General features: G+C 55.6%; 92 protein-coding genes, 4 tRNA genes, 3 other RNA genes, 1 pseudogene and 1 riboswitch. Of the genes and pseudogenes, 31 read left to right on the top strand and 69 right to left on the bottom strand.

The window, feature by feature from the left end; translation table 11 throughout:
* Positions 1–42: 42 nt before the first annotated feature.
* A pseudogene (locus JJB97_RS04265) lies at positions 43–512 on the bottom strand (RlmF-related methyltransferase); the annotation flags it as partial.
* 350 nt (positions 513–862) lie between these two features.
* Between JJB97_RS04265 and mcbA the strand changes: the two are divergent.
* Both mcbA and bhsA read left to right on the top strand, forming a co-directional pair.
* A complete protein-coding gene (mcbA, locus tag JJB97_RS04260; protein ID WP_238712622.1) occupies positions 863–1,123 on the top strand; it encodes a DUF1471 family periplasmic protein McbA in 261 nt (86 codons plus the stop codon).
* Between the two features lie 506 nt (positions 1,124–1,629).
* Entirely contained in the window at positions 1,630–1,890 is a 261-nt protein-coding gene (bhsA, locus tag JJB97_RS04255; protein WP_238712620.1) for a multiple stress resistance protein BhsA, read from the top strand.
* Between the two features lie 83 nt (positions 1,891–1,973).
* Here the strand turns inward: bhsA and ybiB are convergent, their stop codons facing one another.
* The 3 genes from ybiB to rhlE all read right to left on the bottom strand — a co-directional run bounded on the left by ybiB (position 1,974) and on the right by rhlE (position 6,894).
* Positions 1,974–2,951: a DNA-binding protein YbiB gene (gene ybiB, locus JJB97_RS04250; protein ID WP_238712619.1), complete on the bottom strand. Its 978-nt coding sequence runs from the start codon at positions 2,949–2,951 to the stop codon at positions 1,974–1,976.
* A 64-nt stretch (positions 2,952–3,015) separates the two neighbouring features.
* Positions 3,016–5,172, bottom strand: coding sequence for an ATP-dependent DNA helicase DinG (dinG, locus tag JJB97_RS04245; RefSeq protein WP_238712617.1), 2,157 nt, complete (start codon positions 5,170–5,172; stop codon positions 3,016–3,018).
* Between the two features lie 327 nt (positions 5,173–5,499).
* On the bottom strand, positions 5,500–6,894 hold the full coding sequence (rhlE, locus tag JJB97_RS04240; protein ID WP_238712616.1) for an ATP-dependent RNA helicase RhlE: 1,395 nt from the start codon (positions 6,892–6,894) through the stop codon (positions 5,500–5,502).
* A gap of 627 nt (positions 6,895–7,521) precedes the next feature.
* Between rhlE and cecR the strand changes: the two genes are divergently transcribed.
* From cecR to JJB97_RS04215, 5 genes are read left to right on the top strand one after another with little or no spacing between them, the layout of a single operon-like run.
* The gene (gene cecR, locus JJB97_RS04235) at positions 7,522–8,220 is read left to right on the top strand and encodes a transcriptional regulator CecR (protein ID WP_238712614.1); all 699 of its coding nucleotides are present in this window, start codon (positions 7,522–7,524) and stop codon (positions 8,218–8,220) included.
* On the top strand, positions 8,207–9,208 hold the full coding sequence (gene hlyD, locus JJB97_RS04230; protein WP_263457853.1) for a secretion protein HlyD: 1,002 nt from the start codon (positions 8,207–8,209) through the stop codon (positions 9,206–9,208). The genes cecR and hlyD overlap by 14 nt, the downstream gene beginning before the upstream one ends.
* Positions 9,195–10,940, top strand: a complete 1,746-nt coding sequence (locus tag JJB97_RS04225) for an ATP-binding cassette domain-containing protein (RefSeq protein WP_238712612.1) — start codon at positions 9,195–9,197, stop codon at positions 10,938–10,940. The genes hlyD and JJB97_RS04225 overlap by 14 nt, the downstream gene beginning before the upstream one ends.
* Positions 10,941–10,947: 7 nt before the next feature.
* Positions 10,948–12,066, top strand: coding sequence for an ABC transporter permease (locus JJB97_RS04220; protein WP_263457856.1), 1,119 nt, complete (start codon positions 10,948–10,950; stop codon positions 12,064–12,066).
* Between the two features lie 11 nt (positions 12,067–12,077).
* Positions 12,078–13,184, top strand: a complete 1,107-nt coding sequence (locus JJB97_RS04215; RefSeq protein ID WP_238712610.1) for an ABC transporter permease — start codon at positions 12,078–12,080, stop codon at positions 13,182–13,184.
* Here JJB97_RS04215 and JJB97_RS04210 read toward each other — a convergent pair.
* Positions 13,146–13,559 carry a YbhQ family protein gene (locus JJB97_RS04210; RefSeq protein ID WP_238712608.1) on the bottom strand — a complete coding sequence of 138 codons (414 nt, stop codon included), beginning with the start codon at positions 13,557–13,559 and terminating at the stop codon, positions 13,146–13,148. The two genes, JJB97_RS04215 and JJB97_RS04210, sit on opposite strands and share 39 nt — an antisense overlap.
* A gap of 142 nt (positions 13,560–13,701) precedes the next feature.
* Here JJB97_RS04210 and JJB97_RS04205 point away from each other — a divergent pair, with 142 nt between their 5' ends.
* Genes JJB97_RS04205 through JJB97_RS04195 form a run of 3 tightly spaced genes read left to right on the top strand, consistent with a single transcriptional unit; the run spans position 13,702 to position 16,666 of the window.
* On the top strand, positions 13,702–14,463 hold the full coding sequence (locus JJB97_RS04205) for an endonuclease/exonuclease/phosphatase family protein (protein ID WP_238712606.1): 762 nt from the start codon (positions 13,702–13,704) through the stop codon (positions 14,461–14,463).
* Entirely contained in the window at positions 14,460–15,701 is a 1,242-nt protein-coding gene (gene clsB, locus JJB97_RS04200; RefSeq protein WP_238712604.1) for a cardiolipin synthase ClsB, read from the top strand. Before JJB97_RS04205 ends, clsB begins: the two co-directional genes overlap by 4 nt.
* Positions 15,702–15,730: 29 nt before the next feature.
* On the top strand, positions 15,731–16,666 hold the full coding sequence (locus JJB97_RS04195; RefSeq protein WP_399198053.1) for a lysylphosphatidylglycerol synthase domain-containing protein: 936 nt from the start codon (positions 15,731–15,733) through the stop codon (positions 16,664–16,666).
* A 109-nt stretch (positions 16,667–16,775) separates the two neighbouring features.
* On the opposite strand, the gene JJB97_RS04190 is transcribed toward JJB97_RS04195, so the two are convergent.
* The 6 genes from JJB97_RS04190 to moaA form a co-directional block, all read right to left on the bottom strand.
* Positions 16,776–17,483, bottom strand: coding sequence for a Bax inhibitor-1/YccA family protein (locus JJB97_RS04190; RefSeq protein WP_238712602.1), 708 nt, complete (start codon positions 17,481–17,483; stop codon positions 16,776–16,778).
* A 188-nt stretch (positions 17,484–17,671) separates the two neighbouring features.
* Positions 17,672–18,121: a molybdopterin synthase catalytic subunit MoaE gene (gene moaE / locus JJB97_RS04185; protein ID WP_238712599.1), complete on the bottom strand. Its 450-nt coding sequence runs from the start codon at positions 18,119–18,121 to the stop codon at positions 17,672–17,674.
* A 1-nt stretch (position 18,122) separates the two neighbouring features.
* On the bottom strand, positions 18,123–18,368 hold the full coding sequence (gene moaD, locus JJB97_RS04180) for a molybdopterin synthase sulfur carrier subunit (protein ID WP_238712598.1): 246 nt from the start codon (positions 18,366–18,368) through the stop codon (positions 18,123–18,125).
* Positions 18,361–18,846, bottom strand: a complete 486-nt coding sequence (gene moaC, locus JJB97_RS04175; RefSeq protein WP_238712596.1) for a cyclic pyranopterin monophosphate synthase MoaC — start codon at positions 18,844–18,846, stop codon at positions 18,361–18,363. The genes moaD and moaC overlap by 8 nt, the downstream gene beginning before the upstream one ends.
* A gap of 2 nt (positions 18,847–18,848) precedes the next feature.
* The gene (moaB, locus tag JJB97_RS04170; protein WP_238712595.1) at positions 18,849–19,361 is read right to left on the bottom strand and encodes a molybdenum cofactor biosynthesis protein B; all 513 of its coding nucleotides are present in this window, start codon (positions 19,359–19,361) and stop codon (positions 18,849–18,851) included.
* 14 nt (positions 19,362–19,375) lie between these two features.
* The gene (gene moaA, locus JJB97_RS04165) at positions 19,376–20,365 is read right to left on the bottom strand and encodes a GTP 3',8-cyclase MoaA (RefSeq protein ID WP_238712593.1); all 990 of its coding nucleotides are present in this window, start codon (positions 20,363–20,365) and stop codon (positions 19,376–19,378) included.
* Positions 20,353–20,485, bottom strand: a riboswitch (molybdenum cofactor riboswitch). It overlaps the preceding gene by 13 nt.
* A 230-nt stretch (positions 20,486–20,715) precedes the next feature.
* Here moaA and yvcK point away from each other — a divergent pair.
* Entirely contained in the window at positions 20,716–21,624 is a 909-nt protein-coding gene (yvcK, locus tag JJB97_RS04160) for a uridine diphosphate-N-acetylglucosamine-binding protein YvcK (RefSeq protein WP_238712592.1), read from the top strand.
* A gap of 128 nt (positions 21,625–21,752) precedes the next feature.
* Here yvcK and uvrB read toward each other — a convergent pair whose 3' ends face one another.
* The 5 genes from uvrB to bioB all read right to left on the bottom strand — a co-directional run bounded on the left by uvrB (position 21,753) and on the right by bioB (position 28,222).
* On the bottom strand, positions 21,753–23,774 hold the full coding sequence (gene uvrB, locus JJB97_RS04155) for an excinuclease ABC subunit UvrB (RefSeq protein ID WP_238712590.1): 2,022 nt from the start codon (positions 23,772–23,774) through the stop codon (positions 21,753–21,755).
* A gap of 705 nt (positions 23,775–24,479) precedes the next feature.
* Positions 24,480–25,166: a dethiobiotin synthase gene (gene bioD, locus JJB97_RS04150; protein WP_238712589.1), complete on the bottom strand. Its 687-nt coding sequence runs from the start codon at positions 25,164–25,166 to the stop codon at positions 24,480–24,482.
* A 137-nt stretch (positions 25,167–25,303) separates the two neighbouring features.
* The gene (bioC, locus tag JJB97_RS04145) at positions 25,304–26,059 is read right to left on the bottom strand and encodes a malonyl-ACP O-methyltransferase BioC (RefSeq protein WP_238712587.1); all 756 of its coding nucleotides are present in this window, start codon (positions 26,057–26,059) and stop codon (positions 25,304–25,306) included.
* Complete coding sequence (gene bioF, locus JJB97_RS04140; RefSeq protein ID WP_238712585.1) at positions 26,043–27,194, bottom strand: 8-amino-7-oxononanoate synthase; 1,152 nt, start codon at positions 27,192–27,194, stop codon at positions 26,043–26,045. Before bioF ends, bioC begins: the two co-directional genes overlap by 17 nt.
* Positions 27,191–28,222 carry a biotin synthase BioB gene (gene bioB, locus JJB97_RS04135; protein ID WP_238712583.1) on the bottom strand — a complete coding sequence of 344 codons (1,032 nt, stop codon included), beginning with the start codon at positions 28,220–28,222 and terminating at the stop codon, positions 27,191–27,193. The genes bioF and bioB overlap by 4 nt, the downstream gene beginning before the upstream one ends.
* Before the next feature lie 83 nt (positions 28,223–28,305).
* Here bioB and bioA point away from each other — a divergent pair, with 83 nt between their 5' ends.
* From bioA to JJB97_RS04120, 3 genes are read left to right on the top strand one after another with little or no spacing between them, the layout of a single operon-like run.
* Positions 28,306–29,634 (top strand): adenosylmethionine--8-amino-7-oxononanoate transaminase, encoded by a 1,329-nt coding sequence (gene bioA, locus JJB97_RS04130; RefSeq protein ID WP_238712581.1) that lies wholly within the window; start codon positions 28,306–28,308, stop codon positions 29,632–29,634.
* Positions 29,635–29,661: 27 nt separating this feature from the next.
* Positions 29,662–30,342, top strand: coding sequence for a type 1 glutamine amidotransferase domain-containing protein (locus tag JJB97_RS04125; protein ID WP_238712579.1), 681 nt, complete (start codon positions 29,662–29,664; stop codon positions 30,340–30,342).
* A gap of 11 nt (positions 30,343–30,353) precedes the next feature.
* Positions 30,354–30,830: a kinase inhibitor gene (locus JJB97_RS04120; protein ID WP_238712577.1), complete on the top strand. Its 477-nt coding sequence runs from the start codon at positions 30,354–30,356 to the stop codon at positions 30,828–30,830.
* A 120-nt stretch (positions 30,831–30,950) separates the two neighbouring features.
* Here JJB97_RS04120 and JJB97_RS04115 read toward each other — a convergent pair whose 3' ends face one another.
* The 6 genes from JJB97_RS04115 to hutI all read right to left on the bottom strand — a co-directional run bounded on the left by JJB97_RS04115 (position 30,951) and on the right by hutI (position 39,080).
* Positions 30,951–32,339: an amino acid permease gene (locus tag JJB97_RS04115; protein ID WP_238712576.1), complete on the bottom strand. Its 1,389-nt coding sequence runs from the start codon at positions 32,337–32,339 to the stop codon at positions 30,951–30,953.
* Positions 32,340–32,437: 98 nt separating this feature from the next.
* Entirely contained in the window at positions 32,438–33,970 is a 1,533-nt protein-coding gene (hutH, locus tag JJB97_RS04110) for a histidine ammonia-lyase (RefSeq protein WP_238712574.1), read from the bottom strand.
* A complete protein-coding gene (hutU, locus tag JJB97_RS04105) occupies positions 33,970–35,655 on the bottom strand; it encodes a urocanate hydratase (RefSeq protein WP_238712572.1) in 1,686 nt (561 codons plus the stop codon). Before hutU ends, hutH begins: the two co-directional genes overlap by 1 nt.
* A 405-nt stretch (positions 35,656–36,060) precedes the next feature.
* Positions 36,061–36,798 (bottom strand): histidine utilization repressor, encoded by a 738-nt coding sequence (locus JJB97_RS04100; protein ID WP_238712570.1) that lies wholly within the window; start codon positions 36,796–36,798, stop codon positions 36,061–36,063.
* A 102-nt stretch (positions 36,799–36,900) separates the two neighbouring features.
* Positions 36,901–37,857, bottom strand: a complete 957-nt coding sequence (gene hutG / locus JJB97_RS04095; protein ID WP_238712568.1) for a formimidoylglutamase — start codon at positions 37,855–37,857, stop codon at positions 36,901–36,903.
* Positions 37,854–39,080, bottom strand: coding sequence for an imidazolonepropionase (gene hutI / locus JJB97_RS04090; protein WP_238712566.1), 1,227 nt, complete (start codon positions 39,078–39,080; stop codon positions 37,854–37,856). Before hutI ends, hutG begins: the two co-directional genes overlap by 4 nt.
* 215 nt (positions 39,081–39,295) lie before the next feature.
* Here hutI and JJB97_RS04085 point away from each other — a divergent pair, with 215 nt between their 5' ends.
* The gene (locus tag JJB97_RS04085) at positions 39,296–40,585 is read left to right on the top strand and encodes a putative acyl-CoA thioester hydrolase (protein WP_238712564.1); all 1,290 of its coding nucleotides are present in this window, start codon (positions 39,296–39,298) and stop codon (positions 40,583–40,585) included.
* 251 nt (positions 40,586–40,836) lie between these two features.
* On the opposite strand, the gene pgl is transcribed toward JJB97_RS04085, so the two are convergent.
* Positions 40,837–41,832 (bottom strand): 6-phosphogluconolactonase, encoded by a 996-nt coding sequence (pgl, locus tag JJB97_RS04080; RefSeq protein WP_238712563.1) that lies wholly within the window; start codon positions 41,830–41,832, stop codon positions 40,837–40,839.
* 567 nt (positions 41,833–42,399) lie between these two features.
* On the opposite strand from pgl, the gene JJB97_RS04075 reads away from it, so the two are divergent.
* Positions 42,400–43,218 carry a pyridoxal phosphatase gene (locus JJB97_RS04075; protein ID WP_238712561.1) on the top strand — a complete coding sequence of 273 codons (819 nt, stop codon included), beginning with the start codon at positions 42,400–42,402 and terminating at the stop codon, positions 43,216–43,218.
* Between the two features lie 394 nt (positions 43,219–43,612).
* Here JJB97_RS04075 and modC read toward each other — a convergent pair whose 3' ends face one another.
* From modC to JJB97_RS04055, 4 genes are all read right to left on the bottom strand, one after another.
* Positions 43,613–44,671: a molybdenum ABC transporter ATP-binding protein ModC gene (gene modC, locus JJB97_RS04070; protein ID WP_238712560.1), complete on the bottom strand. Its 1,059-nt coding sequence runs from the start codon at positions 44,669–44,671 to the stop codon at positions 43,613–43,615.
* A gap of 3 nt (positions 44,672–44,674) precedes the next feature.
* Positions 44,675–45,364 (bottom strand): molybdate ABC transporter permease subunit, encoded by a 690-nt coding sequence (gene modB, locus JJB97_RS04065; RefSeq protein WP_238712558.1) that lies wholly within the window; start codon positions 45,362–45,364, stop codon positions 44,675–44,677.
* Entirely contained in the window at positions 45,361–46,140 is a 780-nt protein-coding gene (gene modA / locus JJB97_RS04060) for a molybdate ABC transporter substrate-binding protein (RefSeq protein ID WP_238712556.1), read from the bottom strand. The genes modB and modA overlap by 4 nt, the downstream gene beginning before the upstream one ends.
* A 139-nt stretch (positions 46,141–46,279) precedes the next feature.
* The gene (locus tag JJB97_RS04055; protein ID WP_238712554.1) at positions 46,280–46,429 is read right to left on the bottom strand and encodes an AcrZ family multidrug efflux pump-associated protein; all 150 of its coding nucleotides are present in this window, start codon (positions 46,427–46,429) and stop codon (positions 46,280–46,282) included.
* A gap of 117 nt (positions 46,430–46,546) precedes the next feature.
* Here JJB97_RS04055 and modE point away from each other — a divergent pair, with 117 nt between their 5' ends.
* From modE to gpmA, 7 genes are all read left to right on the top strand, one after another.
* The gene (gene modE / locus JJB97_RS04050) at positions 46,547–47,338 is read left to right on the top strand and encodes a molybdenum-dependent transcriptional regulator (RefSeq protein ID WP_238712552.1); all 792 of its coding nucleotides are present in this window, start codon (positions 46,547–46,549) and stop codon (positions 47,336–47,338) included.
* A gap of 76 nt (positions 47,339–47,414) precedes the next feature.
* Positions 47,415–48,887: a molybdate ABC transporter ATP-binding protein ModF gene (gene modF, locus JJB97_RS04045; RefSeq protein WP_238712550.1), complete on the top strand. Its 1,473-nt coding sequence runs from the start codon at positions 47,415–47,417 to the stop codon at positions 48,885–48,887.
* Positions 48,888–49,349: 462 nt separating this feature from the next.
* Entirely contained in the window at positions 49,350–50,366 is a 1,017-nt protein-coding gene (gene galE / locus JJB97_RS04040; RefSeq protein WP_238712549.1) for a UDP-glucose 4-epimerase GalE, read from the top strand.
* Positions 50,367–50,376: 10 nt separating this feature from the next.
* Positions 50,377–51,423 carry a galactose-1-phosphate uridylyltransferase gene (gene galT / locus JJB97_RS04035; protein WP_238712547.1) on the top strand — a complete coding sequence of 349 codons (1,047 nt, stop codon included), beginning with the start codon at positions 50,377–50,379 and terminating at the stop codon, positions 51,421–51,423.
* 2 nt (positions 51,424–51,425) lie between these two features.
* Complete coding sequence (gene galK, locus JJB97_RS04030) at positions 51,426–52,574, top strand: galactokinase (RefSeq protein ID WP_238712546.1); 1,149 nt, start codon at positions 51,426–51,428, stop codon at positions 52,572–52,574.
* Entirely contained in the window at positions 52,568–53,608 is a 1,041-nt protein-coding gene (gene galM, locus JJB97_RS04025; protein WP_238712544.1) for a galactose-1-epimerase, read from the top strand. Before galK ends, galM begins: the two co-directional genes overlap by 7 nt.
* A gap of 403 nt (positions 53,609–54,011) precedes the next feature.
* Positions 54,012–54,764, top strand: coding sequence for a 2,3-diphosphoglycerate-dependent phosphoglycerate mutase (gpmA, locus tag JJB97_RS04020; protein ID WP_238712542.1), 753 nt, complete (start codon positions 54,012–54,014; stop codon positions 54,762–54,764).
* A gap of 571 nt (positions 54,765–55,335) precedes the next feature.
* Here the strand turns inward: gpmA and aroG are convergent.
* Entirely contained in the window at positions 55,336–56,388 is a 1,053-nt protein-coding gene (gene aroG, locus JJB97_RS04015; RefSeq protein ID WP_238712540.1) for a 3-deoxy-7-phosphoheptulonate synthase AroG, read from the bottom strand.
* A 332-nt stretch (positions 56,389–56,720) separates the two neighbouring features.
* On the opposite strand from aroG, the gene JJB97_RS04010 reads away from it, so the two are divergent.
* Positions 56,721–57,092, top strand: a complete 372-nt coding sequence (locus JJB97_RS04010; RefSeq protein WP_238712539.1) for a YbgS-like family protein — start codon at positions 56,721–56,723, stop codon at positions 57,090–57,092.
* Positions 57,093–57,632: 540 nt separating this feature from the next.
* Positions 57,633–58,571 carry a CDF family zinc transporter ZitB gene (gene zitB / locus JJB97_RS04005; protein ID WP_238712630.1) on the top strand — a complete coding sequence of 313 codons (939 nt, stop codon included), beginning with the start codon at positions 57,633–57,635 and terminating at the stop codon, positions 58,569–58,571.
* Here the strand turns inward: zitB and pnuC are convergent.
* From pnuC to cydA, 20 genes are all read right to left on the bottom strand, one after another.
* Positions 58,568–59,287 carry a nicotinamide riboside transporter PnuC gene (gene pnuC / locus JJB97_RS04000; protein ID WP_238712537.1) on the bottom strand — a complete coding sequence of 240 codons (720 nt, stop codon included), beginning with the start codon at positions 59,285–59,287 and terminating at the stop codon, positions 58,568–58,570. The two genes, zitB and pnuC, sit on opposite strands and share 4 nt — an antisense overlap.
* Positions 59,288–59,304: 17 nt before the next feature.
* Positions 59,305–60,366: a quinolinate synthase NadA gene (gene nadA / locus JJB97_RS03995; protein ID WP_238712535.1), complete on the bottom strand. Its 1,062-nt coding sequence runs from the start codon at positions 60,364–60,366 to the stop codon at positions 59,305–59,307.
* A 314-nt stretch (positions 60,367–60,680) separates the two neighbouring features.
* Positions 60,681–60,807, bottom strand: a non-coding RNA gene (locus JJB97_RS03990) — RtT sRNA.
* Positions 60,808–60,838: 31 nt separating this feature from the next.
* Positions 60,839–60,965, bottom strand: a non-coding RNA gene (locus JJB97_RS03985) — RtT sRNA.
* Positions 60,966–60,996: 31 nt separating this feature from the next.
* A non-coding RNA gene (locus tag JJB97_RS03980) (RtT sRNA) lies at positions 60,997–61,123 on the bottom strand.
* A gap of 31 nt (positions 61,124–61,154) precedes the next feature.
* A tRNA-Lys gene (locus tag JJB97_RS03975) sits at positions 61,155–61,230 on the bottom strand.
* Positions 61,231–61,257: 27 nt separating this feature from the next.
* A tRNA-Lys gene (locus JJB97_RS03970) sits at positions 61,258–61,333 on the bottom strand.
* A 4-nt stretch (positions 61,334–61,337) separates the two neighbouring features.
* A tRNA-Val gene (locus JJB97_RS03965) sits at positions 61,338–61,413 on the bottom strand.
* A gap of 21 nt (positions 61,414–61,434) precedes the next feature.
* Positions 61,435–61,510 (bottom strand) — tRNA-Lys (locus tag JJB97_RS03960).
* A gap of 164 nt (positions 61,511–61,674) precedes the next feature.
* A complete protein-coding gene (gene cpoB, locus JJB97_RS03955) occupies positions 61,675–62,463 on the bottom strand; it encodes a cell division protein CpoB (RefSeq protein WP_238712533.1) in 789 nt (262 codons plus the stop codon).
* A 9-nt stretch (positions 62,464–62,472) separates the two neighbouring features.
* Complete coding sequence (gene pal / locus JJB97_RS03950; protein WP_238712531.1) at positions 62,473–63,000, bottom strand: peptidoglycan-associated lipoprotein Pal; 528 nt, start codon at positions 62,998–63,000, stop codon at positions 62,473–62,475.
* Positions 63,001–63,032: 32 nt separating this feature from the next.
* Positions 63,033–64,325, bottom strand: a complete 1,293-nt coding sequence (gene tolB / locus JJB97_RS03945; protein WP_238712529.1) for a Tol-Pal system beta propeller repeat protein TolB — start codon at positions 64,323–64,325, stop codon at positions 63,033–63,035.
* 227 nt (positions 64,326–64,552) lie between these two features.
* Entirely contained in the window at positions 64,553–65,665 is a 1,113-nt protein-coding gene (gene tolA / locus JJB97_RS03940) for a cell envelope integrity protein TolA (RefSeq protein ID WP_238712528.1), read from the bottom strand.
* Positions 65,666–65,695: 30 nt separating this feature from the next.
* Positions 65,696–66,124 carry a colicin uptake protein TolR gene (gene tolR / locus JJB97_RS03935; RefSeq protein WP_238712526.1) on the bottom strand — a complete coding sequence of 143 codons (429 nt, stop codon included), beginning with the start codon at positions 66,122–66,124 and terminating at the stop codon, positions 65,696–65,698.
* Positions 66,125–66,127: 3 nt separating this feature from the next.
* On the bottom strand, positions 66,128–66,820 hold the full coding sequence (gene tolQ, locus JJB97_RS03930; RefSeq protein ID WP_238712524.1) for a Tol-Pal system protein TolQ: 693 nt from the start codon (positions 66,818–66,820) through the stop codon (positions 66,128–66,130).
* Positions 66,817–67,221, bottom strand: a complete 405-nt coding sequence (ybgC, locus tag JJB97_RS03925; RefSeq protein ID WP_238712522.1) for a tol-pal system-associated acyl-CoA thioesterase — start codon at positions 67,219–67,221, stop codon at positions 66,817–66,819. The genes tolQ and ybgC overlap by 4 nt, the downstream gene beginning before the upstream one ends.
* A gap of 96 nt (positions 67,222–67,317) precedes the next feature.
* Positions 67,318–67,644 (bottom strand): cyd operon protein YbgE, encoded by a 327-nt coding sequence (gene ybgE, locus JJB97_RS03920; protein WP_238712520.1) that lies wholly within the window; start codon positions 67,642–67,644, stop codon positions 67,318–67,320.
* Positions 67,641–67,742, bottom strand: coding sequence for a cytochrome bd-I oxidase subunit CydX (gene cydX, locus JJB97_RS03915; RefSeq protein ID WP_238712519.1), 102 nt, complete (start codon positions 67,740–67,742; stop codon positions 67,641–67,643). Before cydX ends, ybgE begins: the two co-directional genes overlap by 4 nt.
* A 14-nt stretch (positions 67,743–67,756) precedes the next feature.
* Positions 67,757–68,896: a cytochrome d ubiquinol oxidase subunit II gene (gene cydB / locus JJB97_RS03910; RefSeq protein WP_238712517.1), complete on the bottom strand. Its 1,140-nt coding sequence runs from the start codon at positions 68,894–68,896 to the stop codon at positions 67,757–67,759.
* Between the two features lie 15 nt (positions 68,897–68,911).
* Complete coding sequence (cydA, locus tag JJB97_RS03905) at positions 68,912–70,474, bottom strand: cytochrome ubiquinol oxidase subunit I (protein WP_238712515.1); 1,563 nt, start codon at positions 70,472–70,474, stop codon at positions 68,912–68,914.
* 875 nt (positions 70,475–71,349) lie between these two features.
* Here cydA and JJB97_RS03900 point away from each other — a divergent pair.
* On the top strand, positions 71,350–71,640 hold the full coding sequence (locus tag JJB97_RS03900; protein ID WP_238712513.1) for a hypothetical protein: 291 nt from the start codon (positions 71,350–71,352) through the stop codon (positions 71,638–71,640).
* 287 nt (positions 71,641–71,927) lie between these two features.
* On the opposite strand, the gene sucD is transcribed toward JJB97_RS03900, so the two are convergent.
* The 8 genes from sucD to sdhC form a co-directional block, all read right to left on the bottom strand.
* On the bottom strand, positions 71,928–72,797 hold the full coding sequence (gene sucD / locus JJB97_RS03895) for a succinate--CoA ligase subunit alpha (RefSeq protein WP_238712511.1): 870 nt from the start codon (positions 72,795–72,797) through the stop codon (positions 71,928–71,930).
* Positions 72,797–73,963 carry an ADP-forming succinate--CoA ligase subunit beta gene (sucC, locus tag JJB97_RS03890; protein ID WP_238712509.1) on the bottom strand — a complete coding sequence of 389 codons (1,167 nt, stop codon included), beginning with the start codon at positions 73,961–73,963 and terminating at the stop codon, positions 72,797–72,799. The genes sucD and sucC overlap by 1 nt, the downstream gene beginning before the upstream one ends.
* Before the next feature lie 93 nt (positions 73,964–74,056).
* The gene (gene odhB / locus JJB97_RS03885) at positions 74,057–75,277 is read right to left on the bottom strand and encodes a 2-oxoglutarate dehydrogenase complex dihydrolipoyllysine-residue succinyltransferase (RefSeq protein ID WP_238712507.1); all 1,221 of its coding nucleotides are present in this window, start codon (positions 75,275–75,277) and stop codon (positions 74,057–74,059) included.
* A gap of 16 nt (positions 75,278–75,293) precedes the next feature.
* On the bottom strand, positions 75,294–78,101 hold the full coding sequence (sucA, locus tag JJB97_RS03880) for a 2-oxoglutarate dehydrogenase E1 component (RefSeq protein WP_238712506.1): 2,808 nt from the start codon (positions 78,099–78,101) through the stop codon (positions 75,294–75,296).
* 886 nt (positions 78,102–78,987) lie between these two features.
* Complete coding sequence (locus JJB97_RS03875; RefSeq protein WP_238712504.1) at positions 78,988–79,704, bottom strand: succinate dehydrogenase iron-sulfur subunit; 717 nt, start codon at positions 79,702–79,704, stop codon at positions 78,988–78,990.
* A gap of 16 nt (positions 79,705–79,720) precedes the next feature.
* Positions 79,721–81,487: a succinate dehydrogenase flavoprotein subunit gene (gene sdhA / locus JJB97_RS03870; RefSeq protein ID WP_238712502.1), complete on the bottom strand. Its 1,767-nt coding sequence runs from the start codon at positions 81,485–81,487 to the stop codon at positions 79,721–79,723.
* Positions 81,487–81,834: a succinate dehydrogenase membrane anchor subunit gene (sdhD, locus tag JJB97_RS03865; RefSeq protein ID WP_238712500.1), complete on the bottom strand. Its 348-nt coding sequence runs from the start codon at positions 81,832–81,834 to the stop codon at positions 81,487–81,489. Before sdhD ends, sdhA begins: the two co-directional genes overlap by 1 nt.
* Positions 81,828–82,217, bottom strand: coding sequence for a succinate dehydrogenase cytochrome b556 subunit (sdhC, locus tag JJB97_RS03860; protein WP_238712629.1), 390 nt, complete (start codon positions 82,215–82,217; stop codon positions 81,828–81,830). Before sdhC ends, sdhD begins: the two co-directional genes overlap by 7 nt.
* A gap of 637 nt (positions 82,218–82,854) precedes the next feature.
* Here sdhC and JJB97_RS03855 point away from each other — a divergent pair.
* Positions 82,855–84,141: a citrate synthase gene (locus JJB97_RS03855; protein WP_238712498.1), complete on the top strand. Its 1,287-nt coding sequence runs from the start codon at positions 82,855–82,857 to the stop codon at positions 84,139–84,141.
* 319 nt (positions 84,142–84,460) lie between these two features.
* Here JJB97_RS03855 and nei read toward each other — a convergent pair whose 3' ends face one another.
* The 9 genes from nei to seqA all read right to left on the bottom strand — a co-directional run bounded on the left by nei (position 84,461) and on the right by seqA (position 93,456).
* Positions 84,461–85,252 (bottom strand): endonuclease VIII, encoded by a 792-nt coding sequence (gene nei, locus JJB97_RS03850; RefSeq protein ID WP_238712496.1) that lies wholly within the window; start codon positions 85,250–85,252, stop codon positions 84,461–84,463.
* A 20-nt stretch (positions 85,253–85,272) separates the two neighbouring features.
* Positions 85,273–86,208: a 5-oxoprolinase subunit PxpC gene (pxpC, locus tag JJB97_RS03845; protein ID WP_238712495.1), complete on the bottom strand. Its 936-nt coding sequence runs from the start codon at positions 86,206–86,208 to the stop codon at positions 85,273–85,275.
* Complete coding sequence (pxpB, locus tag JJB97_RS03840; RefSeq protein WP_238712627.1) at positions 86,202–86,858, bottom strand: 5-oxoprolinase subunit PxpB; 657 nt, start codon at positions 86,856–86,858, stop codon at positions 86,202–86,204. Before pxpB ends, pxpC begins: the two co-directional genes overlap by 7 nt.
* A 13-nt stretch (positions 86,859–86,871) precedes the next feature.
* On the bottom strand, positions 86,872–87,615 hold the full coding sequence (locus tag JJB97_RS03835; RefSeq protein WP_238712493.1) for a type 2 GTP cyclohydrolase I: 744 nt from the start codon (positions 87,613–87,615) through the stop codon (positions 86,872–86,874).
* Positions 87,612–89,045 carry a deoxyribodipyrimidine photo-lyase gene (gene phrB, locus JJB97_RS03830; protein ID WP_238712491.1) on the bottom strand — a complete coding sequence of 478 codons (1,434 nt, stop codon included), beginning with the start codon at positions 89,043–89,045 and terminating at the stop codon, positions 87,612–87,614. Before phrB ends, JJB97_RS03835 begins: the two co-directional genes overlap by 4 nt.
* A gap of 11 nt (positions 89,046–89,056) precedes the next feature.
* Complete coding sequence (locus JJB97_RS03825; protein WP_238712490.1) at positions 89,057–90,013, bottom strand: YbgA family protein; 957 nt, start codon at positions 90,011–90,013, stop codon at positions 89,057–89,059.
* Between the two features lie 384 nt (positions 90,014–90,397).
* A complete protein-coding gene (locus JJB97_RS03820) occupies positions 90,398–90,604 on the bottom strand; it encodes a YbfA family protein (RefSeq protein ID WP_238712488.1) in 207 nt (68 codons plus the stop codon).
* Between the two features lie 626 nt (positions 90,605–91,230).
* Entirely contained in the window at positions 91,231–92,874 is a 1,644-nt protein-coding gene (pgm, locus tag JJB97_RS03815; RefSeq protein ID WP_238712486.1) for a phosphoglucomutase (alpha-D-glucose-1,6-bisphosphate-dependent), read from the bottom strand.
* A 24-nt stretch (positions 92,875–92,898) separates the two neighbouring features.
* Positions 92,899–93,456 carry a replication initiation negative regulator SeqA gene (gene seqA / locus JJB97_RS03810; protein ID WP_238712484.1) on the bottom strand — a complete coding sequence of 186 codons (558 nt, stop codon included), beginning with the start codon at positions 93,454–93,456 and terminating at the stop codon, positions 92,899–92,901.
* A 185-nt stretch (positions 93,457–93,641) separates the two neighbouring features.
* Between seqA and ybfF the strand changes: the two genes are divergently transcribed.
* The 4 genes from ybfF to fur all read left to right on the top strand — a co-directional run bounded on the left by ybfF (position 93,642) and on the right by fur (position 96,249).
* A complete protein-coding gene (gene ybfF / locus JJB97_RS03805) occupies positions 93,642–94,418 on the top strand; it encodes an esterase (RefSeq protein WP_238712482.1) in 777 nt (258 codons plus the stop codon).
* Between the two features lie 124 nt (positions 94,419–94,542).
* On the top strand, positions 94,543–94,824 hold the full coding sequence (gene ybfE, locus JJB97_RS03800; RefSeq protein WP_238712480.1) for a LexA regulated protein: 282 nt from the start codon (positions 94,543–94,545) through the stop codon (positions 94,822–94,824).
* Between the two features lie 149 nt (positions 94,825–94,973).
* Positions 94,974–95,504, top strand: coding sequence for a flavodoxin FldA (fldA, locus tag JJB97_RS03795; RefSeq protein ID WP_238712478.1), 531 nt, complete (start codon positions 94,974–94,976; stop codon positions 95,502–95,504).
* A 295-nt stretch (positions 95,505–95,799) separates the two neighbouring features.
* A complete protein-coding gene (fur, locus tag JJB97_RS03790) occupies positions 95,800–96,249 on the top strand; it encodes a ferric iron uptake transcriptional regulator (protein ID WP_238712476.1) in 450 nt (149 codons plus the stop codon).
* Positions 96,250–96,364: 115 nt separating this feature from the next.
* Here fur and JJB97_RS03785 read toward each other — a convergent pair whose 3' ends face one another.
* The 4 genes from JJB97_RS03785 to chiP all read right to left on the bottom strand — a co-directional run bounded on the left by JJB97_RS03785 (position 96,365) and on the right by chiP (position 101,490).
* Positions 96,365–96,643, bottom strand: coding sequence for a hypothetical protein (locus tag JJB97_RS03785; RefSeq protein ID WP_238712624.1), 279 nt, complete (start codon positions 96,641–96,643; stop codon positions 96,365–96,367).
* A 353-nt stretch (positions 96,644–96,996) separates the two neighbouring features.
* Positions 96,997–99,648, bottom strand: a complete 2,652-nt coding sequence (locus JJB97_RS03780; RefSeq protein WP_238712475.1) for a beta-N-acetylhexosaminidase — start codon at positions 99,646–99,648, stop codon at positions 96,997–96,999.
* A 17-nt stretch (positions 99,649–99,665) separates the two neighbouring features.
* Positions 99,666–99,992, bottom strand: coding sequence for a ChiQ/YbfN family lipoprotein (gene chiQ / locus JJB97_RS03775; RefSeq protein WP_238712473.1), 327 nt, complete (start codon positions 99,990–99,992; stop codon positions 99,666–99,668).
* Positions 99,993–100,050: 58 nt separating this feature from the next.
* Entirely contained in the window at positions 100,051–101,490 is a 1,440-nt protein-coding gene (gene chiP, locus JJB97_RS03770; RefSeq protein WP_238712471.1) for a chitoporin ChiP, read from the bottom strand.
* Between the last annotated feature and the right edge of the window lie 536 nt (positions 101,491–102,026).

Here is a 102,026-nt window from a genome sequence, read left to right as displayed (position 1 = left end):
CGTCCTTTTTTACCCGCCCATTACTGGGGATTCCTCAGGACGTAAGCCGGGGTTCGCTGTAATAATCGCGCCCGCCGCGCGTAAAGCCTGCTCATTAACATCACTACCGGTAAAACGCCAGCCGTACTCATGCTGACCAATGAGGGGATAAATGCAGTTAGCGCCCACGCCAATATCCAGAATAGTTGCCTGTCGCGGAATGTTACCGCCGTTATCACAGGCCAGGAGATCCGCCAGGTGATGAATATAATCAGCGCGCCCGGGCACCGGCGGGCAAAGGAATCCGTCAGGAATAGCCCAGTGCTTTACGCCATAAAAAAAGCCAGCAGAGCCTGATTTAATGTCTTTACCGCCGCAGGATCGGCAAAATCCAGCGTCAGCTCTCCAACAGGCGAAGGGCGAACAAATTCGCGCAGCGCCGGATACTGCGCACAGAGCGCGTCAAAATTATAACGTTGATTGTGACGGTTACGGGGATGTAAACCACGTTTGGTCGCGCATGGGTTGTTCACAGGCTTTCTCCTTTCCCGGCGGCGTAAGATACCTGTTGTCGCGACGTAGGTAAATAACGCAGGATAGCGCATACAATTCTTCTCTCTGGCGCCGCGGATACCAGCCAGCCAAACGCTATCAAATCCGCCGGGCGCCGCCAGAGCCTGTCTGTCAGCATTTAGATTAAAAACTCCTCATAAATCAACGGCTTGCTTCGATCTGTTTTGTCAGCTTTCGTCAGAAAATGTTGTTCAAAAATTAAGCTCATCACGGTCAAAAATTTGCATAATTCCGCGCCTGACGCTCGCCTAAACTCAAAATGTACTGACAGTTCCTGGGTCAGTACTTTTCACACCCGGGAGAACGCATCATGAAAAAATATCTTATCTATACTGCCGCTGCGGCTTTTATCAGCCTGTCACCGGCAACGTTCGCCGCGCGGCCTCTCACGTCAGGCGAAGCAAGCCAGCTACGCCCCGTTGGTACAGTTTCCGCTCAGGGGATAAGAAGCCTTGACGATCTGGAAGCAAAACTTGCTGAAAAGGCGCGTGAGAAAGGCGCAAAAGGCTATTTCATCCACGCGGCTGGCGGTAAAAACCTGATGTATGGCTCCGCCATCATTTATAAATAAAAGCCTCCCTTTCCTGAAGCCTCTCTACAAAGAGGCTTCTGATTGTTGATAAAGAAGGAAAAAACGGGGTTTTTCCTTCTTTGAGATAAGCAGACGAAAAACAATGCGTTGATTTTACTTAATTTTATTGTGTTTTCTCCCTCCTGTCTGCGTCAGGATGGGGGTTGTCAGCACTCTCTGAAGCCCTCTACAAAGAGGCTTCTTTATGCCCGTCTGTTGCGGCATCGCTCAGGAAAAACCGTACGGCCCGGCCCAGACAGGCGGCTTCTTCTACAGCGCAACCTCAAAAAGCGCGAAAATGCTGTTTACAGTCATCGCGATAAACTTACCGGCCCTTACCCTGCCGCCACAGTATTTGTGTATAAAAAATACGCTACCGGCCATCATTCAAAAAATTCGAACGAAGCGGTCAATTCTCTTTGGTTTTAACCACTGATTAATATCGCAATAATAAACGCAACAACGGAAAACACCTGCAAAACCAAAATATAATATGAGATAAACAAATGAAATTAGTTAATCGCACCATCGCATTATTAATAACATCCACTCTCTCCTTTGGCGTTTTCGCCGCGCAGGAAGTTAGCGTCGGTCACGCCGAACCAGGCGAAAAAATTGGCGTTATTTCCGCCTCCGGCGCTTACACTCTGAATGAGCTGGAAAACAAGCTGGCGGAAAAAGCCAGCGCCAAAGGCGCCAGTACATTCAAAATTACGTCCACATCGGGCTATAACCTGATGCACGGCACGGCTGAAATCTATAAATAACCGGCAATACCGTTAGCTTTCTTTGGTAATAACCCTGGTATTACCCTGTTTGCCCGCACGCCACTTGCGGGCCTTTTTATTTCTCAGGTCGGAAAAACAGCGTTAACGTGCCGTATCGCTGCGGCAAACGCCCTTTCTTCGCCGCTTGCAACTAAGCAGCAGGCCAGTTGAATCTTTATCGATTGAGGCACAGGCTCACCTCCCGCAGCACAGCGCTCAGTCCAGCGGGCTGTCGTCTCGGCATCTTTCTCTAACGGCAAAACCACCCTCTGCGCAGAGGCTTGCTCTTCACGTTCATAAAGAATATGCACACCCTGCTCATCAATCAGGCTCATCCGGGGGCAGCGCTGCGGGTTGGCGTAAACTTCGCCTTCGGTCCCCTGCATCAGTAGCGCTCGCCCCTTTGTCAGGGTAAAAAATTGCGCAACCTTAACGGCATATTCCGGGTGAGAAACGCTCGCCAGACGCAGCGCTTCACCAGAAGCAAAAGGCGTTGCAAGTTTAGCAAGGGTATGAGCGCTGCTACGCACACCCAGCCGCCAGCGCAGCGCCAGCAATTTTTCCATCGAGGGGCAAAGCGTACCGACAGGCACAATTACCGGGCTACGGGATTCTTCAAGCTTTGCCTGCGCCTGCCCGGCGCTGTGAACGGCATGCATCCCCAGTAATTCAAATATCGTTTCAGAAATGACGCGCGTGGGATCCTCGCTTACGCCATGCACCAGCACGGGAAACCCCAGCCGACACAGCAAAATAGCCAGCAACGGCGTTAAATTCGCCTGCCTGCGCGCGCCGTTATAGCCAGGAATCACCACAGGCATGGGACGCCCGGCCGGCGGCGTCAGGGCGATAGTATTATGCTGCATCGCGTCATAAAAACCACGCAGCTCGGCTTCGCCTTCTCCTTTAATCCGTAGCGCCATCAATATCCCGCCAAGTTCCAGATCGGGTATTTCACTGTTAAGCATGTGCGTATACAACGCGCGTGCGGTGTCGATATCCAGATCGCGCGCATGTTTTTTACCGCGCCCGATCTCTTTTAAAATTTTACGATAATCCATAGAGTTACCTCCACCTACAGTTGCTTATGCTGGTGTCATGAAGGGCGGGACGACCCCGCATTCTTTACTGCTTTTTCCGACGCGCAGCGCTTTTTCTGTTTGTAACCGATCGCGCGCGGGCTGGCGGAACATCTGGCTGAAGTAGAGGAAATACCGGCAGCGCATCCAGTAGCCGCTTTCCATAATTTTTTGTCAACAACCGCCTGTCATAAATCACGATATCTCCCCGGCAGCCGTGGCTGCGAATCAAACGCCCCACCTGTTGAATAAGGTTAAACGACGCGCTCGGCAGGCTCTGTACTTCAAACGGATAACGGTTTTGGCTACGCAACCATTCGCCTTCTGTAATCACAACGGGGCTATCCACCGGCGGAAAAGCGATTTTATGGATATGCACCTGAGTTAGCAGCTCGCCTTTCAGATCCAGCCCTTCCGCAAAGGATTGTAGCCCCACCAGCACGCTGGTTTGCCCTTTTTCCACTCGCTCGCGGTGTAGCGATACCAGCCGGTAACGCGGCTTGTCGCCCTGAACCAGCAGTTGCAAACGCAAATCAGGCACACAATCCAGAAAGCGCTGCATCGCCCGTTGGCTTGCAAACAGCACCAGCATCCCCCTGGCTTTATCTTTTATTAATTCACTGCGAAAAAAGGCGGCCATTTCTGCAATATGCAACGCCTCATGCTCCATTACCGGCTCATAGCGCATATGAGGTATCAGCAACCGCCCCTGCTCAACGTGGTTGAACGGCGAGTCCAGCGTAATGAAGCGATCGCCCGCCTTTTCTTTCAGACCGCTCAATTCCTGCAAACGCGCAAAACTGTTCAACGAGCGCAGCGTCGCTGAAGTTACGACCACATGCGGCACGCTGCGCCACAGCAATTTTTCCAACTGATCGCTAACGCGAATCCCTGCGCAATACATATACAAATGCGACTGCCCTTCGCGCAGAGTACGCGTCACCCACTTACAGACCGGCGCGCCGGATGAATGCTCCGTTGACGCCAGCTTCCAGAGTTTGCTCTGGCTTTCAAAGTGGCCGAGCGCCTTATTCATCTGCAAAATAAGGCGATAGAGGCGCGCAATATCGTGCTGCCCGGTCTTTTCGCTAAGATCGTTCACAAACGCCTCCGCCAGACCGCGCAACGCATCCATCAGCTTTGCCAGCCGCTGCGCCATGCCCCGCAGTTCATCGGGCAGAACGCCCATTTCGAAGCGATATTCCGCCTCCCCTTCGCCGGGCAGCAATAAAATCATGATACGCGCCACAGAGGCTAAAAGCTCGGCAGTTTCCTCGCAGTGGCTACTCAGCCGCTCCGCAGTCGCCAGCGGCGGCACAGTTTTGGGGCGGTACTGCTCAAGACAGGCGGCAATCAGCTTCATAAATAAATCAAGCTGCAGCCGCCCCCAGCCGGCGCTGATTTCCGCGCCGGTTTCCAGCGCATCGCGCGCCACGTCGGGTATATGGTGCCCTTCATCAAGCACCAGCAGCAGATTCTTTGCAGGCGGAAGCACAGACTCATTCTCCAGCGCCGCCATCACCAGCGCGTGATTAGCCACTACGACCTCTGCTTCGCCAATTTCACGTCGCGCGACAAAAAACGGACATTCGCGGTACCACTGGCAGTTGGCGCCAAGGCAGCCGACCTTATCGGTACTCAGACGCGCCCACAATCCCTCGCTAACGGCCTTATCAGTATGATCGCGCACCCCATCCCATCTCTGCCCGTCAAGTTCGCTTTTCAGCTTTACGCATAGCGCCTGCTCTTCACGGCTGGCGGGCGTGACGGCATCATCAAGAAACGCCAACAAATCGCCCTGAGCGCTGCCTTCGCTGGCAGCCAGCGCACTCAGATTACGCGGACAAACATAGCGCCTGCGCCCAAACGCTGCGGTAAACTTCAGCCCGGGAATCACTTTTCCCAGCAGCGGCAAATCCTTCGTGAAAATCTGATCCTGCAGCGCCACGTTCGCCGTGCTGACAACCAGCGTTTTTTGCTCATCGCGCGCCAGCGCAATGCCCGGAATCAGGTACGACAGCGTTTTACCTACGCCGGTCGGCGCTTCAATGGCTAAATGCCGCCCTTCATCGCCTGCCAGCGTCTTTGCCACTTCTGCAATCATCTGACGCTGGGAAGAACGGGGGACAAAATCAGGAATTTGCTGTTGCAACGCCTTATACCAGGCGGCTATTTGCGCTTTCTGCGCGGCGGACAATGCCATAGATAACCATATCCACTGTATAAACAGCCACTATTGTCCCATTTTTCAACCGCAGACAACACCTCCTTTTCCTTTGCTGGAATGCCGTTTCCGGCAAGGAATACGTTTTATCACAGTATTTATGTTGGCTTGCGAACCGGTACGGATAAGTAAAAATCCGCCATCGCAAAAAGGCGATGGCGGATTTCACTGGCTTTTTTACCGTGCTTAACGCCTCCCTGGCTAATGAACAAAACTGTCCGCCAGGGAGCGGCTCGAATGAGAAAAAGACCGAAAGCATCAGGCTGTGTCCCTTAATCCTCATGATGCTGGATTAAGGGATACAGCTTAATGTGCAGAGCCGGTATGGCCACTGCGGCGACGCGAGCGCTCACCGGCAGGGCGCGCGGCGCGCGGCCCTTCTGCCGAAGTACGCTCCCGGCGATCGCCTTCTTTTTGAACGCGATTGCGGCGATCTTCACTGCGTGAACGGTTCTGACGATGCCCCTCGCCCTGAGGGTGCGGAGCGCGGCTTCGCGGCTGCCCCTGGCCGCGCCCGCCACGGCTTTGGCGGCCGTTTATAATCGGCTCCGCCTTAATGGACGGATCGGGGTCAAAGCCTGGCAGCGCGATGCGCGGCACTTCTCGCTTAAGCAGTTTTTCAATATCGCGCAGCAACTTATGTTCATCCACACAGACCAAAGACAGCGCCTCTCCGGTCGCAGCCGCGCGGCCCGTGCGGCCAATGCGGTGTACATAGTCTTCAGGTACGTTTGGCAACTCATAATTGACGACGTACGGCAGTTCCTCGATATCCAGCCCGCGCGCGGCGATATCAGTCGCAACGAGGACACGGATCTCGCCGCTTTTGAAATTTGCCAGCGCGCGCGTACGGGCGCCCTGGCTTTTGTTTCCATGAATCGCTGCAGCAGTAATGCCGTCTTTATTAAGCTGCTCGGCCAAATGGTTTGCGCCATGTTTGGTGCGGGTAAAAACCAGCACCTGGCGCCAGTTGCCCTGGCCTATCATCAGCGACAGCAGTTCACGCTTGCGCTTTTTATCTACAAAATGCACGTGCTGCGTTACCTGTTCAGACGCAGTATTGCGGCGCGCGACCTCCACTTCTTCAGGGTTATGCAGCAATTTTTCAGCCAGTTGTTTGATGTCGTCGGAGAAGGTGGCCGAAAACAGCAAATTCTGGCGGCGTGGCGGCAGCTTTGCCAGCACGCGACGAATATCGTGAATAAAGCCCATATCCAGCATGCGATCGGCTTCATCCAGTACCAGAATCTCCACGCTGTCGAGCTTAACGGCATTCTGGTGCTCAAGATCAAGCAGGCGGCCGGGCGTTGCAATCAGGATATCCACCCCGCCGCGCAGCTTCATCATCTGTGGGTTGATACTGACGCCGCCGAATACCACCAGCGAACGAATATTCAAATACTTGCTGTATTCGCGTACGTTTTCTCCCACCTGAGCCGCCAGCTCGCGAGTGGGCGTCAGAATGAGCGCACGTACCGGGCGACGCCCCTTCGCATGCGCGTTTTCCTGGGTCAGGCGCTGCAACAAAGGCAGCGTAAACCCCGCTGTTTTGCCGGTACCCGTTTGGGCGCTGGCCATCAGGTCGCGGCCACTCAGAACAACCGGGATCGCCTGGCGCTGAATCGGCGTCGGCTCGTGGTAACCCTGCTCGGCCACTGCGCGCAGGATATCGGGACTTAACCCAAGAGAATCAAAAGACATAACTACTCCAGACCCGCCCTGACCGGGCAACCGGTGTAGTTTCCAGGGGGATTATGAAGCCGGGACCCCGGCTATTTTAAGAGGCACAAACCACAGTGCCGTTCAGGCTGCGGAGTGTAACAGCTTTTGTGGGACAGCGCACAAAAACTCCCTTTTTAGCCTGACGCCAGTCGGTTAAGCCCGTTTGCGAATAACGATTCCTGTTAATGCAAAAAATCCATGCCATGCTGTGGCCCCCTCCCTGTTCGCTTTTAACGCCTGCAGGCTTACAGCGGGGGCTGACGAACGCTGAAAACGGCGAGCGCAGGCAAGGGAAAAAAGCGCGCCGGGAATACAGGATGCGGACTGAAACGGCACGAGACAGGGCCGCTGGCCGTGAGGCGAGCGCGCCGCGAAGCAGTGATATTTACGCGCCGGCGCAGGCGCTTGCAACGCAGACCGCGGTGTCCTGCTTTGCCCGTTCACCGTTGATGGCGCCCTCTTTGTTACCGCGATTTAAGTAAACGGCGCGCCCACGTAACCTTAAACCTTTTTTAGCCCGGTTTACCGCCTGACGGCGTGAAGTGGACAAAAATTTGGCGACTGAGTAAAGTTAATCAATCGATTGATTAGCTTTATACTGACCGTATGCCTTCATTTTCTGCCCCGCCTACGCCACGCGGCGAACAGGCGAAAAATCAGCTAATCCAGGCTGCAATCGCCCAGTTTGGCGAATACGGTATGCACGCCACAACCCGCGATATCGCCGCGCAGGCGGGGCAAAACATTGCCGCCATCACCTACTATTTCGGCTCGAAAGAAAAACTTTATCTTGCATCCGCCTGCTGGGTTGCCGACTTTTTCAACCAGCATTTTCAAGAGCACATTGAGCGGACACAATACCTGCTTGACGCCGCACCGCCCGATAAGGCCGCTATCCGCAACGTTATTCACCGCGCCTGCCGCCTGACAACGGAATTACTCACGAAAGACGACACGCTACAACTGAGCAAATTTGTATCCCGAGAGCAGCTTGCGCCAACAGACGCCTACGCTATTCTTCATGAACGTATGATCGCACCTCTTTATCAGTATTTCTCCCGCCTTATAGCGCGCTATACGGGGCAAGATGCCGACGCGACCGAAACTATTTTGCACGTACACAGCTTAATAGGCGCAATGGTGGGCTTTCGCCTTACTCAGGAAACCCTCTTTATGCGCTGTGGATGGACACAATTTACCAAAGCGCGATCTCAACTGATCGCAAAAGTTATCTTGCAGCAGGTCGATTTTATTTTGCAGGGATTATCTACGCAGCAAGGAGACGTTAAGAATGAAAATCCGTAAATCCATTGCGGCAGTTTTAGCTGTCATCGTGCTGCTGGCCGTCGGCGGATGGCTCTGGCAGCAAAGCCAGAAAGATAAGCCGCTGACGCTCTACGGCAACGTGGATATCCGCACCGTCAATATGAGTTTTCGCGTAAGCGGGCGCCTGGAAGCGCTCAATGTTGACGAAGGCGACGCCATCAAAGCCGGGCAGGAGCTGGGAACGCTTGACCGCGCGCCCTACGTTAACGCGCTACATCAGGCCGAGGCCAACGCGCAGGCCGCGCAGGCGCAGTACGATTTGGTAAAAGCAGGCTATCGCGCCGAAGAAATAGCCCAGGCCGCCGCCGCCGTCAGGCAGGCGCAGGCTGTCGCCGCTTATGCACAAAACTTTTATCAACGCCAGCAAGGGCTATGGAAAACCCGCGTTATCCCGGCAAACGATCTCGAAAACGCACGTTCTTCCCGCGATCAGGCGCAGGCGAACCTGAAGGCGGCCCAGGATAAACTTAACCAGTTTCGCACCGGCAATCGTCCTCAGGAAATCGCCCAGGCCAAAGCAAGCCTGGCGCAGGCCGCAGCAAGGGTTGCGCAGTCAAAACTCGATTTACAGGACACCACGCTTGTCGCGCCGTCAGACGGTACGCTGCTGACGCGCGCCGTCGAGCCGGGAACGATGCTTAATGCAGGCAACCCGGTACTGACGCTCTCGCTAACCCGCCCCGTTTGGGTACGCGCCTATATTGATGAAATCAATCTCGGCCAGGCGCAGCCCGGCCAGACGGTGTTGATATACACCGATGGCCGTCCCGATAAGCCGTATCAGGGAAAAATTGGCTTTGTCTCTCCAACCGCCGAGTTCACTCCTAAAACCGTAGAAACCCCCGACCTGCGTACCGATCTGGTCTACCGCCTGCGCATTATTGTTACCGATCCCGATAACGCGCTGCGTCAGGGAATGCCGGTTACCGTGCATTTCAGCGACGGAGCGCGCAATGACAGGCGCTGACGATACAATCACGCTGGCAAACGTTGTGCGCCGTTTTAAGGGCATGCGCAAACCAGCGGTAGCAAGCCTTAACGCCACCGTGCGCGCAGGCGGCGTTACCGGGCTGGTGGGGCCAGACGGTGCGGGCAAAACCACGCTAATGCGTATGCTTGCCGGGCTGCTGGAGCCCAGCGAAGGCGAGATTAAGGTTATCGGTTTAAACCCGATACGCGACGATCGCGCGCTGCACGCGCGCCTGGGCTATATGCCGCAAAAATTCGGCCTGTATGAGGATCTCACCGTACAGGAGAATCTCGATTTGTACGCCGATCTGCGTAGCGTCGCCGGCGAACAGCGCAAAAAAACGTTTACGCGCCTGCTTGAATTCACCGCACTGGCGCCGTTTACCAGGCGGCTGGCGGGCAAGCTTTCCGGCGGCATGAAACAAAAGCTGGGGCTGGCCTGCACGCTGGTCGGCCAGCCGGACGTGCTGCTGCTCGACGAACCCGGCGTTGGGGTCGATCCTATCTCCCGCCGCGAGCTGTGGCAAATGGTGCATGAGCTTGCCGGTGAAGGCATGTTGATTCTCTGGAGCACCTCATACCTGGACGAGGCCGAACAGTGCCGCGAAATTATCCTGTTAAACGAAGGTGAAGTGCTGTGGTGCGGCGAGCCGAAAGCGCTAACGACCCAAATGGCCGGACGTAGCTGGCTTATCTCCAGCCCGGATGAAAATAACCGTCAGCTTCTGCAAAAGGCGCTCAGACTGCCGCAGGTAAGCGATGGCGTTATTCAGGGAAAATCCGTACGCATCATACTGAAAAAGGATGCCAGCATGGATACCGTGGCCGACAGCCTTACATTATCTCCCGAGCGCCTGGCGCAAACCCCGCCGCGCTTTGAAGATGCGTTTATCGATCTTCTCGGCGGCGCGGGCGCTGCCGAATCACCGCTGGGCGCCATTCTGCGCCATGTTGAAGGCAGTAAAGATGAAACGGTGATCGAAGCGCGTGGGTTAACGAAAAAATTTGGCGATTTTGCCGCTACTGACGACGTCGACTTCAGCGTCACGCGCGGCGAAATTTTCGGTCTGCTCGGCCCCAACGGCGCAGGCAAATCCACCACGTTTAAAATGATGTGCGGCCTGCTGGCGCCTACCTCCGGCAAGGCGCTGGTGCTGAATATGGATCTGAAGACCAGTACCGGCAAAGCGCGCCAGCGCCTTGGCTACATGGCGCAAAAATTTTCGCTATACGGCAATCTGACCGTGGAGCAAAATCTGCGCTTTTTCTCCGGCGTTTATGGCCTGCGCGGGCGCGCGCAAAACGATAAAATCGCCAGCATGAGCGGCGCGTTCAACCTGCGTCCAATATTTAACCATACGGCCGACTCTCTGCCGCTGGGATTTAAACAGCGCCTGGCGCTGGCGTGTTCGCTCATGCATGAGCCGGATATTTTATTCCTGGACGAGCCGACATCAGGCGTCGATCCCCTTACGCGTCGCGAATTCTGGCTTCATATTAACAGCATGGTCGAGCGAGGCGTGACGGTGATGGTTACCACCCACTTTATGGATGAAGCTGAATACTGCGACCGCATCGGCCTGGTTTACCACGGCAAACTTATCGCCAGCGGTACGCCCGACGCTCTCAAACAGCAGGCAGCCGATGCCGAGTACGCCGATCCCACTATGGAGCAGGCGTTTATTACACTGATTCACCGCTGGGATAAGGAGCACGCCAGTGGCAGCTAACTCCCTTCTGGTCTGGCGCCGGGTACGCGCCCTGTGTCTGAAAGAGATGCGCCAAATTCTGCGCGATCCCAGTACCTGGCTGATTGCCGTTGTGATCCCGCTGCTACTGCTGTTTATCTTTGGCTACGGTATCAATCTCGACTCCAGCAAACTACGGGTCGGCATACTCCTCGAACAACAAAGTAAAGAGGCGCTGGACTTCACGCACGCTATCAGCGCATCGCCCTTTATTTCGCCCACCGTTAGCGACAACCGCCAGCAGCTCACGCAGATGATGCAGGCCGGGCGCATTCGCGGGCTGATTGTCATCCCGGTAGACTTCGCCGCACGTATGGCGCGCGCAGGCGATCGCGCGCCTGTACAGGTCATTACCGACGGCAGCGAACCCAATACCGCCAACTTTGTGCAGGGCTATATGGAGGGCGTATGGCAGCTATGGCAACAGCAGCAAGCGGCAGATCGCGGCGAATCGTTTGAACCGTTGGTGGATATACAAACCCGCTACTGGTTTAACCCGGCGGCCATCAGCCGGCATTTTATTATCCCCGGCGCCGTCACCATCATCATGACGGTAATTGGCGCGATTCTGACCTCGCTGGTTGTGGCGCGCGAATGGGAACGCGGCACGATGGAGGCGTTGCTCTCCACTGAAGTCACTCGCAGCGAACTGCTGCTTTGTAAACTTATTCCCTACTATTTTATCGGCATGCTGGCCATGCTGATTTGCATGCTGGTCACGGTGTTTATTCTTGGCGTACCGTACCGCGGTTCCCTGTTGCTGCTGTTTTTTATCTCCAGCCTGTTTCTACTCAGCACGCTGGGTATGGGCCTGCTGATTTCCACGCTGACGCGCAACCAGTTCAATGCCGCTCAGGTGGCGCTGAACGCCGCCTTTCTCCCCTCGGTAATGCTTTCCGGGTTTATTTTCGAGATAGACAGTATGCCCGCAGCCGTACGCGCCGTGACTTATATCATCCCGGCACGCTACTTTGTCAGTACGCTGCAAACGCTGTTCCTTGCGGGCAATGTTCCCGTGGTGCTGGCGATAAATGTGCTGTTTCTGATTGCATCAGCCGTGATGTTTATCGGCCTTACCTGGCTTAAGACTAAACGTCGTCTCGACTAAGGAAGCACGCTATGCTGCATCGATTATGGACGCTTATTCGCAAAGAACTGCAGGCGCTGCTGCGTGAGCCGCAAACGCGCGCCATTTTAATCCTGCCGGTTATTATCCAGGTGGTGCTATTTCCGCTGGCCGCCACGCTGGAAGTGACCAATGCCACAGTCGCCATTTACAACGAAGACAACGGGCGGCACGCCACGGAACTAACCCAGCGCTTTGCACAGGCCAAAGCCATCAGCCATATTTTGCTGCTCAAAAGCCCGCGGGAGATTCGCCCCACGCTGGATACAAAAAAAGCGCTACTGCTGATTCGCTTTCCGGCGGATTTTTCCCGCAATATCGACCAGGGCAGGCAGAGCAAATTGCAGCTTCTCCTGGACGGACGCAACTCTAACAGCGCCCAAATTGCGGCCAACTACCTGCAACAAATCGTTAAAAACTGGCAGCAGGAAATGACGGCAGGCCAGCCGATACGCAATAACAGCGAACTGGTGGTGCGCAACTGGTATAACCCAAATCTGGATTACAAATGGTTCGTTGTCCCCTCGCTTATCTCCATGATTACTACCGTAGGCGTCATGATCGTAACGTCGCTGTCGCTGGCGCGCGAGCGGGAACAGGGCACGCTCGATCAACTGCGGGTATCGCCGCTGGCGACCTGGCAGATTTTCATCGGCAAGGCGGTGCCCGCAGTGGTGGTCGCCATATTCCAGGCCTCTATCGTGCTGGCGGTAGGCATACTTATCTATAACATCCCGTTCGCAGGTTCGCTGGCGCTGTTTTATTTTGCAATGGTGATTTATGGGCTGTCGCTGGTAGGATTTGGGCTATTTATTTCCGCCTTCTGCGCGACGCAGCAGCAGGCGTTTATCGGTGTGTTTGTCTTTATGATGCCGGCCATTCTGCTTTCCGGCTATGTCTCGCCGGTGGAAAACATGCCGGTGTGGCTGCAAAATCTGACGTGGGTAAACCCTATTCGCCACTTTACCGATATCACCAAGCAAATTTACCTGAAGGACGCCAGCCTGAACATCATCTGGCAAAGCCTGTGGCCGCTTCTGATTATCGCAGCCACAACGGGATTAGCGGCGTACGCCATGTTTCGCCGCAAGATTGCCTGAACGGCGCCGGTCTTTCATCATCAGTGAAAACAGCGCCGGCCCTGCCAGTACCGCCAACCCGGCGGCGGCAAGCAAAACATTATTATGAATTACTTTTGACATCAGCCAGATAGCTATCAGCGCCGCGCCAAAATACCAGGTCGTCGTCATCTCTTCCAGGAACTCGCACAGTTCCCGCCGCCACCCGTCAGGGTAACGCTGGAAGGCCAACATCAGCGCAACCGTCAGCACATACAGCACGCAAAGCCCCAGCCCCACGCGCACCATTGCATTACTCATCCAGCCCATAACGAGCAACGCCACCACCAGCAAATGCAGCATAATCTGCCAGCAACTAAGGCCAGTTGCGACACGAATACGTTGTTGCCATTTCATGGCTTCTCTCCTTATAGATTTTCTTCCTGTCTATGAGACAAACGTAAGACTACCGTACTTTAAGGAAAATTCTCGAAGCCGCAAACTTTTTGTGACAGAGACTACACTTTATTTTTATACGGAAAGCCCGATCGGGAGACGCATGGCAGAAGCAACATCGCGATTTTCATTACGGATACTTACCATCAACACCCACAAAGGCTTCACCGCTTTTAACCGGCGTTTCATTCTGCCGGAACTGCGTGAAGCCGTGCGCAGCGTGGGCGCAGATATTGTCTGCCTACAGGAAGTCCTGGGCGCGCACGACATTCACGCCCTGCAAATTGAAGGCTGGCCGGCAACCCCCCACTACGAGTTCCTCGCAGATACTCTCTGGCAGGACTATGCTTACGGCCGCAACGCGATGTATCCGGAAGGGCACCACGGCAACGCCGTGCTGTCACGTTATCCGATAGCACAATACGAGAATCTTGATATTTCCGTTAGCGGCCATGAGAAACGCGGGCTGCTGCACTGCGTCATCGCACTGCCCGGGTTACCGGCGCCTGTGCATATTATTTGCGCCCATCTTGGGTTACGGGAGCGCCATCGCACCGTGCAGCTCAGGCTGTTAGCCGAACACGTTAATCGCCTGCCCGCAAACGAACCGGTGGTGGTGGCCGGTGATTTCAACGACTGGCGTCAGCGCGCTAATCGCCCGCTGCGTAATATTGCCGGGCTGGATGAAGTCTTCACCCGGGCTTACGGCCGCCCGGCGCGTACTTTCCCGGTGCGCTTTCCGCTGCTGCGCCTCGATCGTATTTACGTTAAAAATGCCTCCGCCAGTCATCCTGAAGCGCTGACGCTGCACGACTGGCGCCATCTTTCGGACCATGCCCCTCTGGCAGTGGAGATACATCTGTGACAAAAAACGGCTGGCGCGACGGCAACCGCATTGTTCTGCTTGAAAACGGCGATACATTCTTCCCGGCGGTATTCTGCGCCATTAAAGGCGCCCGCAGCCGGATTATTCTCGAAACGTTTATCTGGTTTGAAGACAGCCTAGGCTGGCGGCTACGTGAAGCGCTGCTCAGCGCCGCCCGTCGCGGCGTGCGAATTGAATGTCTGCTTGACGGCTATGGCACGCCCAAATTCAGCGACGCTTTTGCCGGCGATCTGGTGGCCGCAGGCGTGGTGCTGCGTTTTTACGATCCGCGGCGGCGGATATTCGGCATGCGAACCAACGTATTTCGCCGTATGCATCGCAAAATTGTTGTTGTGGATGAGAACGTCGCGTTTGTCGGCGGTATCAATTTTTCTGACGAACACATGCTGAACTATGGCCCTCAGGCCAAACAGGATTACGCGCTGCGTCTTGAAGGGCCAATTGTAGAAGATATTAGCCTCTACGTAGAATCCAACCTGCCCCGGCGCGAGGATGTACCGCGCTGGCGCCAGGGCCGCCAGCCCCCCCGGGACAACACCCCTCCCGGCGATGCGCAGGCGCTGTTTGTCTGGCGCGATAACAACGAGCACCGTGCAGACATCGAACGCTATTACCTCAGGATGCTGGCGAACGCCAGGCGCGAAGTGATTATTGCTAATGCCTATTTTTTCCCCGGCTATCGGCTATTGCACGCGATGCGCAACGCGGCCCGCCGCGGGGTGCGGGTAAAATTGATTGTACAGGGCGAACCGGATATGCCGATTGTTAAAGTGGGCGCACGGCTGCTCTATCACTACCTGCTCAAAGGGGGCGTTTCCATTTACGAATATCAGCCGCGCCCGCTGCACGGTAAAGTCGCGCTCATGGACGACAGGTGGGCGACGGTGGGTTCCAGCAATCTCGATCCGCTAAGCCTGTCGCTGAATCTGGAAGCGAACGTCATCATTAATAGCCGGCAATTCAATCAGCAATTGCGCGATAATCTTGATCGACTCATACGCTGCGACTGTCATCAGATTGACGAAGCCAACCTGCCGCGCCGCACCTGGTGGAAAATAGGCTTTAGCGTGCTGGCGTTTCACTTCCTGCGCCACTTCCCGGCTATTCTGGGCTGGTTGCCGGCCCACACGCCGCATATGACGGTCGTATCAACAGTGCAGTCGGCGCTGGAAACCGGCGATCGCACGCGCCCGGGCGATTCAGAAGTGAATTCGTGATGCCGCGCTTAAAGGGAAAATGGCAGCGCATGAGCAAACTGCTCACTACCGTCTTTCTTGCTGCGGTCGTGGCGCTGATGGTGATTTATGCCCGCAAAATAGACTGGGAAGACGTCTGGCTCGTTATTCGCAATTATGACCGTCGCGCGCTATACGGCGCCTGTATGCTGGTAATGGTGAGCTATTTTATCTACGGCTGTTACGATCTGATGGCGCGCGCCTGGTGCGGCCATCATATCGCCAAACGCCAGGTTATGATGGTGGCGGTTATCTGCTATGCCTTTAACCTTACGCTCAGCACCTGGGTGGGAGGCATCGGCATGCGCTATCGCCTGTATTCCCGCCTGGGGCTGAAGGGCAGCGCGATTACGCGCATTTTCTCGCTTAGCATTACCACCAACTGGCTTGGCTATATTTTGCTGGGCGGTATCTTGTTCACCTTCGGCATGGTGCCGCTGCCGTCACACTGGTACGTGGATGAAAACACGCTGCGTCTGCTGGGGGGCGCGCTACTGGCGATTGTCGCCGCGTATCTCTGGTGCTGCGCTCGCGCTAAAAAGCGCAGCGTAACGGTACGCGGCCATACCCTGGAGCTGCCCGGCTGGCGCTTTGCCCTGTTGCAGTTTACGATCTCTGCGGCTAACTGGATGGTAATGGCGGCCATTATCTGGCTATTGTTGGACAGGGAAACCCATTATTTTTTCATTCTTGGCGTGCTGCTGGTAAGCAGCATTGCGGGGGTAATTGTACATATTCCGGCGGGTATTGGCGTGCTTGAAGCGGTATTTATTGCGCTGCTGGCCGGCGAGCATATTGCGCACGGCCAGGTCATCGCCGCCCTGCTCGCCTATCGCGTACTCTATTTCTTCGTGCCGCTGGCGCTGGCGATATTTGGCTATCTGTGGCTGGAAAGCCGGGCAAAAACGCTGCGTCGGGTAAACGAAAAGCGTAAACCGGGCGGCTGAATGCCAGGGCTGCAACAGACAGTGTTACTGCGATTATCGTCTACAGGCGGGAGCGAATCAGGCGTCACCGGCTTTAGCGACGCCTGGAGATAATGTGTCTGTTACCCTGTTAGCGGCGATTGCCCATAATGCGCAACATCATCATAAACAGGTTAATAAAGTCGAGATACAGCGTAAGCGCGCCCATAATGGAATATTTGCGCAGCGCGCCGCGATCGCTTACGTCAATCTGCTCGCCGATATTTTTCAATTTCTGCGTGTCATAGGCCGTTAACCCCACGAAGACCAGCACGCCGATATAGGTAATTGCCCACATCAGCGGCGCGCTCTTAAGCCAAAGGTTCACCAGCGAAGCCAGAACGATGCCGATCAACGCCATAAACAGCAGACTGCCGAAGCGGCTCAGGTCTCTCTTAGTGGTGTAGCCATAAACGCTCATTGCGCCAAACATTCCGCCGGTTACCGCAAACGTGCTGGCAATAGACGAGTAGGTGTACACAACAAAAATACTGGCAAACGTCAAACCGGTCAGCGCCGAATAAAGCATAAACAGCGACGTGGCAACGCCAGGACTAAGCCTGCGAACCATACCGGAGAGCACAAACACCAGCGCCAGTTGGGCGATAATGAGGCCAAAAAAGGTGATTTTGCTGGAGAAAACAAACATCATTATAGCTGGCGTGTTAGCCGCAAACCACGCGACAAATGCGGTCAGCAACAGACCGCAGGTCATCCAGCCATAAACCTGCGCCATATACGTCTGCAGGCGGCTGCCCGCCTGCACAATAGCGCCATTCGTTTGTGGGTATCGCTCCATGATTTTACCTCATAAGTTGAAGAACCGTTGTCGAACCGGCCAATCACCGGCAGCGCCAGAAGCTTCTCTGCGCCAAAGAACGCACAGAGCGGGCAGGCGAACCTCATTCATGCAGGCAAAATGCGCTGGCGCAGCCGGTACATATTAGCCCTTTGGCATAAAGACTAACACATCCTGCGCAGAGTGGCTTACCAGCGCGTAGCCGCCGCCCGGTCGCTGTCGCGCGCATCAACCCAGCGTTCGCCATCCTGCGTGGCCTCCCGCTTCCAGAATGGCGCGCGGGTTTTCAGATAATCCATAATAAATTGCGCGGCTTCAAAAGCCTGACTGCGGTGCGCGCCGGTTACTCCGACGAAAACAATCTCATCGCCCGGCCACATCTCGCCGATACGGTGGATAACCGACACCCGCTGCAGCGGCCAGCGCGACCGCGCCTTGGCAACGATGTCAGCCAGCGCTTTTTCCGTCATGCCCGGATAGTGCTCAAGCGTTAGCGCGCTAACGCTGTCGCCAAGATTGTGATTGCGTACTTTGCCGGTAAAGGTGACGACCGCGCCGTCTTCGTCGCTCTGCGACAACCACTGATACTCATCGCCTACGCTAAAATTATCGCGCCCCACCTGAATCCGCGTTTTCATATCAGCCTCCGGTCACCGGCGGGAAAAAGGCCACTTCGTCCCCATCCTTAATGGCATGCTGCGGCGTCACCAGCGTCTGGTTAACCGCCGCCAGCAGCTTACCCGGCTCCAGCGCCAGCGCCCATCGCTCGCCGCGCGCGGCCAAATGCTGACGCAGCGCCTCTACGCTTGAAAAATCATCGTTAAGCGTCAGGCTATCGCAGCCTACCAGCTCGCGCACCTGCGCGAAAAACAGCACGTTAATCATGGTCAACCGCCCTGAAATCGCCCGATTTACCGCCGCTTTTGGTCAGCAGGCGCACCGGGCCTATGACCATATCTTTCTGCACGGCCTTGCACATATCATAAATAGTCAGCGCAGCAACGGTGGCCGCCGTCAGCGCTTCCATCTCGACGCCGGTTTTTCCCGCAAGGCGACACAGCGTCGTGATGCGCACGCGGCTGTGCTGCGCCTGGGCCTGAAGCTGCACCTCGACTTTACTTAATAGCAGCGGATGACAAAGCGGAATCAGCTCCCACGTACGCTTGGCGGCCTGTATACCGGCAATGCGCGCGGTGGCGAACACATCGCCCTTGTGATGGCTGCCGTCAATGATTTTCGCCAGCGTTTCAGGATTCATGGTGACATACGCCTCGGCGCGCGCTTCGCGAACCGTATCGGCCTTAGCCGATACGTCCACCATATGCGCTTCACCCGCGGCGTTAATATGGGTTAGCTGTGACATAACTATTTCTTAAGATGAGGGTGAAAATTACAGGGGCGCGTGCGGGCATCGATTTGCGGCGCAATAATATTTTCCCACGCGGTGCGACAGGCTTTGGGAGAGCCAGGCATGGCAAATATCAGCGTCTGGTTAGCAATCCCCGCCACCGCGCGCGATTGTAACGTTGAGGTGCCGATTTCTTCGAAAGAAAGCATACGAAACATTTCGCCAAATCCAGCGATTTCGCGATCGAACAGCGCCAGCAACGCCTCCGGCGCCTGGTCGCCCTCAGTCAGCCCCGTGCCGCCGTTAATCAGCACCACCTGTACGTTTTCGTCGGCAATCCAGGCCGACACCTGAGCACGAATAGCGTAACGGTTTTCTTTAACAATCGCTTTTGCCACCACGTGATGCCCTGACTCCTGCGCCGCATCGCGTAAATAGTGGCCGGAAGTATCGTCTTCTTCGCCACGACGGTTGGAAATGGTTAATACGGCGACGCGCGCCGGAATAAATTCTGCGCTTACCTGACTCATGTTGCTTCTCCTGATTATCCGCCGATCCAGGACAAATTCTGCGTAATACCGGTGTTTCCCTCGTGCAGAAAGTGGGCCTGTTTTTTGTGCGCAAGCGCGCGCGCTATACGCGCCTGCAGTTCCGCCTGCGAATCATCGCTGGCCAGCAAATCTCGCAGCGTAATGCCGCCGTCGCCAAACAGACATAAATGCAAATTGCCCAATGAAGAGACGCGCAGTCGGTTGCAACTGGCGCAGAAGTCTTTTTCATAAGGCATAATAAGGCCGATTTGCCCTGCGTAGTCCGGATGGGTAAACACCTGCGCCGGGCCATCGCTGCGCCCGCGCAACTGCTGCGTCCAGCCGCGTTCAAGCAGCGCGTCGCGCACCGTCGCGCCGGAGATATGGTGCTTGCGAAACAGGCTGCCGCCGTCCCCGGTTTCCATCAGCTCAATAAAGCGCAGTTGAACGGGACGCGGCTTAATCCATGCCAGAAAAGTATCAAGCTGATGGTGATTTACGTCGCGCATCAGCACCGTATTGACCTTCACGCGCTCAAACCCGGCCTCAAAGGCGGCATCAATGCCCGCCATCACCTGCGTGAATTTATCTTCGCCGGTAATGGCGTGAAACTGGCGCGCGTCAAGGCTGTCAACGCTGACATTGATGTGGGTCAGTCCGGCCTCGCGCCACGCCCGCACGTCACGCGCCATTCGATAACCATTAGTCGTGACCGCCACCTGGCGAATAGCGTCGTTATCCGCCACGGTGCGAACAATATCGGTAAAATCGCGGCGCAGCGTAGGCTCGCCGCCGGTCAGGCGCACTTTTTCCGTGCCGAGCGCCGCAAACGCGCTCGCGACGCGGCGAATTTCATCGCACGTCAAAAAGCTTTTGTTTGCAAGGCCGTTAGGCCGGTAGCCATCGGGCAGGCAATAGGTGCAACGAAAATTGCACACATCGGTAATCGACAGGCGCAGATAATAAAATCTGCGTGCGTAAGCATCGGTAAGTTGAGAAACCATGTACACCTTTCCAGATACGGGAGATGCAGTCATTTCTTCCTGCACCCTGGCGACCCACAGGCCACGGCCAGAACGCCCTATCGTGCGACTTAGGCGTAAAGGCTTGAGTGTTTTGTTTAACCCGGTCAGCAACCGGCTACTGGCGATAGTAGCGCTAAAAAACCGATCGCGCCATTAACGCTATTCGCTATATATCTCTGTACATATCGGCTGAATACGCCATTTTCACTACAGAATACGTACAGTACGCAATTTTGCCTTGATATATATCATAACCCTCTCCAGGGCAGGATCGTTTTTCGTGGCGTTTTACGCTACCTTAGGCGCAAAACGATAATGAAGGAATGATTATGCGTAGCCGTACTCTCGCCGAACTTGACAGAGTGGTCGCTCTCGGCGGCGGTCATGGGCTGGGACGCGTGATGTCATCGCTCTCTTCGCTGGGCTCCCGCCTGACCGGCATCGTGACCACTACAGATAACGGCGGCTCCACCGGCCGCATTCGCCGCGCCGAAGGCGGCATAGCATGGGGTGATATGCGTAACTGCCTGAACCAGTTAATCACCGAGCCCAGCGTCGCTTCTGCAATGTTTGAGTATCGGTTTGGCGGCAACGGCGAACTGGCGGGCCATAACCTTGGCAACCTGATGTTAAAAGCGCTCGATCACCTGAGCGTGCGCCCGCTTGAAGCCATCAATCTCATTCGCAGCCTGTTGAAGGTGGACGCTTTTTTAATTCCAATGTCTGAGCAGCCGCTGGATCTGATTGCCACGGACGCCGAAGGCCATACCGTTTACGGCGAAGTGAATATCGACCAGCTATCGGCGCCACCTGCCGAGATGATGCTCTACCCGAAGGCCCCCACCACGCGTGAAGCGCTACAGGCCATTGCCGAAGCAAATCTTATTCTGATAGGGCCTGGGAGTTTCTACACCAGCCTGCTGCCGCTGCTGCTGTTAGACGAGTTGGCGCAGGCGCTGCGTCGCACCCCCGCGCCGGTGGTATTTATCGACAACCTTGGGCGCGAGCTAAGCCCCGCAGCGGCAAACCTGCCGCTGCGCCAGAAGCTGGACACCATTGAACGCTACGTTGGCAAGCCTGTTATTGACGCCGTGGTCATTGGGCCGCGCGGTGACGCGAAAGACGTTGACGGACTGATTGTAGTTCAGGAACCGCTGGAGGCGAGCGACGTCCCCTACCGCCACGATCGCCGGTTGCTGCGTCAGGCTCTGGAGAAAACCGTACAGGCGTTGGGGTAAAGATGACCAAAAATAACGAGGCAGGGATCATACGGCCCGCCTGTGAAAGCGCCGGTTAAGTCCCGTTCACTTTCGCTCATAACGGCATGGGTTACGCCCGTAAAGGGCGTAATCTCGCAAACATACCCTTAAGACACTGAGATAAACAATTCACGCAACTGATGCAGCCGGTCGCGGACCTCCGCCGCCGCTTCGAATTCAAGGTTCTGCGCATGCTGCATCATCTGCGCTTCCAGCTCCGCTATCTTCTGCTGCAATGCCTTCGGCGATAGCGCTTTATCGGCGGGCTCGACGCTGCCGACGCCCCGTGAGCGGCCCCGGCTTTTCGCGCGGGTATGCGCCAGGCTTTCGCCCAGCGACAGAATATCCACCACCTTCTTGTTAAGCCCCTGCGGCACGATGCCGTGCTCTTCGTTATAAAGCTGTTGCTTCTCCCGGCGGCGCTCGGTTTCGCCAATAGCCTTCGCCATAGACGGCGTAATTTTATCGCCATACAGAATGGCTTTGCCGTTTACGTTGCGCGCCGCGCGCCCGATAGTCTGAATCAGCGAACGCTCCGAGCGCAAAAAGCCTTCTTTATCGGCATCCAGAATCGCCACCAGCGAAACCTCCGGCATATCCAACCCTTCACGCAGCAGGTTGATGCCGACCAGCACATCAAATTCCCCCAGGCGCAGGTCGCGGATAATTTCCATACGCTCGACGGTATCAATATCCGAATGCAGATAACGCACGCGCTCGCCGTGCTCTTCCAGATACTCCGTCAGGTCTTCAGCCATGCGCTTGGTCAGCGTGGTCACCAGCACGCGCTCGTTGATAACAGAACGCGCACGAATTTCTGACAGCAGATCGTCGACCTGCGTCGCTACCGGGCGCACTTCGATAACCGGATCCAGCAGCCCCGTAGGGCGTACCACCTGATCGATAACCTCGCCGCCGGATTTTTCCAGTTCATAATTACCCGGCGTCGCCGAAACATAAATGGTTTGCGGCGCCAGCGCCTCAAATTCTTCAAATTTCAGCGGGCGGTTATCCAGCGCCGACGGCAGACGAAAACCATATTCCACCAGCGTCTCTTTACGCGCCCGGTCACCGCGGAACATACCGCCGATCTGTGGAATGGTGACGTGGGATTCATCAATAACCAGCAAACCGTCAGCAGGCAAATAGTCAAACAGCGTAGGCGGCGGCTCTCCCGGCCCGCGCCCGGACAGATAGCGCGAATAGTTTTCAATGCCAGAGCAGTAGCCCAACTCGTTCATCATCTCAAGGTCAAACTGCGTGCGCTGGCTCAGGCGCTGCTCTTCGAGCAGTTTGTTATTCGCAAGCAGTACTTTACGCCTGTCACCCAGCTCTACCTTGATATCCTCCATTGCCTGCACAATACGGTCGCGCGGCGTCACGTAGTGGGTTTTGGGATAGATAGTGTAGCGCGGCACGATAGTTTCCACCTGCCCGGTAAGAGGGTCAAACAGCGACAGGCGCTCAACTTCTTCATCAAACAGTTCCACGCGCAGCGCAATATCGTCTGACTCCGCCGGAAAAATATCAATCACCTCGCCGCGAACCCGGAAGGTGCCGCGCTGAAACGCCTGATCGTTGCGGGTATATTGTAACTCGGCCAACCGACGCAAAATGGCGCGCTGATCGATGATCATACCTTTGGTCAGGTGCAGCATCATTTTCAGGTAAAGATCGGGATCGCCCAGGCCGTATATCGCTGACACCGAGGCCACCACCACCACATCGCGCCGTTCAAGCAGCGCCTTGGTCGCCGACAGACGCATCTGTTCAATGTGTTCGTTCACCGACGCATCTTTTTCAATAAAGGTATCCGAACTCGGCACATACGCTTCCGGCTGGTAATAATCGTAATAGGAGACGAAGTACTCCACCGCGTTTTCGGGAAAAAACTCCTTCATTTCACCGTAAAGCTGCGCCGCCAGCGTTTTATTGGGCGCCAGCACCATCGTCGGACGCTGTAGAGCGGCAATCACGTTGGCCACGGTGAAGGTTTTTCCGGAACCGGTCACGCCCAACAGCGTCTGATGGGCAAGGCCATCTTCCAGCCCCTCTTTCAGGCGACGAATGGCGTCAGGCTGATCGCCGGAAGGTTTAAACGCGCTGTGGAGTACGAAAGCTTTACTCATGAGGAAATACTCTGGTGAAGGAGGAGCGGGCCGGACAATAATTTTACTCATCTGCGCATTTTTTGCCAGTTAAAGCTGGATGAAAAACCAGTAACGGCGCGTGGGCAGAGTAAAAACGCGGCACCGGGCGCCAGGCGGTTACGGCGGCAAAACCCGCCAAAAAACGCGGCATTATGGTTATCCCCAACGCTTTTCAGCTTTTAACATTTGTCAAGCTGGCTAATGAAAGTTTTGTTACAGCAAGGCTGGCGCAGGGGCAAGGATTGATTTTAACCAACTTACTGAATATTAATAAAAAATAAGAAAAGACGGCTTTCGCGCCAGATCGGGCCTGAAGCTTGTCCCTTCTCGCTTACCGCACGTTTTCTAACTCTAATACACAAGGTTATCCACAGGAATAGTGGATAACTGCGCCAGGCCCCTGGTACAAGCCGCCCTGGCGAAAACAGAAAATTCAGAGCACGGATGGAAAAAAAATCTTTTGCGCTTTTTTTCACGTTTTTTAGTCTTAATTTTCCAGGTGACGGCGCTCGCCTGTTCACCATAACGGCCTTACGGGATCTTATTACCCCTTCGCACCGATCCTGTCGGGTAATGATCACTGCTTGCGCGATGTGGGATCGATACAAACGTTATCCCGCCTCGACACGCGTTGCGCAAAAGCCCGAACAGTCACGCCCGACAACGCGTGCGGGATACGTATAATCAATGGCCGTTCAACGCCGCCAGAGACAGCCAGCGCCCGGCATTCTGTTCTGCGCCGGCATCAGGCAAATGGGGGATCTCTCCCAACAACGGCGCGGGCAGACGCGAAACCAGCGTAGCAAGGTAGCCGGTATGATAGCGCCCCGGCGGCTGAACGTTGTTAGCTATCCAGCCTGCCAACGTCAGCCCTGACGTCTGCACCGCCTGCGCCGTCAGCAGCGCGTGATTGATGCAGCCAGGTTTAATCCCCACCACCAGGATAACCGGCAGCCGTTCACGCACGACCCAGTCGGCAAAGGTGGCGCTGGCGGACAGCGGCGTAAACCAACCGCCCGCCCCCTCCACCTGTATCCAGTCAGCGCGCTCTTCCAGCGCGCGCAGCCCGGCAGACAGAGTGTCGAAATTGACAGGCCGCCTCTCCAGCGCGCTAACAATGTGCGGTGACGTAGGCTCCAGAAAGGCAAGGGGATTGACCTGCTCGTAGCGCAGCGCGACACTGCTGCTGCGCTGTAGCGCCAGCGCATCGCGATTACGGATGCCTTGCGGCGTCATTTCACTGCCTGACGCCACGGGCTTATACCCGGCAGTGCGGTAGCCTGCCCAACGCGCCGCCTGCAGCAGCGCGCAGCCGGCAGTGGTTTTCCCCACATCAGTATCGGTTCCGGTAATAAACCAGCGTTTCGTCACGTTAGTTCTCCACTCATGTTTTCGTTCAGACAATTTCCCCCCCGGGCGCTTGACGGCTAAAGCGGCTTACCTGCCAGGGCTGTTGCAGAGCAAAGCGTAACGGCAGGCCCGCGCGTCATTCACTGCGACGCGTAAGATCAACCGGGCGCCAGCACGCCATAGAAAAGCCGATAGCTCAGCGGGCAGGCCCCCCGCTGCTTTGGCCAGGCAAGATTCAGCGCCTTTAGCTGGCCGCGGGTCAGAACACGCCCCTCACGCCCGGCGTGCAGATGGGTGGCGCCCACGCCCTTAAGCGAACGCATCGCGCTGAGCGCATCGGTAAAATCCAGCGTTACGCGCTCAACATGGAAATCCGCCAGTCGCCCCCCGCTGGCGGCAATGATTTGCTGAAGGGTCGGAAAACGGTTGGTATGCGCGTAGACATCCACCGCCCTCCAGGCCTGAGTCAGTTCGGCAAGCGAACCGTCGCACACTGTACTAAACGCCACCCTGCCGCCTGGACGCGTCACGCGCAGCAGCTCGCGCAGTCCCCGGGCAAGATCGCCGCACCACTGCACGACCAGGTTGCTCCACACCAGATCAAAACAGGCGTCCGGCAACGCCAGCGCTTCAATATCGCCGCTCAGGTAACGGTGCGCCGCGCCTGCCGCACGCGCCTGCGCCAGCATCTCACGGGAAAGATCGAGCGCGGTCACCCGGCTGCCGCGCTGCCGCCAGAGCAGGCTGTACATTCCGGTACCGCAGCCGGCGTCAAGCACCTCCGGCCACGCTCCATAAGCTACGCGTTGCATTAGCCTGTCTCCACAGAGGCGCTGTAAACCGGCAAAGCGATCGTAGGTGGTCGCCGCACGTCCAAAAGCGGCCGCAACGGCAGATTTATTCACAACAGACATGCAGCGCCTCCAGCAGCGCGTCAATATCCTCAGGGCAGTGCGCCGCGCTGAGGGTCAGGCGCAGACGCGCGCTGCCCGGCGACACCGCAGGCGGACGAATGGCGTTGACCCAAAAACCGCGTTCACGCAGGCTGTCAGCCAGCGCCAGCGCGACAGCGTTATCACCGACAATCAGCGGTTGTATCGCCGTGGGCGAAGCCGCCAGCGGCAGCGCGGCTGCCCCGTTGCGCAGGCGCTGAATATTATCCTGCAGACGCGCGCGCAGCGTTTCGCCTTCCTCGCCGGCAAGAATCTCCAGCGCTGCGCTTATCGCCTGCGCCTGGGCAGGCGGCATCGCGGTGCTGTAAATCAAATGGCGGGCAAACTGCAGCAGGTAGTCTGCCAGCGCCTCGCTGCACAGTACCGCCGCGCCGCTTACGCCGAACGCCTTGCCAAACGTGACGATCAGCAGTTCGGGAGTAACCCCGGCCTGCGCGCAGCTACCGCGCCCGGCCTCGCCGGTTACGCCCGCGCCGTGAGCGTCATCCACCAACAACCAGGCCCCGGCTTCGCGCGTTGGCGCTGCTATTGCGGCCAGCGGCGCGCTATCGCCGTCCATACTGAATACGCCTTCAGTTATCACCAGCCGCTGGCCCGTACAGGGTTTTTCCAGCATATGCCGCAGCGCCGCCGTGCTGTTGTGGGCAAAGCGCCGCAGCTCGGCCTGGCTCTGGCTGACGGCTTCCAGTAACGAGGCGTGGCTCAGACGATCGGCGATAAACCGATCGCCCCGCTGCGCCAGCGCGCTGATAACCGCGTGGTTGGCCGCAAAACCGGAGATAAACAGCAGCGCGCGCGGGTAACCCAGCCATTGCGCCAGCCGCAGCTCAAGCCGCCGGTGCGCTTCGCTGTAGCCGGTTATATGGCCGGAACCGCCGCTGCCCACGCCGTAACGCCGCGCCCCTTCCTGCCAGGCGGCCACCACGGCCGGATGTTGACTCAGTCCAAGGTAGTCATTACTGGAAAAATTGCGCCAGCGCTGTTCGCCACGCGTCAGAAACCGCCCACATCCCTGCCTGACGGGCGTACGCACGCGCAGCGTCTGGCTCTTACGCCGCAGCGCCAGCGCTGCGGCAACACGTTCAGGCCAGCTCATTGCGCCGCCGCATTATAAAATTGCGCAGGCTCGGCCTCGCGCAGTTGGCGTGCAAGCTGCGCCTGTCGTTCGTTATCACCCTCTTCAACTGCATGCCGCTGCGCAGTCAGCCCCAGTTTGCGAAACAGCCGCTGGTCCGCGTCTTCTTCCGTATTAGGGGTTGTCAGCAGTTTGCAGCCGTAAAAGACAGCGTTGGCTCCGGCCATAAAACACATCGCCTGAGTCTGTTCGTTCATCTGTTCGCGGCCCGCCGACAGGCGCACATAAGCGCGCGGCATCAGGATACGCGCCACGGCGATGGCGCGGATAAAATCAAACGGATCGACATCTTCATTATCGGCAAGCGGCGTGCCTTTAACCTTTACCAGCATATTCACAGGAACGCTTTGCGGCGGTGTGGGCAGGTTTGCAAGCTGCATCAGCAGGCTGGCGCGATCGTTTACTGTCTCCCCCAGCCCGATAATGCCGCCGGAGCATACTTTAATCCCGGCATCGCGCACGCGCTCAAGCGTATCAAGGCGTTCCTGGTAGCTGCGGGTGGTGACGATATTGCCGTAGAACGCGGGCGAAGTGTCGAGATTATGGTTGTAGTAATCCAGCCCGGCGTGCGCCAGGCGCTGCGCCTGCGCATCGCTCAACGCCCCCAGAGTCATACAGGTTTCCATCCCCAGCGCTTTCACGCCTTTGACCATCTGCTCAAGCCAGGGCATGTCGCGATCGCTCGGGTTTTTCCACGCCGCCCCCATACAAAAACGGGTGGCGCCTGCAACGCGCGCCCGACGCGCGGCTTCCAGCACCTGCTCTACGGCCATCAGCTTTTCCGCCTCCAGCCCGGTCTTATAGCGCGCGCTCTGCGGGCAATACTTACAATCTTCCGGGCAAGCGCCGGTTTTTATCGACAGCAGCGTACTAATCTGCACCTGTTGCGGGTCAAAATGCTGCCGGTGTATCTGCTGCGCCTCAAACAGCAGTTCCAGTAGCGGTTTTTCAAACAAAGCGGAAACCTGGGAGAGCGTCCAGTTAGCCATAGCATCCTCAAAGGTGGTGTTTATTTCGTTTTTTGTTAGTATTGTAAACCTAAATGTTTTAATAATGGTTTACAATAGTCGTTATGCAACCTGCTGATTTATTATTCGATAGTCAACATATCTGGCACCCTTACACCTCCCTGACCCGACCATTGCCGGTTTACCCTGTGGCCTCGGCGCAGGGCTGCGAACTGGTGCTCGACAGCGGCGAACGGCTGGTTGACGGCATGTCATCGTGGTGGGCCGCCATTCACGGTTACGGACATCCACGCCTGACGGCAGCGCTGCAGGCGCAGGCGCAGCGCATGGCGCACGTGATGTTCGGCGGTATCACCCACCAGCCCGCAGTGGATTTATGCAGGCAACTGGTGGCGATAACGCCCGGCGCGCTGGAGTGCGTATTTCTGGCCGATTGCGGATCGGTGGCGGTGGAGGTCGCTATGAAAATGGCGCTTCAGTACTGGCAGGCGCGCGGCGAGCGGCGTCAGCGCTTTCTGACGGTGCGCAACGGCTACCACGGCGATACGTTCGGCGCAATGTCAGTGTGCGATCCCGATAACGCCATACACAAATTGTGGCGCGGCTACCTGCCGGAAAACCTTTTCGCCCCGGCGCCCGCCAGCCGCTTCGCCGGCGAATGGAATGAGCATGACATTGCGCCGTTTGCCCGCCTGTTGGCCGCCCATCGTCATGATATTGCCGCGGTCATTCTGGAACCTGTCGTGCAGGGTGCGGGAGGCATGCGCATGTACCACCCACAGTGGCTCAGGCGCATTCGCCATATGTGTGACCGGGAAGGCATTTTGCTGATCGCCGATGAAATCGCCACCGGCTTTGGCCGCACCGGCAAACTCTTTGCCTGTGAACACGCCGGGATCGCCCCGGACATCCTGTGTCTGGGAAAGGCGCTCACCGGCGGTATGTTGACGCTTTCCGCCACGCTGACTACCCGCGAAGTCGCGCAAACCATCAGCAACGGCGAGGCTGGCTGCTTTATGCACGGCCCAACATTTATGGGCAATCCGCTCGCCTGCGCCGTTGCCTCGGAAAGCCTCGCGCTGCTGGCGGAGAACCGCTGGCAGGCACAGGTGGCGAGTATAGAAGCGCAGCTTCGCGACGCGCTGCAGCCGCTTTGTGAAGAGCCACGCGTGGCTGATGTGCGGATCCTGGGGGCGATTGGCGTTGTGGAAAGCCGCATCCCGGTCAATATGGCCGCGATGCAGCGATTTTTTGTAGCCTCCGGCGTATGGATACGCCCGTTTGGCCGCCTGATTTATTTGATGCCCCCTTATGAAATTACGCCCGTGCAGCTAACACGCCTCACTACCGCACTCAGGCAGGCATTGCGCAAACCCGAACTGTTCCAGTCCTCAAACGCGGCATTCCCTGAGACCATGCGCTACACTTCGTGACACAACGGCCACTTGCGGAGCAACGTAATGAAAGTACTTATGGTGCTGACCTCACACGACAAACTGGGTAATACCGGTAAAAAAACCGGCTTCTGGCTGGAGGAGTTCGCCGCGCCGTATTATGTTTTTCTGGACGCGGGCCTGGAGGTGGCGCTGGCCTCGCCGCAGGGCGGGCAGCCGCCGTGCGATCCCGCAAGCGAAGAACCTGACGCGCAGACCAACGATACCGCACGTTTTCACCGTGACGCGCAGGCGCAGCGACGGCTGGCCGATACCCTGCGCTTAAGCGACGTCCAGCCCGCGGCGTTTGACGCTATTTTTTACCCCGGCGGCCACGGCCCGCTGTGGGATCTGGCGCAGGATGCGCAATCGCTTGCGCTCGCAGAGGCCTTTTGGGCCGCGGGCAAACCGTTAGGCGCAGTTTGTCACGCTCCCGGCGCGCTGTGCGGGGCTAAAAAACCTGACGGTTCGCCGCTGGTACAGGGCAAACGCGTCACCGGCTTTACCAATAGCGAAGAAAAAGCGGTCGGGCTAACGGACGTCGTTCCTTTTCGGGTCGAGGATGCGCTAAAACAGGCCGGCGGGCAGTTCGAACACACGAAAGACTGGGGTGAATTTACCCTTGTAGACGGCCACCTGGTCACCGGGCAAAATCCCGCCTCATCTGCTGCTGCCGCGCAGGAGATTCTGAAGCTACTGAATCGTTAACAGGAGCCGTTATGCTGCTTACCAGTAGAGATTTTCAGAACGGAGATAAACTGCCGATGCGTCACGTATTCAACGGCATGGGCTACCAGGGTGAAAATATTTCGCCTCATCTGGCGTGGGATGACGTTCCCGCCGGCGCAAAAAGTTTTGTCGTCACCTGTTTCGATCCCGATGCCCCTACCGGTTCCGGCTGGTGGCACTGGGTGGTCGCCAACCTTCCCGCCGATACCCGCATATTGCCGCAGGGCGCAGGTTCCGGCCTGGCCGCGCTGGCGGAAGAAGCCGTGCAGACCCGCACCGATTTCGGCACTACAGGCTACGGCGGCGCAGCGCCGCCAAAGGGCGATACCCACCGCTATATTTTCACCGTACACGCGCTGAACGTGGCGCATATTGACGTGGATGAAAATGCCAGCGGCGCGCAGGTCGGTTTCCAGGTTCATTTCCATTCGCTGGGCAACGCCTCCCTCATCGCACGGTTCAGCTAACGGTATGCGGGGGCGTTGACGGCCCCCGTAAAAGAGGCGACAAAAGAAAAACGCGCTTTTCCTTTTTGTGAAAACCGGGCGCCTTCTTTTGATTTTTCACTGACCAGGACGCATTCACGGTTACGACATTTCCTGCCCGATCGCCGGCTGCCTTGCGCTTTTGCGCACCCAGGCATACCACACCAGCGTCAGCAGCCCTAACCACGCCACCCCGGCGATAAGCGCCATTCGCGTCTCCTGAACGGCGCCCAGCACCACAATCACCAGCCCCAGAAACAGCAATGTCAGCAACGGCGCCAGCGGCCAGAATGGGACAGGAAACGCAATCTGCGCGCGCGCCTGCGAAGTTAACCCGCGTCGCATAGCAAAATGCGACAGCAAAATCATCAGCCAGACCCAGAGAGTAGCGAACGCCGCCAGCGACGCGATAAGAACAAACACCTTTTCAGGCATAATGTAATTCAGCACAACCGCTGCCAGCAGCGCCGCGCCCATCACCAGCACGGTCATCCAGGGCACGCCGTTGCCGGCAATCCGCTGGAAGCTGCGCGGCGCCATGCCTTCTTTTGACAGGCCGTACATCATACGCCCCGCGCCAAAAATATCGCTGTTAATGGCTGAAATAGTGGCGCTAATAACAATAATATTCAGTATGTTGGCCGCCGCCGGAATGCCAAGCCCGCTAAAAATAAGCACAAACGGGCTGCCCTGCTGCCCTATCTGATTCCACGGAAAAATCGCCATCAATACCAGCAGCGTGCAGACATAAAACAATACAATGCGCAGCGGAATGGTGTTGATGGCGCGCGGGATCACTTTTTCCGGGTTCTTCGCTTCCGCTGCGGTAATGCCGATAATCTCGATGCCGCCGAAGGCGAACATCACAATGCCCAGCGAGGCGATAACGCCTGTCCAGCCGCTGGGCATAAAACCGCCGTTAACCCAAAGATTTTGCAAACCGGTTGCCGGAAAATGGTGGCCGAACCCCAAAAAGATAATGCCGGCGCCGGCGATAATCATGGCGATAATCGCGGCCACTTTAATCAGCGAAAGCCAGAATTCCATCTCACCGAAAATACGCACGTGGCACAGATTCATTGCGCCAATAAAGCAGATAATGCTCATCACCCAAATCCAGCGCGGCACATCGGGATACCATAACCCCATATAGATCCCAAACGCCGTAACGTCGGCAAGACAGACGATTATCATTTCAAAGGTGTACGTCCAGCCGGTGATAAACCCCGCCAGCGGGCCAAGATAACGCCAGGCATAGCTGCTAAAGGAACCGGAGACGGGGTCGCGCACCGCCATTTCACCGAGCGCGCGCATAACGATAAACACGGCGGCGCCGCCAATAAGGTAAGCCAGCAGCACGGCAGGCCCGGCTATCTGGATAGCGGCCGCGGAGCCATAGAACAACCCGGTGCCAATAGCCGAGCCAAGCGCGATGAAGCGAATATGCCGGGCATTCAGCCCGCGCAACAGTTGTGGTTTATGTTGTTGCATATGCGAGTGTCCTGATAATTGTTATATGACGGCAAACAGGCGTGGTGTGACCGGGCGCAGATGCCTGCGCCCGGTGCAGGTACAGAAAACAACAGAATTTACAACTGGCTGGGCAGAACAGCAGGCAATAACTGCGTCAGATGGCGCTCGCCCAGAAGCGCCGTGGCGCTGTCAATATCCGGCGCGAAATAGCGATCCCGCTCATAGTACGCTACGCGCTCGCGCAACAGGCGACGCGCCTGTTCAAGCAGAGGGCTGGTGGCCAGCCCTTCTCGCAGGTCGATACCCTGGCAGGCGGCAAGCCACTCCACGGCAATCACGCCGCGCGTGTTATCGGCCATCGTCCACAGACGTCGCCCGGCGGCAGGCGCCATTGAGACGTGATCTTCCTGATTTGCCGATGTGGGCAGGCTATCCACGCTGTGCGGATGCGCTAGCGCCTTATTTTCGCTTGCCAGCGCCGCCGCCGTAACCTGGGCTATCATAAATCCGGAGTTCACCCCGCCATTTTTAACAAGGAAGGGCGGCAGTTGCGACATATGGCTGTCCATTAGCAGCGCAATGCGTCGTTCGGACAGCGCGCCAATTTCAGCAATCGCCAGCGCGATATTATCCGCCGCCATCGCTACCGGTTCCGCATGGAAGTTGCCGCCAGAAATAACCTCGCTTTCTTCGGCAAAGACCAGCGGATTATCTGAAACCGCATTGGCCTCCGCCAGCAGCACGTCGGCGGCCTGACGCAGTTGTGTCAGGCAGGCGCCCATCACCTGAGGCTGGCAGCGCAGCGAATAGGGATCCTGCACCTTGCTACAATTATCGTGCGATTGCGAGATCGCGCTGCTGTCGGTCAGCACGTGGCGATACAATGCCGCCGCGTCAATCTGCCCCTGCTGGCCGCGCGCCTCATGGATGCGCGGGTCGAACGGGCGGCGCGATCCCAGCGCGGCTTCGGTCGTCAGCGCGCCGCACACCACCGCGCCCGCAAACAGATCCTCTGCCTCAAACAGCCCACGCAGCGCAAACGCCGTAGAGGCCTGGGTGCCGTTAAGCAACGCCAGCCCCTCTTTCGCCGCCAGCGTCAGCGGCTGAAGCCCCGCCCGCTCCAGCGCCTGGGAAGCAGGCAGCCATTCGCCCCGCCAGCGGGCTTTGCCCTCGCCAAGGAGCGTTAGCGACATATGCGCCAGCGGCGCCAGGTCGCCCGATGCGCCCACAGAGCCCTTTGCCGGTATCCAGGGATACACTTCGGCATTAACCAGCGCCGCCAGCGCCTGAATAACGTCAGGGCGGATACCTGAATAGCCGCGCGCCAGACTGTTGATTTTCAATACCATAATCAGACGCGTCACGGCATCATCCAGCGCCTCGCCCGTGCCGGCTGCGTGGGAGAGCACCAGCGAACGCTGCAAATTTTCCAGATCGTCCCGGGCAATGCGCGTCTGCGCCAGCAGGCCAAAGCCGGTGTTAATGCCGTAGGCGGTGCGCCCCTGCTTCAAAATCGCGTTAACACAGGCGACGCTGCGCTCAATAACAGGCGTGGCGCGCTCGTCCAGCATTACGCGCACCGGGTGGCTGTAAACTTCGCGAAGCTGGGCCAGGCTCAGTTTTCCGGGGATAAGCGTTAATGTTTTCATTAGCGAGGCTCCTGTGTTGCGGCCACCATAGGAAGATTAAGCCCCTGCTCCCTGGCGCACGTCACGGCTAACTCATACCCTGCGTCGGCATGGCGCATAACGCCGGTTGCCGGGTCATTGTGCAGCACGCGGGCGATACGTTCGTCGGCTTCGCGGCTGCCGTCGCAGACAATCACCATGCCGGCATGCTGGGAAAACCCCATCCCTACGCCGCCGCCGTGGTGCAGCGAAACCCAGGTCGCGCCGCTGGCAGTATTGAGAAGGGCATTGAGCAGCGGCCAGTCGGAAACAGCGTCGGAACCATCACGCATGGCTTCCGTCTCCCGGTTAGGGCTGGCGACGGAGCCGGAATCCAGGTGATCGCGGCCAATAACAATAGGCGCGGAAACTTCCCCGCTGCGCACCATTTCATTGAAAGCCAGCCCAAGCTTTTGCCGCCACGCCAGCCCCACCCAACAAATACGCGCCGGCAGCCCCTGAAAGCTGATGCGCTCACGGGCCATATCCAGCCAGTGATGCAGGTGTTTGTCATCGCGAATGAGCGACTTTACCTTTTCATCGGTTTTATAAATATCCTGCGGATCGCCGGAAAGGGCCACCCAGCGAAACGGCCCAATACCGCGACAGAACAGCGGACGAATATAGGCCGGCACAAAGCCGGGGAAATCAAACGCATTATCCACGCCCATTTCCAGCGCCATCTGGCGAATATTGTTGCCGTAATCAAACACAGGAATACCCGCCTGTTTGAACGCCAGCATCGCCTTCACGTGTTCGGCCATCGCACGCTTTGCCGCCAGTATCGTCTCCCGTGGCTCCGACTCCGCCCTGCGCTGGTATTCATTCCAGCGCCAGCCTACAGGCAAATAGCCGTGTAGCGGATCGTGCGCGCTGGTCTGATCGGTTACCAGATCCGGGCGCACGCCGCGCGCGACAAGTTGCGGGAGAATTTCTGCCGCATTGGCGCACAGCGCAATGGAGACGGCCTCGCCTGCGGCGGTGTATGTTTTGATACGCGCCAGCGCATCGTCCAGCGAGTCGGCCTGCTCATCGACATAGCCGGTACGCAGGCGAAAATCAATGCGGCTTTGCTGGCACTCAATATTCAGCGAACAGGCGCCCGCCAGCGTTGCCGCCAGCGGCTGCGCGCCGCCCATACCCCCCAGGCCCGCAGTCAGTACCCAGCGCCCGCGCAGGTTGCCCTGATAGTGCTGGCGGCCCGCCTCAACGAAGGTTTCATAGGTGCCCTGCACAATCCCCTGGCTGCCGATATAGATCCAGCTACCTGCCGTCATCTGGCCGTACATCGCCAGCCCTTTCGCATCCAGCTCGTTAAAGTGCGCCCAGTTCGCCCAGTGCGGCACCAGGTTCGAATTAGCAATCAGCACTCTGGGGGCGTTTTCATGGGTTTTGAACACGCCGACCGGCTTACCGGACTGTATCAGCAGCGTTTCATCCTTCTCCAGCCGGGTCAGCGCCGTAACAATAGCGTCATAACATTCCCAGTTACGCGCCGCACGCCCGATACCGCCGTACACCACCAGATGATGCGGATTCTCCGCCACGTCCGGATCCAGATTATTCATTAACATACGCAGCGGCGCTTCGGTCATCCAGCTTTTCGCAGTCAGCGTCGCCCCCCGCGGGGCGCGAATCTCCTGCTGGCGGTATTTGGTTATCGACATTGCGTTACTCTCCTGCCAAATCGCATTAAAAGATACAAACACCTATACTTGTCTATACAATTGCGCGCAAGCCTGCGTTTAACAAAAGAGATACAAATTTTTTATATTGCGTCAGCAATCACGCTTTTACGGGTCTGGAGGACGAATGTTGTAAAAAACCACGCTATGAAGGTAATGCCTTGTTTAATTTGAGAATAATTCCAGCTTAACTTCCCGTTCAGCATTTTCTTCGCTATCGAAAGGGTATAAGGGAGTCAATATATTTACAGGGCCAGGTATTAGCGGCATTAATCTTGCCAGTGAGCACGCCACGAAGCAGGCGAGGTGCAAATATTGATTATTTAATACATAAACAACCAATTATGCCTTAATGCGTTTTTATCTCATTACTTATTAACGCCGGAATCAGGAGCTGAAATGCCCCTGTAAACGGTAGCGCGAGCCGGGGAAGAGTAGACTGGCGCAGGAAACAATATGCGAGGTGGACCAGGTGCGGCGGCGGATGAGCAGGCAGGGATCGTCTTCGTGAATCTGCAACAGCAGGCATTCTGACGGCGTTGCCCGCACGGCCTCAACAATGTGCTCGCCTTCCGTTAGCGGCGCAACCTGCGACAGCCAGGCATGCGGCGTGGTCGCCGTGTAATCCTGTTGCAAATAATCCGGTACGACCTCGGCGTTTACGCAGCGGTCTTCAATCTGTACGGGGACATCATTTTCAAAGTGGACCATACGCGAGTGAAAAATACGCCTCCCCTCTTCCACCCCCAGCGCCGCTGCCTGGGATACATCGGCGCCAATCGCCTCCAGCAGCAGCACCTCACAGCGGTGCTGATGATGGCGCGCGGCAATTTCATCGGCAATACTGCGGATTTCAAACAGCGCCGACTGCCCTTTAGGCTGCGCAACAAACGTGCCAACGCCCTGCAAACGCACCAGCAGCCCCTCATCCGTTAGCTCGCGTAGCGCACGGTTGATAGTCATGCGGCTGTAGCCAAACTGCGCTACCAGTTCGGCTTCAGACGGAATACGATCGTGCGGGCGCCAGACGCCTGCATAAATCTTCTCGCTAATGGCCTGTTTGACCTTTTCATAAAACGGCGCCGGCATGCTGGCCGGAGCAGGTCGGGGACGAGACGAAAACATAGCGCGGGCGTTCCTTATATCAGTAAAGGGCGTCTGGAGCAGGAGATTATACCCTGAGTCGCCCTGAAAAAGGATGCAGCGCAGCGCTGGCCTGTGAACAGACTAACGCCACCAGTAGAGAATCTGCCACGCCAGACGCGCCGCCGTTTTCGCCCCCACCCCCTGTACATCAAAGGGCGGGCTGAATTCCACCAGATCGACGGCCTGCAGTTTACCGCTGCGACACAGCGGCTCCACCACGCGCATAAGCGTACCGAGCGGCACGCCCAGCGCCGCGGGCGCGGAAACCGCCGGCATCTCACACGCCGTAAGCACATCCAGATCGATGGTCAGATACAGCTTATCGCAGGCGGCGAGACTGGCGGCAAGCGTCGGCAACACCTGTTCATCAAACGCATTGAGCACCTGAAGATCCTCCACCACCGTCACGCCCAGGCGTGCGGCTTCATCCCACAGCGCCTGCGTATTGGCCGCGCGGCTTGCGCCGATGCAGGCGTAAGAAAAATTGCGCCGCTGGGCTTTGCACTGCATAGCCAACTGGCGAAAAGGCGTGCCGGAGCTGGCGCGCGAAGCGCTGCGTAAATCCAGATGGGCGTCGAGATTGATTATCCCAATACGTGCTTCAGGCCAGGCATCCAGCACGCCGGAGCCGTGGCCAAAGGCCGTTTCATGGCCGCCTCCCAGCACCAACGTACGCATCCCGGCCTGATGGCAGCGCAGCACGGCATCATGCAGCGCCTGCTGCGCCTGCTCAAGCTCAGGCGCGACAGCGCGGATATTGCCCATATCCACCAACCGTTCATGACCGGTATGGCTCGCCATATTCGCCAGCGCACCGCGCAGAATATCCGGCCCCTGGCGGGCGCCGGGCCGTCCGAGGTTACGCTTTACGCCTTCGTCACACTCAAATCCCAGCAGCGCGATATCGTTCGGATACGCGTGTGGCGTAAACCCCTCATCCCGCCGAATTGTCTGAAACAGACGCAGCGCGTTATCCCCTTCAGCCCTGTCATCACGCCCCTGCCAGAGCGCGCAAGCCGACGGTCGCCATAGTTTCATGCCGTCACCTCGCCGCGAAAAACGCGCAGATAAAGCGGATTGCGCGCAGGTTCATAGAGTATCTCTACCGGGTGCTGCGCATCCCAGACAACAAAATCAGCAACATACCCCGCCGCTAGCTGACCGTGGCTGCTTTTACGCCCCAGCGCCTGCGCCGCATGGCGCGTTACCCCGGCCCAGGCCTCTTCTGGCGTGAGGCCAAACTGCACGCAGGCCATATTCATCGCCAGATGCAGGCTGAGAAAAGGGCTGGTTCCCGGGTTGTAATCGGTAGCGACCGCCATCGGCACCCGATATTTGCGCAATAGCGCAACCGGCGGCCGGCGGGATTCATTAAGAAAATAAAACGCGCCCGGCAGCAACACCGCCACGGTTGCGCTCTGCGCCATCGCCGCAACGCCGTCTTCATCAAGATATTCAACGTGATCGGCAGATAAACCGCGATAGCGGCTCACAAGCTGCGCGCCGCCCAGGCAGGAGAGTTGTTCAACGTGGCCTTTTACCGCAATACCGCGCGCGCAGGCGGCACGAAATACGCGCTCGCTCTGCGCCGGGCTAAACCCCACGCTTTCGCAAAAAACATCCACCGCTTCAAACAACCCCTTTTCCCACAGCGCGGGAAGTAGCGTTTCACAAACCAGGGTGATATAGCCTTCAGGATCGCCTTTATATTCCGCCGGCGTGGCATGCGCCGCCAGCAGCGTTCGGCTTATCTCAATCGGGTTCTCCCGGGCAAGCCTTCCTGCCACCTGCAACATTTTTTCTTCGCTTTGCAAATCAAGCCCATAGCCGGATTTAATTTCAAGGGTTGTGACGCCCTCATGCATAAGCTTTTTCACGCGCTGCCGGGCCAGGCCCAGCAACTGCGCCGGTTGCGCCGCACGCGTTGCGCCCACCGTCGCATTAATGCCTCCGCCCTGGGCGCTAATCTGCTGGTAGGACACGCCGTTCATACGCTGTTCCCATTCCTGAGCGCGACTGCCGCCAAAAATAAGGTGCGTATGGCAGTCAATCAATCCGGGCGTGACCAGCCGCCCTTCGAGATCCACACAGTTCGCCTGGCCGGGGCGCGGGCCAGGATCGGGCACAACGGCGCGAATATGCCCGTTACGCACAACAAGCGCATAATTTTCAAGCAGGCCGTAGGGCTGCGGCAGGCGCGAGTCCAGCGTGGCCAGGCGCGCGTTGCGCCAGAGACAATCGTCAGCGGTCAGTTCAGTCATAATGGTCACTTGTCATGAGTTGTATAGACATTTATTTTCATTACGGCGCTGTTGTCAACCGCATCAACGATTGTTATCGCGTTTTCTGACGCCGCACACACTGCCGGCGTAAGCAGATTCGTCTCTTTTGCTGTTCAGGCTTCCCGTTTCGCTCAACTTAGTATAAAAAGCAGGATTTGAAGGACTTACTTTTACTTTGACCTGCCTGGAGCATAATGAACACACTTTCAGTTTCCCGCCTGGCGATAACGCTGCTTTGCAGCGCAGCGCTGACGGCCTGTAGCACATCTTCCCCCCACTCCGCTTCCGACCAGCTCGCCCCTGGCACAGACGCGCGCCCGGTGCTTTACCCCCGTGAAGCGGAAAATTACAGCATTCAGCACTGGTTTTCCTCGCTCAACCCGAACGAACAGCCGTGGCGTCCTGCAGCTATCGTACTGCCGCAGCAGCCGGATTTTGTCGTAGGTCCGGTTAACGCGCAGGGCGTAACACATCACACTATCCAGGCCGCCGTAGACGCCGCCACCATAAAACACGCCAGCCAGCGTCAATATATCGCCATCCTGCCAGGGGATTACCCGGGTACCGTCTTCATTCCGGCGGCTTCTGGCAGCATCACGCTGTACGGCGTCGGCGAGAAACCCGCCGATGTAAAAATCGGCCTGGCGCTGGAGGCGGGAATGGACGCCACCGCCTGGCGTCACACCGTGAACCCGTCCGGCAAGTATATGCCTGGCAAACCGGCATGGTATATGTTTGACAGTTGCCAGAATCGCCGGAGCGCGTCCGTCGGTATACTGTGTTCCGCCGCCGTGTGGTCGCAAAATGACGGTCTACAATTGCAAAACCTTACCATCCAGAACACACTGGGCGACGGCGCTGGCGCAGGTGACCATCCCGCCGTGGCGCTGCGCAGCGACGGCGATCGGGTACAAATAAATAATGTTAACCTGCTGGGCCGCCAGAATACTTTCTTCGTCACCAACAGCGATATTCATAACCGCAAGCTGACCGACAGACTAACCCGCACGCTGGTAACGCACAGCTATATTGAAGGCGATGTGGATCTGGTTTCCGGCCGCGGCGCAGTCGTGTTTGATAACACCGTTTTCCGCGTAGTAAGCAGCCGCACAGATCGGGAGGGTTACGTTTTCGCCCCGGCTACGCGCCCAAACATGTTCTATGGTTTTTTGGCAACAAATAGCCGCTTTATCGCAGACGGCCAGGGCGTAGCGCAATTAGGCCGCGCCTGGGATGTGGGCACGCCGGTAAACGGTTATGCGCCAGGCCAGAGCGCCAACGGCCAGGCGGTGATCCGCGACAGCATTATCGGCAAAGGCTTTAACGCCGCGCGCCCCTGGGGCGACGCGCTCGGCTCTCAGCGCCCGTTTCGCGGCAATATCGGCAATGGCGTAGACGAGCAGGGTAATCCACTGCGCGACCTTAACGATCCGCGCTTCAACCGCCTGTGGGAATTTAATAACAAAGGTCAGGACGGCGAATAACTCTGCGGTTGACCGCCTCTCCCGGACGGGAGGCTTGCGGGGTAAAAGCGGGCAGCGTCAGGCTGCCCGCTCAGATTGTTGTCAAAGAAGGAAAAAGCGGGGTTTTTCCGTCTTTGTGGTAAGCAGGCGAAAATCAATGCTTTGATTTTCCTTATTTTTATTGTTTTTCATCCATCCTGTCGCAGTCAGGATGGGGTTTGTCGGCCGTCTCAGCGGGCAGCGTCAGGCTGCCCGCTTTAGCGCAGACGCGTTTACCAGGCGTTAACCACAACCCACATTGGACCCTGACCCGCCGCATAGCGGCCTTTCTCCTGCAAAAGCCCCTGCGCGCCGGTAATGCTATACACCGCAATATGGTGAGACTTCTGCCCGGCGGCAATCAAAAATTGTCCGCTGTTGTCGATATTAAAACCGCGCGGCTGCGCTTCGGTATTCTGGTGCCCTTCCACAGCCAGCACGCTGCCATCTTCGGAAACGCTAAAAATCGTGATAACGCTCGCGGTGCGATCGCAGGCATAGAGATGGCGGCCATCGGGCGTGATATGGATATCTGCGGCCCAGCGGGTGTCGGAAAAGCCTGGCGGCATCATATCGAGCGTCTGGACACATTCAATATTGCCGTGCGGATCTTTGAGCTCCCAGACGTCCACCGTGCTGTTGAGTTCATTGACGCAGTAGGCATACTGTCGGTTTGGATGAAACACCAGATGACGCGGGCCTGCGCCTTCTACGGTGTGAACGTCAGCCGGGTTTTGCGCTATCAGCGCGCCGTCGTCACACAGCGTAAACAGGCAAATGCGATCCTGCTTCAACGCAGGCACCCACAGCGTGCGGTTATCCGGCGAGACAGTAGCCGAGTGGCAGCCCTCCAGCCCTTCAATCACCGTCGCAACGGCCTGCGGCAGGCCATCCACCAGCGGCGTTACGCTCACGCAGCCGCCGTTGTAAGAGCCGCAAAAGAGAAAACGCCCCGTGCGATCGGTAGAGATATGCGTTGGGCTGCCAGGCAGCGCGGCGTGACCGGCTTCAGTAAGCGTACCGTCATCAGGCGCAATCCGGTACGCAATAACGCGAAACGCCGGGCGCACGCCAACATACAGCCACTGCTTGTCCGGACTAATCACCATCGGCTGTACCTGCCCTGCGACGTCCACCACCTGCACAAGCGTCAGCGCACCGCTACCGTCAAGGCGCCAGACGTGGATTTGTTGACTTTCGGGGCTGGCGGTATATACGGTTTGTTTCATCTCTTGCACCTCAGGAGTCATTAGCCAATATTATTAACAAGTTAGCCAGAATTCAGTTCAGTAAGCAACAGCGCCCCACACAGCAGACGAGTGCGCGACGAGCAAATGCGCCTCTAACTCCCCCCTCCGCTTGCGCCCCAAACGGGCCGCTCGCCGTTACTCGGGAACCATCCTCTTTTCGCTATGGTGTCTCTTTCATAAAGCGTATCAAGAATAGCGAAAATGGGTGACTTATCGGAAAGCTTGTCCCCGGTTGAAGCGCGGTTAACGCATCCGAGCTGCGCTATGCAAACGCCCGAACCTGACTGAACGCTGTAAATCAAAGCGTTGCGAGTTACCACGCATCGCCGCTGCCTGTAAATGGAACAGGAAAATTTTATCGCGACAAACCTTCCGCCGCAGTAAATCGCCCCTGGCAAACGGCGCCATGCACGCCCGGGATGACGCAACAGGCGCAAAAACACGCGCTGGCCCGTATCCAGCCGGCTGGCGCGCCGCTGCCCTTGCGCTGCGCTTTCAGCCATGTACCATTCATAGTACGCTCACAAAAATAATAACGGTTCTACCATGACTTACCGCGTTATTGCGCTTGATCTTGACGGTACGCTGTTGACCCAACAAAAAACCCTTTCTCCAGCCTCCGTGGCGGCGCTACAGCGCGCCAGAGACGCCGGTTACCAGTTGCTCATCGCAACCGGGCGCCACCACGTCGCCATTCATCCGTTTTACCAGGCGCTGGCGCTGGATACGCCCGCCATCTGCTGTAACGGCGCTTATCTGTATGACTACCCGCGCCAGGCCGTGCTGGAGGGAAATCCGCTCAGCGCCCGGCAGGCGCTGCAGGTACTGGACGTACTGGATGCCCGGGGCATTCATGCGCTGATGTACGTTGATGACGCCATGCTATATGAAACGCCAACCGGCCACGTTGCGCGCACGCTCAACTGGGCGCAGTCGCTGCCGGCCGCCCAGCGTCCGACGTTCCGTCAGGTGCCGTCACTGCGTGAGGCGGCGCTGGCGGCCAGCGCAATCTGGAAATTCGCACTGACCGGCGAGGCCGTAGCGCGCCTGAAAACAGCGGCCGAAGAATTGAACGCCTGCCCCGGCCTGGCCTGCGAATGGTCGTGGCGCGATCAGGTTGACGTGGTATCGCACGGCAACAGTAAGGGCAGCCGCCTGGCGCGTTGGGTAGAAACCCAGGGCTTGCATATGAAGCAGGTAGTGGCGTTTGGCGATAACTTTAATGACCTGAGCATGCTCGAAGCCGCCGGGTTGGGCATTGCGATGGGCAATGCCGACGACGCCATTAAGGCTCGCGCAGATAAAGTAACGGGGACAAATCAGGAGGACGGCATTGCCGACGCTATTTACCGCTGGCTGCTGTAGCTGATTGCCAAAGAATAGTGAAACGCGAAAAAGCGCGGGCCATACGACAATAGGCTGTCCGCTACGGCAAACAGCAAGCCCGATGGGGGCTGGCTTTCGCCGGCTGCAAAAAACCAGGACTGCGCAAAACCGTCTCGCCACAGGCGTGGTTTGAGCGGACAATATCTCGTCGCGCGGCGCTAAAGCGATCGCACGCCAGGATGCAATAAAACGCCCCTGCCGGCAGTCAGGCCAGCCAGTCAGGTATGGCTGTGAATAACGACGCCTGTTAATGCAAATCCATGCCATATCGAAGCACAGGGCTGGCCACATTACTTTTATTTGCGCCGGGCACCCTTCGACACTGGTATGCGAAGCGGTTATTTTCTCGCTTCCTGGCTTAAAGCAGCCGCAGTCAGGTTGCGATTGATACGCTTTTTATCTGCGCATACACCCGCACATCCGGGCGAATAGAAAGCTCATCCCGCGCCCAGGGGCTAATGCGCGCCCAGAGCGTACGCCCTCCTACGTCCAGTTGCACCTCAACCTGGCCTTCGTCATCAAAACAGGCCACAACCCGCGCGCGCAGCACATTGCGAATACTGGTTTTTACTGGCGGTTGCAATGCCAGCGACACGTCCGAAGCCTGAATGCGTATACGCAGCGCAGTATGCAACGCCTGCTCAAGCCTGTGCACCCATAAAATCTGATCGCCAAGCGCCAGCGCCGTCATGGCGTAGTGGGGGTGATGCTCCAGCACATTTACCTTCAACACGCTGCTCTGCTGCTCTTTTGGCAGCCAGGGGTGCATTACCGAACTGCCCCAGATTTTCTCCAGATCGCCAAAGGCCTTAACGCTGCCGTTTTCCAGCACCAGCACTTTATCCGCCAGATGGAGGATTTCATCCAGCGAATGGCTGACATAAAGCATCGGCACGTTAATTTCACTCGCCATTCGTTGCAGCCAGGGGAGCAGCTCACGCTTGCGCGGAATATCCAGCGAAGCCAGCGGTTCGTCGAGCAGCAATAATTCCGGCGCGCTCAACAGCGCACGGCCGATGGCGACGCGCTGTTTTTCACCGCCCGAGAGGCTCCACGGCATACGGTAAAGCAGATGCTTGATACCCAGTAGCTGTACCAGCGCGTCAAACTGGCTTTCCATTTTTTTCGCCATCGCGTACTTCAGGTTGCCTATAACCCGGTAGTGCGGGAACAGACGCGCATCCTGAAACACATACCCGATACGGCGCTTCTGCGGCGGTAAAAAAATGCCCTGCCCTGTATCGCTAAGTACGCGTCCGTTAAGCACGATGCGCCCTTGCTGCGGCGCTGTCAGTCCGCTTATCGCATTAATTAGCGATGTTTTACCCGCTCCGGATACCCCAAAAATAGCGGTAACGCCCTGTCCCGGCAGACGCTCATTAACGTTCAGACAGTGCTGACCCAGCGTCTGGGTAAAATCGAGTTCCAGCATGGCTTAACCTCCCATTCTCTTGCGGCTCCTGCGCGCCAGCCACTCTGAAATCAGCAGCGAAATCAGCGCCAGTAGCACGGAGATAACGCACAGCCGCGCCGCAGCGCTCTCGCCGCCCGGCGTCTGGATAAGGGTGTACATAGCGGAAGGAATGGTACGGGTTTCGCCAGGAATATTAGACACAAAAGTAATGGTCGCGCCAAATTCGCCGAGCGAGCGGGCAAACGCCAGCACGGTGCCGACAATAATACCCGGCGACATCAGCGGTAGCGTAATGGTGCAGAATACGCGCCAGCGCCCTGCTCCTAACGTGCATGCCGCCTGTTCGAGTTTAATATCCACCGCCTCCAGCGCCAGGCGTATTGCGCGTACCATCAGCGGAAATGACATAACCGCAGCGGCCAATACCGCGCCGCGCCAGCTAAAGGCAAAGCTGACGCCAAACGCATCATAAAGCCAGCCGCCGATAATTCCGCGCCGCCCCATAAGGATAAGAAGAAGGTAGCCCACGACCACCGGCGGCAGCACCAGCGGCAGGTGGATAAGGCTGTCCAGTAGCGCCTTGCCAGGAAAACGGCCGCGAACCAGAAGCCAGGCAAACAGGATCCCGAACGGGAGGCTAAACAAAACAGCAAACAGTGAAACACGCAGGCTCAATAGCACAGCCTGCCATTCGGGATCGCTTAATATCATGACGTCGTCGTAAATCCATATCGTTTAAAAATCGCAGCGGCTTCCGGCCCCTGCAGATAGTTATAGAAACCCGTTACGGCAGCATTCTGATGCGATTTTACCACCGCCATAGGATATTCCACTTTTTTGTGAGAGTTTTCCGGGAATGTTGCGACAACTTTAACACCCTTACTGGCAATTGCATCTGTCCCATAAACGATACCCAGCGGCGCTTCGCTACGTTCCACCAGCGCCAGCGCGCTACGCACATCTTCGGCAGGCGCCAGTTTCGACACAAGAGTATTCCATACGCCCAGCTTTGTCAGCGCTTCTTTAGCATAAATCCCCGCCGGTACGTGCTGCGGGTCGCCGGTTGCCAGGCGTCCGCCTTTTAACAGCGCCAGCCAGTCAGTTTTATTGCTGATAGTAAATGCAGGCTGCTTACTCGCCTGCGGCGCGACGACGACAAGGCTATTGGTCAGCAGCGTAATACGGGCATCCGGTTCAATAACCGCCTTGTCGGCGGCGTAGTCCATCCATTGCTGATCGGCGGAAATAAACAGATCCGCCGGGGCGCCCGCTTCAATCTGGCGCGCCAGCGTTGAAGAAGACGCAAAGGAGGAAACCACCTCAACGTTCTTCTCTTTTTTATACTGCGCGGCGATATCCTGTAACGCGTTGGTTAATGACGCTGCAGCAAAAACCGTCACTTTTTCCGCCGCTACCGCCTGGCCGGCCGCAGCCAGCGTTAATACCGTGCTAAATGCGATACGTCCCCATAAATTTGCATTTGCCATTGTTTTTCTCCTGCGCCATCGTTATGTAATCGCAAATATAACGACAGAACCATTGACTACACAATGCTATCGGCAAAATTTTTCAGGAACTTTAGAGGTAAAACAAAAAACGCCCGATGAACCCGGGCGCTAAGAGGAATTAGCGCGACTGTTTTGCGCGATCGTTGTGACCTACTGCGGAAAGAAGGTTGAACAGCTCTCCCAGACCATAGATGAGGCCAAGAATTACCGCCATCATCACAGGTACCATGACCACCGCGAATACCAGACTTTTCAATAATTCGAACATACTTGCCTCCAGCAAAATTCGAAGCGCCATTTTACCGGCGATGTGACAAAAAGCATCGCCTTTTGTGCGCACTGGCGCAAGCGAGTAATATAGCTATTTTTGCATCAGGGCCAGGTTATGCAGGCAGAAATTCTGTTAACGCTGAAGCTCCACGATCGGTTGTTTGCCGATCCGCGACGCATTGCGTTACTCAAACAAATCGATCATACCGGGTCGATAAGCCAGGGCGCTAAGCTTGCCGGGATCAGTTATAAAAGCGCCTGGGACGCCATCTACGAAATGAATCAACTTACCGACCAGACGCTGGTGGAACGCGCGACCGGCGGTAAAGGCGGCGGCGGCGCTCATCTGACGGCCTACGGACATCGTTTGATTCAGCTTTACGAGCTGCTCGCGCAGATTCAGCGCAAGGCGTTTGACGTGCTGCGCGACGATACGCTGGCGCTCGATAGCCTGCTGGCGGCGATTTCCCGCTTCTCGCTGCAAACCAGCGCGCGTAACCAGCTATTTGGCACTGTGGTGCGCCGAAACAGCGAGCAGGTACAGCAATATGTGGAAATTTTGCTGGCAGACGGACGCACCAGCCTTAAAGCTGCGGTTACACGCCAGAGCGGAGAACGGCTGGGGCTGGACTGCGGTAAGGAAGTTCTGGTGCTGATTAAAGCGCCCTGGATTACGCTTACCCGCAACGCCGCACAGGCGCAGGGCGCCGATAACCAACTAAGCGGCGTAATTACCCGCGTAGAGAGCGACGCAAACCAGAGCGAAATTCTGGTTCGCCTGCCGGGCGCAGAGACGTTGTGCGCCACTCTCCCCGCTGAGCGCGCACGGGCGGAGAATTTTACCGCAGGCGAGGAAGTGACCGCTTTTTTTAACGCCGATCGGGTTATTGTTGCCACACTCTGCTAATTCATACCGGCCAATTGACATTGGCCGGGACAACACGTATCCCTGTAGACTGTTGCTGCAAAAAATGGGATATAACATGTCTGTGTTGCATATTACGCAAGGCACGTTTCGCCTTAGCGATACTCGCGCCCTTTCTATTGCCGAACTTATGCTGCGTGCCGGCGAAGCCTGGGCTTTCGTTGGCGCTAACGGCAGTGGAAAATCTGCGCTGGCGCGCGCCCTGGCAGGCGATCTGCCGCTGTTAACGGGTGAACGCCGCTGTACGTTTGAGCGTATTGCCCTTGTTTCCTTTGAACGGTTGCAAAAACTGGTCAGCGAAGAGTGGCAGCGCAATAATACCGATTTGCTCAGCCCCGATGAGGAAGACACGGGGCGCACTACGGCGCAAATAATTCAGGATGAAACCGTTGATGAGGGCCGCTGTCGCGAACTGGCGGAATGCTTTGGCATCAGCCATCTGCTCGAACGCCGCTTCAAATATCTGTCCACCGGCGAAACGCGCAAAGCGCTACTGTGTCAGGCGCTGATGCCGCGTCCGTCGTTGTTGGTATTTGACGAGCCATTCGATGGGCTTGATGTCGCCTCGCGCGATAGCCTGGCGCAGCTTCTGGCGAAGCTTAATCACCAGGGCTATACGCTTGCGCTCATCCTTAACCGCTTTGACGATATTCCAGATTTTGTGCGCAACGCCGGCGTGCTGGCAGACTGTACGCTCAGCGACACCGGCGCAAAACAGCAGTTGCTTGAGCAGGCGCTGATTGCGCAACTGGCCTTAAGTGAAAAACTGTCCGACGCGCGGTTACCGCAAGCGGATGACGCCACGGCCTGCGCGCGCCTGCCAGACAATGAACCGCGTATTGTTCTGCGCAATGGCGTTGTTTCCTATAATGAACGACCCGTTTTGCATTCGCTTAACTGGACGGTGCATCCCGGCGAACACTGGCAGATTTGCGGCCCTAACGGCGCGGGAAAATCCACGCTGCTAAACCTGATAACCGGCGATCATCCCCAGGGCTACAGCAACGATCTGACGCTGTTCGGCCGCCGGCGCGGCAGCGGTGAAACGATCTGGGATATTAAAAAACACATTGGCTACGTCAGCAGCAGCCTGCACCTGGATTACCGCGTCAGCGCCCCGGTGCTCACTGTGGTGCTGTCAGGTTATTTCGACTCAATTGGGCTCTACGAAGCCCCCTCCGACCGTCAGCAGGCGCTGGCGCGGGAGTGGCTGGCGCTGCTCGGAATGGATAAGAACGCAGCAAATACTCCATTTCACAGCCTGTCCTGGGGACAACAGCGGCTGGTGCTGATTGCCCGCGCGCTGGTAAAACACCCCACGCTGTTGATTCTGGATGAGCCTTTGCAGGGGCTGGATCCGCTCAACCGCCAGTTGGTGCGCCGCTTTGTCGATATTCTGATTGGCGAAGGCGATACTCAGCTTTTATTCGTCTCTCACCATGCGCAGGACGCGCCGCAATGCATTACCCACCGCCTGAGTTTTATTGCCGACGGCGAGCGCTATCGCTACCAGACCGACAGGCTGAAGTAACTATCGGGATAACCGTGCCGATTTTCTTTTTATTTGGCCAGCATCCCCGTTCGCTTTTAATGGATGCAGCCTTACAGCGCAGGGTTGCTGACGCCCGCTAAAACCGGCGAACCGCAGGCTGCTGGCCGGACTGCGGGCGTACCGCAATTTTGCGGGGCCGCAGGCGTTTGTAAGGCGGCCCGCTTTGCCCGTTCACCTGACGCCCCCTTTGTCGTCGGGCTTTAAGTAAACGGAGCGCCCACTTCACCTTCTCTCGCCGGCATTAGTCCAGCCCCTCGTTTTCGCCGCATTTTCAGACTAGCCGGAAAAATACGCCTCATCGCTGATTTATATAAATTTTATTTTCTGTTTCACCGCTTACGCCCCGAGTGTAAACGATTCCACTAATCCTGCGCATGTCACACTTTTAGTCATTCTGTTATGCTAAGTTAATTTCAATAACCGGGCTTAATGGAGCAAATAATGAAAGTTCTGGTAACAGGTGGTAGCGGTTACATTGGTAGTCATACCTGCGTACAATTACTGGAGAAAGGGCATGAGGTTATCATTCTTGATAACCTCTGCAACAGCAAGCGCAGCGTGGTGCCGGTCATTGAGCGCCTCAGTGGCAAAACGCCGCTTTTTATTGAAGGCGATGTACGCGACGACGCGCTGCTGGCAAAGATTTTCAACGATCATTCGGTAGACGCCGTCATCCACTTCGCCGCGCTCAAAGCCGTCGGCGAGTCGGTTAATGCGCCGCTGGAATATTATGATACCAACGTCAACGGTACGCTACGTCTTGCACATGCCATGCGCAACGCTGGCGTGACGAACTTTATTTTCAGCTCATCCGCCACCGTTTACGGCGATCAGCCCCAGATTCCGTATGTCGAAAGTTTGCCGACCGGCTACCCGGCCAGCCCCTATGGCCGCAGTAAACTCATGGTGGAGCAAATCCTCACCGATCTCCAGACTGCCTGTCCGCAATTTAGCGTGGCGCTGCTGCGCTACTTCAACCCGGTAGGCGCGCATCCTTCAGGCGACATGGGCGAGGATCCGCAGGGCATTCCTAACAATCTGATGCCCTACATCGCTCAGGTAGCCGTGGGCCGCCGCGAGTCGCTGTCAGTATTTGGCAACGACTACCCTACGCAGGACGGCACCGCCGTGCGCGACTATATTCACGTCATGGATCTTGCCGATGGCCACGTTGCGGCTATGCAGCAACTGGCAGGCAAGCCTGGCGTTCATATTTATAACCTCGGCGCCGGCATCGGCAGCAGCGTGCTGGATGTGGTCAACGCCTTCAGCCGGGCCTGCGGTAAGCCGGTCAATTACCATTTCGCCCCGCGTCGCGCCGGCGATCTGCCCGCTTACTGGGCCGATGCCGCCAAAGCCGATAAAGAGCTGAACTGGCGCGTAACGCGCACGCTTGACGATACCGCGCAGGACACCTGGCGTTGGCAGTCGCGTCACCCGCTGGGCTACCCCGACTAAAGGAAAAATCATGGCGCAGTTCAATCCGGTCGATCACCCGCATCGCCGCTATAACCCGCTGACTGGACAATGGGTTCTTGTATCGCCGCACCGGGCAAAGCGCCCCTGGCAGGGGGCGCAGGAGAGCGTGCCGCCGCAAACGCTGCCGACACACGATCCCGACTGTTACCTCTGCCCTGGCAATACCCGCGTCACGGGCGACAAAAACCCAGACTACACCGGCACCTACGTGTTTACGAACGACTTTGCCGCACTGATGCCCGATACGCCTCAGGCCCCACAAAGTCACGATCCGTTAATGCTCGCCCAGAGCGCCCGCGGCACCAGCCGGGTTATCTGCTTCTCCCCCGATCACAGCAAAACGTTGCCTGAACTCTCCCAGGCTTCGCTGGAAGCGGTGGTAAGCGCCTGGCAAACGCAAACCGCCGAGTTGGGCCTGACGTATCCGTGGGTACAGGTGTTTGAAAATAAAGGGGCGGCGATGGGGTGCTCGAACCCGCATCCGCACGGCCAGGTCTGGGCCAATAGCTTCCTGCCCAACGAGGCGGCGTGCGAAGATGAAAAGCAGCGCGACTATTTTATACAGCAGGGTTCGCCAATGCTTGTGGACTATGTACAGCGTGAACTGGCCAACGGCAGCCGCACAGTGGTGGAAACCGGGCACTGGCTGGCCGTCGTGCCTTACTGGGCCGCCTGGCCATTTGAAACGCTGTTGCTCCCCAAAACACAGGTGCTGCGCCTGCCCGAACTGAGCGATGCGCAGCGCGCCGATCTGGCGCTGGCGCTGAAAAAATTAACCAGCCGCTATGACAACCTGTTTCGCTGCTCCTTCCCCTATTCTATGGGATGGCACGGCGCGCCGTTTAACGGCGAAGAAAATACGCACTGGCAGCTACACGCCCATTTTTACCCGCCGCTGCTGCGTTCCGCCACGGTGCGCAAATTCATGGTGGGCTACGAATTGCTGGCAGAAACCCAGCGCGACCTGACGCCGGAACAGGCGGCAGAGAAGCTGCGCGCGGTCAGCGATATTCATTTTCGCGAATCCGGAGAATAATAATGCCTCTGAAAGAGAACACTTCCGCGCTGTTTGCCGAGAAATTTGGCTACCCTGCCACCCATATCATCCAGGCCCCAGGGCGCGTGAACCTTATCGGCGAGCACACGGACTATAACGACGGTTTCGTCCTCCCCTGCGCAATTGACTACCGGACAGTCATCGCCTGTGCGGCGCGCAATGACCGCCAGGTAAGGGTGATTGCCGCCGACTACGCCAACGAAAGCGACGAATTCTCCCTTGACGCCCCTGTCCTTGCGCATGAAAGCCAACAATGGTCAAACTACGTTCGCGGCGTAGTCAAGCACCTGCAAAAACGTGACGGCCGCTTCGGCGGCGCCGATCTGGTCATCAGCGGCAATGTGCCGCAGGGCGCTGGCCTGAGTTCGTCGGCATCGCTGGAAGTGGCGGTAGGTAAGGCGTTTCAGCTACTGTGGCATCTGCCGCTCGACGGCGCGCAACTGGCGCTTAACGGCCAGGAAGCGGAAAACCAGTTTGTAGGCTGCAACTGCGGCATTATGGACCAACTGATTTCAGCGCTCGGCAAACAGGGGCATGCGCTGCTTATCGACTGCCGCTCGCTGGGCACGAAAGCCGTACCGCTGCCGCCGGGCGTAGCGGTGGTTATCATCAACAGTAATTTTAAACGCACGCTGGTAGGCAGCGAATACAATACTCGCCGCGAGCAGTGTGAAACCGGCGCTCGATTCTTCCAACAAAAGGCGCTGCGTGATGTCAGCCTTGAGCAGTTCAACAGCGTTGCCCACGAGCTGGATCCCGTGGTGGCAAAACGCGTGCGCCATGTCCTGTCAGAAAACGCCCGAACCACAGAGGCCGCACAGGCGCTTGCGCGCGGCGACCTGAAACGCATGGGCGAGCTTATGGCGCAATCTCACGCCTCGATGCGCGATGATTTTGAAATCACCGTACCGCAAATTGATACGCTGGTGGATATTGTGAAGGGGGCGATTGGAGAGAATGGCGGCGTACGTATGACCGGCGGCGGCTTTGGCGGTTGCGTCGTCGCGCTGGTGCCTGAAACGCTGGTGCCCGCCCTAAAGCAGGCGGTTGCCGCGCAGTATGAAGCCAGAACCGGCATCAAAGAAACATTTTATGTATGCAGGCCGTCAGAAGGAGCAGGACAGTGCTAAACGAGACGTCCCGGCCAGCACCGGATGGCCGCCCATACCGTATCTGCACGCTGCGTAACTCCGCAGGCATGGTAGTCTCGATGATGGACTGGGGGGCTACGCTTCTCTCCTGCCGCGTGCCGCTGCACGACGGCAGCGTGCGCGAAACGCTGCTGGGCTGCCGGGAGCTGGAAGACTGGCACAGGCAAAACGCCTTTCTGGGCGCAACGGTTGGCCGCTACGCCAATCGTATCGCCAACAGCCGTTTTACCATCGATGGCCAGACGTTTCATTTGACGCCCAGCCAGGGCGCACATCAGCTACATGGCGGCCCGCAAGGATTCGACAAGCGCCGCTGGCGCATCGGGCGCCAAAGCGATAGCGAAGTCGCCTGGCTGCTTGACTCACCCGACGGCGACCAGGGGTTTCCCGGCAACTGCCGCATTACCGCTCTGTACGCCCTGACGGATGATAATCGCCTGGTGGCGACATTCCGGGCGCAGACCGACAAACCCTGCCCGGTCAATCTGACCAGCCACGCCTATTTTAATCTCGACGGCGCCCGTACAGACGTGCGTAATCACCGTCTACAGTTGCTGGCTGACGCTTATCTTCCGGTAGAGGAAGACGGCATCCCCCTGGCGTCGCTGCGCCCGGTAGCCGGCACCGGCTTTGATTTTCTTACGCCAAAGCCCATCGCACAGGACTTTCTTGCCGATGACGACCAGAAAAAAGTGCGCGGCTACGACCACGCCTTTCTGCTTCAGGCTGCGGGCGACGTTACGCAGCCTGCGGCAAACCTCTGGTCCGCAGACGGCCGCCTGCAAATGACGGTGTATACCAGCGCCCCCGCGTTACAGTTTTATACGGGCAATTTTCTGGACGGCACCCCGGCGCGCGATCAAGGCGAGTACCGGGCATACCAGGGGCTGGCGCTGGAAAGCGAATTTCTGCCCGACAGCCCTAACCGCCCCCAGTGGCCGCAGCCGGATTGCATTCTGCGCCCCGGTCAGGAGTATGTGAGCATCACAACCTACCAGTTTCAGGCGCTTTAACCTTGCCTGCGTCACACAGGGCAGGACATCTGGCAACAGAGCGGGTGAAGCGGGCCTGGGTAAAGCGTTGAGCAGCGCGCTTTGCGCGCCTCCGGCCCCGTCGCACCCGGGCAAGCGTTTTGCAATCCAGGGCGCATGGCGGCCTGCCGGGCGATATTGGTTTTCAGAAAATTTTTTACTTCGTACACGGGCTGCTGCGGATATTTCTCAATAACGCCGGTTATTATTAAAAAAGCCGCTCAGCCTTTTCGAAACGCGACAAAAAACTCACCACTTATTCACAGTTACCTTACACTCATGCACTATTTTCGCTATGGTAATGACCAGGCATTGTTGCGGTAGTGCGCCGTGGCAATATAATGAGAATTGTTATCAGTATCACGGAATTCTGAAGGAGTAAGATATGGCTGTAACTAAGCTGGTTCTGGTTCGACACGGCGAAAGTCAATGGAACAATGAAAACCGCTTCACCGGTTGGTATGATGTCGATCTGTCTGAAAAAGGCGTAGGCGAAGCAAAAGCTGCGGGTAAATTACTTAAAGATGAAGGCTTTACCTTCGATTTTGCCTATACCTCCGTACTGAAACGCGCCATCCATACGCTGTGGAACATACTGGATCAGTTAGACCAGGCGTGGCTGCCGGTTGAGAAATCCTGGAAACTGAACGAGCGTCACTATGGCGCATTGCAGGGGCTTAACAAAGCCGAAACCGCTGAAAAATATGGCGACGAACAGGTTAAGCAATGGCGCCGGGGCTTCGCCGTTACGCCGCCAGAACTGACCAAAGACGACGAACGTTATCCCGGGCACGATCCGCGCTATGCCGGGCTTAGCGAGAAGGAGCTGCCGCTAACGGAAAGTCTGGCGCTGACAATTGACCGCGTTATCCCTTACTGGCATGACGCCATTTTGCCGCGTCTGAAGCGCGGCGAGCGCGTTATTATCGCCGCGCACGGCAACTCCCTGCGCGCGCTGGTGAAATATCTGGATAATATGAGCGAAGATGACATTCTCGAGCTTAATATTCCGACCGGCGTTCCGCTGGTTTACGAATTTGATGAAAGCTTTAAACCGGTTAAACATTACTACCTGGGCAACGCAGAAGAAATTGCCGCGAAGGCTGCGGCAGTAGCAAACCAGGGCAAAGCGAAATAATTACCCTGCCTGTAATCGTCACGCTGGTCACTTAAGAGCTCAATGCGTGTTCCGTTCACTTAAAGCCTAATGACAAAGAGGGTCTTAAGTGAACGGGTAAAGCGGACCGCCACGGCCCGCTTTGCAAACACCTGCGGTAGCGCAACTTCGCACCGCGCACCACCTTGCCAACAGCCTGCGTCCGGCTCGACCGCCTGACTCGTTTCGCCTCAGTCCGCTATCCGGTGGCGTTTTACTTTATCTTGTCTTTGCCTGCGGTTTGACGAATTTAGCAGGCGTCAGCAACCCGTAGCTCAAGTGAAAAATGACGACCACTCGTAAAAAACCGCACCTTAGTCCGTTAGATGTCCAGTTTTTGGGATGCAGTCCACATTCCGGGCCTTAACCTTATTCATAAACAGGCTTAACCGGCTGCTGCCGCGCTTTTATCAACTCGCCCGTTGGTCTTAGCCTGCGCGCTTTAATACGCATCCACAGACGCAGGCCTGAACCGGTTTTTTTAACCAAAGCCAACATGCCGGCCGGCGAGCCCACTGACCGGCATAAAGCTTAGACTTTCCGAAGGTGTTAATCAGCCGCGACGCGCCTTCACTGCTGCCGCTAGCTGGCGCAAAATAGCGTCGGTATCCTCCCAGCCGATACAGCCATCGGTCACGCTTTTGCCATAAACCAGCGGTTCTGCGCTTTCAAGGTTCTGGTTGCCTTCTACCAGGTGGCTTTCAATCATCACGCCGGTAATGGCTTTTTCACCGCCTGCAATTTGCGCGCAAACGTCGGCGCCCACTTCCAACTGTTTTTTGAACTGCTTGCTGGAATTAGCATGGCTGAAGTCGATCATGACATGCGGACGCAGACCTGCTTTGGCCAGCCCTTCTTTTACTTCCGCCACGTGACGCGCGCTATAGTTCGGCTCTTTTCCGCCGCGCAGAATAATATGGCAGTCGCCGTTTCCGCTGGTATTCACTATTGCCGAATGGCCCCACTTCGTGACAGAAAGAAAGCAGTGCGGCGCGCTGGCGGCATTAATAGCGTCGATCGCAACTTTAATTGTGCCATCGGTACCATTTTTAAAACCAACCGGGCAGGACAGGCCGGAGGCAAGCTCACGGTGAACCTGAGACTCGGTAGTACGCGCGCCGATTGCGCCCCAGCTCATCAGGTCAGCCACATACTGCGGCGTGATCATATCAAGGAACTCGCCGGCGGCAGGCAGACCGCCGTCGTTAATTTCCAGCAGCAGCTTGCGTGCAATACGCAAGCCTTCGTTAATCTGGAAGCTGTTATCCATGTGTGGGTCATTAATCAGCCCTTTCCAGCCGACGGTTGTGCGCGGCTTTTCAAAGTAGACGCGCATCACCACCTCCAGCTCGCCGCTTAATTCATCACGCAGCGCCTTGAGACGGCGGGCATACTCCTTCGCGGCCTGGGTATCATGGATTGAGCACGGACCAATCACGACCAGTAGACGATCGTCCTGACCTTTAAGGATCTGATGGATAGCCCGGCGAGCAGATGAGACAGTGACGGCTGCGTTTTCAGTGGCGGGAAATTTTTCTAATAGCGCTACCGGTGGGAGCAGTTCATTGATCTCTTTGATTCTTAAATCGTCGTTCAGATAGTTCATGTTGGTTCCATAAAAACGGGTTTTTGACGTATTGCAATCCCTTCAATCTAACGCGTCGGCCTGTAGGTGTAAACCGAGTTTTACACTTACGTTACTCCTGTCTGTAATAAGTGGTGATAAAAAACGCAAAGATGGCAAAGAAAGAGATCAGGGCTACAATTTACAAAGATTAATCCTGCAACAAACCGCAAAAAAAGTGTTTTATGCGACATACCGCGTTGCGGAAATTTTTTGCCGGAAATCACGGGGTTAGTGGTATACACCTTCGCCACTGCGATTCCTCTCTCAAGGCCTGGTGGCCGCCGAATGTTAAATACTGACAGGAGCACCTTATGAAGCAACCGACAGGCGTTTTTTTTAGTCTGATTTTGATGCTCAGCAGCGGTGCGGCATTAGCCGCAGCAAATAATAACGGGCAGGCGAATGCCGCGGCTGATGCTGGCCTGCCGGCTCCTGGCGCGCATGAAAATCTGCCGCCGAAAAACCTCGATAATAGTCAAATTAACAGCGGTTCTGTAAACACCAATCAGACCGGCAATACCTCAGGCGACGGCGCCACGCTTTCCGGCGATGGAATGACCAGCGATGAAGTACATAAAAATACAATGTGCAAAGACGGTCGTTGTCCGGACACCAATAAAAAAGTCGAAACGCAAAACGGCACCACGCCGGTTCAACGTAAAACGGACAGCACAACATACTAGGCTGTGTCGCTTAAATCTCATGATGCTGGCGCTGAGCGAAAAACTCGCTGGCAAGGCGCAGAGCGCAGGGCAGAGTGGCCCTCTGTTCAAGCCCAACAACGCAGTTAGCGGTTTTTTCGCATGCGCCCCGCAGGGCCGGGGAACAAAACATGCTCTGCGCAGATTGATGCCAGGGCGGGCAAAAGCATCGCTTTTCCCGCTTTGGTATATCTTTCACAAACAACGGAGATGTTTAAGACTACTGACAAACCCTATCCTGTCGCGGACAAGATGGATGAAAAACAATAAAAAATAAGAAAAATCAAAGCATTAATTTTCGCCTGCTTACCACAAAGAAGGAAAAAACCGTTTTTCCCTTCTTTGTCAACAATTTGGAACAACGGAGATGTTTTTGCTGGTTTCTTCCTGATATTCATGGCTGCCCCACACAACGGGGTTTGGCAACGGCCTCAGCGGGAGCAGGATAACCCTGTTAATAGCAATCGTTTATTAATCGGCAATACAGCATCATAATATTTGCATCTTTGTTTTGCTTCACGGATCCCTATGACGCACTCCCACGCCGTTTTACCTGAAAAAAAAGATGGCAACCGACGTCGGCTGCTCATTGCCGTTATCGTTATCGCCGCTTTTATGGCGCTCGAAGTTATCGGCGGCCTGATTTCCGGTTCGCTCGCGCTGCTGGCAGACGCCGGACATATGCTTACCGATGCCGCAGCGCTCTTCATGGCGCTCCTGGCCGTCCATTTCGCGCGCCGCCCGGCCAACGCGCGCCACACGTTTGGCTGGCTGCGCCTTACCACGCTTGCCGCATTTGTGAATGCCGTTGCGCTGGTGCTCATCACGGTCCTGATTGTCTGGGAAGCTATCCGGCGTTTTTACCAGCCACAGCCGGTGGTGGGTACGACGATGCTGGTTATCGCTTTCGCCGGGCTGATGGCGAATATCTTCGTCTTCTGGATCCTCCACCGGGGCGAGGATGAAAAAAATATGAACGTGCGCGCCGCTGCGCTGCACGTTATGGGCGATCTGCTGGGATCGGTGGGCGCGATTTTAGCCGCCCTGATCATACTCTGGACGGGTTGGACTCCCATCGACCCCATTTTGTCGGTGTTTGTCTCCTGCCTGGTGCTGCGCAGCGCGTGGCGGCTGCTCAAAGAAAGCATTAATGAACTGCTGGAAGGCGCGCCTGGCGCGATAGATATTGCCGCGCTCAAGCGCAAGCTAACGGCAGCCCTTCCGGAGGTGCGCAACGTTCACCACGTACACCTGTGGATGGTGGGTGAAAAACCGGTTATGACAATGCATGTGCTGGTCGTTCCGCCACACGATCATGACGCGCTGCTTGAGCGCATCCACCATTTTCTTATGCACGAATATCAGATTGCGCACGCAACCGTCCAGATGGAATACCGCGGCTGCGACGGCCACGAATGCGATCTCCATGACTGCGGCAGCCATCACGGGCATCATCATTAACGCGCCAGCGCGCGCGAGCCTCGCTCTCGCGCGCTTTTTATCCACATTCTGCTGCCATTAATCGCAATAAACAACAGTATCAGGTATTCCAGAGACATCGCCCACACGCCCTGTCGCGCGAATATGATAACGCTGATAACGTTAACGACCGCCCACAGCAGCCAGTTTTCAACGTATTTACGCGTCATCAGTATCATCGCCACAATTGACAGCACCATCATTGTCGAGTCCCAGAACGGGAAGGCGTCGGGCTGTAGCGTCGGTAACGCGACATCAATCCCCATACCCTGCATGATTTCTACCGCTACGCGGGTCAACACAGCAAATACCGGGTCAATCCAGAGCGTCATCAACCCAATTGCAACAACGCATACCGCCAGCCAGCCAAGCGCTTTAGAGCGGGGTAACCAACGAATATGCAGCAATGCCTGATGGGCATCGCTCTGGCGCGACCAGGCGTACCAGCCATAGAGGTTGGCAACAAAGAAAAAAAGCTGTAGCAGCAGGCTGGCGTAAAGCTGAATCTGAAAAAAGATAATGGCAAACAGCGTCACGTTAATCAGCCCAAAAGCGTAATTACTTGTTTTCTCAAGGCTTGCCAGCCAGATGCATAACAAGCCAGCCAGCGTACCAACGGCTTCTATCCATGATAAATCGTACCCACCAGCGCCCAACGGGATATGCGCAAGGATGTTTTGGGTGCTAAAAAAATCCATATTTACTCCAGGCTGTATTATGCGTTACCGCTTAGTCGAAGGCGAAGTGTAGCAGCAAAGTCGAGCATTCTGTTGAGCGGAATTAGCGCCCGGTCACGCAAATTGGCCGCTACGTTCACTTCATGGCCCGCCCCGCCCTGATTCAGGGCATCGGCAATGGCCCGTAAGCCGTTCATCGCCATCCAGGGGCAGTGCGCACAACTGCGACAGGTGGCGCCTTCGCCCATAGTGGGGGCTTCCAGAAGCATTTTATCCGGGCAAGCCTGCTGCATTTTGTAGAAGATGCCGCGATCGGTGGCGACAATTATCCGCCGCTGCGTCAGGCGCTGCGCGGCCGCGATAAGCTGACTGGTGGAACCTACCGCATCGGCCAGCTCGACAACCTGTTGTGGAGATTCGGGATGCACCAGCACCGCGGCATCGGGATACATCGCCTTCATGCGCGCCAGCGCCTGGGCTCTGAATTCATCGTGGACAATGCACGCCCCTTGCCAGCAAAGCACATCTGCGCCGGTCTGGCGCTGTACATAGCGCCCAAGATGGCGATCCGGCCCCCAGAGGATCTTTTTCCCCTGGGCGTCCAGATGATCAATCAACTCTACGGCAATACTGGATGTCACCACCCAGTCCGCCCTGGCCTTAACCGCAGCCGACGTGTTGGCGTAAACCACCACGCAACGATCGGGATGCGCATCGCAAAACGCGCTGAATGCCTGTTCCGGGCAGCCGAGATCCAGCGAACACTCCGCTTCCAGCGTCGGCATCAGTATTGTTTTATCCGGGCTGAGAATTTTTGCCGTCTCGCCCATAAAACGCACGCCGGCGACCAGCATTGTAGTCGCCGGATGGCTGGCGCCGAAGCGCGCCATTTCAAGCGAGTCGGCCACACAGCCGCCGGTTTCCTCCGCCAGCGCCTGAATGTCCGGATCGGTATAGTAATGCGCCACCATAACAGCATTGCGGGCCTTCAGCAGGCGCTTAATGTCCTCACGAAGGGCTTGCTTTTCATCGACATTCACAGGCAGTGGTTTAGGCGGGAAGGGATAAATAGCGGCCTGCGGATCGAATATCATACTCATTACTGTCTCGTTTGCCTTGCTTAACGAAAATGAAAAATTAACGCTCATTCTGCGGGATGACCGTGCGCTTTGTTTTGTATGCTAAACAAGATAGCCGATTGCCTGTCTGTTGTCGTCTGATATTTCAGGCTTTAACAAAGTCAGCCGTCGAGGCATAGCGGGTCGGCCCAGGGGCGTGTTGCGTAAAGCGTGGGGGGGTGGCGGAAAGCATGCATTGCCCGAAGTCGCATCCGACTGTGATCAACGCTAACGCAGGTTCGAATCATCAGCCATTGCCCATAGCAAAAAAGCGCCTTCAGGGCGCTTTTTTACACTGGTGGGTCGTGCAGGATGATTCGGCTTCGCCTCACCCTTCGGGCCTTGCCGCAAAGCGGCTGCGTTGCCTCACTGCGTTCGGCTCGAACCTGCTGCAGGTTCGAATCATCAGCCATTGCCCATAGCAAAAAAGCGCCTTCAGGGCGCTTTTTTACACTGGTGGGTCGTGCAGGATGATTCGGCTTCGCCTCACCCTTCGGGCCTTGCCGCAAAGCGGCTGCGTTGCCTCACTGCGTTCGGCTCGAACCTGCTGCAGGTTCGAATCATCAGCCATTGCCCATAGCAAAAAAGCGCCTTCAGGGCGCTTTTTTACACTGGTGGGTCGTGCAGGATGATTCGGCTTCGCCTCACCCTTCGGGCCTTGCCGCAAAGCGGCTGCGTTGCCTCACTGCGTTCGGCTCGAACCTGCTGCAGGTTCGAATCATCAGCCATTGCCCATAGCAAAAAAGCGCCTTCAGGGCGCTTTTTTACACTGGTGGGTCGTGCAGGATTCGAACCTGCGACCAATTGATTAAAAGTCAACTGCTCTACCAACTGAGCTAACGACCCGCAAAGGGGCAATACGCGTCTTCGAAGTGGTGGGTCGTGCAGGATTCGAACCTGCGACCAATTGATTAAAAGTCAACTGCTCTACCAACTGAGCTAACGACCCGAAGTGGTGGGTGATGACGGGCTCGAACCGCCGACCCCCTCCGTGTAAAGGAGATGCTCTACCAACTGAGCTAATCACCCACTGCAATACTAAAGCTTAAGTGGTGGGTCGTGCAGGATTCGAACCTGCGACCAATTGATTAAAAGTCAACTGCTCTACCAACTGAGCTAACGACCCACTTTTTACCGGTTCAGGCTAAACGCCTTAAGCCCCGGCAACGGCGGCATATATTACTGGTTTGAGAATCTGGCGCAACAACAATTTTAATAATCAGCGCCTGACCGGTCAGGTTTCATGCGTCGAGACCAGAAAAACAGCGTATCCGGCCTGGCCGCATCCACTTATTGCGCATCAAGTTTTTTCTGCGACTGCCTGGCGGCATCGGTACCCGGATACTTCACGATAACTTGCTGGTAAACCGCTTTCGCTTTCGCGCTATCGCCTTTAGCCTGCATAATAACGCCAACTTTATACATGGCATCCGGCGCCTTCGGCGATTTTGGCCAGTTCTTTACCACGGTGGCAAAGTAATGCGCCGCGCCGTCCTTATCCCCTTTGTTATAACTCAGTTGCCCGAGCCAGTAATGAGCATTGGGCTGATAGGTGGAATCAGGATATTTCTGAACAAAACGCTCAAACGCCTTGATAGCGTCATCCTGGCGCGACTTATCCTGCACCAGCGCAAATGCGGCGTTGTAGTCCGAGTTAGCATCGCCGCTCTGCACCGCCTGCCCTGCGGCCGCAGCGCCAGCGGCTGCTGGCGCTGGCGTGCCGTTAGCCTGCGCGCCGCTACTGCGCGTTTGCGCCCCAGCGCCTTCAGCGTTCAGGTTCTCTATCTGCAACAAAGTCTGTCGCTGACGTTCCTGAATCTGCCCAAGCTGATACTGATTTTCCTGGATTTGCCCACGCAGGCTATCAATATCGGACTGGTTAGCAGAGAGCTGCTGCTGAAGCTGGGTTAAAAGCTGGCTGTGTGCGTTCGAAATACGTTCAAGCTGGGTGACACGATCTTCGACCGTGCCGGAGCCGACACTACTGATTGACGCCTGGGCATGAGCGGCCCCGGAAGGGGCCGCTGCGCCAATCAGTAACAACAGGCTCAACAGGGAGACTCTGAAGTTACCGCTCATGCCATTCTCTTAGTAAACCAGTACGGCACGACGGTTTTTGGCGTAAGCCGCTTCGTCATGACCCAGTACTGCGGGTTTTTCTTTGCCGTAGGATACGATGGCTATCTGATCGGCAGATACGCCTTTACCCTGTAGGTACATTTTGACCGCATTAGCGCGGCGTTCGCCCAGGGCGATGTTGTATTCCGGCGTGCCGCGTTCGTCAGCATGGCCTTCAATTGTCACTTTGTAAGACGGGTTATTACGCAGGAAAGCCGCATGCGCGTCTAACATTTGAGCGAATTCAGAGCTAACATCGTAGCTGTCATAGCCGAAGTAAACAATGTTGTTCTGCTGCAGTTGCTGCATCTGCAGGCGCGCCTGCTCATCTGAAGACATATTGCCGCCGTTGCCGTTTGCATCCATACCCGTACCCGCGCCCAGCATACCGCCAGCGCCGTTCTGATCGCTATCGGCGCTCTTGTTGGAACTACAGGCCGCGATAGCCATAACAGGCAGAGCCAGCATCAGCCCTTTCAGCACTTTATTCAGTTGCATGTTTAGATCCTTAACTCATTATTTCATTGTTATCAGAGATACGGCGACCAGGCCGGGAATTTAACCTGCCCATCCGTTGCCGGAAGACGCGCTTTAAATCGCCCATCGGTCGAAACCAGGTTCAGCACCGATCCCATTCCCTGAGAAGAGCTGTAGATAACCATCGTACCATTCGGCGCCAGACTCGGCGTTTCATCCAGGAACGTGGACGACAGCATTTGTACGCCCCCCGTGACCAGATCCTGTCGTGCAATGTTCTGTTTGCCCCCGCTGGAGCTGACCATCACCATAAATTTACCGTCAGAGCTTACATCGGCATCCTGGTTCTGCGTCCCTTCCCAGGTTATACGCTGTGGCGCTCCGCCGTTAACATTCACTTTATACACCTGAGGGCGGCCCGCCTGGTCGGAGGTAAAGGCCAGGTTCTGGCTATCCGGGAACCAGGTCGGCTCTGTGTTGTTGCTGCGGCCATTGGTTACCTGGCGAATCTGGCCGGAACCGATGTCCATAACATACAGATTCAGGCTGCCCGTTTTTGACAATGCAAAAGCGAGTTTGCTGCCATCCGGCGAAAAGGCCGGCGCGCCGTTGTGGCGCGGGAACGACGCCACCTGGCGCACGGCGCCGTTAGACAACGTCTGGATAACCAGCGCAGAGCGGCCGCTTTCAAAAGTGACATAGGCAAGCTTGCCGCCATCTGGCGACCAGGTCGGCGACATAAGAGGCTGGGTGGAGCGGTGAACGACAAACTGGTTATAACCATCGTAGTCAGAAACGCGCAGTTCATAAGGGAACTGGCCGCCGTTAGTCTGCACCACATAGGCAATACGGGTACGAAACGCGCCCTTGATACCGGTGAGTTTTTCGAACACTTCGTCGCTGGCTGTATGGCCAGCATAACGCAGCCATTGCTTATTTACTTTATACGAGTTCTGCGCCAATACGGTGCCTGGCGCGCCGCCGGTATCGACCAGTTGGTAAGCGACGGTATAGCTGCCATCGGCATTGGGCGTTACCTGCCCGACGACAACGGCATCAATGCCCAGCGCAGACCACGCCGCAGGCTGAACGTCCTGAGCGGAACCCGGCTGCTGCGGCAAACGCGCCCTGTCCAACGGGTTGAATTTACCGCTATTGCGCAAATCAGAAGAGACGATAGCACCGATATCTTCCGGCGCGGCGCCCTGCCCGCCCCATTTAAATGGCGCAACGCCGATAGGACGCGCGGAGTCCACCCCCTGGGTTATTTCGATACGGACTTCTGCGTGCGCAATCGCCGCCCATAACATCAGAAAACTGACTATAACTCGTAATGCCTGCTTCATCTTATCTCCCTTATCCAGGCCCGGGGCCTTCGATAATCTGTACCTCAGCATATTCAGGCTAAACCGGCTGCGCATCCGCTGTGCGATACAGGTTTCCCGCACAGCGATACCTCGCCCCCTTCCTGAAACATTGGGTATAGCAGAATGTTAATTATATGAAAATTACAATACGCGCTTCCCGTGTCCATAGCGTAGCCGCTTTTCCCCCATGCCGGCAGAGAAAAGCGCTACGGCTTAAAGTCCAGCGGCGCATTTTTAAAGACCTCATAGACCGCCTGGCTCGGTGGTTTAGGCATACGCGCCTGTCGCGCCGCAGCCAGCGCCGCCTGGCAAAGCGCAGGGTCGCCCCCCTCGGACTGCACGCTCAAAAGCAGCCCATCCGGCGCAAGCTTAATACGCAGCGTACAAACCTTACCGGCATAGGAGGAGGCATCATAGAACCTGCTCTCAATAGCGGCTTTAATTTGCGCGGCATAGCTGTTTATTTCCGCGCCAGACGCGCCGTTGTTCTTATTATTCCCTGTCCCCGCCGCAGCGGCATTGTTTCCCTTTGCGCCACCGCCGGTTTTCGGCGCATTCTTACCCGAACTGAGATCGCCGATAAGATCGTCCACGCCAGAGGCGGAGGCTTTCTCCGCCGCCGCTTTTTTGGCCGCTTCAGCTTTCTTCGCCGCTTCAGCTTTCTTCGCCGCGGCGGCTTTTTTCTCGGCAGCCGCCTTTTCGGCTGCGGCCTTTTTCGCGGCTTCAGCCGCCTTCTGTTCGGCCTCCTGCCGGGCTTTTTTTGCCGCTTCCTGTTGCGCTTTTTTCTGCGCCTCGGCCGCCGCTTTGGCCGCTTCTTTTTCAGCTTCTTTCTTTGCCTGCGCCGCCGCCTGTTTTGCCTGCGCCTCAGCCTGCGCTTTGGCCGCGGCGGCTTCTGCGGCCTGCTTTTGCAATTCCTGAAGGCGCAGGGCTGCCTCTTCGGCCTGTTTTTGCTGCTCCGCTTTCTGTTGCCGAGCTTTTTCCTGCGCCTCCAGCCGTTCTTTTTCCAGCTGTTTTAAACGCGCCTGTTCCGCAGCCTGCTTTTCACGCATCTCCGCAGCCTGCTGCTGCGCCTGCTTTTCCCGCTGTTCAGCGGCACGCCTGGCGCTTGCCTGCTGATCCTGCTGACGATTGTACTGATCAACAACCGCGCCCGGATCGACCATCACAGCGTCGATCGAACCGCCGCCGCCGCCCGCGCTGGCGTCGATGTGTTCGTCAAATGAACTCCATACCAGCAGCGCTATCAGCACGATGTGCAGCGCGACAGAGACTGCGATCGCCCGCTTTAGCTTTGCATTTTCTTCGGTTACCTTAGACACCCTGGTTCCCCAAAACTGTTCAGCTCGTTATCAAATCGGCTGAGTCATTAACCCGACCGACTTCACGCCTGCCTGATGCAGCAGGTTAAGAGCCTTAATCACTTCGTCGTAGGGCACATCTTTCGCACCGCCAATCAGGAATACCGTTTTGGGGTTTGCTTCCAGACGCTGCTGCGCTTGCGCGGCGACTTGCTCAGGCGGTAGCTGCTCTATACGCTCCTTGCCAACGACAATACTGTACTGACCGACGCCTGCGACTTCGACAATCACTGGTGGTTCGTCATTCGTACTTACCGTTTTAGCATCGGTCGCATCCGGCAGATCCACTTCCACGCTTTGCGTGATAATGGGCGCAGTCGCCATAAAAATAAGCAACAGCACCAGCAGCACATCCAGCAGCGGAACGATGTTAATTTCTGACTTCAGTTCGCGCCGGCCCCGTCTGCGTGTTCTGGCCATGTTTTACCCCTTATTGCTTTCGCTGGCGCTGAAAGCCTGGCGGTGCAGAATCGCCGTAAACTCTTCCATGAAGTTGTCGTAATTCAGTTCCAGCTTATTTACGCGCTGGTTGAGCCGGTTATAGGCCATAACGGCAGGGATAGCGGCAAACAGGCCAATTGCCGTCGCAATCAGCGCTTCGGCAATACCCGGCGCCACCATTTGCAGCGTCGCCTGCTTCACTGCGCCCAGCGCGATAAAGGCGTGCATAATACCCCAGACAGTGCCAAACAGGCCGATATAGGGGCTAATGGAGCCGACTGTGCCAAGAAAGGGAATATGCGTTTCAAGGTTTTCCAGCTCACGGTTCATGGCGATACGCATAGCGCGCGACGCCCCTTCAACAATGGCTTCCGGCGCATGGCTGTTCGCCCTGTGCAGGCGGGCAAACTCTTTGAAACCCGCATAGAAGATTTGCTCTGAACCGCCGAGGTGCTCCCGGCGTCCCTGGCTTTCCTGATACAAACGCGACAGTTCAATACCGGACCAGAACCTATCCTCAAAGGCCTCGGCCTCACGCCCCGCAGCATTCAGTATACGCGTACGTTGAATAATAATCGCCCATGATGCAATAGAAAAACCAATTAAAATCAACATGATGAGTTTGACCAGCAGACTTGCTTTCAAAAACAAGTCAAGGATATTCATATCAGTCACTGCTTGAACTCCGCGACGATGGACTCAGGAAGCGCTCTGGGCTTCATAATGGTCGGATTAACGCAAACGATAAGTACCTCGGCCTGATTGAGAACTTTACCGTCGGCGTTGACAATTTTTTGTGAAAACACAAGCGAAGTACCACGCATAGAGGCTATTGCGCTCTGAATCTCCAACAGATCGTCCAGCCTGGCTGGTGCGAAATAGTCCAGCGTCATCCTGCGCACCACGAACGCCACTCGCTCCTCCAGCAACGCCTGCTGGCTGAAGTGGTGATGGCGTAGCATTTCTGTGCGCGCTCGCTCATAGAAAGCGACATAGCTGGCGTGATAAACCACGCCGCCGGCATCGGTGTCTTCGTAGTAGACCCGAACCGGCCATCGAAACAACATCGTGCTCACTCTACATCCCGGCATGCCAAATAAACGTAGCTACTATACGCAAGCAAATCGGGGTTTGGAATGGGAGGAAGGAAGGGAAAGATAAATATTTATGGGTCAGCCTGACCCATAAACAGAAGGCGCAAAAGCCTGGAAAAAGAAAAACATCAGGCCAGCAATCAACGCCAGGTCAGCGATAAGCGGACAGAAAAAACCCTGCCAGCGCAGCGCCGCAGGCCTGAATCCCACACCGTGAATAACGCCCGCGCAAACCGCCCACATTAACAAAAAACCGTGCCACACTGACAGAGCGCTGGTTTTCGCCGCAAAGCGCGACGGATCCCAGAAAATACACCCTGCGAGCAGCAGCGCCAGGACTAAGGAAAGCGCCCTTAAAGGGCGCTTATCCATTACCGCGTAAAGCGTTGCAATAATTTTATTCATCCGTTGTTACGAGACTCGGCTTGCTCAATCGCCAGCGCGGTTAATACCCCAACGGCACAGGCCAGCAGCGTTCCCAGTATCCATGCAAAATACCACATGCTTATCTCCTCACTCAGTACAGAGTGTTGCTGTTGCTTTCAATATGCGCTTTGGTGATACGCCCAAACATTTTCCAGTAACACCAGGCGGTGTAGGCCAGGATAATGGGTACAAATACGACAGCGACCCAGGTCATCAGGTTTAGCGTCAACTGGCTGGAGGTGGCATCCCACATCGTCAGGCTGGCGTTCATCATTGTGCTGGACGGCATAACGAACGGGAACATCGCAATGCCCGCCGTCAGAATCACGCAGGCGAGCGTCAGCGAAGAGAACACAAACGCCCACGCGCCACGCTCAATACGCGAGCAGAGCACGGTCAGCAGCGGCAACGCCACGCCCAACGCAGGGATAGCCCACAACGCCGGCATATTGTTAAAGTTCGCAAGCCATGCGCCGGGCTGACGCGCGACCGCTTTCATTAACGGGTTAGACGCAGCATGGGTATCCAGCGTTGACGTCACTACGTAGCCATCAATACCGTAAACCACCCAAACACCAGCCAGCACAAAACACACCATCATGACCAGCGCAGAGATCTGCGCGGTTGTACGGGTACGCAGACGAAGTTCGCCGGTGGTGCGCATTTGCAAATAAGTAGCGCCCTGCGTCAAAATCATCGCCACACTCACCACGCCGGCCAGCAGGCCAAACGGGTTCAGCAACTGAAAGAAGTTGCCTGTGTAGGTCAAACGCAGATATTCATCCACGCTAAACGGCACGCCCTGCAACAGGTTGCCGAAAGCCACGCCAATCACCAGCGGCGGCACGAAGCTGCCTACGAAAATGCCCCAGTCCCACATATTGCGCCAGCGGGCGTCTTCTATCTTCGAACGGTAGTCAAAACCCACCGGGCGGAAGAACAAAGCGGCCAGCACCAGAATCATTGCGACATAGAACCCCGAGAACGCGGCGGCATACACCATCGGCCAGGCGGCGAACAGCGCGCCGCCGGCGGTAATCAGCCATACCTGGTTACCATCCCAGTGCGGAGCGATGCTGTTGATCATTACGCGCCGTTCAGTATCGCTGTGCCCGAGAAAGCGGGTCAGCATACCAACACCCATATCAAAACCATCGGTGACGGCAAAACCAATCAGCAAAACGCCGATAAGCAGCCACCAGATAAAACGCAATACTTCATAATCGATCATTTCTCGACTCCTGTCTTAGCGTGCCGGCTGAGCGCTGGTTTGCTCAAAGTGATAACGACCGGTCTTCAGGCTGCTTGGGCCAAGGCGGGCAAATTTGAACATCAGGAACAACTCAGCCACCAGGAACAGCGTATAAAGGCCGCAGATGAGAACCATCGAGAAGATCAGATCGCCTGCAGTCAGCGTGGAGTTCGCCACGGCAGTCGGCAACACTTCACCGATTGCCCAGGGCTGGCGGCCATATTCAGCCACAAACCAACCTGCTTCTACCGCTATCCACGGCAGAGGAATGCCGAACAGCGCGGCGCGCAGCACCCATTTCTTTTCGCCTATGCGGTTGCGTATAACCGTCCAGAAAGAAGCGGCAATAATGATGAGCAGCAGGAAGCCGCAGGCCACCATGATGCGAAACGCGAAGTAAAGCGGCAACACGCTTGGAATAGAGTCTTTCGTCGCCTGCTTGATCTGCGCTTCTGTGGCATCGGTAACGTTTGGCGTGTAGCGCTTAAGCAACAGCCCGTAGCCCAAATCTTTTTTCACAGCGTTGAAATTATCGCGCACTGTCTGATCCGTGGAGCCGTTACGCAACGCTTCAAGCAGGTGATACGCCTGCATACCGTTACGAATACGCGCTTCATGCTGCACCATCAGATCTTTAAGGCCAATAACCGGCTTGTCTATTGAACGGGTGGCGATCAACCCCAGCGCGTAGGGGATCTGAATCTGGAAGTCGTTTCTTTGCTTTTCCTGATCCGGGATGCCGAACAGCGTAAAGGCGGCTGGCGCCGGCTGCGTTTCCCATTCAGCTTCAATCGCGGCTAATTTGGTCTTTTGGACATCCCCCATCTCATAGCCGGATTCATCGCCAAGCACAATGACGGAAAGCACAGCCGCCATACCAAAGCTGGCGGCGATGGCAAAGGAGCGTTTCGCGAACGCCATGTCGCGCCCTTTCAACATATACCATGCGCTGATGCCCAAAATGAACATCGCGCCAGTCACATAGCCAGAGGCCACGGTATGAACAAATTTCACCTGCGCAACCGGGTTGAGAACCAGGTCGGCAAAGCTGACCATCTCCATGCGCATGGTTTCAAAGTTAAAGTCTGAGGCAATCGGGTTTTGCATCCAACCGTTGGCGATGAGGATCCACAATGCAGACAGGTTGGAGCCCAGCGCTACAAGCCAGGTTACCGCCATGTGCTGTACTTTACCCAGGCGATCCCAGCCAAAGAAAAACAGGCCGACAAACGTGGATTCCAGGAAGAAGGCCATCAACCCTTCGATAGCCAGCGGCGCGCCGAAAATATCACCGACGTAATGAGAATAATAAGACCAGTTCGTTCCGAACTGGAACTCCATAGTCAGACCCGTTGCGACCCCCAGCGCAAAGTTGATACCAAACAACTTGCCCCAGAATTTGGTCATATCTTTATAGATTTGCTTACCTGTCAGCACATATACCGTTTCCATTATGGCCAACAAAAACGCCATACCCAGCGTTAACGGCACAAAAAGGAAGTGGTACATCGCGGTCAAGGCAAACTGTAAACGCGACAGTTCGACGATATCAAACATCCTGACTCCTTGCTCTTCACATGAAGACTCCAGACACAGAACAAAAAAGATGTTCTGCAAGGCATGCCCCAATAGAAAACATTTGCTTCCTCATAGATGAGAATGTACTTAACTCACTCTTAAAGAAAGAAGTTTACAAATACGTTAAAAAAATACCATACGATTTCCGTAAATATATTACGCCGCAACACCCATACAATAAACAGGATTTTGATTAACCTTCTTTGCGTTTCACGATTGTGATCAATATATAGCGAATTTAGCCCACAAGCGCCAGCTTGATTTACAACAAATTACCGCCAAAGCCCTAAAAAACATGCGCCATAAACTTTGACGCAAATCAATTAACAGGCGCCATGTTAACAATTTAGCATCATTAACATCAAAAGTGACTTACATGTTAATTTATTGTGCATAATAGCATTCATTTATTTATCTTAACTTATACAAATTACTGGCTGCTGAGCATAATCATTTTCGCTTTAATTGATCATCGGTAATTAATTAAAACCGTAACGTTAAAACATAAAGAAATCTTTATTTTTTCGAATAGTAAACAACCACATCTTATTACACGTCGTTTACATGACAATATCTTTTTATTTATATTGATTTGCCTTTTCAATTAACAAAAAAGCGGGATCCAGGCCAACGCCTGTCTCTGGATATAAACGCGTTTTGCTCACGCATCGCCTGATTACACACAACAGCGCATGCGCAGTTTACATGGCCGTTAATGCATTAAATGGCTAACCCTAAAGCGTTATATCCGTATCCATGCGGGCTAGCATGGCCAGTACCGAATCAGGACAGCGTTAAGCCACCCCGACAGATCACGTTACTGCCTCTGTTCAAATATCACTCAGCCTGACGCAATGCCCGGTTTCAGAAAGAAGACAAAAGCGGTTGAAACTGGCGGTACTGGAAATAGCAAAAACTGTAAGCGTTTTGTACGCACTCTCATTCGAATGAATAACAAAATTAAACTATATGAAGAAAAAATGTGCGCATTCCCACACCAGGCGGTCTTTGAAGGAAATGTGCAAAAACGGTTGGGCTGGCAGCCTGAATCGGCAGAGCGTTATAAGAATAAAGAAGAAGATGTGGAGCTGGTGATACACGTCAGGCCAAACACCCCAACCCGAAACGTGATAATTAAAGTTTAAAAATCAAATAATTAATATTACTCTATTCCAAAAGGGACAAAACCACGTTTTTACTCGCTTTGACCTCAGCCTGGAAGTTGAAACGCTCGCCGCCGCTGCCGCAATAACGAATAAAAGCAGCGCCGTTATCCGTCATCAACGAGCAAAGCGGCATTTAACCACGCCATTCACACCCGAAATCGCAGAAAACAAAAAGCCTGAGCGGGATTGACCCGGCTCAGGCTCAAACTTTCCAACAACGGCATGCCTTTATAACAACGCCACAGAAAGGCAGTGCCGCTTTAGCATTAACCGATAACGGCCTTCAGCGCTTCGCCAATATCCGCCAGGCTACGTACCGTTTTCACCCCAGCCGCTTCCAGGGCCGCAAATTTTTCATCGGCAGTGCCCTTACCGCCGGCAATGATGGCGCCCGCATGGCCCATACGTTTACCTTTCGGCGCCGTCACACCGGCAATGTAGCCCACAACAGGTTTAGTCACGTGCGCCTTAATGTAGGCGGCGGCCTCCTCTTCCGCGCTTCCGCCGATTTCACCGATCATCACAATGGCTTCGGTCTGCGGATCGTCCTGGAAGAGTTTCAGAATATCGATAAAACTGGATCCCGCAATAGGGTCGCCGCCAATGCCTACGCAGGTGGACTGACCAAACCCATAGTCCGTGGTTTGTTTAACCGCTTCATACGTTAGCGTACCGGAACGGGACACAATCCCCACTTTACCTGGCTTATGGATATGGCCCGGCATAATACCGATTTTACACTCGCCTGGCGTAATCACCCCCGGGCAGTTAGGACCAATCATGCGCACGCCAGCCTCATCAAGCGCGACTTTTACGGTCAGCATATCCAGCGTCGGGATACCTTCAGTAATGGTCACGATAAGCTTGATGCCTGCATTAATGGCTTCAAGTATAGAATCCTTACAAAACGGCGCCGGCACATAAATCACTGACGCGGTTGCCCCCGTCGCCTCAACGGCTTCGCGCACCGTATTAAATACCGGCCGGCCCAGATGCGTAGTACCGCCCTTGCCCGGCGTTACGCCACCGACCAACTTTGTGCCATAAGCAATCGCCTGCTCTGAGTGGAAAGACCCCTGGCTGCCGGTAAAACCCTGGCAAATGACTTTGGTATTTTTATCAATAAGAATAGACATTATTTACCCTCCACGGCAGCGACGACCTGCTGAGCCGCATCGGTCAGGCTTTTCGCGGCGATGATATTCAGGCCGCTTTCAGCCAGTTTATTCGCTCCCAGTTCAGCATTGTTGCCCTCCAGACGCACGACGACCGGAACGTTAACCCCCACTTCCGCTACGGCGCCGATGATGCCGTCAGCAATCAGATCGCAGCGCACAATACCGCCAAAAATGTTTACCAGCACGGCTTTCACGTTGTCGTCAGACAGGATAATTTTGAAGGCTTCGGTCACACGCTCTTTAGTCGCGCCGCCGCCCACGTCCAGAAAGTTTGCCGGCGCGCCGCCGTGTAGTTTAACGATATCCATCGTGCCCATCGCCAGCCCGGCTCCGTTCACCATGCAGCCGATGTTGCCGTCAAGCGCTACGTAGTTAAGCTCCCACTGCGCCGCCTGCGCTTCCCGCGGATCTTCCTGAGACTGGTCGCGCATTTCACGCAGCTCCGGCTGGCGGAACAGCGCGTTGCCATCAGCCCCCAGCTTACCGTCAAGGCATACCAGGTCGCCCTGAGTGGTGATAACCAGCGGGTTAATCTCAACCAGCGCCAGATCGCGCTCAAGGAACAGCGTCGCAAGCCCCATAAAAATCTTTGTAAACTGCTGTACCTGCCTGCCTTCCAGCCCCAGTCTGAACGCCAGTTCGCGGCCCTGATACGGCATCGGCCCGGTCAGCGGATCCAGCGCCACTTTGTGAATCAGGTGCGGCGTCTCTTGCGCCACTTTTTCGATTTCCACGCCGCCTTGCGTAGATGCCATAAACACCACGCGACGGGAAGCGCGATCCACTACCGCCCCAAGATACAGTTCTTTAGCAATATCGGTCGCGCCTTCCACCAGAATTTGGTTAACCGGCTGGCCCTCTGCATCTGTTTGATAGGTGACCAGGCGTTTGCCCAGCCACTGTTCAGCGAAAGTGCGAATATCTTCTTTGCTGCTAACCACTTTCACGCCGCCCGCTTTACCGCGACCACCGGCATGTACCTGACATTTTACCACCCACGGGCCTGTGCCTATTTTGGATGCGGCTTCTTCCGCTTCACGCGGGCTAGTACAGGCATAACCTACCGGCGCCGGCAAGCCATACCGGGCAAACAGTTGTTTAGCCTGATATTCGTGTAAGTTCATGTATTCTGTCCATCCAGATAAATGAGCATGAGCGCTCGGGGTACAGGCGCCGCCCCGCAAGCGGAGCGGCCATTTATGAAAGAGACGAAGCCCTTATACGTCCAACAGCAAACGTGTCGGGTCTTCCAGCAACTCTTTAATCGCCACCAGGAAGCTCACGGACTCGCGGCCATCAATCAGGCGGTGATCGTAAGAAAGCGCCAGGTACATCATCGGCAGGATTACCACCTGGCCGTCAACGGCCATTGGGCGGTCTTTAATCGCGTGCATACCGAGAATGGCGCTCTGCGGCGGATTAATAATTGGCGTGGACATCAGCGAACCGAACACGCCGCCGTTGGTGATAGTGAAGTTGCCGCCGGTCAGGTCGTCTACGGTCAGCTTGCCGTCCCGGCCTTTAATAGCCAGCTCTTTGATACGCTTTTCGCAATCCGCCATGCCCAGCAAATCGACATCCCGAAGTACCGGCGTGACCAGCCCACGCGGCGTGGAGACCGCCATACTCACATCAAAGTAGTTGTGATACACCACATCGTCGCCGTCGATAGAGGCGTTGACCTCCGGGAAGCGCTTAAGCGCTTCCACCACCGCTTTAACGTAGAAGGACATGAATCCCAGACGGATGCCGTGACGTTTTTCGAATGCTTCACCGTACTGCTTACGCAGATCCATAATCGGCTTCATATTCACTTCGTTAAAGGTCGTCAACATCGCCGTGGCGTTTTTCGCCTCCAGCAGACGTTCGGCCACGCGCTTACGCAAACGCGTCATCGGCACGCGCTTCTCAGAGCGGCTGCCCAGCGGCTGCCCGGAAGCGGGCTGCCCGGCCGTCTCCGGCTTGTTTTGCGTTTTGCTATCGCCTGCAAGGTGCTTTTCAACGTCTTCACGCGTCAGCCGGCCGCCGACGCCCGTGCCTTTAATCGCACCGGCATCCAGGCTATGTTCGGCCAACAGGCGGCGAATCGCCGGGCTGAGCGCATCGTTGTTCTGCTCTTCCAGCGAAGCCGAATGACGCTGCGCCGGGGTGGATGCTTTCTCTTGCGCTTTCGCACCGCTGTCTTTACCGCTGCTGTTGCCTTCGCGCAGGCGGCCCAGAAGCTGTCGGGAAGTAACGGTCGTGCCCTCGTCCTCCAGCACGGCATCCAGCACGCCGTCGGCCGACGCCGGAACTTCCAGCACAACTTTATCAGTTTCGATTTCAACCAGCACTTCATCGCGCTGCACGCTATCTCCCGGTTTTTTGTGCCAGGTCGCCACGGTGGCATCGGCAACTGACTCAGGCAGATCCGGAACAAGAATATCTACGCTACTCATTATTTATCCTTTGATATCAATCGATGTTCAGCGCGTCGTTTACCAGATCCTGCTGCTGTTTCTGGTGAACGGACATATAGCCTACCGCCGGCGAGGCAGAGGCCGGGCGGCCTGCGTAGCGCAAGGCTGCCGTTGAAGGAATAGCTTCACGGAAGTGATGCTGGCTACAATACCACGCGCCCTGATTCAGCGGTTCTTCCTGACACCAGACAAAGTCTTTCACGTGCGCAAACGGCTTTAACGCGTCCTGCAGCGCCTGGTGCGGGAACGGATAGAGCTGTTCAACGCGTACAATGGCGACATCGTTTTGTTCACGCTTGCGGCGCTGTTCCAGCAAGTCGTAATAAACCTTACCGGAACAAAGCACCACGCGCTTCACGCCTTTTGGATCCAGTTCATCAACTTCGCCAATGGCAGGCTGGAACGTGCCGTTCGCCAGCTCATTGAGCGACGAAACCGCCAACGGGTGACGCAACAGCGATTTTGGCGACATCACCACCAGCGGACGACGCATACCGCGCAGCGCCTGACGACGCAACATGTGATAAACCTGAGCCGGCGTGGACGGCACGCAAACCTGCATATTCTGCTCAGCGCACAGTTGTAAATAGCGCTCAAGGCGAGCAGACGAATGCTCCGGCCCCTGCCCTTCGTAACCGTGCGGCAGCAGCATGACCAGACCACACATACGGCCCCATTTCTGCTCGCCGGAACTGATGAACTGATCGATAACCACCTGCGCGCCGTTGGCGAAATCGCCAAACTGCGCTTCCCAGATGGTCAGCGTGCGCGGCTCGGCTGTGGCATAGCCGTATTCAAACGCCAGCACAGCCTCTTCAGACAGCACGGAATCCCATACTTTAAAATCGCCCTGACCATTATGCACATGCGCAAGCGGAGTCCAGGTTGAACCGTTGCTCTGGTTGTGAATAACCGCATGGCGATGAAAGAACGTGCCGCGGCCTGAGTCTTCACCGGAAATACGCACCGGAATGCCTTCATCCACAAGCGTGGCGTAAGCCAGCGTTTCGGCGCCGCCCCAGTCAAACGGTTTTTCACCCGCGGCCATTAGCTGGCGATCGCTATAAATTTTTTCCACGCGGGATTGCATCGTAATGGCTTCCGGCACCGTGCTGATGCGCCTGGCCAGCTCCTGCAGGCGCTTCATGTCCACTTTATTGGGATAACTTTCATCCCATTCGTGGTTAAGATAAGGCGACCAGGTGAACGAATGCAGATTCATCGGACGCCACTCCTGTACCACACACTCGCCAGCATCCAGCGCATCGCGATACAGATTGACCATTTCCGTGGCGTCTTCCAGCGTTCCGATACCCTCCTGTTCCAGCTTGTCGGCATAGATTTTACGCGGCGTTGGATGTTTCTTTATTTTCTGGTACATCAGCGGCTGGGTTGCACTCGGTTCGTCGGCCTCGTTGTGGCCGTGGCGGCGATAGCAAACCAGGTCGATAAACACATCTCGCTTAAACGTATTACGGAAATCCAGCGCTAGGCGGGTAACGAACGCAACGGCTTGCGGATCGTCTGCGTTAACGTGGAAAATCGGCGCCTGCACCATTTTGCCAATATCAGTGCAGTATGGCGTTGAGCGCGCGTCCAGCGGGTTTGACGTGGTAAAACCCACCTGGTTGTTGATAACAATACGTACCGTGCCCCCCACTTCATAACCGCGGGCTTTGGACATATTCAGGGTTTCCTGCACAACACCCTGTCCGGTCACGGCCGCATCGCCATGAATGGTAATCGGCAAGACCTGGCTGCTGCCCGGCTGGGAGAGTCTGTCCAGACGCGCACGCACCGATCCCATCACCACCGGGCTAACAATTTCCAGGTGAGAAGGGTTAAACGCCAGCGCCAGATGCACCAGTCCGCCTTCGGTTTCCACATCAGAGGAGAAGCCCATATGGTATTTAACGTCGCCGGTACCGAGGTGCTCTTTATGCTTACCGGCAAACTCGTCAAACAGATCCTGCGGTTTTTTACCCAACACGTTAATCAATACATTAAGCCGCCCGCGGTGCGCCATACCCAGCACAACCTCTCGCGTACCGCTCTTGCCCGCATGGCGTATCATCTCTTTGAGCATAGGGATAAGCGCATCGCCGCCTTCGAGCGAGAAGCGCTTGGCGCCCGGGAATTTAGCGCCCAGATAGCGCTCCAGCCCTTCTGCAGCGGTCAGTTCGCTCAGAAAACGCTTTTTCTCCTCCACCGAAAATTCAGCATGTCCAACAACGGATTCAATCCGCTGTTGGATCCAGCGTTTCTCTTCCGTATTGGTGATGTGCATATATTCCGCGCCGATTGAGCCGCAATAAGTTTTCTTCAGGGCATCAATCAAATCGCCAAGCTTCATCGTATCTTTGCCAATCGCAAAGGAACCAACGTTAAAGCTTTCCTGAAAGTCGGCTTGCGTCAGATTATGGAAAGCAGGATCCAGATCCGGCACCACATCCTGTTTCCACAGGCCAAGCGGGTCAAGGTTTGCCTGCTGATGGCCTCGAAAACGGTAGGCGTTAATCAACTGGAGAACCTTCACCTGTTTGGCGTCAGTGTCCGGATCGGTAATAGACGTGGCGTAGCGCGTAGCGTCTTTAGCCAGACGACGGAAATAATCTCGGGTTTTGGAATGGAACTGATCCGGCCCGGCGCCAACGCCAGGTAACTGCTGGAACATGGCGCGCCAGGCGGCGTCCACTGAGTCAGGATCGGTTAAGAAATCTTCATAGAGCTGCTCTATCCAGGACTGGTTCGCGCCAGAAAGATAAGAAGAGTCCAGCCAGGCTTTCATTGCGCCGTTCTGCATCGTGATCCTTAAGCCTATTTTTGCTTATTCGCCGTGGATAACTATTACGCACGCCAAAGCGCGCGTGACCTGCGATTCCAGGGCGAGCATAGTACCCAGCTCGCGAAGGAACCTTTAAAAACCGCTTTTCATCTACGTCATTCGGGCTGCGACGGCGTTGCCCTGCTTCGCTCACCCTGGTCACATAGCCTTCTACGCTCCCGGGAATTTGCTCTGCGGCCGCCTTGTCTCGCGCCGAATGACGTGATGAATATTCACGCCAGCCAGTCTGCGACGGCGTTGGCCTGCTTCGCTCACCCCGGTCACATAGCCTTCTATGCTCCCGGGAATTTGCTCTGCGGCCGCCTTGTCTCGCGCCGAAGACGTGATGAATATTCACGCCAGCCAGTCTGCGACAGCGTTGGCCTGCTTCGCTCACCCCGGTCACATAGCCTTCTATGCTCCCGGGAATTTGCTCTGCGGCCGCCTTGTCTCGCGCCGAATGACGTGATGAATATTCACGCCAGCCAGTCTGCGACGGCGTTGGCCTGCTTCGCTCACCCCGGTCACATAGCCTTCTATGCTCCCGGGAATTTGCTCTGCGGCCGCCTTGTCTCGCGCCGAAGACGTGATGAATATTCACGCCAGCCAGTCTGCGACAGCGTTGGCCTGCTTCGCTCACCCCGGTCACATAGCCTTCTATGCTCCCGGGGATCTGCTCTGCGGCCGCCTTGTCTCGCGCCGAATGACGTGATGAATATTCACGCCAGCCAGTCTGCGACGGCGTTGGCCTGCTTCGCTCCTTTTGCCGATGTAATAAAATACCTAAGCAGCGGTTTTTAAAGATTTCCTGTCATGACTCTTTTACACTACCGGGAGCGCTCGCTCCCGGTATCTTTACCTGCTTTTACGCATTTTTTTGCAGTAACATTGACTTAATGTGACCGATGGCGCGCGTCGGGTTTAATCCCTTCGGACAAACGCTGACGCAGTTCATAATACCGTGACAGCGGAATACGCTGAACGCATCGCTTAAGCCGTCAAGCCGGCTGCGGGTTTCGGTATCACGGCTGTCAATCAAAAAACGATACGCTGCCAACAGTCCTGCCGGACCAATGAACTTATCCGGATTCCACCAGAAAGAAGGACAGGACGTTGAGCAACAGGCACACAAAATACACTCATACAGTCCGTCCAGTTTTTCACGCTGCGCAGGGCTTTGCAGGTGTTCGCGCGCAGGTGGATTCCGCCCATTATTCAACAGGTAAGGTTTGATTTTCTCATATTGCGCATAGAATTGCCCCATATCTACGACCAGATCCCTGACAACCGGCAGCCCGGGCAGGGGGCGGATCACAATTTTCTGTTTTCCGTTGCCAAGGGCAGAAACAGGCGTAATACAGGCCAGGCCATTTTTACCATTCATGTTCACGCCGTCAGAACCGCAGACGCCTTCGCGGCAGGAGCGGCGAAACGCCAGCGTCGGATCTTTTTCTTTGAGCTGAATAAGCGCATCGAGCAACATCATGTCGCGCCCGTCTTCAGCTTCCAGCACGTACTCCTGCATACGCGGCGCAGTATCGACATCCGGGTTGTAACGATAGATTGAAAATTCGAGCTTCATCACCTTGCCTCCGCGATTAGTAAGTACGTATTTTCGGCGGGAACGCCGCACGCAGTTTCGGTTCCATATTCACCTTGCGGCGCGTCATGGCATCCTGCTGCGGTAAATACACGGAGTGGCATAGCCAGTTCTCATCATCCCTGTCCGGGTAGTCGAAACGGCTGTGAGCGCCGCGGCTCTCAGTACGGTAGTTAGCCGACATAGCGGTGGCGTAAGCGGTTTCCATCAGGTTATCAAGCTCAAGGCACTCCACGCGCTGAGTATTGAATTCGCTGGAAGTATCGTCCAGCCGGGCATTCTTCAGACGTTCGCGAATCGTTTTAAGCTGCTCCAGCCCTTTCGCCATTGCCTCGCCTTCACGAAACACGGAGAAATTGTGCTGCATACATTCCTGCAGCGCTTTACGAATCTGTACCGGGTCTTCACCGCTGCGGTTGCCGTTCCAGCGATTAAGGCGCTCCAGAGAGGCTTCAACATCGGACTCGCTGGCGTCACGCAGCGTCCCCTGCTCAGAAATAGATTCCTGTAAATGCACGCCCGCCGCGCGGCCGAAAACGACAAGGTCAAGCAACGAGTTGCCGCCGAGGCGGTTAGCGCCATGCACCGATACACAGGCGATTTCACCTACGGCAAACAAACCCGGAATGAGCACATCCTCGCCCTGCGCATTGACGGTCAGCGCCTGGCCGCTTACGCGAGTGGGGATGCCCCCCATCATATAATGGCAGGTAGGGATAACCGGAATCGGCTCTTTAACCGGGTCTACGTGCGCGAAAGTACGCGACAGCTCCAGGATGCCCGGCAGGCGGGATTCCAGCACCTCTTTGCCCAGATGATCGAGCTTCAGTTTGGCATGCGGCCCCCAGGGGCCATCGCAGCCGCGGCCCTCGCGAATTTCAATCATGATAGAGCGCGCCACCACGTCTCGACCGGCCAGATCTTTCGCATTTGGCGCATAACGCTCCATAAAGCGCTCGCCGTGCTTATTCAGCAAATAGCCGCCTTCGCCGCGACACCCCTCGGTAACAAGCACCCCGGCTCCGGCAATGCCGGTTGGGTGAAACTGCCACATTTCCATATCCTGCACTGGCACCCCAGCGCGCAGCGCCATGCCAACGCCATCGCCGGTATTGATGTGCGCGTTAGTGGTGGACTGGTAAATACGCCCTGCGCCGCCGGTCGCCAGCACCGTTGCGCGGGCCTTAAAGTAGACGACTTCGCCGGTTTCAATGCACAACGCAGTACACCCAACCACGGCACCGTCCTGGTTTTTCACCAAATCGAGCGCATACCATTCGGAGAAAATTGTGGTGTGATTTTTAAGGTTCTGCTGATAAAGCGTATGCAACAGCGCATGACCGGTACGATCCGCGGCGGCAGCGGTACGCGCTGCCTGTTCGCCGCCGAAGTTTTTAGACTGGCCGCCGAACGGGCGCTGATAAATGCGCCCATCGTCGAGGCGGGAAAACGGCAACCCCATATGCTCCAGCTCCAGAATCGCTTCCGGGCCAGTTTTGCACATATACTCAATAGCGTCCTGGTCACCGATATAATCGGACCCTTTTACCGTATCGTACATATGCCATTCCCAGTTATCTTCATGGGAATTGCCGAGCGCAACGGTAATGCCCCCCTGCGCAGATACCGTATGAGAACGTGTAGGAAACACTTTAGACAACAGCGCGCAGGACTGGCCCGACCGGGAAATTTGCAGCGCGGCGCGCATACCCGCCCCCCCTGCGCCGATAACAACAGCATCAAACTCTCTGACTGGCAATTTCATTACACACCCCACACCACAACAAATCCATAAATGACGTAGACCAGCAGCGCCACAACGATAGCAAGCTGGAGAAACAGGCGAATCGCCACAGGTTTGACGTAATCGGTCAACACCTGCCACATGCCGATCCAGGCATGAATAAGTGTGGAAAGCAGCGTGAGCAACGTGAAGACTTTGGTGAAGCCTGAGGAGAAGAAGCCAGTCCACAGCGTCCAGGTCAGTTCGCCAGCGGTTGCGAAAAAGACCACCATGTAGATGACGTAAAGCGTGATAACAATTGCGGTAGCGCGAACCAGCAGGAAGTCCTGGATGCCGTTGCGCCCCAGAGCGGAAGCATTGCTTACCATACCAGTACTCCTGCCAGAATGGATAACACGACGGTGATAACAAAAGAGACGTTAGCAGAACGCGTGCCTGCCTCGAACGATTCTTCCAGATAGCCCGCGTCCATCAACAAATGGCGAACACCCACAACAACGTGATAAGCCAGCGCCGTCAGGATGCCCCACATAATGAACTTGACGAAAAAGCCGCTCATAATGGATGAAGCGACCAGGAAACCTTCTTGTGATGAGAGAGACAGCCCCAGTATCCAAAGCAGAATACCGACCGCCACAAAGGTGATCACGCCGGAAACGCGGTGGAGAATGGACGCGATAGCCGTTACAGGAAATCGGATCGTAGTGAGATCCAAATTAACAGGTCTTTGTTTTTTCACGGTTTTGCCCACAATGCTGTTATTATTTTGTTCCCTCCTCCGGATCTGCGGGCGGGTCAGACAGCGCCTGTTTCTATAACTCTGCGTCATGTAAAAACAACTGCATCCAGATGTTAAATTGACGGGTTACTACGCTGGGTGGCTCGGGATAGCAGAGTGTTCCGGAGACCTGGCGGCAGTATAGGTCGTTCACAATATCATTACAATTGACCCACAAACACTTTGCCCTCTTTTGGTCTGAACAGTGACTTACATCACGATTAAAACAATATTTTAATTTTTACTCATTGAAATTGACAAAAGTTAAACAATTTTGTTACAAACAACGGCGAACCATCCCTATAATTCATGAAAGTTACCTGGTCACTCTTTCACCCATGAAAAAGTTATGTAACAGTGAGGGGTCTTGACCGATGTAACCAGGCCCGGTATTAGTGGTACATAAAGAACATCACAACGGTTGCTAACCACCTGATTTATTCACGTTTCATACTGTACTATGCACTGCCTGCACGCCGCCTGACACTCTGTACCCTGGTTTCCTCCTCTGACACAGAGTCACGCGCCATAAAACAAACTGGCAACATAGCGAATAACATGAATCAGGCGCTGGCAGCCCTGTCCTATAAAGGCGCTAAGGAGACCATAAATGGCTGATAAAAAAGCAACGCTTACCTGTAATGGCGACACCGTTGAACTGGACGTGCTAAAAGGCACGCTCGGGCAGGATGTGTTAGACGTTCGTACGCTTGGCTCAAAAGGGGTGTTCACCTTCGATCCCGGTTTTACCTCCACGGCTTCCTGCGAATCCAAAATCACCTTTATCGACGGCGATGAAGGTATTTTATTGCACCGCGGCTACCCTATCGATCAACTGGCAACCCAGTCGAACTATCTGGAAGTGTGCTATATCCTGCTGTACGGCGAAAAGCCGACCCCGGAAGAATATAGAGAATTCATCATTACCGTAACGCGCCATACCATGATTCACGAGCAGATTACGCGACTGTTCCACGGCTTTCGCCGCGACTCCCACCCTATGGCGGTAATGTGCGGCGTAACCGGCGCGCTGGCGGCGTTTTACCACGACTCGCTGGATGTCAATAATCCACGACACCGCGAAATTGCCGCATTCCGTCTGCTGTCGAAAATGCCGACTATGGCGGCTATGTGCTACAAATATTCTATCGGTCAGCCGTTTGTCTACCCGCGTAATGATCTCTCCTACGCGGGTAACTTCCTGAATATGATGTTCTCCACGCCGTGCGAAGAGTACAAAGTGAACCCTGTGCTGGAGCGGGCGATGGATCGTATTCTGATTCTGCATGCTGACCACGAACAGAACGCCTCCACCTCCACCGTGCGCACGGCGGGTTCATCGGGCGCTAACCCGTTTGCCTGCATCGCCGCCGGTATCGCTTCGCTATGGGGGCCGGCGCACGGCGGCGCGAATGAAGCCTGTCTGAAAATGCTGGAAGAGATTAATTCTGTGGATCATATCCCTGAGTTTCTGCGCCGTGCGAAGGACAAGAATGACTCTTTCCGCCTGATGGGTTTTGGTCATCGCGTCTATAAGAATTACGATCCACGCGCAACCGTTATGCGCGAAACCTGCCATGAAGTGCTTAACGAACTTGGCATGAAAGACGATCTGTTAGAAGTCGCAATGGAGCTTGAACACATTGCGCTTAACGACCCCTACTTCATCGAACGTAAGCTGTACCCGAACGTTGACTTCTATTCCGGCATTATTCTGAAAGCAATGGGGATTCCGTCTTCCATGTTCACGGTTATCTTCGCGATGGCGCGCACCATCGGCTGGATTGCGCACTGGAATGAAATGCATGACGACGGTATTAAAATTGCGCGCCCCCGCCAACTGTATACCGGTTATACGCAGCGCGAATTTACATCCGATCTGAAAAAAAATTCATAACGGGCAACCTGGGCCAGTTATCAATACGGGCCGAACGACATCGGCCCGTATTGCCAGTCAAAGCAACGCCAGGCATTCAGACTGTTGACAAAAAAGGAAAAAACGGGGTTTTTCCTTCTTTGTGGTAAGCAGGCGAAAAACAATGCCTTGATTTTCCTTATTTTTTATTGTACTTCATCCATCCTGTCTGCGCCAGGATGGGGTTTGTCAGCAGTCTCGCATTGATATTGATTTTACAATCGCTAAGCACAACCCGGGAAAAGCGTTCTACCCGCTTTATCCTGCCGTCTTCGCTGCGCAGCCGCCTACGCGCAACGACTTATTTCTGACAGCGCGCGCACCAGTAAAAGGGACGCGATGCCAGCGTCATTTTTTCTATGACGCCCCCGCAGCGCTCACAGCGTTCCCCGTCGCGATGAAAAACATGAAAACGAAACAGCGCCCCATGATGGCGGTTTTCATCGACTTTACCCCGGGTCTGATATGACAGACGCGCAATATCAAGACAGGCGCGGGCCAGCGCATCAAGCTGTTGTGTCGTCAAATCTACGGCGCGATGCCGGGGCGCCAGTTGCGCCTGCCAGAGGATTTCTACCCGCAGATAATTTCCCAACCCGGCAAGGAAAGCCTGATCCAGTAACAGGCCGGCAAACTGGCGGCGACAAAATCGCGGCGACAAAAGCCGCGCTTTAACCTGTTCTGCCGTTAACGTCATATCCAGCACGTCCGGCCCCACACGCTGCAAAAAAGGGTGTGAAGCCAGGCCCGCTTCATCAAGCATGACGATATCAGAGGCGCTGTAAAGCAAAATGGCCTTGTCCGCCGTTTCCAGCCGAACCCGCAGGCTGCGCTTGCTTTCCGGCTGCTCACCGGCCCTCGCCACACGCCACACTCCGTAAAGCTGGTTATGGCTGTAAAGCGTCTGACCGCTGGAAAAATGGGTCAATAACGCTTTACCTCGCGTCTCAATGCGATCGATGCATTCCCCGGTAAGCAAGGGTTCATAAGTTTTTAAACCGGGGAAGGCAAACCAGACCTGCGTCAACGGCTTGCCGAGCACCGCCTCTTCCAGCCGATCCGCCGCGCGGCGAATCTCCGGGCCTTCAGGCATAGCAACTATCCTTCGTAAAATCAGGCGCCCGACTCGCCGTTAAGCTGCCAGGTCAGTTGTTCAAAATAAACCCGCTGCTCGCGCCGCGCCTTTAGCGCTTCTTCCAGCGAGCACTGCACAAAATGAATCGGCTCGCCCAGACGGACCTGTGCAAGGTGATGCAGATCGGCTTCGATAATGCAGGCAATTCGCGGATAGCCGCCGGTCGTCTGCGCATCGTTCATCAGAACAATTGGCTGTCCGCTATGCGGCACCTGTACAACGCCAGGCAGCAACCCGTGCGAAGTCAGCTCGCGTAGCGCTTCGCGCTCCAGCGTCTGGCCCTGCAGGCGGTAGCCCATGCGATTGCTCTGCGGGCTAATCTGCCACGGCAAACGCCAGAAATTTTCTTTCGCTTCGCGGCTAAATTCACAATATTCCGGCCCCGGCAGCGCGCGAATGCGGTTACCCCGCAATAACTGTCTGACGCCGCGCGCTTCACTAAAGGTTCGCCCGGGCAGCGCGGCAAGCTCATCGCCGTCGCGTAGCTCCCGCCCCTCAACCCCACCAAAAGCGCCTTTCAAATCGGTGCTACGCGATCCCATTATCTCAGGGACATCCAGACCGCCTGCGACTGCCAGATAGCTGCGCATCCCGCGCTGCGGCATCGTTAAGCGCAGGCGCTGCCCGGCTTTTGCCGGTTGCCGCCAGCCAGTCCAGACAGGCTTATCATCCAGTTGCGCCGCACAGTCGGCCCCCGTCAGGGCGAACCATCCGTCGCGGGTAAATTCAATCAGACAGTTTCCCAGCGTGATTTCCAGCGCGGCTGCGCCCGGATCATTGCCCACCAGCACATTGGCAACAATCAGTGACGGCATATCCAGCGCCCCGCTACGGCTTACGCCGCCCATCCGGTAGCCGGCGCGCCCCCGATCCTGTACCGTGGTCAGTATTCCAGCGCGAAGCATCTTCAACATACCCCCTCCTTTTGCGGAATAAAGCGCACGGTATCGCCAGGGCTAAGCAGCGTCGGCGTTTCCCGACATGGGTCGAACAAGCGCAGCGACGTGCGGCCAATCAACTGCCAGCCCCCCGGCGTTTCCAGCGGATAGATACCGGTCTGACTACCACCAATGCCGACAGAACCCGCCGGTACCGCCAGGCGCGGCACATCGCGTCGCGCCACCGCCAGTCTGTCAGGCAGCCCGCCGAGATAAGGAAATCCCGGCTGAAACCCCAACAGCCAGACAACATAATCCACACTGCTATGGCATTCCACGACCTGGCGCTCGCTCAACCCAACGCGCTGCGCCACCAATGCCAGGTCCGGCCCCGCCGTTTTACCGTAAATGACCGGAATATCCACCCGCCGCGAGGTTAGCTCAATAGCGTCGCTCTCCTCCCACCAGCGCTGCAGACGCTCAATCGCACCCAGCGCGTCGGCGTCAGGATCCCGCAGGATCACAGTCAGGTTATTCATTCCCGGAATCGCCTCCATAACCGAAGGCATATCCGCCAGCCGGCGCACCAGCCCCCAAATTCGCTTCTGGCTTTGCAGAGTAACCGGCGGCTCCAGTTCCAGCACCACCGCCCCTTCTCCCAGCAAATAACAGCGCGCTCGTTGCACATCTACCTCACAGTCAAGCAGGATTAGGAATATCGACAAACGTCACGTTTAGCTCCGTAGCGGCATCCAGCCACTCTCCCAGCGCGCGAATGCCGCCGCGCTCGGTCGCATGATGTCCGGCGGCATAGAAATGCAGCCCCTGTTCACGCGCTGAATGGATGGTCTGCTCAGAAACTTCGCCGGTAATAAAGGCATCCACGCCAAAACGCGCGGCGGCGTCAATAAAACCCTGCCCGCCGCCGCTACACCAGGCCACGCGCTTTATCACATCCGGCCCGGCATCGCCGCACCAAAGTGGCTTGCGGCCCAGGCGCGCCTCCAGCCAGGAAGCCAGCTCAAGGCCCGGCACGGGCAAACGCATCTCGCCCCAGAGCACCAGCGGCTCAATTTCCCCTTTCACCTCGATACCCAGCAGGTTCGCCAGTTGCGCATTGTTGCCAAGCTCCGGGTGCGCATCCAGCGGCAGGTGCCATCCGTAAAGATTGATATCATTCGCCAGCAGCGCCTTCAGGCGGCGGCGTTTCATACCACAAATCACTGGCGATTCATTTTTCCAGAAGTAACCATGATGCACGATAATGGCGTCCGCCTGCTGACGTACCGCTTCATCCACCAGCGCCTGGCTGGCCGTCACGCCGACCACCACATTTTGTATATTCTCCCGCCCTTCAACCTGAAGACCGTTCGGGACATAATCGCTGAAGGCTGCGCTGTTCAGTTTTTCATTGATCAACGTTTCCAGTTCAACATTTTTCATACTGCTTTTTCCTTATTTTTACGGGCGGCCTGATAGGCCGCCAGCGCCGCAGCGCGCGCCTGTTTATGCTCCACTATCGGTCGGGGATAATCGAGGCGATAACCGTTTTTTTCCGCCCAGCGCCACGGTTCATGAACCGCTTTACCCGGCACAACATTAAGCTCTGGCACCCAGTAGCGGATAAAATCGCCTTGTGCGTCAAATCGCAGGCCCTGCGTAGTCGGGTTAAAGATGCGAAACCAGGGGGAGGCATCGGTTCCGGTTGAGGCCGACCACTGCCAACCGCCATTGTTAGCGGCTAAATCGCCATCCACAAGCCGGGAGATAAAATAACGTTCTCCTTCGCGCCAGTCGATAAGCAAATCCTTAACCAGGAAACTCGCCGCCACCATACGCAGGCGATTGTGCATCCAGCCTGTCGCATTCAACTGCCGCATAGCCGCATCAATAATCGGATAGCCGGTATAGCCCTCCTGCCATGCCCGCAGCGCTTTTGCGTTATTCCGCCATTTTACTTTTTCCGTCCAGTCAATGAAGGAACGGTGGCAACACAACGCCGGGTTGTATGTTAACAGATGGCGGTAGAATTCCCGCCATATCAATTGATTAAGCCAGACAGCGCCGCTATCGCCTTCAAGCGCGCCGGGATGCTCCGCCAGCAGGCCATGCAGACACTGCCGCGGCGACAGCACGCCGACGGTAAGATACGCAGAAAGCAGGCTGGTGCCATTTAACGCCGGGAAATCGCGCTGCGCCAGATAATCTTTTGCCGCATGTCGGCAAAACTGGCGCAGCCGATAAAGCGCCGCCATTTCACCAACCGGGAATAATTGCGCATCCACTTCCTGCTGCGGATAGTCAAACCTGCAATGCGCAGGCGCCTTTACTGCTCCGCTTTCCCGCGCCTGCGGAGCAGGCAGACGCATCGGCGTCTCTTCCCGCAAGCGATGCAAAAAAGCCTTACTAAACGGCGTAAATACTTTATACATCGCGTGGTTGCCGGTCGTAATACTGCCGGGAGCGAGCAGTACGCTATCGTCAAACCCCTGACAGAGCACCTTATCGCCCAGCGCCTTTTCCACCGCCGCATCGCGCCGCCGCTCGTTAAGTTCATACTGATAATTGTAAAAAAGCGCATCGACATCATTATCAGCGCAGTATGTTTTAATCACGCCTGCACAGGCGGCGAAATCGTGCGCAGCCAACACGCGCAGCGGGATCCCCTTTGCCGCCAGCGACGCCTGCAGCATATCAACGTGCTGCTGGATAAACCAGGCCTGGCGCGGCGCCATATTGTGCAAACGCCACTGCCCGGGCGTGGCGATAAACAACGCCAGCACACGCGCCTTACTATTACGGCAGGCTGCGGCGAGCGCCAGGTTATCATGAATACGCAAATCGTTACGAAACCAGACCAGATGAATGGGCATAATGTTCCTGATTACTGACCATAACGCAGGCGCAGCGCTTCAGGGCAGGGATCGAAATAGCGCTGCCGGGCAAGATAAGCATCGGGATATTCCGCCAGGTAGTGCTTGAGTAACGTCATCGGGGCTAACAGCGGCTGAGTCCCCTGGCGATAACGTTCAATAAGCTGCGCCAGTTCCTTGCGCTGACGCGCGTTAAGCTGCTTGCGAAAATAGCCCTGGATATGCATGAGCACATTAGTATGATTACGGCGGTCGGGGAGATAAGAAAGGATATCCATCAGCCGCTGGCGATAGGCCAAAAAGTAAGCTTGCGGATCTGGCCACTGATGCAATTGTGCAACAAATGGCCCCAGTTCACGGTATTTGGGTTGAGAGTGAGCCATCAACAACAGTTTGTATCGGCTGTGAAAAGCAATCAATCCGGCACGGGTCAGGCCATCACGCCGCAGCTGGTTCAGTTCCTGCAACGCGCAAATACGCTCCATAAAATTTTCCCGCAGTTCCGGGTCGTGCAACCGCCCGTCCTCCTCCACCGGCATCCAGGGAAAACGCGTCATGAGTTCTGCAGTGTAAAGGCCGCGGCCTGTTTTGCGGTTATTTTTACTTTCAGGTTCGTAAACGCGCACGCGCTCCATACCGCAGGTAGGCGACTTTGCACAAACAATATAACCGCACAGGTGGTCAAACCGTTCGACGCGTGCGCGCGCATAGCGCTGCATCTGTTCGGTCAACTCGCCCTCACGGCCGTCGCTAAAACGCAGCGCAATATCACCGTGTGGCGTGTTTACCAGCCGCAGCGCCGGGCGCGGCACCGGCAGACCAATGGCGACCTCCGGGCAAACCGGTTCAAATTCCACCCAGGGGGAAAGCGACTGTACGGCAAATGCCAGCCTCTTGTGCCCACCATCAAAGCGCACGTCTTCGCCCAGCAAACAGGCGCTGATACCAACGGGAATTTTCTCGGCCATGCTCGCTCCTTTTCGCTAAACAGTAAAAGTGTAGCCAGGCGCCGACCGGGAAAGATTGAATAAATGAAGAACGCCCCCGCAGGAGGCATGCTGACCAAATAAAAAGTAACGAGGCCGGGTAATTACGGGCCTCAATATGGCATGATTTTTTGCATTAACAGGACGGTTATTCAAAAACAGCCTTAACGGACCCGGCATTACGCCCGCAGGAAGCGCCAGAATAGTAGCAAAGAGGGCAAAACCGCGGTTTTGCCCTCTTTAATGTTTAACAGCCGAAAATCAACGTGTTGTCTTAACGAATTTCTACTGCAGGCCTTTCGGGCCAGTGTCGTTCAACCTGAAGTTTGTCGCCGGCCTGACGCCTCCCACAGAGGACGACAGTGGTCAGTAAAAATCCCCGGCAGCTTGTTCAGCCTGGTCCATCCACACCGGTTTATCACTGGTTTTCGTCCACACGCGATGCAGATAACTATAAAAGCGAGCACGGTCTTTCCAGAGCAGCATTACCGGTAGCGCAATAACACCTGCGACGATAACAAAAGCGCGACGCAGGAAAACCTGATGCGCAGGATAGCGTTTATACATAGACATCGTTTTCCTCCTGGCTAAGAAGTCATCATATTGATGTAAGAATCATACTGCTCTGACTGAAATTTTACTACTCATCCGACCAGAAAAAGCCTTCTTTTTTAATTTTTCATACTAAATCCGTAAATAAGTTACCACTTAGTTAATATATTACTAATCATTAGTTAATTAATGGCCTTAGCGACGCTTATTTCCTCATCGTACCGAACGCCGGCGCTTTTACGCTTTTATGGAGGAGAAAGTCTGCATGGCGTAGCAAGGAAGGGGATACCCGGACGTAACGTTAAGCCGTAACAGCGCCGGGCGCAGAAAACCCGCTATTATCGCCGCTTTTCCCGGTCTGCTGGCCGGGCAATAGCGGGGAAACGGCAATCGTTCAGCCAGTTGACAAAACAGGTAAGCAAGCGGGCTAAGGAAGCGCCTGACGTCAGACTGAGGTCGTGGATAAACGCCCCGGCTGCACAAAGCGGGACATAATGCTCTTTGCCATATCGTTGCTTATCCGGCCATGTGCCGGAAAATATTCACCGCGCCTTAAAAAGCACCCGGACGCATTTTCAAAAACAGACTGCTCTAAAAATGTCGGCCGGGCCGTTAGCGCACGCCGGAATTGATTTAACCGGACAGCTTTATTTTGCGTTTTTCAGCACTTCGTTGACGATATCCACCGCTTCTTTTTCAATCAGCAGGCGGTGCTCTTCGCCAAGGAAGCTTTCACAATAGATTTTGTAGGCATCTTCCGTGCCGGATGGGCGAGCGGCAAACCAACCATTTTCCGTCATGACCTTCAAACCGCCAATAGATGCGCCATTGCCGGGCGCTGCGGTCAGGCGCGCAGTGATCGGATCGCCTGCCAGCATGCTGGCGCTCACCCTATCCGGCGACAGCTTAGACAGCGCCGCCTTTTGCGCGCAAGTCGCTCCTGCCTGCAAACGGTTATAGCTCGGCGCGCCGAAGCGCGCGGCCAGTTCGTCATAGTGCTGTTGGGGATTCTTGCCGGTAACGGCGGTGATCTCCGCTGCCAGCAAGCACATAATAATGCCGTCTTTATCTGTAGACCACGGCGTGCCGTCAAAGCGCAGGAAAGAAGCCCCCGCGCTTTCTTCGCCGCCAAAGCCGAAACTGCCGTCGTACAGGCCATCAACGAACCATTTGAAGCCTACCGGCACTTCTACCAGCCTGCGGCCCAGATCGTTAACCACGCGGTCGATCATCGCTGATGAAACCAGCGTTTTTCCCACTGCCACATCCTGCTTCCACTGCGGACGATGCCGGAACAGATAATTGATGGCCACCGCCAGATAGTGGTTCGGGTTCATTAGCCCGGCCGGTGTAACGATACCGTGGCGGTCATAATCCGGATCGTTGGCGAAGGCCAGATCGAACTTATCGCGCAACGCCAGCAGCCCGGCCATTGCGCACTCCGAGGAACAATCCATGCGGATCGCGCCGTCTTTATCAAGGTGCATAAAGCGGAAGGTTTGATCCACATGGTCGTTAACAATGGTCAAATCAAGCGCGTAGAACTCAGCAATGCGCTTCCAGTATTTAATACCGGAACCACCGAGCGGATCGACGCCAAGCTTAAGACCCGCTTTGCGAATAGCCGCCATATCTACGATGCTCGCCAGCCCTTCAACATACGGCTGCACCAGATCCTTTTCCTGAATCCGCCCGCCCGCCCAGGCCTGGTCGAGCGCCAGACGTTTCACACCCTGCAGGCCATCTGCGAGCAGCGCGTTGGCGCGGTCTTCAATCACCTTTGTAACGTTGGTATCCGCAGGGCCGCCGTTAGGCGGATTATATTTAATGCCGCCGTCATCCGGGGGGTTATGAGAAGGCGTAATAACGATGCCGTCCGCCTGCGCGCCGGGCTGTTTGTTATGTTCAAGAATTGCGTTAGAGATCGCAGGCGTTGGCGTATAGCCGTTATCCTGTTGAACAATGACGTCCACACCGTTAGCGCTCAGCACTTCCAGTACTGAGATAAACGCCGGCTCAGACAGCGCGTGGGTATCTTTGCCCACAAAGCAGGGGCCGGTGATGCCGTTTGCCGCGCGAGTTTCCGCCACAGCCTGAGCGATAGCCAGAATATGCGGCTCATTGAAGCTGTGACGCGCCGCGCTGCCGCGGTGCCCGGACGTGCCGAACTTTACCGCATGCTCCGGATTGTCCGCCTGCGGGCGCAACACATAATACTGCGCGGTGAGCTGTGCAACGTTTATCAAATCGCTTTGTTGTGCAGGCTGTCCCGCACGCTTGTGGTTAGCCATTGGCCTGGTCCTTTTGACGCAAAGTTAAACTGTGCCGCAAACCTTCTCAGTCAGCTCCGCCGGGAACTGCATTGACTGCATGATGTGTTCAATCATGCTGCGTTTGCGGTCCGTATTGGTATTGGTAATTACCCAATAAGGGGTACCTGGCACCTGTTTTGGTTTGGTCTGATTGCCGCTGTGCAACAGCGTGCGCTCGTCACTGGCGAAATAGGTGCGGGTACGGCCATGCAACGATTCCGTCGCCTGAGCAAATGCATCGCCGTCCAGGGCATAGAGCGTGGAAAGTATCAGCAGAAAACGATTTACCGCCTTCTTTTGCTCGGCATATTCATCAGAAAGGAGCAGTTCTCGCACGGCGCGCACGCGCTCACGGGCGGTTCGCATCGCCGGTTTTTCCGCCACGACAACCGGCGCGTTCACAACAGGCAACATCGCTTTAATGGGAGAGGAAGTCTCGACAGGCTGGCTGGCGGAGAATTTAAGCATACGTCGTAAAATGTCGGACGCGCTTTCGCCAATATGCAGGGTATGACTGGCAATATAGCGATACAGCTCGTCATCAACTTCAATCGTTTTCATCTTAATCCAGTGCAGTAATATCTTCTGAATACAAGTCGTTGTGATTATAAGGTCTAATCCCAACAGCGGATAGCGTCAAACCGGCGTAGCGGCAAAAGTCGGACTTTCGCCGTATACCTGGCGCCGCCTGGCAGAATGCAAAACATGATACCCTAACCTGACCCACTCAAAAAAAGAACTTTGCTATGATTCTTAACGCTCGCCTGCAAACTGCGCAAAACGCCGCGTCATCGTCTCCTGTCGTGCTGATTCACGGGCTGTTCGGCAGCCTCGACAATCTCGGCGTACTGGCCCGCGATCTGGCATATTCTCACGATGTGCTACAGCTTGATTTGCGTAACCACGGCCTGTCGCCGCGCAGCGATGAAATGACCTATGCGGCAATGGCCCGGGACGTGCTGGAAACGCTTGACGAATACGGAATAAAACAGGTTACGCCGATCGGACATTCAATGGGGGGAAAGGTCGCTATGGCGCTAAGCGCGCTGGCGCCGGAACGTCTCGACAAGCTGGTGGTTATCGATATTGCCCCCGTCGCCTATCCGGTACGCCGCCATGATAAAATTTTTGCCGCGATTCGCGCTGTCAGTAACGCGGGCGTGACCACACGTCAGGATGCCGCGGAAATCATGCGTAAGCATCTCGCAGAGGAGGGGGTGATTCAGTTTCTGCTAAAATCTTTTTCTCAGGGCGGCTGGCGCTTCAATGTCCCGGCGCTATGGAATAACTACGACGATATTCTCGGCTGGGAGCCGGTTCCCGCGTGGGATCGTCCGGCGCTGTTTATCCGCGGCGGCGAGTCGCCTTATATTCAGGATTCCTGCCGCGACACGCTGCTAAAACAGTTTCCCCGGTCGCGCGCATACGTTATCGCCGGCGCCGGTCACTGGGCGCATGCCGAAAAACCGCAGGCCGTATTGCGCGCGATACACCGCTTTCTAAATGATGTCGCGCCTGTTTAAAAACCCATCGACCGGTTTCCCCCGGTCGTGAACACGTTGGCGCGCCCGGTTTCACTCATGTATGATGGCGCGCTGTTAATGCTTCAGAACCCGCGACACGAGCCTGTATCCTGTCATTTTAATCATGGCCAAAGAACAAACGGACCGAACGACGCTCGATCTGTTCGCCGATGAACGGCGGCCAGGTCGCCCTAAAACCAATCCGCTTTCCCGCGATGAGCAGTTGCGCATCAATAAGCGTAACCAGCTTAAGCGCGATAAAGTACGCGGCCTTAAGCGCGTGGAGCTTAAACTCAACGCCGACGCCGTGGACGCGCTAAATGCGCTGGCGAAGGCGCGCGACATGAGCCGCAGCGAGCTTATCGAAGAAATGCTGTTGCAACAGTTACAGCATAAGCCGCGCTGACGCCTGCTTTATTTATCCCGAATATGTTGCATACTGTGCACCCTGCGGCAATAGCGGTTTCCGCCGCGCGCGAGCATCTGCTATGATTGGCGTATCTGTGGGCTTTATGTGGCCACCATCCTGTTAAGTATCAAGAGGTTATTGTACTCATGGCAATCGTAGGCATTTTCTTCGGCAGCGACACCGGCAACACCGAAAATATCGCAAAAATGATTCAGAAACAGCTTGGTAAAGATGTTGCCGAGGTACATGACATTGCTAAAAGCAGTAAAGAAGACCTCGAAGGATTCGACATTCTGATGTTGGGTATCCCTACCTGGTACTATGGTGAAGCGCAGTGCGACTGGGATGATTTCTTCCCAACGCTGGAAGACATCGATTTTAACGGCAAACTGGTGGCCTTGTTTGGCTGCGGCGACCAGGAGGATTACGCGGAATACTTCTGCGATGCGCTGGGAACTCTGCGCGATATTATCGAACCGAAAGGCGCCACCATTGTAGGCCACTGGCCGACGGAAGGCTATCACTTCGAAGCCTCAAAGGGGCTTGCAGACGACACCCATTTCCTGGGGCTGGCCATTGACGAAGATCGCCAACCGGAACTCACCGGCGAGCGCGTAGAAAAATGGGTGAAGCAGGTTTCAGAAGAATTGCGTCTGAACGACATCATTAACGCCTGAGACTATTTCAACGCGCGGCGCTTTCAATACGCGCCGCGTTAATAGATAATGCCGATAACTATGATTGTTACAAAGATTTAACTTACGCACTGTTTAACTGTACACTATCCGCAATATTTCACGGGGAAATGGGCTTTTTAGTCTCTCCAACGAAACACTTTGATAGCGCCTTAGCGCTTTTTACACAGTTTCTATTTGGCACCGCCGGTTCTATAATGAAACACATTTATAATTTCGAATAATGCTATGCAGTGCTCCCCCTCGGGGATTAATTAAGCTACAGGACAAAATCCGCATGACTGACAATAATACCGCATTAAAAAAGGCCGGCCTGAAAGTCACGCTTCCCCGGTTAAAGATCCTGGAAGTGCTACAGGAGCCTGATAACCACCATGTCAGTGCGGAAGATCTGTATAAGCGGCTGATCGATATGGGCGAGGAAATTGGTCTGGCAACGGTTTACCGCGTGCTTAACCAGTTTGACGACGCCGGTATTGTTACACGCCACAACTTCGAAGGCGGCAAATCCGTTTTTGAACTGACCCAGCAGCATCATCATGACCATCTGATTTGCCTTGACTGCGGTAAAGTCATTGAATTTAGCGATGATTCTATCGAGGCACGCCAGCGTGAAATCGCTCAGCGCCACAATATTCGTCTTACCAACCACAGTCTGTATCTTTACGGTCACTGTGCTGAAGGCGATTGCCGCGAAGACGACAGCGCCCACGACAGCGACGCTTAACCGTAACGTAAAAACCGAAGTATCGCTGCTTCGGTTTTTTACATCCTGCAAGCGTGGCGTATTCAAAAAGATATCTGAGGCGAACCTTAAGCGTACTGCAATAAAGCATTCGGCGTTATGAATTCATACTTTCCTGATGTTCGGTCATCACATAACGAAATTCAATATTGCCGGCATTCAGGCAAACGGTACGCACGTGGCGGTTGCAGATAAACCAGATTTCATCGCGATCGTTTGACAAAATATAGTAGGCGTCTGCCGATTCTGATGGGTTAAAACATCCCAGTACGCGGTAAGCATTGCCTGTAGAAAAACCGCTTCGCAGCGGCAGCGGCCTCGGTCCTTCTTCAAGCTGCACAATTTTTACGTAGAGTCCTTGTTCAAGCCAGAGCATGCGTTCCCCTTCCGATCGGTTATCGTTAGACAGGTACATCTTCACCAGAACATATCACCGTATGGCGTTTAGCGGCTTCCACTCAACTCAACGCTAACGATAGAAAATGCAGGCAGTGACTAAAGCGTAGAGACTCTTTCATTTTTCGTCACTACGCGGCGCTTTGGCATATTCTTAATCATAAAAAACCCGACGCGAGCGCCGGGCCTGAGCATAATAGAGGTGTCAAGCGGGGGAAGTAACCTTTTTGCGGCTAACAGTACAAAATTAACGCATTGATTTTAAAATTATTAGTGGATCATGCGGCCTGGCACAAGGCGCCAGGCCCTTTTATCAAACGTTTACGCTGCCGTTTAATTGACCGGCGTCACACGGCTAAAGCGCTTACCGTCCGGGCTGACGCTGCGAATCAGTACCGCATCGCTAACCTGCGGCCGGGCGCTATCGTCGTAACGCTGCCAGGTTTTACCGCCATCGGTGGAGTACTGGATACCTAAACCCGGCAGCGCAATGTTTGCCTCCAGCGTGCCGGAAACAATACGCGCGCCCGGCACCGACAGTCGCCAGGCGATATCCGGGTTGATTTTCGCCAGTTCACGTTGCCCCAACAGGTTAGCAAACCGCTCCCAGTCATTCGCCAGCGCGGCCTTGTCTACAAAGTGGGTTTCGCCCCCCTTAAATTCACGGCCGGTTTTGTAGTCCAGCTCCCAGCCTGCGCGATGCCACGCACGCTCAGCAACGGAAAACAGGCGGGGAAACAGGCGATATTCAAGCTGGTCGTCGGTGCGCACAACTTCGCTCCACACCTGTGCGGATATGCCATAAGCGCCCGGCCAGTTTTTGTCAGAACCGGACGTGAAAGCGTTACCATCGCGATCGACAGACGTTTCCGCATTCTGCGGCATATTGTTCGGCGCAAAGGCAAAAATTTTGCGCTCATCGCTAAAGCGGGTGCCCCAGTAGAAGCCGGGTTCACGCGGATCCACTTCCTGAGGGAAATCGAGATAGAGATAGTCAGGATTGGAAACGGTAACTTCATAGCCTTTATTCGCCCAGTCGTTCACCGAATCCGCCCCGCCCCAGTAGAGGGTATCCCAGAAGTTAACGCCCACGCGTTTGGTGGCAAATTCTGAGGCATCTTTCACGCCTTTCAGGCCATCCTGCCAGGCCATCATTTTATCTATACCATGAGCGTTAACAATTTTACTGACCTGTAGCGCGAACCAGCCCGGCAGGTGTTCCAGATCCGCTACCTTGCCTTCTTTGAGCATCGTCTGGCAAATCCGGGATTTTGCCCACGGCTTGTCCTGTTTACTGATATCGATACGGCCTTTGCCCTCTTGCGGGTTATTTTTATCGGTATAACCTGCTCCCAGATAAATATTTTTGGCTTCATCGCCGCCAAAGTGCCAGGTCTTCAGCGGCTGCCCGGCCTCTTTATGCATGCTTTGAATCTCGCCAATAACCTTATCTACAAAGTTGCGCGAGGATCCCATGCACGGGTTCAAATAGCCGGTACGATCGTAATACTGCACGCCGGTCGTGTTAGACGTATCGGTCGGATCAAGCAGGCGATACTGATTCGCCTCTTTCTCTTTTCCTTCTTTCATTAAACGATCGTAGCGCGCTTCCATCGAGATAACGGCCGCACGCGCGTGCGCAGGCATATCGATTTCAGGGATAACCTGAACGTGCCGTGCAGCGGCATACTTCACAATATCAATGTAATCAGCGCGGGTGAACCAACCGCTGCCATTCGTATTAGCGTCCGGGCCTGAGCCAAGCTGCGGCAGCAGGCAGCTTTTTTCCGTAAGATCGTGGCAGCGCTTACCTCCCACCTCCGTCAGTTCTGGCAAGCCCGGAATTTCAATACGCCAGCCTTCGTCGTCGGAAAGATGGAAATGGAATTTATTCATTTTCAGCGCTGCTATCTGATCGATCGCGCGCAGGATTGCAGATTTGGTATGGAGGTTGCGCGCCACGTCGATAAACATACCGCGATAGGCAAAGCGCGGCGCATCTTTCACATCCAGCGCGGCAATCTTTTTATCCCCCTCCGCAGGGATTAGCGACATAATGGACTGCAAACCATAAAACACGCCCGCCGCATCATAGCCGGTAATGACCGCGCCTTGCTCACCGATACTGAGCGTATAAGCGCCTGAAACAGCATCATTACCACTAAAGGCCTCTGTTTTCACTTCGCTGCGCACAGGGTAGCCCGCGCCCGTTTTCACGCCCAGCCTGGCAAAGCGCGCCTGCACAGCATTGATCGTCGCTTTATCCAGCGACGCCAGCTCCAGCTTCACGCCTTTGCTCAGATCCACATCCTGGGCATGTACCGTAACGGCCTTCGGCGTCGGTAAAATCTGCCCGCGCAGCGCGCTTGCGTTAAGCCGCTTCACATCGCTGTTTTTCTCAAAACGCGTCCGGGCCGTCATTAAAATATTGTTGTCTTCCGGCGTGCGTTTCCACTGCTCGCCAATCGGCGTAACAAATTGCTCCAGATCCTCAGTATCGGTGCTGGCAATCACTTTCGGTTTGGCCTCACCGGAAGTTACATACCATCGCGGGATCGCATCGGACATAAAAATTTGCCAGTATTCGTTAACGATCGGAATATCAACCGTGCCGTTCGTCGGAAAGCCAGTAAATTTGTCCGTCGGTTCCAGCTTGTGCAAATCACCGACTATGTGGGTAATCTTAAACTGATCGCTGTCCGTTTTCAGGATCATACGAATGCTGGGAAACCAGATAGTCCAGTCCTTGCTGGTTATAGCCTCACCCGGGTTGGTCAGCTTTATGGTTGCTTTATTGCAGGAAGCCCAGTCGGCGCCCAGCGCAGCGCAGTCCACGCCGTGCTGCGCCGCGTGGTTATCATTAACGGTATAGTTAAGCTTCAGTTTGCTGATGCTATCGACCGTCTCCTGCCCGGCCAAAGCCATGCCACTCCATAAAAGCGCGGAGATCGCGCCGCCTGTTACGCTCGCTTTAAACTTTTTCATCTGCTCGATCCTTTGATTTAAGGGTTGGTGGCGTGGCTCTGTTGCCAGATTTTTTCACATACTGTTGCAGCAGCCCGATCGTTGCCGCTTTTTCTGGCCTGAATACACTGCTGATATTGCGCAGGCGCAATGGTCTCTTTCCGCTCATTTGCTGCATCCTGCTTTGCCTTTTCAGCCGCCTTCGGCATGCTTTCACAGGCTTTTAATTTTTCCGGCGCTCCTTGCGCCGCCTGAATGCAGGTTTCCCAGGCCTGCTTTAAACGAACATCTTCACGGGGGGCCTGTGAGCGGCTGCAGGCGCTCAGGCCCAGCACCGCCAGCGCGATAACCAATATTTTTTTCATATCGTTTCCCTTTCTCGCCAGCCGAAGCAGTCAGCGCTTCTTCAACCCGGCGTCAGAATCAGAAAAGAGTAAATGGCGCGATAACCATGAATTTCACGTCTCGCTCGTCCTGGAAGATATTTCCATAGCCGCCGCTCCAGCTTGGGATATCGCTATGGTTATCGTATTCAGTGAAGTGCAGTTTAAAGAGCGTCCCTTTAGCGCGGCCTTCCTGTACGGTGTACATCGCATCCAGGCTATAGGCGGATTCCTTCAAACGCTGGCTTTGGTCGAAGACAGGGTTGGTACTGGGCTTAGCATCCCAGCCGTAAGCCCAGGAAGCGCCTAGCGCCCAGCCGGGTAAGTTCCAGTTGCTGAGATCGTACATTGCGCCAAAGAATATGGCTTTTTCACCGTTGGCGTTGAAATCAGAGCGGTTATCCCACCACACGTCAAGCCGCCCGTTGGAAGAAGCATAGGTTGGCGTCATACGCTGTAGAAAGAAGCCCTGATTGCCTTCTGCCCTGACCCAGGTTCCTTCCAGGCGCAGGTCGAGCTGGCCAATTTTGTAGCCCAACGTCAGCGCCTGTAGCCAGGCGGCGCCGTCATAAATGTCGTTGTCGCCTTCGCTAAATCTGTCACGCGCGCCATAGAACTGATAGCTACTGGTAAGCGGACGCCCGGCTAGATCAAATTTGTAGCGGGCTTTGCCAAAGTATTGATCCATAAAGCCTTCCGCTTGCCCAAACGCCGCTTCCAGCACCAGATCGTTTTTGAAATCGTACTTTGCGCCGATGGAGTGCAGATAGCGCACCCGGGTAGTCCGATCGGCCTGGTAGAATTTATCGGTTTTTGTGTGCCACGGCGCTTTATACTTATTAGCCCACATCCAGGAGACGCTCAGCGCCCCCGCGTCGCCATAATCAACATTCGTACCGATCTCCGCCCCCTGGTAGGTTCCCGGCATAAAACTCCAGTGAGGCGCGAGCAGCGTCTGCCCTGTCGGCTGGATATACCCGGCGCGCGCCCACACCGGGCCATATTTGAACTTCGCCGCAGCCTTATAGAGGCTTATGCCGCTCTTATCGCCCGACCAGTCTTCATCGTAGGTTCGGTCGCTGGAAGAAAAGGCGATTTCATTCGGATGCGCGCTGGCGGAAGCCTCAGCCATTTCAATTGCAGTGAAAACGCCAATATCAAGGCCAAACATATCGGCGGCATAGCCGGACTGAAAATCCAGGCTGGCATTCCAGGTCGCGTGCGACAGATTAGTTTTATATTTTTTGTAATCAGGGTTTTGTACCGTAACGTCTGCGCCATCCAGGGCCGCTTCATTTTTGGTGGGGTTAAGGTCTTTACGGTCGCGCTCACGCTGCCAGTAATAAATACCGCCGGTAAGGGAGGCGTCGTCGATAAAACCAGCGGCTTTTGTTTCAGGCATTGCTACAAATCCAGAAAGCGCGGTTACAGACGCAACAGCAAGCGCCAGCGTATTACGTTTGCCACTAAACGTACGCATATGAAAATTCCTCTTTGACGTAATTCAAACATTGCCCGCCAGAAAAGGCGGCAGGCTTAAAATAAAAATGCCCACAGGCCAGGCTGTGTCCCTTAAACTTCATGATGCTGGATTAAGGAATGCAGTCTAATACCCTGAGTGAATAGCGTTTTTACACCATCCCCAACGGAATCAGACTATTTTTTGCAGCGCGAATTATCAACAGTTATTCATAGTTAATGTGCAGATTATGACGAAGTGCACATATTTTGTGAGCATATGTAAATAAATTCGCAGAATCGGAAGGAATAAAATAAATGATTATAAATCAAAGAAATATTATTTAAATTTCGAATTAAAAGCCATTTAAACCAGCTTATGACCGGCGCGGTTCGGTGGAAACAGGCAACCCTGTAATAAAGTTAATTCGCATAACGAATATTTTATTCATTGCTATAAACACAAAGAGGGCAAAACAGGATTGTGCCCTCTTTGTCATTAATCTAAAAACGCCGCAGACGCGCTGAGGGATCCCCATAAATCAGCGCTAATAAACC

It is taken from the genome of Tenebrionibacter intestinalis, assembly GCF_016632365.1.
Lineage (GTDB): Bacteria > Pseudomonadota > Gammaproteobacteria > Enterobacterales > Enterobacteriaceae > Tenebrionibacter > Tenebrionibacter intestinalis.
This window is presented reverse-complemented; position numbering and strand designations above follow the sequence as displayed.

Excerpts from the sequence above, each read along its gene's own strand:
- JJB97_RS03780 (WP_238712475.1), bottom strand. The coding sequence starts at position 99,648 with ATGAAAAAGTTTAAAGCGAGCGTAACAGGCGGCGCGATCTCCGCGCTT.
- JJB97_RS03835 (WP_238712493.1), bottom strand. The coding sequence starts at position 87,615 with ATGAAAAATGTTGAACTGGAAACGTTGATCAATGAAAAACTGAACAGC.
- sucD (WP_238712511.1), bottom strand. The coding sequence starts at position 72,797 with ATGTCTATTCTTATTGATAAAAATACCAAAGTCATTTGCCAGGGTTTT.
- pal (WP_238712531.1), bottom strand. The coding sequence starts at position 63,000 with ATGCAACTGAATAAAGTGCTGAAAGGGCTGATGCTGGCTCTGCCTGTT.
- JJB97_RS04205 (WP_238712606.1), top strand. The coding sequence starts at position 13,702 with ATGGCAGAAGCAACATCGCGATTTTCATTACGGATACTTACCATCAAC.
- moaA (WP_238712593.1), bottom strand. The coding sequence starts at position 20,365 with ATGGTTTCTCAACTTACCGATGCTTACGCACGCAGATTTTATTATCTG.
- sdhA (WP_238712502.1), bottom strand. The coding sequence starts at position 81,487 with ATGAAATTGCCAGTCAGAGAGTTTGATGCTGTTGTTATCGGCGCAGGG.
- JJB97_RS03855 (WP_238712498.1), top strand. The coding sequence starts at position 82,855 with ATGGCTGATAAAAAAGCAACGCTTACCTGTAATGGCGACACCGTTGAA.
- ybgE (WP_238712520.1), bottom strand. The coding sequence starts at position 67,644 with ATGAATAAAATTATTGCAACGCTTTACGCGGTAATGGATAAGCGCCCT.
- JJB97_RS04115 (WP_238712576.1), bottom strand. The coding sequence starts at position 32,339 with ATGCAACAACATAAACCACAACTGTTGCGCGGGCTGAATGCCCGGCAT.
- ybiB (WP_238712619.1), bottom strand. The coding sequence starts at position 2,951 with ATGGATTATCGTAAAATTTTAAAAGAGATCGGGCGCGGTAAAAAACAT.
- cecR (WP_238712614.1), top strand. The coding sequence starts at position 7,522 with ATGCCTTCATTTTCTGCCCCGCCTACGCCACGCGGCGAACAGGCGAAA.
- seqA (WP_238712484.1), bottom strand. The coding sequence starts at position 93,456 with ATGAAAACGATTGAAGTTGATGACGAGCTGTATCGCTATATTGCCAGT.
- hutH (WP_238712574.1), bottom strand. The coding sequence starts at position 33,970 with ATGAAAACATTAACGCTTATCCCCGGAAAACTGAGCCTGGCCCAGCTT.
- fldA (WP_238712478.1), top strand. The coding sequence starts at position 94,974 with ATGGCAATCGTAGGCATTTTCTTCGGCAGCGACACCGGCAACACCGAA.
- JJB97_RS04225 (WP_238712612.1), top strand. The coding sequence starts at position 9,195 with ATGACAGGCGCTGACGATACAATCACGCTGGCAAACGTTGTGCGCCGT.
- moaE (WP_238712599.1), bottom strand. The coding sequence starts at position 18,121 with ATGAAAACGCGGATTCAGGTGGGGCGCGATAATTTTAGCGTAGGCGAT.
- JJB97_RS04195 (WP_399198053.1), top strand. The coding sequence starts at position 15,731 with ATGAGCAAACTGCTCACTACCGTCTTTCTTGCTGCGGTCGTGGCGCTG.
- bioC (WP_238712587.1), bottom strand. The coding sequence starts at position 26,059 with ATGTCTGTTGTGAATAAATCTGCCGTTGCGGCCGCTTTTGGACGTGCG.
- uvrB (WP_238712590.1), bottom strand. The coding sequence starts at position 23,774 with ATGAGTAAAGCTTTCGTACTCCACAGCGCGTTTAAACCTTCCGGCGAT.
- dinG (WP_238712617.1), bottom strand. The coding sequence starts at position 5,172 with ATGGCATTGTCCGCCGCGCAGAAAGCGCAAATAGCCGCCTGGTATAAG.
- hutG (WP_238712568.1), bottom strand. The coding sequence starts at position 37,857 with ATGAAACTATGGCGACCGTCGGCTTGCGCGCTCTGGCAGGGGCGTGAT.
- bioF (WP_238712585.1), bottom strand. The coding sequence starts at position 27,194 with ATGAGCTGGCCTGAACGTGTTGCCGCAGCGCTGGCGCTGCGGCGTAAG.
- JJB97_RS03900 (WP_238712513.1), top strand. The coding sequence starts at position 71,350 with ATGCCCGGTTTCAGAAAGAAGACAAAAGCGGTTGAAACTGGCGGTACT.
- modB (WP_238712558.1), bottom strand. The coding sequence starts at position 45,364 with ATGATATTAAGCGATCCCGAATGGCAGGCTGTGCTATTGAGCCTGCGT.
- modF (WP_238712550.1), top strand. The coding sequence starts at position 47,415 with ATGTCTGTGTTGCATATTACGCAAGGCACGTTTCGCCTTAGCGATACT.
- cpoB (WP_238712533.1), bottom strand. The coding sequence starts at position 62,463 with ATGAGCGGTAACTTCAGAGTCTCCCTGTTGAGCCTGTTGTTACTGATT.
- pgm (WP_238712486.1), bottom strand. The coding sequence starts at position 92,874 with ATGGCTAACCACAAGCGTGCGGGACAGCCTGCACAACAAAGCGATTTG.
- tolR (WP_238712526.1), bottom strand. The coding sequence starts at position 66,124 with ATGGCCAGAACACGCAGACGGGGCCGGCGCGAACTGAAGTCAGAAATT.
- pgl (WP_238712563.1), bottom strand. The coding sequence starts at position 41,832 with ATGAAACAAACCGTATATACCGCCAGCCCCGAAAGTCAACAAATCCAC.
- JJB97_RS03820 (WP_238712488.1), bottom strand. The coding sequence starts at position 90,604 with ATGTCTATGTATAAACGCTATCCTGCGCATCAGGTTTTCCTGCGTCGC.
- cydB (WP_238712517.1), bottom strand. The coding sequence starts at position 68,896 with ATGATCGATTATGAAGTATTGCGTTTTATCTGGTGGCTGCTTATCGGC.
- phrB (WP_238712491.1), bottom strand. The coding sequence starts at position 89,045 with ATGCCCATTCATCTGGTCTGGTTTCGTAACGATTTGCGTATTCATGAT.
- galE (WP_238712549.1), top strand. The coding sequence starts at position 49,350 with ATGAAAGTTCTGGTAACAGGTGGTAGCGGTTACATTGGTAGTCATACC.
- JJB97_RS04010 (WP_238712539.1), top strand. The coding sequence starts at position 56,721 with ATGAAGCAACCGACAGGCGTTTTTTTTAGTCTGATTTTGATGCTCAGC.
- JJB97_RS03825 (WP_238712490.1), bottom strand. The coding sequence starts at position 90,013 with ATGGCCGAGAAAATTCCCGTTGGTATCAGCGCCTGTTTGCTGGGCGAA.
- fur (WP_238712476.1), top strand. The coding sequence starts at position 95,800 with ATGACTGACAATAATACCGCATTAAAAAAGGCCGGCCTGAAAGTCACG.
- JJB97_RS04085 (WP_238712564.1), top strand. The coding sequence starts at position 39,296 with ATGAACACACTTTCAGTTTCCCGCCTGGCGATAACGCTGCTTTGCAGC.
- moaD (WP_238712598.1), bottom strand. The coding sequence starts at position 18,368 with ATGATTAACGTGCTGTTTTTCGCGCAGGTGCGCGAGCTGGTAGGCTGC.
- JJB97_RS04100 (WP_238712570.1), bottom strand. The coding sequence starts at position 36,798 with ATGTTTTCGTCTCGTCCCCGACCTGCTCCGGCCAGCATGCCGGCGCCG.
- ybfE (WP_238712480.1), top strand. The coding sequence starts at position 94,543 with ATGGCCAAAGAACAAACGGACCGAACGACGCTCGATCTGTTCGCCGAT.
- bioB (WP_238712583.1), bottom strand. The coding sequence starts at position 28,222 with ATGGCTAACTGGACGCTCTCCCAGGTTTCCGCTTTGTTTGAAAAACCG.
- odhB (WP_238712507.1), bottom strand. The coding sequence starts at position 75,277 with ATGAGTAGCGTAGATATTCTTGTTCCGGATCTGCCTGAGTCAGTTGCC.
- aroG (WP_238712540.1), bottom strand. The coding sequence starts at position 56,388 with ATGAACTATCTGAACGACGATTTAAGAATCAAAGAGATCAATGAACTG.
- bhsA (WP_238712620.1), top strand. The coding sequence starts at position 1,630 with ATGAAATTAGTTAATCGCACCATCGCATTATTAATAACATCCACTCTC.
- hutI (WP_238712566.1), bottom strand. The coding sequence starts at position 39,080 with ATGACTGAACTGACCGCTGACGATTGTCTCTGGCGCAACGCGCGCCTG.
- hlyD (WP_263457853.1), top strand. The coding sequence starts at position 8,207 with ATGAAAATCCGTAAATCCATTGCGGCAGTTTTAGCTGTCATCGTGCTG.
- chiQ (WP_238712473.1), bottom strand. The coding sequence starts at position 99,992 with ATGAAAAAAATATTGGTTATCGCGCTGGCGGTGCTGGGCCTGAGCGCC.
- modC (WP_238712560.1), bottom strand. The coding sequence starts at position 44,671 with ATGCTGGAACTCGATTTTACCCAGACGCTGGGTCAGCACTGTCTGAAC.
- sucC (WP_238712509.1), bottom strand. The coding sequence starts at position 73,963 with ATGAACTTACACGAATATCAGGCTAAACAACTGTTTGCCCGGTATGGC.
- gpmA (WP_238712542.1), top strand. The coding sequence starts at position 54,012 with ATGGCTGTAACTAAGCTGGTTCTGGTTCGACACGGCGAAAGTCAATGG.
- modE (WP_238712552.1), top strand. The coding sequence starts at position 46,547 with ATGCAGGCAGAAATTCTGTTAACGCTGAAGCTCCACGATCGGTTGTTT.
- cydA (WP_238712515.1), bottom strand. The coding sequence starts at position 70,474 with ATGTTTGATATCGTCGAACTGTCGCGTTTACAGTTTGCCTTGACCGCG.
- ybfF (WP_238712482.1), top strand. The coding sequence starts at position 93,642 with ATGATTCTTAACGCTCGCCTGCAAACTGCGCAAAACGCCGCGTCATCG.
- JJB97_RS03785 (WP_238712624.1), bottom strand. The coding sequence starts at position 96,643 with ATGCTCTGGCTTGAACAAGGACTCTACGTAAAAATTGTGCAGCTTGAA.
- mcbA (WP_238712622.1), top strand. The coding sequence starts at position 863 with ATGAAAAAATATCTTATCTATACTGCCGCTGCGGCTTTTATCAGCCTG.
- pnuC (WP_238712537.1), bottom strand. The coding sequence starts at position 59,287 with ATGGATTTTTTTAGCACCCAAAACATCCTTGCGCATATCCCGTTGGGC.
- JJB97_RS04120 (WP_238712577.1), top strand. The coding sequence starts at position 30,354 with ATGCTGCTTACCAGTAGAGATTTTCAGAACGGAGATAAACTGCCGATG.
- moaC (WP_238712596.1), bottom strand. The coding sequence starts at position 18,846 with ATGTCACAGCTAACCCATATTAACGCCGCGGGTGAAGCGCATATGGTG.
- chiP (WP_238712471.1), bottom strand. The coding sequence starts at position 101,490 with ATGCGTACGTTTAGTGGCAAACGTAATACGCTGGCGCTTGCTGTTGCG.
- JJB97_RS04055 (WP_238712554.1), bottom strand. The coding sequence starts at position 46,429 with ATGTTCGAATTATTGAAAAGTCTGGTATTCGCGGTGGTCATGGTACCT.
- JJB97_RS04190 (WP_238712602.1), bottom strand. The coding sequence starts at position 17,483 with ATGGAGCGATACCCACAAACGAATGGCGCTATTGTGCAGGCGGGCAGC.
- hutU (WP_238712572.1), bottom strand. The coding sequence starts at position 35,655 with ATGTCGATAACCAAATACCGCCAGCAGGAGATTCGCGCCCCGCGGGGG.
- sucA (WP_238712506.1), bottom strand. The coding sequence starts at position 78,101 with ATGCAGAACGGCGCAATGAAAGCCTGGCTGGACTCTTCTTATCTTTCT.
- JJB97_RS04075 (WP_238712561.1), top strand. The coding sequence starts at position 42,400 with ATGACTTACCGCGTTATTGCGCTTGATCTTGACGGTACGCTGTTGACC.
- nadA (WP_238712535.1), bottom strand. The coding sequence starts at position 60,366 with ATGAGTATGATATTCGATCCGCAGGCCGCTATTTATCCCTTCCCGCCT.
- sdhD (WP_238712500.1), bottom strand. The coding sequence starts at position 81,834 with ATGGTAAGCAATGCTTCCGCTCTGGGGCGCAACGGCATCCAGGACTTC.
- tolB (WP_238712529.1), bottom strand. The coding sequence starts at position 64,325 with ATGAAGCAGGCATTACGAGTTATAGTCAGTTTTCTGATGTTATGGGCG.
- galT (WP_238712547.1), top strand. The coding sequence starts at position 50,377 with ATGGCGCAGTTCAATCCGGTCGATCACCCGCATCGCCGCTATAACCCG.
- JJB97_RS04210 (WP_238712608.1), bottom strand. The coding sequence starts at position 13,559 with ATGAAATGGCAACAACGTATTCGTGTCGCAACTGGCCTTAGTTGCTGG.
- pxpC (WP_238712495.1), bottom strand. The coding sequence starts at position 86,208 with ATGTTGAAGATGCTTCGCGCTGGAATACTGACCACGGTACAGGATCGG.
- yvcK (WP_238712592.1), top strand. The coding sequence starts at position 20,716 with ATGCGTAGCCGTACTCTCGCCGAACTTGACAGAGTGGTCGCTCTCGGC.
- JJB97_RS04125 (WP_238712579.1), top strand. The coding sequence starts at position 29,662 with ATGAAAGTACTTATGGTGCTGACCTCACACGACAAACTGGGTAATACC.
- cydX (WP_238712519.1), bottom strand. The coding sequence starts at position 67,742 with ATGTGGTATTTTGCATGGATACTGGGAACGCTGCTGGCCTGTGCCGTT.
- JJB97_RS03875 (WP_238712504.1), bottom strand. The coding sequence starts at position 79,704 with ATGAAGCTCGAATTTTCAATCTATCGTTACAACCCGGATGTCGATACT.
- moaB (WP_238712595.1), bottom strand. The coding sequence starts at position 19,361 with ATGAGTCAGGTAAGCGCAGAATTTATTCCGGCGCGCGTCGCCGTATTA.
- modA (WP_238712556.1), bottom strand. The coding sequence starts at position 46,140 with ATGGCAAATGCAAATTTATGGGGACGTATCGCATTTAGCACGGTATTA.
- rhlE (WP_238712616.1), bottom strand. The coding sequence starts at position 6,894 with ATGTCTTTTGATTCTCTTGGGTTAAGTCCCGATATCCTGCGCGCAGTG.
- galK (WP_238712546.1), top strand. The coding sequence starts at position 51,426 with ATGCCTCTGAAAGAGAACACTTCCGCGCTGTTTGCCGAGAAATTTGGC.
- JJB97_RS04215 (WP_238712610.1), top strand. The coding sequence starts at position 12,078 with ATGCTGCATCGATTATGGACGCTTATTCGCAAAGAACTGCAGGCGCTG.
- nei (WP_238712496.1), bottom strand. The coding sequence starts at position 85,252 with ATGCCTGAAGGCCCGGAGATTCGCCGCGCGGCGGATCGGCTGGAAGAG.
- bioA (WP_238712581.1), top strand. The coding sequence starts at position 28,306 with ATGCAACCTGCTGATTTATTATTCGATAGTCAACATATCTGGCACCCT.